The following is a 115343-nucleotide window of genomic DNA, read 5'->3' as shown; positions in this document are numbered from 1 at the left end:
AAGGAAGACGAGCTGCGCGATGTCATCGGTCAGCTTCTTCGGGAACTTCAGTGCGCGCAGGCGGCGACGCACCATCTTGGCGCCCACCACCTCGTGGTGGTGGAAGCTCACCCCGCCGCCGGGCTCGTTGCGTTTGGTGTCGGGCTTGCCGATGTCGTGGAGCAGCGCCGCCCATCGGAGCACCAGGTCCGGATCGCCGTCCTCGAGGTCGATCGCCTGCTGCAGAACCGTCAGGGAGTGCTGATAGACGTCCTTGTGCTGGTGATGCTCGTCGATCTCGAGCGTCATCGCCGGCACCTCCGGGAGGATGCGTGCCGCGATCCCCGTCTCGCACAGGGCGTCGATGCCGTCGACGGCGAACTCGCCGAGAATCAGCTTGTCCAGCTCGGCGGTGACGCGTTCGACCGTGATCCGGTCGATCTGCTCCGCCATGTTCTCGATCGCCGCGCGGACCCGCGGCAGCATCGTGAAGCCGAGCTGGGCGACGAACCGCGCAGCGCGCAGCATCCGGAGCGGATCGTCGTCGAAGGACGCCTCCGGGGTGGTCGGCGTGTCCAGGACTCCCTCGAGCAGCGCGTCCAGGCCACCCAGGGGATCGACGAACTCGCCGGCCCCGTCCGGCCCGATCCCCACCGCCATGGCGTTGAGTGTGAAATCGCGCCGGACCAGGTCGTCCTCGAGCGTCGAGCCGTACTGCACGATCGGATTCCGGGACACCCGGTCGTACTTGTCGCTCCGGAACGTCGTGATCTCGATCTGCCGACCGTGCTTGACCGCACTGACGGTGCCGAAGTCGATGCCGGTGTCCCACTGATGGTCGGCCCAGCCCGCCAGCAGCGCCTGCACGTGCTCGGGCAGAGCGTTCGTCGTGAAGTCGAGGTCACTGCTCAAGCGGCCCAGGAGAGCGTCCCGGACGCTCCCGCCGACGAGGTACAACTCGTGGCCCGCCGCAGCGAACAGCGACCCCAGTGGACCGAGGATGTCGTCGTGCGCGCGCAGGGCCACGGCACCCGACGCGAGGAGCCGTGCGCGGCGGTCCGGATCGGTGGCAGGCGGGGGAGGCACGACGTCACACCCTACCGAGGCGCGCACTTCGCGGTGCGTCCCACCGGGAGCAGGGCGGACGGAACTAGTATCGATCGGGTGTCCGGTGCCGAGCGAGCCAAGAGAACACGTCGCGGTGTGCGACGGCGTCCTCGTGCCGCCGCCGACCCCGGAACACGAGGGGCCGACAAACCCACACTGCGCACCGTTCGAGAGACCTCGGCCGGCGGCCTGGTCGTCGACGGACTCGACGGACCCCGCGACGGACTGTGCGCCGCCCTCATCGGTCGCACCGACCGACGCGGCCGCCTGCTGTGGTCGCTGCCCAAGGGTCACATCGAGCAGGGCGAGACGCCCGAGCAGACCGCCGAGCGGGAAGTGGAGGAGGAGACCGGCATCACCGGGTCCGTCCTCGCGCCCCTGGGAAGCATCGACTACTGGTTCGTGACCGAGGGACGACGCGTCCACAAGACCGTCCACCACTACCTGCTGCGATCCCTCGGCGGCGAACTGTCGGACGAGGACGTCGAGGTCACCGAGGTGGCCTGGGTGCCGCTCAGCGAACTGCACTCCCGGCTCGCGTACGCCGACGAGCGCAAGCTCGCCGAGCGAGCCGGCGAGATGATCGACTCGATGGCGCGCGAGAAGTCCGCCGACACGCAGAACCCCCTACCGGTCTCCGACCTTCCCGCACCATCCCGACCGGTCTCCGACCTTCCCGCCTCCCCCCGACCGGTCTCCGACCTTCCCGCCTCCCCCCGACCGGTCTCCGACCTTCCCGCCGCCGAATGACCCGGTCCGCACCGACGGCCCGGCGCCTCGCCGTGGTCATGGCGATCCTCGCCGTGCTCGCCTGGCTGACCGTCCCCGCGGGAGCGCAACCCTCCACCCCGCCCAGCGACCCCACCACGACGCGGAGCACACCGTCGCCCTCGGCCACGCTTGCGCCACCGGACACCTCGATCGACGGCACGTTCCTGTCGATCTCCGTCGACGAGGTCACGCCGACCACCGTCTCCACCAGCAGTGCGCCGGTCGTCACCGTCACGGGAACGGTGACCAACGTCGGGGACCGCGCGGTCAGCGACATCTCGGTCCGGCTGCAGCGAGCACCCGCGGTACGCACGGCCGACGAACTCCGGACCTCGCTCACCGAGGATCAGGACCGCTTCGACACGGTCGGGCCCTTCGAGTCGCTCACCGGCGACGGATCGGACACCGCGCTGCAACGCGGCGACACGCTGCCGTTCGAGCTGACCCTGCCGCTGCGCTCGACCACCGGACCGTCGCTGGGTCTGGATCGGCCGGGTGTCTATCCGATGATGGTGAACGTCAACGGCAACCCCGAGTACGGGCAGGAGGCACGGCTCGACGACGCCGCGTTCCTGCTTCCCGTCGCGGGTCTGCCGCGGGACACCACGGTGCTCGATCCGGCCGCTCCCGATGCCGTTCCGCTTCCACCGGACACGGGACGCCCCGTCGCCACGACGCTGCTCTGGCCGCTGGCCGACCGCCCACACCTGGCGGCGGGCCTGCCCGGCACCGTCGACGAGGAGGTGCGACTGAACGACGACGACCTCGCCGCCTCGCTCTCCGCCGGCGGTCGACTCGAAGGACTGGTGTCGGCACTGGAGTTCGCGACCGGACCGACCGTCGACACCGAGGGCGCACTCGCGTCCTCGACATGTCTCGCCGTCGATCCCGACCTGCTGGTCACCGTCTCGAGCATGGCGCGGGGCTACCTCGTGGTCGACGACCCGGCCGATCCCACCGGCCCTGCCTCCGAGGGCAGCGGCGCCGTCGCCGCCGCGTCGTGGCTCGATCGCGTCCGCACCCTCGCGTCCTCGATGTGTGTCACCGCGGTGCCGTTCGCCCAGACCGATCTCGCGGCCGTCGCCGCCGTGGCCGACCCGGTTCTGACCTCTGCCGCGATCACGACGCCGGCGGACGTCGCCGACTCGATCCTCGGAGTCACGTCCCGCCGCGACGTCCTGTGGCCGGACGCGGGTGCTCTCGACGATGCGGGGGCGGCCATGGTCGCGGCGTCGGGCCGGACGGTCGCACTGCTCGCACAGGACGCCGTGCAGACCGTCAGTACCCCCGACACGGTGACCCTCGCGACCGATGCGGGCACCCCTCCGCTGCGTGCCGCGCTCTACGACACCGAGGTCTCCACCGCGCTGTCCGCGGTGGGCGAGCACCCGACGACCCCGTCCGTGACACCGCGTGAGCAGGTGTACGACGTCGCCGAGGACTCGCGCACGGCCCGATTGCAGGACGCGCTCGGCGCGTTGCACTTCGACGCGCTGAACGCCGGCGCCCCGGACACGGTCGCTGCCACGGACGGCCCACGATCACTCACCGTCGCGCCGCCACAGACCTGGACTCCCGACCGCGACGAGGCCTCCGCGGTGCTCGGCACCATCGCGGGCCTGTTCCGTAGCGGACTCGCGACGCCTCGCTCCCTGTCCGACCTGCTGGCGGTCCCGCCTCCGCTGGAGGCGGCCGAGTCGGACTACCCGGACGCGGCCGTGGAGGACGGCGCACCGGCCGATGTCCGCGATGTCGTGGCTGCCCAGAACGCCCGCATCGGTGCGCTGGCGGCCGCGCTGATCGACGATTCGCGTGCCGCGATCTCGCCCGCGCTGTACGTCGCTCCGCTCCGGGAGGATCTCCTGCGGGCGATGACCACGTCGGACCGCCGGGGCGGGCAGCGCGGGGAGTCGGATCAGGCCGCGCGCCGCCGTGCCGCCGACGTCACCGCCGGCTTGGACCGGCTGTACGGATCCGTGACGATCCTCGCGCCCGGCGGTGTCTTCACCCTCGCCTCGGAGGCCAGCCCGCTGCTGTTGGTCGCGCGGAACGATCTGCCCATCGGCATCACCGTCGACCTGGCGGTCGACGCGCCCGACGCGATGCAGATCGAGAACATCGGCCCGCAGCAGCTGCCCCCACGGGGAAGTCGTTCTCTGCAGATCCCCGCTCGAGTGAGCGATTCGCGCAAGATGGTGGTGGAGTTCTCCCTGAGCACCACCGACGGGACGCGACTCGGGCAGGCTGCGACCGTCAATGTGCGGTCCAATGCGTACGGTCGTGCATTGGCGATCATCACAGCAGGCGCCGGTGCGCTCCTGCTGCTGCTCGCGGGCCGACGGTTGTGGCACCGGTTCCGGGGCCAACCGGATCCCGCCGACGAACAGTAAGGATTCTCGATGACGGGGAGCATTCCTCACGGGCGACGGGACGCCGTACCGCGGGCGCCTCGCGCGCCCTGGGAGCGCAGCTCCGATGGGGCGCAGCAGCGCAGCTCCGACGCGGCTCAGGATCCGATGATGGTGCCCACGAGCGTCGCGCCCCCGGTCCGTCCTGCCGCCCCGACCCGCATCCCCCCGGCCGCGGCGTCACCGCAGCCGGCGTCCGGCTCCAGCTCCTCCCGCCTGCTCTCCGCGACGGGTGCGATCGCGTTCGCGACGTTGATCAGCCGCATCACCGGATTCGCCAAGCAACTGCTGCTGGTGACGGTGCTGGGCACCACCGTCGCCACGTCGTACACCGTCGCGAGTGTCATCCCCAACATGATCGCCGAGCTCGTCCTCGGTGCCGTGCTGACGGCCATCGTCGTGCCGGTGCTGGTGCGGGCGGAGAGCGAGGACGCCGACAACGGCCGTGCTTTCGTGCGCAGGCTCTTCACGGCTGCGCTGACCATGCTGATCCTCGCGGCGGTGCTGGCGACGGCCGCGGCGCCACTGCTCACGCGCTACGTCTTCCTGTCGGAGGACGGCCAGGTGAACACGGGTCTCACCACCGCACTCCTTCTCCTGCTGTTGCCCGCGATCCTGTTCTACGGCCTCTCCGCTCTGTTCACGGCGATCCTGAACACTCGGCAGAACTTCAAGCCCGGTGCCTGGGCACCCGTGCTCAACAACCTGGTGGTGCTCGCCGTCCTGGTGATCTACCTCGTCGTACCGGGCGAGATCTCCCTCGATCCGGTGCGCATCAGCGACCCGAAGCTGCTGGTGCTGGGCGTCGGCATCACGCTCGGCGTCGTGGTCCAGGCCCTGAGCCTGGTGCCCGCGCTGCGGCGAAACAAGATCGATCTGCGCCCGCTGTGGGGGCTCGACGACAGGCTGCGTCAGTTCGGCGGCATGGCCGTCGCGATCGTGCTCTACGTCGTCATCAGTCAGGCCGGCATGGTGTTCGCGACGCGCATCTCCTCGCACGTCGACCCCGCCGGCCCGCTCATCTACAACCAGGCCTGGATCCTGCTGCAGCTGCCGTACGGCGTGCTCGGCGTGACGGTGCTGACGGCGATCATGCCCCGGCTCAGCCGCAACGCCGCCGCCAAGGACACCCCGGCCGTCGTCGACGACCTGTCGGTGGCCACCCGGATGACCATGCTCGCGCTCATCCCGGTCATCGGCTTCCTCACCGTGGCCGGCCCGCAGGTCGGCGAGGCTCTGTACGGCTACGGCAACTTCGGCGCAGCCGACGCCGAGCGACTCGGCGAAGCCGTCAGCTGGTCGGCCTTCACCCTCGTTCCCTACTCGCTCGTCCTGATCCACCTGCGGGTCTTCTACGCCCGCGAGCAGGCGTGGACGCCCACGTGGATCGTTCTCGGCATCACCGGCGTCAAGATCGCGCTGTCCGCCCTGACGCCGTTCCTGGCGACGTCGGATCGATCCGTGGTCCTGTTGCTCGGCGCGGCCAACGGTCTCGGCTACATCACCGGGGCGATCATCGGATGGATGCTGCTGCGTCGCAGCCTCGGCGAACTACGACTCGCGGGAGTCCGGCGCACGGTCGCGGCGACGCTGATCTCCACCGCGATCGGCATGCTCGCGGTGTTCGCGGCCGACACGGCCCTCGGGCTCGACCGTCTGACCGGACCGGGCGCGCTGCTCCGCGTCGCTTTCGACGGCGCAGTCATGCTGCTGATCACCGGTCTGTGCCTGTACCGGGCACGGATCCCGGAAATCGAATCCATCACCGTCGCGGTGGCGCGTCGCCTCGGCCGCGCCCCGGCCGTGACGTCCGGACCTGTGACGACAGCGCATGTCGGGACCGATCCGATGTATGCGGAGACCGAGTTGATCCCCGCGATCGGCGGCCCCGACATGCCCCCGGTGGGTCGGCCGACCGAGGGGTTCGGTCGGGCCACCGGCGCGGGTCGGCTCCCGTACCCTGACAGGCGAGTGGACCCGCGAGCACACGGCGGGTCCCGCGCGCCGATGTACACCGGAGACGAGTCGGAGACGACGATCATCCCCGCGTACACCGGCGCGTTCACGACCAGTAGTGACGAAGGAGTGTCAGTGACCGACGACGAGGGTGCACGGGGGCGTACGCCGTCCGAGGCCGAGGACGCCGCTCAGCCCGGTGGCGTGTCCACCGACGACCGTCGCGTCGCCGACTCCGATGCCGCCACCGGGTCGTCCGAGGACACCGACCGGCAGCACGACGCGTCCACCACGGATCCGATCGAGTCGAGCCCCGACGTGTCCGGCCAGGGCGACGTCACCGAGACCGAGCGCACGGCCGACGAGACCGAGTCCGGACTCGTCGACACCGGCGTCATGCCGGTCGGATCGCCCACGCTGCCCCCGGCCGTCCCCGTCGCCGAGTCGCCCCGCACACCGTTGCGCGGACCGAAGCTCATCCCCGGCGCGTCGGTCGCCGGCGGGCGCTACCGCCTTCTCGCACCGCACGGCGGCGCACGCGGCCTCAAGTTCTGGCAGGCCCACGACGTCAAGCTCGACCGCGAGGTGGCCCTGACGTTCGTCGACGCCGACCAACGATCGACCGGCGACGCCCCCGAGCGCGCCGACGGCCCGCAGGCCGTGCTGTCCCGGACTCTGCGCCTGGGCCGGATCAACTCGCCCGGCCTCGCCCGCGTCCTCGACGTCGTCCGCGGCAGCTCGGGCGGCATCGTCGTCGCGGAGTGGACTCGCGGACGATCCCTGCGCGAGATGGCCGACACGGAACCGTCGCCCCTGGGCGCCGCCAACGCCATCAAGTCGCTGGCCGCTGCGGCCGAGGCCGCCCATCGCGGCGGCGGCGCATTGTCCATCGACCACCCGGACCGTGTGCGCATCAGCATCAAGGGTGACGCCGTTCTCGCGTTCCCGGCCACCTTCGGTGATGCCGATCCCGGCTCCGACGTACGCGGACTGGGCGCGATGCTCTACGCCCTGATCACCGCGCGGTGGCCCCTGGGCGACCCGTCGGGCCCCGCGACCGTCGGCGGGATGCGCATCGCCGATCGCACGGCGTCCGGTGCGGCCGTCGAGCCCCGCGACATCCGCCCCGACGTACCGTTCGAGATCTCCGCCGTCGCCGTGCGTGCCCTCGAGCAGAACAGCGGCATCCGGACCGCCGCCACCGTGCAGCACATCCTCGGCCAGGCCGCGGTGGTCAACGAGAAGACCGAGATGATCCCCGCACTGCGGCTGGGTCAACGGCCGCCCGGATCGACCGGTCACGCACTCGCCGACCCCGACGACGAGCCGCCCGCGGACCGCTCCAACGTCATGGTCGCCGCGTTGGTGGGCCTCGGAGTCCTCACTGTCGTGGTGCTCGGCCTCGTCGGCTGGTGGCTCGCCAACCTGTTCGCCGGCGGCGGTTCCGACGAACCTCTCACCGAGCAGAACTTCGGGCTCACGACGTCCGCGTCGGCTCCGGCCGCGCCCGGAGAGGCGGCACCCGCGCCGACCACCGTGCCCGTCGCTCTGTCGTCCGTCGACGTCTTCTCGCCGCAGGGCACCCCGGACAACCCGGGCACCGTCGACAACGTGGCCGACAACGACGCGGGGACGGTGTGGGAGACGGACTCGTACTTCAACCCGTTCCCGTCCCTCAAGTCCGGCGTCGGCATCATGGCGACGCTCGACCAGGAGACCACTCCCGCCAGCGTCTACGTGAACTCGCCGTCGCCCGGCACGGTCGTCGAGATCCGGTCGGCCACCAGCGCGACACCCAGCCTGGACGAGACCCAGGTGATCGGGTCCGCGACGCTCGGCAACGGCCTCACCGACATCGCCGTCACACCCGACGGACCCGTCCGGTACGTGCTGTTCTGGATCACGGATCTCAGCACATCCGGTGGCGGCAACCAGAGCACCATCGCGGACATCGGGGTCTCCGCAGCATCCTGATCGCCGCGTGTCGTGCGCTGTCACAACAGATTTCGTGACCAGCTCGGACGGTTCGTTTCTGGGCTAGCCTCCGCGGGTGCGACAAATCGGGGGAGTCGCGGGTGGTGAGGCCACGGACGGCGAGCTGCTCGCGGCGCACATCGCGGGGGACGCGACGGCTTTCGCCGTGCTCGTACGGCGCCACCAGGACCATCTCTGGCTCACGGCACGGAGGGCCAGCTACTCCGCGGAGGACGCGGCGGACTCCCTCCAGGAGGCGCTGCTGTCCGCGCACCGCACCGCCGCCTCGTTCCGTGCGGACGCCGCCGTCCGCAGTTGGCTGCACCGGATCGTCGTCAACGCGTGCCTCGACCGCATCCGCCGCAATCGCGTCCGACCCACCGTGCCGCTCGGGGAGGAGACCCGCGAGCCACGTGATCCCTTCGACCGCTACGCCGACGTCGATCTCTCCCTCGTCGTCGAGAAGGCACTGTTCTCACTCCCTCCCGACCAGCGCGCCGCGATCGTCGCCGTCGACATGGAGGGGTACTCCGTCGCCGATGCCGCCGCGGCGCTCGGGGTTCCCGTCGGCACGATCAAGAGCCGTTGCGCCCGGGGCCGTCAGAAGCTCGCCGTCGTCCTCGCCTCCGTCCGTGTGCAGAACTCGGACGAGTGAGGGGAACCGGGGACCCGCCGCGGGCGTCCAATCTGTCATGGCGACAGACGAGGCGGTGACGTGTCCGTGACCGACCGCGCTCCCCTCACTCCCGACCTCCTCGCCGACCTGCACGCGGGCCTGCTCCCGGAGGACGAGGCCGCCCGCATCCGCGAGCGCGTCGAGACCGATCCCGAGGCAGCGGCCCGTCTGGCCGATCTGGACGCCGTCGTCGACATGGTGCGCGCACGGGGCGCCGATCTCACCGCCGGTGTCATGATGCCGCCCGACGTCGCCGCGCGACTGCACGGCGCACTCACCGGAGTACCGCGGGACGAGTTGGCGGCACGACGCTCGGGCCGACGCACCCGGATCCCAATCATCGCGGCGGCCGCTGCGATCGTCGCGCTGGTGGGGGCCGGTGCTGGCCTGGCACTCGCGTCCATCGAGACGGTCGGGGGCGGTGATCAGGTGATCGCCTCCGCCCGGCCACTCGACGACCGCACGGTGTTGTCCGTCGTCGGGTCGGTCGATCGAGGCCGCTTCGTCGATGCCGCCGTACTGGCCGGTTGCCTCGAGGCCAACGGCATTCCGGCGTCGGCCACGGTGGTCGGATCCGGACCGGTCACCCTGGACGGCATCGAGGCGACCCTTCTCGTCACGGCCGGGACCACGCCCGGTTCGCTCGTCGCAGTCGCTGTGGGCGACTCCTGCGGTCCGGACGATCCGGACACGGTCTCGCGCGCGGAGATCGGCTGACACGCCCGGTGCCGTCGCCTCGGGCCGCCTGCCTCGAGTGAGGGAACAACGTCTCCTGACCTAGTGTTGAGGGCATCAGAGGGCGAGCGCTGGAGCGCCGACCCTGGTTCCACACACGATCTCGGAAGGCGAAGATGACTACTTCGGACATCCACGACCTGATCATCGTCGGGTCCGGTCCCGCCGGCTACACCGCTGCGGTGTACGCCGCTCGCGCGGAGCTGAAGCCCCTGGTGTTCGAGGGCACCCAGTTCGGCGGCGCGCTGATGACCACGACCGAGGTGGAGAACTTCCCCGGCTTCCGTGACGGCATCATGGGCCCCGACCTCATGGAGCAGATGCGCGAGCAGGCCATGCGTTTCGGCGCCGACATCCGCACCGAGGACGTCGAGGAGCTGTCACTGACCGGTGATGTCAAGACCGTGACCGTCGACGGCACCGAGTACCGTGCCCGCGCGATCATCCTGGCCATGGGTGCCGCCGCACGCTACCTCGGTGTTCCCGGAGAGCAGACGCTGCTCGGCCGCGGCGTCTCCGCGTGTGCGACATGCGACGGCTTCTTCTTCCGCGACCAGGACATCGCCGTCATCGGTGGTGGCGACTCCGCCATGGAGGAGGCCACCTTCCTCACCCGTTTCGCGCGCTCGGTCACCATCGTGCACCGCCGCGAGGAGTTCCGTGCGTCGCGCATCATGCTCGAGCGCGCCAAGGAGAACGAGAAGATCACGTTCGTCACCAACGCCGACGTCGTCGAGGTGCAGGGTGAGTCCGGCGTGACGGGTCTGAAGATCCGTGACACGGGATCCGGTGAGGAGCGCGTCCTCGATGTCACCGGCGTGTTCGTCGCCATCGGCCACGACCCCCGCTCCGAGCTCGTCCGCGGACAGGTCGGGCTCGACGACGCGGGCTACGTGGTGGTTCAGGCGCCCACCACGTCCACCTCCATCGACGGTGTCTTCGCGGCCGGCGACCTGGTGGATCACGTCTACCAGCAGGCCATCACCGCGGCCGGTACCGGCTGCGCCGCGTCCATCGACGCCGAGCGCTGGCTCGCCGACCAGGGCGACATCACCGAGAACACGCTCGAGAACGCCGACCGCGACGTCGACGTCGTGAGTGTCTGAGCACCGTCCATCCCGCTACGTCCGGCACACGAGAGGCACGAGAACATGACCGACAAGAACACCGTCACCATCAGTGACGACACCTTCGCCACCGAGGTCCTGCAGAGCGAGAAGCCCGTCCTGGTCGACTTCTGGGCGACGTGGTGCGGACCGTGCAAGATGGTCGCACCGGTGCTCGAGGAGATCGCCGGAGAGCACGCGGACAAGATCACCGTCGCCAAGCTCGACATCGACGCGAATCCGCAGGCAGCGCGTGACTTCAAGGTGATGTCCATCCCCACCATGATCCTGTTCCAGAACGGTGAGCCCGTGAAGACCATCGTCGGAGCCAAGGGTAAGGCCGCGCTGCTGCGCGACCTGGACGGCGTCCTCGCCTGACCTGACATTCCCGCACCACCACACGCCCGGCCTGTGCATGACACGCCGGGCGTGTGTGCGTTCTGCGGCCGGGACGATTGTGGGAGGAGCATGATCTTCTGAGACAATCGTCCATCAGGAACACCCACCGGGGACGTGTACCGCCGGTCGCCGTTGCGACCGGTCACGAAGAAGGGTCGACGACAGTATGAAGCCACTCCGCCACGGCGATCGAGGTCCAGCCGTCGCGGAGGTCCGGGACATCCTCTCGGGTCTCGGCTTCCTGCCTCCCTCGGCCGCGGTGGACGGCGACACTGCCTGGGCGGAGCCGGACGTCCTGTTCGACGCCGCTCTCGACGAGGCCGTCCGCGCGTTCCAACAGCAGCGCGGTCTCCTGGTCACCGGCGAGGTCGACACCGCCACGTACCGCTCGGTGAAGGAGGCATCCTTCCGACTCGGCGCCCGCACCCTGATCTACCAGCTCTCCGCTCCGCTGTACGGCGACGACGTCGCCACCCTGCAGCGTCGCCTGCAGGACCTGGGGTTCTACAACGGACGGGTCGACGGCTACTTCGGTGGCGAGACGCACGAGGGTCTGTCGTCCTTCCAGAGCGAGATCGGACTGTCGCCCGACGGCATCTGTGGACCCGCCACCCTGCGTGCCCTCGACCTGCTCGGCACCAGGGTCACCGGCGGATCGCCGCACGCGATCTCCGAGGAGGAGCTCGTCCGTCGGTCGGGACCGCAGCTGACGGGCAAGCGCATCGTGATCGACCCGGGACTGGGTGGCGTGAACTCCGGCATGGTCGTCCAGACCCCCGACGGTCCGCTGACCGAGGAGGCGATCCTGTGGGATCTCGCCGGACGGCTCGAGGGGCGCATGGCGGCGACCGGTATGGAGACGTACCTGTCGCGTGCCCGGTCCGCGGATCCCAGCACGGCTGAGCGTGCCGAGACCGCCAACGGTATCGGCGCCGACCTCATGATCTCGCTGCGCTGCAGCAGCTACCCGTCGCCGGTGGCGCACGGTGTGGCCAGCTTCCACTTCGGCAATTCACACGGCTCCGCGTCGCTCATCGGTCAGGTGCTCACCAGCTACATCCAGCGTGAGATCGTGGCGCGGACCTCGTTGCAGGACTGCCGGAGTCACGGTCGCACGTGGGACCTGCTGCGTCTGACCAACATGCCGACCGTGCAGCTCGAGCTGGGTTACCTCACCAGCCACGAGGACGTCGAAGTACTCGCCGATCCGCGGATGCGCGACATCATCGCGGAGGCCGTCCTCGTCGCGGTGAAGCGCCTGTATCTCCTCGGCCAGGACGATCAGCCGACGGGAACGTTCACCTTCGCCGAGCTGCTCGCCTACGAGCTGTCTGTCGCCGAGGGCGCCTGACACTCCTCCGTCCGGCCGGCCGGACGTCGCTCAGCGAGCCCCGACGGGCACGCGAGCATCGGCTTCCACCACGGTGAGTGCTGCAGCCTCCAGCAACCGCTCGAGCGCAGCCTCCACGTCTTCCTTCCACCCGTGGTCCCGATCGAGCTCCAACCGGAGCCGCGGGAACCGGTGATGCGGAGCCACGACCTCGAAGCCGTACTTCTCGAGGAAGTCGGCGTCGATCATGCAGGTCGCCTCCCCGCACGGTGGGGTGTCGATGAGGGACCGGCGTTCGTCGACCTCGTTATCCTCGAGCCGGACTCCGAACGCCTCGAGAGCTCGCACACCACGGTTGACGAGATCGCGCACCACTGCGTGCAGGAGCGTGTCCCGAATTCCGTCACCGTCCTCCGCGGACAGCGGTGAGTAGAGCGACGTCAACAGGACTGCATCCGGACTGACCGGTGCGGTGGGGAAGTGCGCGACTCGGGGCACGGCGCCGGGAGGTGCGTACAGAGCGCACCCCACCGAGTCGGAGGACGCCGGTACATCGGCGCCCGCGACATCGGTGGCGACCTGTCCGCACGGACCCCACTCGAGCATGACCATCGACAGCCACGCTTCCTTCTCGAATTCGGTGTCGACGAGAGTTGCCGTGGAGGGGGCCGCGGGATCCATGGTCCAGAAGACGCACTGGCGGTCGTGTGCCGGCAGCGCATCGAATCCGCCGAGGGTGAGTGTGGAGACGACGATCGACACGCGTTGACTCAGCCTCCGTACCCCGACTCGCGGCGGCGACGAGCCTCCGCGACTGTGTGTGCCCCTTCAGGATAAGCGATAGGCCTCTCCCGAGGACACCACGTCGCCTGCCAGACGAAAGTCAAAGCAGTGCATTGACTTTCGGTTTCGATGGCGAAGTTACGTCACAGTGACGAAAAGAGCGTGGGTGGCCGTACCCGCGATCGACGCGGTCACGACGACTTCTGGCGTTCCATCATCTCCACGATGCGCTGAAGGTCGTCCACGGAGCCGAATTCGACCACGATCTTGCCTTTACGCTTGCCGAGGCTCACGGTGACACGGGTGTCGAACGATTCGGAGAGCCGCTCCGCGACGTCCTGCAGACCCGGCATCTGGATCGGCTTGCGTTTCGGAGCCGGGGCCGGCGCAGCCGGGTCCTCCCGATTCGCGAGAGTCACCGCCTCTTCGGTGGCTCGCACCGACATGCCCTCGGCCACGATGCGTGCCGCCAACTCCTCCTGTGCCGCGGCGCCCGCCTCGAGCGACAACAGTGCTCGAGCGTGACCGGCGGACAGAACGCCCGCCGCCACGCGCCTCTGTACGGGAATGGGGAGCCGTAGAAGCCTGATCATGTTCGTGATGACGGGGCGTGATCGACCCAGCCGCGCAGCGAGCTGATCGTGCGTCACGTCGAACTCCTCGAGGAGCTGCTGGTACGCAGCCGCCTCTTCGAGTGGGTTCAGCTGGACCCGATGAATGTTCTCGAGGAGCGCGTCGCGGAGGAGCGTGTCGTCGGCTGTCTCGCGCACGATCGCCGGAATCGCGTCGAGTCCGGCTTCCTGGCTCGCCCGCCATCGGCGCTCACCCATGACCAACTGGTAGCGATCGTCGCCGATCTGGCGGACCACGATCGGCTGCATGAGGCCGAACTCGCGGATCGAGTGCACCAGTTCGTCGAGCGCTTCCTGCTCGAACACCGAGCGCGGCTGCTTCGGATTCGGTTCGATCTTGCTGGGTGCGATCTCCCGATAGACCGCGCCGGCGGGCGAGAGGTCGTCCTCCACGATGGACGGCGGAGTGGGGGACGGAGCCGTCGCCGTGCGGGACTCGCCACCGATGACGACGTCGGCGGCCGCCGATCCCAGGCCGGAACTCTGACCGGGGGATGTCGGTATGAGAGCCGCCAGACCGCGGCCGAGACCGCCCTTCTTGGTCGAACTCATGCCGTTCCCTCCGTTGCTGCGTTCATGCTCGCGCTCCGCGCTGCCATCTCACGACCCGCGTCGAGATAGGACATGGCGCCACGTGAACCCGGGTCGTAGTCCAAGACGGTCATTCCGTATCCGGGAGCTTCGGAGACCTTCACGCTGCGAGGAATCACCGACTTGAGTACGGCATCACCGAAGTGCTTGCGCACCTCGTCGGCCACCTGGTCGGCGAGCTTGGTTCGGCCGTCGTACATCGTGAGGATCACGGTGGACACGTGCAGTCGCGGATTGAGGTGCGCCTGGACCAACTCGATGTTGCGCAGCAGCTGACCGACGCCTTCCAGTGCGTAGTACTCGCACTGGATGGGGATGAGCACCTCCGTTGCCGCGACCATCGCGTTGACGGTCAGGAGTCCGAGCGACGGCGGGCAGTCGATGAGGACGAAGTCGATCTGCAGATCGTCGAGCGCCGCGCTGGACAACGCGGTCTTGAGTCGACCTTCGCGAGCCACCATGGAGACCAGCTCGATCTCGGCGCCTGCCAGATCGATCGTCGCCGGGATGCACATCAGGCGATCGTTCTTCGGGCTGCGTTGAATGGCCTCCACGGCGGTGATCTCACCGAGGAGCAGCTCGTAGCTGGACGGGGTGCCCGACGTGTGGACGGCGCCGAGAGCCGTGGACGCATTGCCCTGGGGATCCAGATCGACGACCAGAACAGACAGTCCTTGCACAGCGAGTGCCGCGGCGATGTTCACCGCCGTCGTCGTCTTGCCGACGCCGCCCTTCTGGTTGGCGATCGTCAGCACTCTCCGAACCGGGGGTCGCGGCAGAGCGACGCCGCTCTTGTGCAGAACCTGGCTCGCGCGCTGCGCCGCCGCACCGATGGGGGTGTCGTCCGACGTGATGGGGGAGTAGCCGTAGGACTCCGATGCCGATCGTGTTTCACGTGAAACGTCGACGGCGGGTGTTTCACGTGAAACAGCGGCTTCGGATTCACCCGACATGACTTGCTCCTTCGACAACGATCGATCCACGCAGACGTCAGCGTGAGCCGGCGGAGAACTTGGGGACGCGGTTACCACGCACAGCGCGCTCCGCGCGTACAACGATAGTCGGTGTGGGAACGACGCCCTCACCACACTGCAACACCTGGAAGTTCTTCGCGCCTATCCGCGTGAGCGTCCCGGAGTCGCGATCGATCTCCTCCTGTGCCGTGCTGCCCTTCAAGGCGAGCATCACGCCGCCCTCGTGCACGAGGGGCAGGGACCAGCGCGCCAACTTCTCCAACGGGGCAACCGCACGCGACGTGACGATGTCACAACCGCCGGCTTCTTTGATGACGCCCGGCTGCTCGGCTCGTCCGCGCACCACCGTCACGTCGAGACCGAGTTGCTCCACGATCTCTGCGAGATACACCGTGCGCCGTAGGAGCGGCTCGACGAGGAACACGGACAGATCCGGTCGAGCGATCGCGAGAGGGATCCCTGGCAGCCCGGCACCACTGCCGACGTCGACCACGCTGGCGCCCTCGGGGATGAGCTCTCCGATCACGGCGCAATTCAGGAGATGACGCTCCCACAGCCGGGGAACCTCGCGCGGACCGATCAATCCTCTGACGACACCGTCACCCTTCAGGGAGTCGTAGTACGCCCGAGCCGTGTCGGCACGGTCACCGAACACTCGAACGATGGCATCGTCGACCCACGCTGGAGTCGCGGACTCTTCCTCATGTTCCACGTGAAACATCCTCTCGCGTCGTCCTGAGTGGTCGTGAACCACACTCGTGTAATTCTGCTGACGCCGGGCGCCACGCGCTGGAGGCAGTCTAGTGACGACCGCAGACATTCCTCACCCGCCGAGACGTCGTCCGACCCCGGGCACGAGAAAGGGGCGCGGTCCGTGGACCGCGCCCCTTGTCGACTCCGTCGTCAGATCACTCCTTGACGACGACCACGTGTCGATTCGGCTCGACGCCGTCACTCTCACTCGTCACACCGGCGATCGTCGCCACAGCGTCGTGCACGATCTTGCGCTCGAACGGGGTCATCGGCTCCAGAGGTTCGCTGTCACCGGACGCCGCGACGCGCTCAGCGGCCTCGGTTCCCAGTCGCGTCAACTCCTCGCGGCGGCCCGCACGCCATCCGGCCACATCGAGCATCAGCTTGCTGCGGTCGCCCGTCGACTGCTGCACAGCGAGACGCGTCAGTTCCTGCAGTGCGTCGAGAACCTCACCCTTGCGGCCGACCAGCTTGTTGAGATCCTTGCCGCCGTCGATGCTGACGACTGCACGGTCACCCTCCACGTCGAGGTCGATGTCGCCGTCGAAGTCGAGGACGTCGAGCAACTGCTCCAGGTAGTCGCCCGCGATCTCGCCCTCCTCGACGAGGTAGTCCTCGGCGTCACCCTCGGGCTCGTCCGCCTCTGTGTCTGATTCCGGGGTCACGGGAGCAGCGGCCACCACGGTGTCGTCTGCCGAGGCCTCGACCTCGGGTGTGCTCTGCTCGTCCGTCTTCGAATCGATGGTCACGTTGTCGTCCATTTCCGTTCGCACTCGTATCACTTCACGTGGTTCTGGTCCGCGGGCGGACCGGCAGGGTCACGACGGCCGGATCAGCGGCGCTTCTGCTGCTTGGGTCGCACCTTGCCGGGAGGAGTCTTTTTCTTCCGAGGAGTGGTGGCGCCGTTGGTGGCCGCGGTGCCCGGTGTCGGGTTCGACTCCGATGATGCCGTGTCACTGCCGGTGTCCGTGGTCGATTCTGCCGCGACGGCGCGGGTGGGCTTGGCTCCCGGTGCCGGCTTCTTCTTCAGAGCGTCAGGGCGCGCACCGGGCTTCGGAGCGTTCTCGTTCCGGCGCTCCAGAGCGGCTTCCTTCTTCGCCGCCTCTTCCTTGTCGATGCGACCGAAGACGAGGTGCTGCTGCGCGTAGGTCCACACGTTGTTGCTCACCCAGTACAGGAGGATGGCCACGGGGAGGAACGGGCCACCGACGAGCACGCCGAGCGGGAACACGTACAGGGCGAGCTTGTTCATGATCGCGGACTGCGGGTTGGCCGCAGCTGCCTCGCTCTGACGCGCCACCGACGCGCGCGAGTTCAGGTGGGTCGCGATGCTGGCGATGATCATCAGCGGGATCGAGACGGCGAGGATCGGACCGATCGACGGGATGCCGCCGAACGGCTCGAACGCGCGCAGCTGCGACTCGGGTGACGTGATGGCCGCCGAGATGGGCGCACCGAACAGACGTGCCGACAGGAAGGACTGGACGTCCTCGACGCTGAAGAAGTAGTTCGGAGTCTCGGCGTTGACCTCCGGGCTCAGACCCAGCTGCCCGATTCCGGTGCCGGTGCGGTTGAACGACCGGAGCACGTGGAACAGGCCGATGAACACCGGCGCCTGTGCGAGCACGGGGAGGCAACCCATGATCGGGTTGAAGCCGTGCTCCTTCTGGAGCTTCTGCATCTCCACGGCCAGCTTTTGACGGTCCTTGCCGTACTTCTTCTGCAGAGCCTTGATCTGCGGCTGAAGTTCCTGCATCTGGCGCGTCGTCCGCACCTGCTTGACGAAGGGCTTGTAGAGGATCAGACGCAGTGTGAAGACGAGGAACACCACGGACAGCGCCCAGGCGAAACCGCTGTCCGCGCCGAGCACGGCGCCGAACACTTTGTGCCAGACCCAGAGAATTCCGGATACCGGGTAGTAGATGAAGTCGAGCACGGCTCTATGTACTCCTCTGTTGATTCACCCTCACGGGGTCACGAGACTGCGGGCAAGCGTGGTCGGTGTCGGTGGGCACCGCGTCGGCACCACCCCGGAGACGACGCGGGGGTGGAACGGGATCCCACCCACCAGGGTGCCAGGGCGCGCACTTCAGGAGGCGGACGACCGCCAGAACGGCACCGACGACGAACCCACGGGTGCGGAGCGCCTCCACGGCGTACTCACTGCACGTCGGCGTGAATCGACACGTCGGAAGGCGAAGAGGGGAGATGTAGGACCGGTACCCCTCGATGATGAGGATGACCGATCGGGCCGGGAGAGACATCAGCCGACGCAGGAGGCTCCGGTCGGACGCAGGCTCGACCGGGACCGGATTCGCGGACTCCGTCATCACGTCTCGGACCGGCCGAGGGCGCGGGGGCGCTCGGCGGGAACCGGGTGAGAGGAGTTCATCGCGCGCATCGCTCCGAGTCGTCGCAGACCCGACGCCAGCTGGCGTTCGAGTTCGGAGGACGCCGCGGTCGCTGCTCCGGGCAGTGCCCGCACGACCACGTCGACATCCGACTCGACGAGAGGAAGCATCGAGCTGCAGATATGACGAAGCCGGCGTGCGACTCTGTGTCGAGTCACCGCCGGCCCCACTGCTTTACTGACCACGAGCCCGAAACGCGGGTGTCCGGAAGAGACGAGAGCGTTCTCGTCCCCCCGGAACCTCAGGTGCACGACGATGTCGTGGCGTCCTGTACGGCGGCCGCGGCGCACCGTCGCCTGGAAATCCGACGACTGGTGCAGCCGATGCTGCTCAGGTAACACCCGAGCGTTCCGGTTACCGGGAAATCAGGCGGTCAGCGACGCGCGGCCCTTGCCGCGACGAGCCGACACGATCGCGCGACCGGCACGCGTGCGCATGCGCAGACGGAAACCGTGCACGCGTGCACGACGACGGTTGTTCGGCTGGAACGTCCGCTTGCCCTTGGCCACGGTGGTACTCCTCGAGATATCGGCAGTCCCGAGGACTGCCGGTGGTGTGCTGATGGTCGCGAGTTCGGCGAACTCGAGTTCGGTGGCCACTCGCGCAGGAGAACGGCAGGACCGATCCACGCATGTCGCAGGTGACCGTTCGAGGGTACTGACGGCGTCGAACGAGGTCAAACCGCGCTACCCCGGGGACGGTGCTCCTGTCACGATGACACGCCTCGAGCACGACGACGACCTCGCGGCGGCAGGAGAGGACCGTTCGTCTTGTTGTGCACCGACGAGCCTGCTAACTTCGCTGTGCGGGTGACGACGTCTCGCCCCGTCGGTGGGGATCTCTCACCAAGGCTCTGCATCGCCGCAGGTCAGAACGCCGCTGCTCCGGGCCGTCTCCGTGCGAGATGCCGTCGAGCTACACCGGTGTCGTTTGTCCACAGCTGTGGATAATTATGTGGAAACACAGGTCGGGTGGCATATTCGTGTCGTCGGCGGGGCCCTCGAGGCACCGCAGCATCATCGACGGCCGCGGTCACGCCACGGCCCTGGGGAGGCACCGTGGAGGACGATCCGGACGTCTTGGCCGCTGTATGGCCGAGCGTCGTCGCCGAGCTCACGGCGGAGTCGAATTCGGGGTCCTCCCTGTCTCGCGCCCAGAAGGCGTGGCTCGCTCTCGTCCGCCCCATCACTCTGGCGCAAGGTTTCGCTCTGCTCTCGGTTCCGTCGCCGATCGCGCAGGAGGCAGTCGAGCGCGGTCTGCGTGAACCCATCCTCGCGGCCCTCGGTCGCCACCTCGACCGCCCGGTCGAGGGGCTCGGTGTCCGGCTGGCGCCCGGAGCCGACGCCGACCTCTCGGACGTTCCCACGCCCGTCGACACCGAACGTCGCCCCGACACCGCACACAGTGCACCCGTGTATCGCCGGCGCCTGCTCACCGAGTCCACCGCGGGCGAGCCGTCCGACTCCGAGAGCAGTGACTACGGCGATCACGAGGAGGTCGACGACGACCGGGACGCTCTGACCAGCGTCCAGAACTCGTGGCCCACCTCGTACACGGTGCCGCCGCGCTCGACGTCCACTCCGACGGGCAGCACCAGCCTCAACGCGAAGTACACGTTCGACACCTTCGTCATCGGCGCCTCCAACCGGTTCGCCCACGCGGCCGCCGTCGCCATCGCGGAGGCTCCGGCGCGGGCGTACAACCCGCTGTTCGTCTGGGGTGCGTCCGGACTGGGGAAGACGCACCTGCTGCACGCCGCCGGCCACTACGCCCAACGTCTGTTTCCCGGCATGCGTGTGAAGTACGTGTCCACCGAGGAGTTCACCAACGACTTCATCAACAGCCTTCGAGACGACCGCAAGGTCGCGTTCAAGCGCCGCTACCGCGAGACGGACGTCCTGCTGGTCGACGACATCCAGTTCATCGAGGGCAAGGAAGGTATCCAGGAGGAGTTCTTCCACACCTTCAACACGCTGCACAACGCGAACAAGCAGATCGTGGTCTCCTCCGATCGGCCGCCCAAGCAGCTCGCGACCCTCGAGGAACGACTGCGCACCCGCTTCGAGTGGGGCCTCATCACCGACGTGCAACCGCCCGAGCTCGAGACGCGTATCGCGATCCTGAGCAAGAAGGCGCAGATGGACCGCCTCGACGTGCCCCACGAGGTGCTCGAACTCATCGCGAGCCGGATCGAGCGGAACATCCGTGAGCTCGAGGGCGCGCTCATCCGAGTCACGGCCTTCGCGTCGCTCAACGGGCACAACCTGGACACCGCGCTCGCCGAGGCCGTTCTCCGAGATCTGATGCCGGACTCGACGGGACTGGAGATCACGGCGGCGACGATCATGGCCGTCACCGCGGAGTACTTCGACACCTCGATCGAGGAACTGTGCGGCCCCGGCAAGGCCCGCGCGCTGGCGCAGGCGCGACAGATCGCGATGTATCTGTGCCGCGAGCTGACCGATCTGTCGCTGCCCAAGATCGGTCAGACGTTCGGCCGTGACCACACCACCGTCATGTACGCCGACAAGAAGATCCGCAAGGAGATGGCCGAGCGGCACCGTACGTACAACCAGGTGCAGGAGCTCACCGCTCGCGTGAAGCAGCGCTCCAAGCGCTGACCCCTCCGAGTGTCCACGGCCGTTCGACTCGCCCCCGCGGCGATGCGGGCGGCCGTTCTCGTCGGTACGGAGCCCCGAACGGAGACGAGTTCGGCCGGGATCCGGGCCGGTTCTGCTCGATACACACCTGTGGACAACTGTGTGAATAACGTGGATACCCCGGGGATGAAATCTGTAGTTCGCACCGAGTCCACCGTCCGTCCACATGTGACCCGCACCGAGCCCGTCGTGATGCCCGGGTTCATCCTCGAGCCGCCACGCCGCGCCACCAGCACCGGACAGGGTCGGTCCACAGATTCCACAGGACCTATGACTACTGCTTGTATTTCTTCCTAGGAACATCTCTTTGAAAACAGGGTGGGGACGGATCCATTCACAACCGCCTCCGAGGCCTCGGATCGAGACGAACCCCGACTTTTCAGCACGCGCTCGAGGGCATACGGTGTGGTTTGCCCACCGACTCGTGTGGAGCAGGTCAGCGAGAGGATCAACCGGGCGATGGAGCTTGGCAGTGTGAAGTTTCGAGTTGCTCGAGAAGATTTCTCCGATTCGGTGGCCTGGGTGGCGCGTTCACTCCCGTCCCGTCCCGCGGTTCCCGTCCTCGGCGGTGTGCTGCTGTCGGTCGACGACTCCGGACTGACGGTCTCCGGCTTCGACTACGAGGTGTCGGCCCAGGTACGCGTTCCCGTGGAGGTCGCCGGCGGAGGCCAGGTGCTCGTGTCGGGCAAGCTGCTCGCCGACATCACGCGCTCGCTGCCGAACAAGCCGGTCGACGTCTCGGTCGACGGGACCAAGGTGCTCATCACGTGCGGCAGTGCCAAGTTCTCTCTTCCCACGATGCCGGTGGAGGACTACCCGCAACTCCCCGAACTGCCGTCGCAGACGGGCACCGTCCCGGTCGACGTGTTCGCCGAGGCCATCAGCCAGGTGGCCATCGCCGCGGGCCGTGACGACACGCTCCCGATGCTCACCGGTATCCGCATGGAGATCGACGGCGACTCCGTGGTGCTCGCCGCTACCGACCGGTTCCGTCTCGCCGTGCGCGAACTCGACTGGACTCCGGCCGCACCCGGCACGGCCGCCGCGGTCCTCATCCCCGCCAAGACCCTGTCCGAGTCCGCGAAAAGCATTGGTGGCGGCGCGGAATCGGGCGTCGAGCTCGCTCTGGGCTCCGCATCGCACATCGGCAACGACGGCCTCCTGGGCATCGTCAGCGACGGCCGCCGCACCACCACCCGTCTGCTCGACGCAGAGTTTCCGAAGTTCCGGCAGTTGCTGCCGTCCGAGCACACCGCGGTCGCCAGCGTGCCCATCGCTCCCCTCCTCGAGGCCATCAAGCGTGTCGCTCTGCTCGCCGAGCGTGGGGCGCAGGTCCGCCTCGAGTTCTCGGCCGACACGGTCACTCTGTCCGCCGGCGGCGACGATGCAGGTCGGGCCGAGGAGTCGATCGAGGCGAACTTCCAGGGCGAGCCCCTGGTGATCGCGTTCAATCCCGGGTATCTCATCGACGGTCTCAACTCGCTGCACTCCGAGCGGGTGTCCTTCGGGTTCACCACACCGAGCCGGCCCGCAGTGCTGCGCCCGGCGGGTGAGGACGAGCTCGAGCCGGACGAGACCGGAACGTTCAGCGCACCGAAGAGTGCGTACACGTACCTGCTCATGCCGGTACGCCTTCCGGGCTGAGTCGCTCGCGAGGCACCGGCGCAGGTCCATCGAAAGGAAGCCACGCATGAACATCGGGTTGGTCGGTCTCGGCAAGATGGGCTTCAACATGCGTGAGCGCCTGCGGCGCCACGACATCGAGGTCACCGGTTACGATCCGCGGCCGGAGGTCACCGACGTCGAGTCGCTCGAGGCCCTCGCCGCCGCGCTCCCCGCTCCCCGCATCGTCTGGGTGATGGTGCCGTCCGGCCCCGTCACACGCGACACCGTCACCACTCTGGCCGGCGTGCTGTCCGAGGGCGACCTCGTGATCGACGGCGGCAACTCGCGCTTCACCGATGACGCGGTGCACGCGGAACTGTTGTCCGCGAAGGGCATCGGCTATGTCGACGCCGGCGTCTCGGGCGGCGTCTGGGGCCTGGAGAACGGGTACGGCCTCATGGTCGGCGGTGCTGCTGCGGACGTCGAGCGCGCCATGCCCGTGTTCGATGCGTTGCGTCCCGAGGGCGAGCGGGCGGACGGCTTCGTCCACGCCGGCCCGGTGGGCGCGGGTCACTACGCGAAGATGGTGCACAACGGTATCGAGTACGGCCTCATGCACGCCTACGCCGAGGGGTACGAGCTCCTCGCCGCGGAGGATCTCATCGAGGACGTCACCGGTGTGGTGCGTGCGTGGACCAAGGGCACCGTCGTGCGGTCGTGGCTGCTCGATCTCCTGGTGAAGGCTCTGCAGGAAGATCCTGGATTCACCGACATCTCCGGCTACACACAGGATTCCGGTGAAGGACGCTGGACCGTCGAGGAGGCGATCCGACACTCGGTGCCGGCTCCCGTCATCTCCGCGGCACTGTTCGCGAGATTCGCGTCGCGACAGGTGGATTCGCCCGCCATGAAGGCGGTGTCCGCGCTGCGCAACCAGTTCGGTGGACACGCGGTGCAGCGTGCCCCCAACACGGAGAGCACCGGCGCGTAAGTGTTCGTCCGCTCGGCGACCCTGGTCGATTTTCGTTCCTGGCAACAACTCTCGGTGGATCTCGCGCCGGGGGTGACGGTGTTCGTCGGTCCCAACGGCCACGGGAAGACCAACATTCTCGAGGCACTGGGGTACGTCGCGACGCTGTCGTCGCACCGGGTGTCGGCCGATGCTCCGCTCATCCGGACGGGTGCGGAACGCGCTCTCGTGCGGGCGTCCGTCGTCAACCTCGGTCGCGAGCTCACCGTCGACGTGGAGATCAACGACGGGCGGGCGAATCGCGCTCGCATCAACACTTCTCCGGTGCGGCGGACACGGGAGGTGCTGGGCATCCTGAACACGGTGCTGTTCGCACCCGAGGATCTGGCGATGGTGCGCGGCGATCCGAGCGAGCGGCGCCGCTACCTCGATGAGCTGATCGTCGCGCGGTCTCCTCGAATGGCCGCTGTCCGTGCGGATTACGACCGCGTTCTCCGGCAGAGGTCCGCGCTACTCAAGAGCGCGAGCGGGGTTCTGCGACGCGGATCGTCGTCGAGCGACGGCGCGAACGCGTTGGCCACGCTCGACGTGTGGGACGGGCAGCTCGCCGGCTTCGGTGCCGAGATCGTGGAGCACCGGCTGCGCGCGGTACGCGACGTCGGTCCCTTCGTCGTCGACGCCTACCGCCGGATCGCACCGTCGTCGCGGCCTGCGGCCATCGCGTACCGGAGCAGTCTCGCCGACGCCATGCCCCCCGAGATGCTCGCGCTGGATCGAACGGAGGAACCGGACGACGTCGAGGTACTCGAAGCAGCCTTCCTGCAACAGCTCTCGGTGATGCGGACACGGGAGATCGAGCGCGGGGTCACCCTCGTCGGCCCGCATCGTGACGATCTGGACCTCGTACTCGGAACCGATCCTGCCAAGGGGTTCGCGAGTCACGGCGAGTCGTGGTCCTTCGCACTGTCCCTGCGGCTCGGCGCTTTCGAGTTGCTGCGTTCCGAGGGTTCGGATCCCGTGCTCCTCCTCGACGACGTCTTCGCCGAACTCGATCGTGCGCGGCGGACCGCTCTGGCGGGGGTTGCAGTGACGGCGGAGCAGGTGTTGGTGACCGCGGCAGTGCCCGAGGACGTTCCGCCCGAGTTGAGAGCGCGCCGCATGGACGTCCGTGCCCACGAGACCGAGGGTGCACGCAGATCGGAACTGACCGAGGTGTCCGGGTCGGATTCTGTCGGAGGCACGTCCGATACTGATGTCGACACGAGCCACGTGGAGGAGGAGTCATGACGGACGAGACGCCGTCCGGCAGCGATCCGGCCGAGCCCCCGCTGCGCGGAGCGGACATCGCGCGGCGTGCGCTCGAGAACGCGCGTGCGGCGGCCAAGGCCAACGGCAAGGCCGTGGGGCAGGGTCGCGCGTCGACGCAACGCCGGCCGCGACGGTCGCGCACCTGGTCCGGCTCGAGGCCCGACGACCGTGATCCGCAGGCACTCGGGTCGCTCGCGAAGACGCTCGCCGCGTCGCGTGGCTGGTCGGCGAAGGTGGACGAGGGCACGGTGCTCGGCCGGTGGCCCCAGGTGGTGGGTGAGGACATCGCGGCACACGCGGAGCCGGTGTCCGTCCGGGACGGCGTGCTGGCGGTGTCGGCGGAGTCCACGGCGTGGGCGACCCAGTTGCGGTTGATGCAGTCGCAGATCCTCGCGAAGATCGCCGCGTCCGTGGGCCACGGTGTGGTCACGTCGCTCCGTATCACCGGCCCGGCTGCGCCCAGTTGGAAGAAGGGCGACCGTCACGTGTCGGGTCGCGGACCTCGTGACACCTACGGGTGAACCCCCGGGCCCATTGATCGATGTCACGAGGGTGCGTAGCGTTTCACGGGGAAACGACCGGACGTGGTGATCGGGGACAGCGTCACGGTGGATCCGATCCGAACTCGCGCTCTGCGGCGAATGATCGAATGATCAGCCACGAAAGGACCCGATGATGAACGACGATCCAGGACCCGTCGTCCTGCAGGCGCGCAACGTCTCGTTCGACTGGGAGTCCATGCGCATGCACTACATGGACGGTGACCCCCTGGCCACGCACCTCATGAACGTGATGCACCTGTTCCTCCCCGAGGGCGAGGAGTGGTTCGTGCGCGTGTTCAAGGAGGCGCTGCCGTTGATCCACGACGAGAAGCTGCGCGCCGACGTGATCGGCTTCATCGGCCAGGAGGCCATGCACGCGCAGGCGCACTCCGGCATACACACGTTCCTGGCCGACCAGGGCCTGGACCCGGCGCCGTACGTGAAGCAGATGGAGTACGTCTTCCGGGTCGCTCTCGACAAGAGGTCGACGAACACCAAGAACAGCCTCGTCGAGCGCCTGGCTCTCATCGCCGCCATCGAGCACCTCACGTCGTTCCTCGGCATGTGGGTGCTGACGGAGAAGGGCCTGGACGAGGCGGACGTGGATCCCCGCATGTTGGACCTCGTGCGCTGGCACGGGGCCGAGGAGGTGGAGCACCGCGCCGTGGCCTACGACGTGTTGCAGTACTTCGACACGCGTCGGTTCCGCCGCACGCGTACCTACCTTCTCGTCGCACCGACCGTCGTGGTCATGTGGGGCCGCGGTCTCCGCTTCCTCATGAAGAACGATCCGACGCTGACGGACGATCAGCGCAGCTACACGCTGAAGCAGATCAGGGCCGTCACGCAGCGCGGGTTGTTCCCCACCGCCAAGGCCGTCGGCAAGGCGTCCGTGCGGTACCTGCGGAAGGACTACCACCCGTCCAAGGAGGGATCCACCTCGTTGGCAGTCGCGTACCTCGCCACCTCCCCGGCGGCGAGGGCCGCCACGGTCTGATGGGCGATCGCACGTTCGCACGAGCCATGGCGGCCGTGCGCGAGTACCGCGCGTCCCGGACGATTCCCGAGGATCTGCTCGGCAAGGGCGGCATGGACGAGTCGCTGGCGCAGATCACGGACGGGCTGGACAAGCTGTTCGCCATCCTGGATCACTCGAAGTACAAGGCGCGTGCGGCGCCGGTCCAGACGCGGACGCACACGATGGCGGTCTCCGAGCGTTTCACGCTGTGCCGGGACGAGAACGTGGTCGGGCTGACGCTTCGTCGAGTCGACGGCGGCGACGTCCCGCCGTGGCATCCGGGCAGCCACCTCGACCTCGTGCTCCCCTCGGGGCGTCGCCGGCAGTACTCGCTGTGCGGTGACCCGCTCGAGAAGGACGCGTACTCGATCGCGGTGCGACTGGTACCGGACGGCGGCGGCGGTTCGGCCGAGATGCACACCCTCGAGGTGGGAGACAGACTCTCGGTCACCGGTCCGCGCAACGCTTTTCCGTTCTACGCGTCCGGATCCGCGTTGTTCGTGGCCGGTGGTATCGGCATCACCGCGATCATCCCGATGGTGCGGCGGGCCCGTGCCCTCGGCATGGACTGGCATCTGGTCTACAGCGGACGCTCACGGCAGTCGATGCCGTTCCTCGACGAGGTGTCGACGTGGGACCAGGAGCGTGTGACCGTCCGGACAGACGACGTCGACGGGTTGCCCACCGCAGCGGATCTTCTCCGCCACGCGCCGGACGGCGGATCCGTCTACTGCTGCGGTCCGCCGCCGATGCTGGCTCTGGTGCGCGAGGGTGTCCCGGCGACGGGGGCGACGCGTCTGCACTACGAGCGGTTCTCGCCGCCGCCCGTCGTCGCCGGATCCCCGTTCAGTGTCGAACTCGCGTCGTCCGGGACGGTGCTCGACGTCGCGGCGGACCGGACGGCACTCGACGTGATCCGCGAGGTCGTCCCGGGTGTGCCGTACTCGTGCCGCCAGGGCTTCTGCGGAACGTGCAAGGTGAAGGTTCTGGCCGGCGCTCCCGAGCACCGGGACCGACGCCTCGCCGACGACGAGCGCGAGGATCACATGCTGATCTGTGTGTCGCGCTCCGCGGGCGAGCGGCTGACGCTCGATCTCTGACGCGCGGAGCCCTCGTACCCACGAAATGAGCCCCGGAACACGAGAAAAGTCCGTCTCCGACGCAATGAGGGGCCGTTTCGGGTGTCGACGTGAGCCGCGACCCACGCTTTACCGGTACGATGGACCGGTAAAGACCACCGAGCGCGAGGGGCATGCGTCCCCGAGCGCATTTTTTCGGGTCGAGGTCCTCTGCCGTCCTCACCGAGCGAGGTGAGTGTCGGGGGAGCGTAGTCGAGAAGGAGAACAGCTGACCGTGGCTGACCCCAAGGCAGGCAAGAGCGACAAGCCGAAGGAATACGACGCGTCGTCGATCACCGTCCTCGAAGGACTCGAGGCGGTACGCAAGCGACCCGGTATGTACATCGGTTCCACCGGAGAGCGCGGCCTGCACCACCTGATCTGGGAGGTCGTCGACAACTCCGTCGACGAGGCGATGGCAGGTCATGCCACCACGGTGGAGGTCACCCTTCTCGCCGACGGCGGCGTGCGGGTCGTCGACGACGGTCGCGGTATCCCCGTCGGCATGCACTCCTCGGGCATCCCGACCATCGAGGTCGTCATGACTCAGCTGCACGCCGGCGGCAAGTTCGACTCCGACTCCTACGCGGTGTCCGGCGGCCTGCACGGCGTGGGTATCTCCGTGGTCAACGCTCTGTCGACGACCCTGCTCGCGCAGGTCGACAACGACGGCTTCCACTGGGAGCAGACCTACACGCGATCCGTCCCCGGCGAGCTGATCAAGGGCGAGCCGACGAAGCGCACGGGTACGGCGATCTCGTTCTGGCCGGACGCGGACATCTTCGAGGAGACCGTCTTCAAGTTCGACACGGTCGCGCGTCGCCTGCAGGAGATGGCGTTCCTGAACAAGGGACTCACCATCGTCCTCACCGACGAGCGCGCCTCGGACATCGAGCGCATCGCCGACGAGGCCTCCGAGAGCGAGCTGGCGGAGACGCCCAAGGCGGACGCCGAGGAGCCGTCGGGAGCACCGGCCAAGATCAAGACCCGGACCTACCACTACCCCGGTGGTCTCGAGGACTACGTCCGCTACATCAACCGTGCGAAGACGCCGCAGCATCCGTCGGTCATCGGTTTCTCGGCCAAGGGCCCGGGCCACGAACTCGAGATCGCGATGCAGTGGAACTCGACGTACGCGGAGTCCGTGCACACGTTCGCCAACACGATCAACACGCACGAGGGCGGTACGCACGAAGAGGGGTTCCGCTCCGCGCTGACCAACGTCGTGAAGAAGTACGCCAACGAGAAGAAGCTCGTCAAGGAGAAGGACGGCATCCTCACCGGAGACGACATCCGCGAGGGTCTCGCCGCCATCATCTCCGTCAAGGTCGGTGAGCCGCAGTTCGAGGGCCAGACGAAGACCAAGCTCGGCAACACCGAGGTGAAGTCCTTCGTGCAGAAGGCCGCCGGCGAACACCTCACGCACTGGTTCGAGGCGAATCCCGCCGAGGCCAAGCTCATCATCTCCAAGGCCGTCGCCTCGATGCAGGCGCGCACGGCTGCTCGTCGTGCGCGAGATCTGGTGCGGCGCAAGAGCGCCACCGACATCGGTGGACTGCCGGGCAAGCTCGCGGACTGCCGTTCCAACGATCCGTCGAAGTGCGAGATCTACATCGTGGAGGGCGACTCGGCCGGCGGCTCCGCCAAGTCCGGTCGCGACTCGATGTATCAGGCCATTCTTCCGTTGCGCGGCAAGATCATCAACGTCGAGAAGGCCCGCATCGACCGTGTCCTCAAGAACACCGAGGTCCAGTCGATCATCACGGCGTTCGGCACCGGCATCCACGACGAGTTCGACATCGCGAAGCTGCGCTATCACAAGATCGTGCTGATGGCCGACGCCGACGTCGACGGCCAGCACATCTCGACTCTGTTGCTCACCTTGCTGTTCCGCTTCATGCGGCCTCTCGTGGAGCACGGCTACGTCTACCTGGCCATGCCGCCGCTGTACAAGCTCAAGTGGCAGCGAGGTGCGGATCCCGAGTTCGCCTACTCCGATCGGGAGCGCGACGGACTGATCGAGGCCGGCCTGGCGTCGGGCAAGAAGATCAACAAGGACGACGGCATCCAGCGCTACAAAGGCCTGGGCGAGATGAACGCGAAGGAACTGTGGGAGACCACGATGGATCCGAGCGTGCGCGTGCTGCGTCAGGTGACTCTGGACGACGCTGCCGCCGCCGACGAACTCTTCTCCATCCTCATGGGTGAGGACGTCGAGGCCCGCCGCAGCTTCATCACCCGTAATGCCAAGGACGTTCGTTTCCTCGACGTATAGGCGCTCCGCGCCCCGAGCGCCGCGCTAGGAGAATGCAATGACAGACACCACCCTGCCCCCCACCGGCGGCGACGGACCCACGTCCGACCGCATCGAGCTGGTCGACATCCAGCAGGAGATGCAGAACAGCTACATCGACTACGCGATGAGCGTCATCGTCGGTCGAGCACTCCCGGAGGTGCGCGACGGTCTCAAGCCCGTGCACCGCCGCGTGCTGTACGCCATGTTCGACAACGGATATCGACCCGATCGCGGATACGTGAAGTCGGCTCGACCGGTGGCCGAGACCATGGGCAACTACCACCCCCACGGCGACAGCTCGATCTACGACACCCTCGTGCGCATGGCGCAGCCGTGGTCCATGCGGTACCCGCTCGTCGACGGTCAGGGCAACTTCGGTTCCCGCGGCAACGACGGCCCGGCGGCCATGCGGTACACCGAGTGTCGGCTCACTCCTCTCGCGATGCAGATGCTCGCGGACATCGAGGAGGAGACCGTCGACTTCATCGCGAACTACGACGGCCGCACCCTCGAGCCGACCGTGCTGCCCGCCCGGTTCCCCAACCTGCTCGCCAACGGCAGTGGCGGCATCGCGGTCGGCATGGCGACCAACGTTCCGCCGCACAACCTTCGGGAACTCGCCGAGGGTGTGTACTGGATGTTGGACAACTACGAGGCCAGTGAAGAGGTCGCTCTCGAGGCGATGATCGAGCGGATCAAGGGACCGGACTTCCCCACTCACGGTCTCATCGTCGGATCGCAGGGCATCGAGGACGCGTACCGCACCGGTCGCGGATCGATCCGCATGCGCGGCGTGGTCGACATCGAGGAGGGGGAGCGCGGCGGCACGCAGATCGTCGTCACCGAGCTGCCGTTCCAGGTGAACCCGGACAACATGATCGCCTCGATCGCCGAGCAGCTCAAGGACGGCCGCATCGCCGGCATCTCCGACATCGAGGACCAGTCGTCCGACCGTGTCGGTATGCGCATCGTCATCAAGCTACGTCGCGACGCGGTCGCGAAGGTGGTGCTGAACAACCTCTACAAGCACAGCCAGTTGCAGACGAGCTTCGGCGCCAACATGCTCTCGATCGTCGACGGCGTTCCGCGCACCCTGCGGATCGACCAGATGATCAAGCTGTACGTGACCCACCAGCTCGACGTGATCGTCCGTCGTACGCGGTACCGGTTGCGGAAGGCCGAGGAGCGGGCCCACATCCTGCGCGGACTGGTGAAGGCGCTCGACGCCCTCGACGAGGTCATCGCGTTGATCCGCCGGTCCGCCGACGCCGATGTCGCACGCCAGGGCCTGATGGACCTGCTCGACGTCGATCAGATCCAGGCGGACGCCATCCTCGCGATGCAACTGCGTCGCCTCGCCGCCCTCGAACGGCAGCGCATCGTCGACGAGCTCGCCGCGATCGAGATCGAGATCGCAGACCTGCAGGACATCCTGGATCGTCCGGAGCGTCAGCGGGAGATCGTGCGCTCGGAGCTGAAGGAGATCGTCGACAAGTTCGGCGACGATCGTCGTACCCGGATCATCGCGGCCGACGGCGACGTCAGCGACGAGGACCTGATCGCGCGTGAAAACGTCGTGGTCACCATCACGGAGACGGGGTATGCCAAGCGCACGCGGACCGACCTCTACCGATCGCAGAAGCGCGGCGGCAAGGGTGTGCAGGGCGCGGGGCTCAAGCAGGACGACATCGTCAGCAAGTTCTTCGTCTGCTCGACGCACGACTGGATCCTGTTCTTCACCACGAAGGGCCGGGTCTACCGGGCCAAGGCGTACGAGCTCCCCGAGGCCAACCGCACGGCCCGCGGACAGCACGTCGCCAACCTGTTGGCGTTCCAGCCGGACGAGCGCATCGCGCAGATCATTCAGATCAAGACCTACGACGACGCGCCGTACCTGGTGCTCGCGACGAAGGCCGGTCTGGTGAAGAAGTCCAAGTTGGCCGACTTCGACTCCAACCGTTCCGGTGGCATCGTGGCCGTCAACCTGCGTGGCGACGACGAGTTGGTCGGAGCCGTGCTGTGCACCAATTCGGACGACCTGCTGCTCGTGTCCGCTCAGGGCCAGTCGATCCGCTTCTCGGCCACCGACGAGGTGCTGCGCCCGATGGGCCGCGCCACTTCGGGTGTCCAGGGAATGCGCTTCAACGGCGAGGACGCACTGCTCTCCCTGAACGTGGTGAAGGACGGCACGTACCTGCTGGTCGCCACGTCCGGTGGCTACGCGAAGCGCACCGCGATGGAGGACTACCCCCCGCAGGGCCGCGGTGGCAAGGGCGTGCTGACCATTCAGTACGACCCGCGTCGTGGCACCCTGGTGGGAGCGCTCATCGTCGAGGACGACGACGAGCTCTACGCCATCACCTCGAGCGGCGGTGTCATCCGCACCGCGGCTCGTCAGGTTCGCAAGGCAGGACGCCAGACCAAGGGCGTTCGGCTGATGAACCTCGGCGACGGCGACAACCTGCTGGCCATCGCACGCAACGCGGACGAGCCGGAGGACCTCGCGATCGCCGAGGCCGACGGATCCAAGGAGTCATGAGCGCAGTGAGTACTCCCGAACAGCCCGGGTCCACCGGAAACGGACGCCCCGCGCCGAGCACCACGTCCGACCGTCAGGCCCCACGGCCTGCCGGCGGACCCCCGGCACCTCGCCCGCCCGCGGCGTGGCCGCCTGCCCAGCAGGACGGCGCACGCCAGGACGGGGTGCAGCAGGACTCCGCTCGACAGGACCCTGCTCGGCAGGACCCCGGCCATCAGGGTCCCCGTCCGGCTCGGACACCGGACTCCCAGCAGGCTCCCGTGCGGGAGCAGCAGCCACCTCAGCGGCAGCCGCAGACGAACCTGCAGAGCCGTCCCTCTCCGACGGGCCGCGCTCCCGAGCAGGCTCGTCCGGACCAGGGTCAGGCCCGGACGACCGTGCAGCCCGCTGCACGTCCGACGGACGGTCAGGACCGTCCCCGCCAGGGGCGTCCCGCCGAGGCGACGGCCAAAGCTGCGGTGATCGACGGGCCGACGCGCAACATCGCGCGGAACGACCTGCCCACCGACATGCCGGACCTCTCGACGGTCCGTCACCCGCAGCAGGAGGAGCAGCGCACCGAGCGCGCCACCCCGATGATGACGGCGCGACCGTCGGAGTCCGGTGAGCCGCTGCGCGCGACCGTCCAGGTGCGCAAGATCGATCCGTGGTCGATGTTGAAGCTGTCGCTCGTGATCTCCGTGTCGCTGTTCTTCGTCTGGATGGTGGCCGTCGGGCTGCTGTACATGGTGCTCGACGGCATGGGCGTGTGGGATCGACTGAACAATGCGTTCTCCGACATCGTCGCCACGTCCGGCGAGTCCGGGTTGGTGTCGGCCGGCCAAATCTTCGGCTACGCCGCCGTCATCGGTCTCATCAACGTGGTGCTGTTCACAGCACTGACGACCATCGGCACGTTCATCTACAACCTGTGCTCCGACCTCGTCGGCGGCCTGGAAGTGACGCTGGCGGACCGGGACTGACCCACCGCACACCGGCGTTTTGGTCTCGCGCCGTGTGTGCGGTAATCTCGTTCCTCGGTCAGCACAGCACGTTCCACCGTGCTCTGCGAGCCGAGTGCGGGCCTATAGCTCAGGCGGTTAGAGCGCTTCCCTGATAAGGAAGAGGTCGGAGGTTCAAGTCCTCCTAGGCCCACGAACGAGAGCGAGAAAGGATGTCCGTGAGGATTCTTCTCCCCGCCCTCGTGACGTCGGTCGTCGTTGCCGTCACTGTTCGCGCGATCCGCGTGGAAAGTACGCGGTGGCATCGTCTGCCGGATGTCGATCCGGGGCCTTAGCTCAGTTGGTAGAGCGCTGCCTTTGCAAGGCAGATGTCAGGAGTTCGAATCTCCTAGGCTCCACAGTCACGACCACACCCTGTTCCGCATGTCGGAGCAGGGTGTTCTCGTCTCTGGACATGTCACCATGCCCACCGGCGATGCTTCGTCCACCACTGCGCGCCTCATCGTCGATACTTGACGCGTGAACCCCGGACGAGGAACAGAAGCGAGCACCGCGATGGTGGTCTATCTGTGTCCCACCGCGGTTCTCTTCATCGCCGGAGCCGTCGCGTTCTCGGGCACGACCACCGGAACCGTGGTCATGGTCCTCGCTGCAGGTCTCCAACTTCTCGGTGCGGCCGTCCTGCACTTCGGCCCGCGTCCGACCTCGCCTCGCACGCTGGGCATCGTGACGGGCGGCGCCGTCGCGTCGCTGTGCGCGATGTTCCTCACGTCGGACGGACCGGTGGCGTACCTGCTGCTGAGTCAGGCGGCGATGTTCCTGGGCATGCAGCTCGCGGGGTACTGGAGTGAGCGCGGCGGCTGGGTGTGGGTGAGCGTGCTGACGGTGGGATCGGTCGTGGCGGCCGCGCTGTCGCCGTCGACCATGCCGATGGTGGGTTACGTCCTCACCGCGCTGGGCATCGTGGCCGCCGCCGAGTTCTTCGGCTCGCACTCGCGGCGCATGCGGCACTCGGCGTCGCGGGACGCCCTGACCGGACTCCTCAACCGCCAGGGCCTCGAGGACCGCGTCGAGAAACTGCTCCCGGTCTTCGCCTCCCGTGGTCTGCCGGTGAGCATGGCGGTTCTCGATCTCGACAACTTCAAGACCGTGAACGACATCTACGGGCACATCGCCGGCGACGTACTGCTCGAGCGGGTCTCGGCAGCGTGGCGCGGTCAGCTGCGCAAGGGCGACGTCCTCGGCCGTCTCGGCGGCGACGAGTTCGTGCTGTTCATGCCGGGAACCGGTGAGGGCGAGGCGGCGACCCTTCTGGAGCGGCTGCGGGCAGCGCACTCGGCCGAGTGGAGCGTCGGACTGGTCTGCATGCCCACCGTGCGCAAGTGGTCGGAGATCTACCGGGCCGCCGACGCCGAGCTCTACAAGGCCAAGCGCAGCCGAGGTGCCCAACAGATGTCCACGCCGGTGCCCAGGGCCGTCATCGAGGACACCGGAGTGCCTGCCGAGCGGCGCTGACGGCTCGTTCCCCGGGCTGTGGACGACGCAGCCAGGCCCGCCGGCTCCATCTGGTCCACTGTCCGCTCGAGGCGGCCTCCACGTGCCGTCCGGGAACGACGGGGGTCGGCGTGAGCGAGTCGGTGGTCTGGACAGCACCGGACATGTGGAACATGCACACGAGGGTGGTGTCCGCGGGGACTCGCCTGCGCGTGCTGGTCGATCGCACGACCGCGATCGGGCGGCTGCCCGGGTGGGAGGGAGCGGCGGCCGACGCCGCTCGGTCGGCCGTCGTGGGTACGGCGGCGGAGCTGTCGACGCGAGCGGACGTGTTGGGTCGGATCGCGGACGTCCTCGCCCGCGCGGGTGACGACCGTGCAGCCCTGTCGCGATGGGATCCCGCGGATCGGACGGGCGCCCTCGCCGAACTGGATCGCACGGTCGCCGAGGACCTGACCAGGGCAGGCGGAGACGCGCCGCCGGACTCGGCGCCCACGAGGGCCGCGGCGGTGCTCGACACCGCCAACCGGGCGCGGATGGCCGAGGACCGTGAGCGCCTCGTCGTCGCCGAACGGGACCTGTCCGCGCGACTCGACGACGCCGCGTTCGGGGGCGCGTTCTCGAACGTGGACGCGGGACTCGCCGAGACGCGGCAGCGCCTGGCGGCCATCGACGCGCTGATCGAGGTGCTCGCGCGACCCGAGCGCCGTCTGGTGCACTACGAGGCGGGTGCGCGCCGCACCCTGGCGGCGGTGTCCGTCGGCGACCTCGACGGTGCGGATCGGGTGGCGGTGGTGGTTCCGGGCGCCGGGACCACGGTGGCGGGGTCGATCGCGCGACACGACGGCGAGACGGCGGCACTCGTCACCGAGGCGGGTGCGCTGTCACCCAGCTCCGTCACCGCAGGTGTGTCGTGGCTCGGATACGAGGCGCCGCAATGGAACACAGAGCTCATCGAGCCCGGGCGCAGCGTCGCCTCGACCGCACCGGCCGCGGCCGGCGCGCCGGCACTCGTCGGCGTTCTCGAGGCGCTCGGCGATCGTCGACACGGTGGTGACGCTCCGGAGGTGACGCTGGTGGCGCACTCCTACGGCACCGTCGTCGCGGCGCAGGCCATCGAGGCCGGTGCCCCCGTCGACGCCGTGGTGGTGATGGGCTCGCCCGGGTGGAGCGACCGCGCCGCCGCAGCCGCGCCGGGCCCGGTGCACGTCGCCGAGGCGGCGTGGGACCCCGTCGCCGACCTGGGACGGTTCGGGCCCGATCCCAGCGAGCGACCCGAGACCGAGGCGCTGGACACGGCGGGCACCGTGGGCCATGCCGACTACCTGGAACCGGGCAGCGTGTCGGCACGGGCCGTGGCCGAGGTGGTGGCCGGAGTGCCGAGCCCACCCGCCCCACGAACCATGGACCTGGCCGACGTGGCGCGGTTCGTGCTCGGGATGCTCTGACCGGCGGAGCAGTGTCAGGGCGCCTGGTGACCATTGGTCGTCGGCGTGCCCAGGCTCGGCGGCTCGGCGGCGGGAGGGGGCAGCTCGGTGCGGCGCGAGCGGGAGAACGCGACAGCGCCGGCGCCGAGGAGGACGAGCAGTCCGATCACGCCGGCGCGGCGGCCGGGCACGAACCGACCGCGTCGAGCGGGCGCCGCCGCACGCACGGGTGCGGGACGAGCGGCACGCTGCTGGGCGCGTCGTGACCGGAGGACCGACACCCCCTTGCGAGTGACGACGAAACCTGTTGCTGCGGGGCCCTTCGCGAGCGTGAGGGCGGTGTCACGGGCGATGCCGAGCGCCTTCTTGGCGGTGGCACTGTCGGGTGTTGACGTCATCCGTTCACCCTTGCACATTCCCCGGGTGGCACGATGGTGTTGTGACCTCACCTCTACAGACTCAGACCGCGACCCTGCACACGAATCACGGCGACATCGTGATCGCCCTCTTCGGCAACCACGCGCCGAAGACGGTCGAGAACTTCGTCGGTCTCGCGCAGGGCACCAAGGACTACAGCACGAAGAACGCGTCGGGCTCCTCCGAGGGACCTTTCTACGACGGCGCGATCTTCCACCGCGTCATCGCGGGCTTCATGCTCCAGGGTGGTGACCCCACCGGCACCGGCACGGGTGGTCCCGGATACAAGTTCGGTGACGAGTTCCACCCCGAGCTGTCGTTCGACCGTCCGTACCTGCTCGCCATGGCGAACGCGGGCCCCGGCACCAACGGTTCGCAGTTCTTCATCACCGTCGGCCCGACGCCGCATCTCAACCGTCGCCACACCATCTTCGGCGAGGTCATCGATCCCGCGTCGCAGAAGGTCGTCGACGAGATCGGCTCGACCGCGACCGGCCGCGGCGATCGCCCTGTGAACGACGTCGTCATCGAATCCGTCACCATTGCCTGATTCGACCGACACGGTCCCCCGTCGCGAGATCGGTGTGACATGACAGGACCAGGATGGGGCGGCACTCCGGTGCCGCCCCTCCCTGCCTGCGTGCGCCACCCCGATCGGCCCACCGGCCTGTCCTGCACCCGGTGCGACCGACCGGCCTGCCCGGAATGCCTGCGGCCCGCCGCGGTGGGTCAGCACTGTGTCGACTGCGTGGCACAGGCTGCGGGGTCGATCCCGCGTGCCCGCACGATGGCCGGCGGTGTCAGCAGGACCGTCTCCACCCCCGTCGTCACCTACGCGCTGATGGCACTGAACATCCTCGTGTTCGCCCTCACGGCCGCTCAGTCCGGCGGCCTGGCGAACCAGTCGAGCTCGCTGTTCCGCAGCTGGCAGCTCGTCCCGCTCCTGGTGGCCGACGGCGATGTCGTCCGCATCCTGGGCAGTGGTTTCCTGCACTCCGGCATCGTGCACCTCGCCGTGAACATGTTCGCCCTGTACGTCATCGGGCGCGATTGCGAACTGGTGCTCGGACGCTCGCGATACCTCGCCGTGTACGTCGTCGCGCTGCTGGGCGGCGCCGCGGCGGTGATGTGGCTGTCCAGCCCCCTGGTGGCGACGGTCGGAGCATCCGGCGCCGTGTTCGGCCTCCTCGGTGCACAGGCCGTGATCCTCGTCCGGCTGCGCCGCAGCCCCACCCCGGTGCTCGTCGTGATCGGGCTCAACGTGGTGCTGAGCATCGCGATCCCCGGTATCTCCCTGTGGGGACACCTCGGCGGGCTCGCCGCCGGTGCCGCCGCCACGGCCGCGGTGCTGTTCGTCACCGGTTCGGACGCTCGTCGGTCACGCCGACTGGGATGGTTCGGCATCGCCGGCGTCGGGCTGCTCGCACTGGCGCTGATCGGTCTGCGTGCCGCGACGCTCGCTCCGACTCTCGTGGCGGGCTAGTCCCGCTGCGACCAGCCCGCGTCGACCCACCCGTGTAGCTCGAGGGTGTCGAACACGGCGCGCGGATCTGCCCCGAGGTCCCAGCGACCGAAGATGACGAGTCGCTCGTCGTCGCCGTCGGTCACGTCCATCTCCAGCATCGGAACCCGTCGACCGAGCCGCGGGTACGGGACCAGACGCAGTGAGAGCACGTCGTCGCGCCCGTAGTCGCGGGTTCCGCGCAGAGTTCTGATGCGCAGGACGTCGCCGTCGACACTCAACTTCGGACGTTGGACCGCGGCCAGCACAGCCAGCGCCAGGGCTGCCAGTGCGGCGAGTCCGATGAGCGCGCGGCCGGCCGGATCACCCGTCGTGGCGACGGCAGCGGCGGCGAGTGCAGCGGCTCCCACCCCCAGCGCGGCCACGGCGGCGAGGGGTGTGGACCAGGACTGCGGTGCCTCGCGGCCACCTGTGGACAAGTTATCCACAGAAGTTATCCACAGTGTGGATGAACAACACGCGTGTAATTTCGGCGCGCATGGCGGAGGAAGCCCCGGTCAGCGCCATTTCATCGTCATGACGAGACCGACAATCCAGAAACCGAAGCCGATCAGCAGGTTGTAGGCCCCCAGATCCGACATCCAGCCGATGCTGTCCTGGGCGAGGTAGTACACGATGAGATACACCAGACCGAGCACCATGAAACCGAACATGACCGACAGATACAGCGTGCTCGACGGCGCGGCCTTGACCTTGACGGGCGTCCGCGACGCCGGATCGATCGTGTAGTCGGGCTTCTTGCGGACCTTCGACTTGGGCATGGATGACCTCGAACTCTCGTACCGGACTGCAGGCGGGCGGGTGTGAGCCACGGTGGGGACGCTCACTGCTCACGTCCACGATAACCTGCAGCCGAGCTCCCACCCGTGCGGCATTAGTCTTGTGACATGCGCATCCTCGTCGTCGACAACTACGACAGCTTCGTGTTCAACCTGGTCCAGTACCTCGGCCAGCTGGGGACACGGGCCCGAGTGCTGCGGAACGACGACCCCGGGGTGCTCGATGTCGAGGCCGCAGTGGCGGAGGTGGACGGAGTGCTGCTCAGTCCCGGACCCGGCACGCCGCAGCGTGCCGGCGTCACCATGGACATGGTGCAGGCCTGCGCCTCGTCGGGAACGCCCCTGCTGGGCGTGTGCCTCGGACACCAGGCCATCGGTGCCTCCTTCGGCGGCGTGGTCGAACGCGCGCCGGAACTTCTGCACGGCAAGACCAGCGTCGTCCACCACTTCGGAGACGGCGTGCTGGCAGGGTTGCCGGATCCGTTCACCGCGACGCGCTACCACTCGTTGACGGTGCGGGAGGACACGATCCCGGACGACCTCGAGGTGACCGCGCGCACCGAGAGCGGCATCGTCATGGCGATGCGCCACCGGGAGCTGCCGATCCACGGCGTGCAGTTCCACCCCGAGTCGGTCATGACGCAGGGTGGTCACCGCATGCTGGCGAACTGGCTCGCCGTGTGCGGCGAGGCTCCCGAACCGGGCCTGGTGGCCGAGCTCGAGAGCGCCGCCCGCGTCTGAGCACGGCGCCGCGTCGGGTCAGAGCCCGAACTTGCCGACGGTCACGTTGACGCGCGCCGTCTTGGCGATGGCCGTCCCCGGCGCGACCGCCTGCTGCTGAACGCGGTTGACCTGCGTGAGGTCCGACGTCTGGACGTCGACCTGGTCGATCTCGGCGATAGTGCCCTCCCAGCCGGCGGCGCGGAGGAGGTCGACGGCCTGGACCGGGGTCTGGCCTGCCAGGTCCGGGATCTCGAACTGCGATCCGTTGGACACCCGCACCACCACGGTGTCGCCGTCGGTGGCGTTGCTGCCGCCCGCGGGCGTCGTGGCGACCACCTGACCGGCCGGGAGCGTCGAGTCGACGTTCTGGCGGTCGACGAGGAAACCGGCACCCGCGATGTTGGGCTGAGCGACCTCGATGTTCTGACCGACCACGTCGGGTACCCGCACCTGACGCGGTCCCGATCCGAGCGTGATGCGTACCGACGAGCCCTGAGCCATCGACGATCCGCGAGCCGGCTCCTGACCGATGACCTTGTCGACGTCCGCGCGAGACGACGCGGCCCGGCCGATCGACGGGTCGAGAGCGAGACCGGCCTGCACCAGTGCCTGTTCCGCAGCGCTCTGCGTCAGTCCTGCCAACTGGGGGACCTGGATCTGCTCCGGACCGGTGGACACCTCGAGAACGAGGGTGCTGTTCTCGTCGACCGTCGTGCCGGACACGGGTCGCGTGCCGATGACGGACCCCTCGGGCACCGTCGCGTCGGAGCGTTGCTGGACGTCGACGCGGAAGCCCGCGTTCTCGAGGGTGGTGCGGGCGGCGTCGGCGGTCTGCGCGGACACGTCCGGGACGGTCACCGAACGGGCCTCCGCACCGGGGCCGAGATTCCACAGGAAGACGCCGACGATGCCGACGACCACGAGGGCGGCGAGCGCCATGACGGCGACGCGAACGCCCTTGCGGCGCGGTCGGTCCCCGTCGTCGTCCGCGTCGGGATGCGCGTGGCGGGCGATCCGGCGAGGCTCGCCGGAGTTGTCGGACGCCGGCCGAGCGCCGGGCCGCGGCGCGTCCATCGAGCCGAGGATGGTGGTGCGATCCTCGTCGTTCATGACCATCGGCGCACTGGGTCGCTGGCCACCGAGGACGCGGATGAGATCGGTGCGCATGTCCGCGGCGCTCTGGTACCGATTGGCCGGATTCTTGCTCATCGCCTTGAGAATGATCGAGTCCAGCTCCCGCGGGATGTCCGGATTCACCGACGACGGCAGTCGCGGATCCTCCCGGACGTGCTGGTACGCGACCGCGACCGGAGAGTCACCCGTGAACGGCGGCTCGCCCGTCAGGATCTCGAACAGCACGCAGCCCAGCGAGTAGACGTCGGATCGCGCATCGACCTGTTCGCCGCGAGCCTGCTCGGGCGACAGGTACTGGGCGGTACCGATGACGGCAGCGGTCTGCGTCATCGGAGACGAACTGTCGGCGATGGCCCGCGCGATGCCGAAGTCCATGACCTTGACCGCACCGGCGCGGTTGATCATCACGTTGGCCGGTTTGACGTCGCGGTGCACGATGCCGTTGCGGTGGCTGAAGTCGAGGGCGGCGCAGACGTCGGCGATGACCTCCATCGCACGCTTGGGAGCCATCGGCCCCTCGGCGCGGACGATGTCGCGCAGCGTGTCGCCGTCGACGTACTCCATGACGATGTAGGGCAGCGGACCCGTCTCGGTCTCCGCCTCACCCGTGTCGTACACCGCCACGATCGCCGGATGGTTCAGTGCCGCAGCGTTCTGCGCCTCGCGGCGGAACCGCAGGTAGAACGTGGGATCGCGTGCCAGATCCTGACGCAGCACCTTGATGGCCACGTCGCGATCGAGACGGCCGTCCTTCGCGAGGTGGACCTCCGACATGCCACCGAAACCGAGGATCTCCCCGAGGTCGTACCGGGACGAGAGCTTGCGCGGTGTGGTCATCGCGATCCTCCCGGTGCGTAGTTGAAGGGGTTGCCGTCCCCGTTGCCGTTGCCGTTCCCGCCGCCGAGACCGGGGATGGTGAACAGTCCCCCGTCGGTCGTGGTCGTGGTGGTGGTCGTCGGCTCGGTGGTCGTGGGCTCGGTGGTGGTCGTCGTCGGTTCCGTCGTCGTCGTGGTGGTCGTGGTGGTGGTGGTCGTCGTCGTGGGCTCGGTGGTGGTGGTCGTCGGCCGCGTCGTGGTGGTGGTCGGCTCCGTGGTGGTCGCCGCCGTGGTGGTCGAGGTGACGACGGGCGTCGAACCGTTGCTCTCGGTGAAGACGAAGAGCCCGAACGCGACGACGGCGGCGAGCAGGAGCAGTCCACCGGCAGCCCAGGCCAGGGCCTTCTGCCCGGGGGTCATACCCGATTCGCGGTCACGATCGGGTTCCGGTGATCGTGGTGTGGCCGCTGCCGCGGCGGCGTAGCCGGTGGCGGACGTGGTCATCATGCGGGTGCTGGACGGCCCACCGACGGCGCCGACGGGCGGGGCGCTCCGACCGGTACCGGACGCCGTGCCCGGGGCGGGCGGGCGCCGGCCGGCGCGCACGGCAGCGACCGCGTCGGCGAACTCCCCGCCGTTCTCGTACCGTGCGGCCGGGTCCTTGGTCATGGTGATCTCGATGAGTTCCCGCACCGGCTGCGGCAGATCGCCGGGAAGCGGCGGCGCGGCGTCCCGCACGTGCTTCATCGCGACCGTCAGCGCGCCGTCGCCGACGAACGGACGGGTCCCGCTGATGGCCTCGTAGCCCACGACGCCGAGCGAGTACACGTCGGACGCGGACGTCGCGTCCTGACCCAGCGCCTGTTCCGGGGCGATGTACTGCGCGGTGCCCATGACCATGCCGGTGCGCGTGACGGGCGAGGCGTCCACGGCCTTCGCGATGCCGAAGTCGGTGATCTTCACCGTCCCGTCGGGCGTGATCATGATGTTGCCCGGCTTCACGTCACGGTGCACGATGCCTGCGCGGTGTGCGGCCTGCAGGGCGCGGCCGGTCTGCTCGAGCATGTCCAGTGCGTGGACCAGCGGAAGCCGACCCATGCGCGTGAGCACCGTGTTGAGGGGCTCGCCGATGACGAGCTCCATGACGAGATACGCGAGCGACTGCCCGTTGGCGTCCCGCACCTCGCCGTAGTCGTAGATGTTGGCGATGCCGGGATGGTTCAACAGCGCGGTCGTGCGCGCCTCGACACGGAACCGTTCGACGAACTCGGGGTCGTCCGAGAACTCCGGCTTGAGGATCTTGACGGCGACGCGGCGATCGAGCCGGTTGTCCGTCGCTTCCCAGACCTGTCCCATTCCACCGGTCGCGATCAGTCGGAGCAGTCGATAGCGGTCGGCGACCACTGCTCCGTTACCCAGGCCTCCACTCATGCGGGGCTCACCTCCCCTGCAATCCGGCGCCGAGCACTGCTCTCGCCACTGGTGCCGCGACGGACCCACCGGTGGCGGCGAGTGCGCGGTCACCACCGTTCTCGACGATGACCGCGATGGCGATCTTCGGGTCCTGTGCCGGCGCGAACGCGATGTACCAGGCGTGCGGAGGGGTGTTGCGCGGATCGCTGCCGTGCTCGGCGGTGCCGGTCTTGGATGCGATCTGCACCCCCGCGATCTTGCCCTCGCCGCCGGAGTTGTTCTCCGAGCCGACCATCAGATCGGTGAGCGTGGACGCGACCTCGGGAGAGATCGACTGGCCCAGTGATGTGGGCTCGGTGGTGTCGAGGGTCGACAGATCCGGACCCTGCAGCTGGGCCACCATGTGCGGCGCCATGCGCACGCCACCGTTCGCGATGGTGGCTGCGATCTCGGCGTTCTGCAGCGGTGTCAGTGCGACGTCGCGCTGGCCGATGCTGCTCTGACCGAGGGCGGCGTCGTCCGGGATCTCCCCGACGGTGCTGTCGGCGACCGGGATCGGCACGGCCTGGTTCGCCTCGCCGATGCCGAACGCGGACGCGGCGTCCTTGACGTTCTGGGTGCCGGCGTCGATACCGAGTTCCACGAAGGCGGTGTTGCACGAGCGCGCGAACGCCTCGCGCAACGACGCGGTGGCGCCGCCGCCGCACGTGGAGCCGTTGTAGTTCTCGAGCGTCGTCGACGTGTCGGGCAGCGTGATGGTCGGCGCCGCCGTGAGCTGGGTGTCCGGGGTGGAGCCGGCCGCCAGCGCGGCCGCGGTGACGACCACCTTGAACGTCGAACCGGGCGGGTATGTCTGGGAGACCGCGCGGTTGACCAGGGGCTCGCCCGGATCGCTGCTCAGTCGCTCCCACGCCTGCGTCGACGTCTCGCCGTCGTGCGTCGCGAGCTCGTTGGGGTCGTAGCTCGGCGTGCTCACCATCGTCAGGATCTTGCCGGTGGACGGCTCGATGGCCACGACGGAGCCGGTGTAGCCCTTCGAGGTCAACTGGTCGTAGGCGACCTGCTGCATCACCGGATCGATCGTGGTGACGACGTTGCCGCCGCGGGGGTCGCGACCGGAGAGCAGGTCGAAGAACCGCTTGCCGAACAGTCGGTTGTCCGAGCCGTTCAACACTGCGTCCTCGGACCGTTCGAGAGCGGTGCTCGAGTACAGCATCGAGTAGAAGCCGGTGACCGGTGCGTTGGCGGCCGGGCTGGACGGAGCCGCGGGGTTGGCGGGGTACGTCCGCAGGTACTTGTAGCGATCGTCCGTCGCGACGGAGGCCGCGAGCACCTGGCCGCCGCTCGAGATCTGCCCACGCTGGCGTGCGTACTCGTCGAGCAGCACCCGCGAGTTCCGCGGATCCGTTCGGAGGTCGTCCGCCTTGATGACCTGGACGTACGTCGCGTTCGCGAGCAGGACGACGATCATCGCCATGACGCCGATGGCGACTCTGCGCAGAGGTGTGTTCACGGGCGCTTCACCACCTCGGTGGGAGCGTCACCGATCGGAGCCGCCGGTCCGCGTCTCTGCGGCACGACGGGCGCCCGCGCAGCGTCCGAGATCTTGATGAGCAGGGCGACCAGAGCGTAGTTCGCGAGCAGCGAGGATCCTCCGTAGGACATGAACGGTGTGGTGAGACCGGTGAGCGGAATGAGTTTGGTGACGCCGCCGACGACGACGAACAGCTGCACCGCGATGGTGACGGACAGTCCGGCGGCGAGCAGCTTGCCGAAGCTGTCGCGCACCGCGAGGGCGGTGCGCAGCCCACGCAACACGAAGACCAGATAGAGCATCAACACGGCGGCCAGGCCGATGAGGCCGAGCTCCTCGCCGATGGTCGCGATGATGAAGTCGGTGCTCGCGAACGGCACCTGCGACGGCCGGCCACTGCCGAGCCCGGTGCCGCCCATGCCGCCGGTCGCCAGACCGAAGAGCGACTGCGAGATCTGATAGCCGGTGTCGTTGTAGTCCGCGAACGGATCCAGCCACGTGTCGGTGCGGATCTTCACGTGCCCGAAGAACTGGTACGCGAGCAGGAAGCCGAGCAGGAGCAGCGCCACACCCACGACGATCCAGCCGACGCGCTCGGTGGCGACGTAGATCATCACCAGGACCGTGCAGTAGATCAGCAGCGACGTGCCGAGATCCTTCTCGAACACCAGGACGCCGATGGACACGATCCACGCGACGACGATGGGGCCGAGATCGCGGGCGCGCGGGAAGTCCATGCCGAGCACGTGCTTGCCCGCGGTGGTGAAGAGCTCGCGCTTCGCCACGAGCACCGAGGCGAAGAAGATGAGCAGCAGGATCTTCGAGAACTCACCGGGTTGGATGCTGAAGCCGGGCAACCGGATCCAGATCTTCGAGCCGTTGACCTCGGACAACGAGGAGGGCAGGACGGCCGGCAGGGCCAGGAACACCAGACCGCCGAGGCCCAGGGTGTAGCCGTACCGCGCGAGGGTGCGGTAGTCGCGGACCAGGACGAGGACAGCGATGAACCCGGCGATGCCCAGGGCCGTCCACAGCACCTGCTGCGTGGCGTCGGCCGACGGCTCTTCGATGCCGAGGTACACCGCCGACTGCTGGGCCGCGAGGTCGAGCCGGTGGATGAGCACCAGTCCGAGCCCGTTCAGCATGGCGACGACCGGGAGCAGCAGCGGATCCGCGTGGGTGGCGAATCGACGGACCGCGGCGTGGGCGACCGCGAACATCGCGAGGTAGGCGAGGCCGTACTTCGCCAGGTCCCAGGTGATGGCCTGCTCCTGGCTCGCCTCGACGAGCACCAGCGACACCGTGGTGATGACCGCGGCCGCGCCGAGCAGTGCCGCCTCGACACCGCGTCTCGTCGACTGCGGCGGGGCGGGGGCGAACCCACCGGGCGGGCTGGGGAACGAGGCGGACGACTGGCTGGGGGTGGGCCGGTTCGGGGTCGGCAGGTTCGGAGCGGACATCACGAACCCGTCCTGCAGGTCTGGCCCGCCACCAGCGTCGGCGTCGGTGCCGGGGTGGGCTCGATCGTGGTGGTCACGGGAGCCGCCGGATCGACGGGCACCGCCGGGTCCGGAGCGGGCGGTGCGGCCGTGGGAGCAGGCGTGGCCTCGGGAGTGGCGCTCGGCGTGGTGGTGGTGCTCGCCGGCGGCGTGCACGGGGGCAGCAGGTCACCGGACGCGAGTCGCGCCACCTGGGTGCGCGCGTCGTCGAGGGTGCCCGACGGCAGACCCGAGCGCACCTGTTCGCGTGCCGAGGGCTGGAGATCGTCGACACCCAGGATCGTGCAGTCGGCATCGCCGGGAGCGCGCAGCTCGACCGTCGCGTCCTCGGTGGCCGTGGCCCCGTCGCGGACGCAGCCGACCAGATCGACCTCCTGCAGCGAGAAGCCGAGCACCGAACCGGAGACTCCGCGCATCACGACCACGCGACCGTCGTCGGTTCCGACGTAGTAGTTACGTTGCAGCAGTTGCCATCCCACGACGAGACCGACGACGAGAAGGGCGACCACGCCGAGGCCGGCGAGTGACCACCGGAGCTTGTGCGACTTCTTCTCCGGCACGGGCGGCGGTGCCACGACACGTTTCGGGGTGGTGCGGGGCGGCCGCATGGCGGCGGCGCGGCCGGCTGCCGTGTTCGGCGGCGGCGCGTCCTCCTCGTCGGACATCGACGCGGCTCCGGCGAGAATGGGGTGCGACTGGCCGTAGTCCAGATCGATGACGTCGGCGACGACGACGGTGACGTTGTCGGGGCCACCGCTGCGCAGCGCCAGCTCGATGAGCCGATCGGCGCACTCGTCGTTCTCGCCCTCGCGGAGCGTGTCGGCGATGGTCTCGCTGCTGACGACGTCGGACAGGCCGTCCGAGCACAGGAGATACCGATCCCCGGCGCGGGCCTCCCGCACCGTGAGCGTCGGCTCGATCTCGTTACCGGTGAGCGCGCGCATGATGAGCGACCGCTGCGGGTGCGAGTGCGCCTGCTCGGCCGTGATCCGGCCCTCGTCGACCAGGGATTGGACGAACGTGTCGTCTCGCGTGATCTGCGTCAGCTCGTCGTCGCGCAGCAGGTAGGCACGCGAGTCGCCGATGTGGACGAGCCCGATCTTTCTGCCGCCGAACAGGATCGCCGTCAGGGTCGTGCCCATGCCGTCGAGCTCGGGATCCTCCTCGACCTGCTCGGCGATGGTGGCGTTGCCCTCGCGCGTCGCCCGTTCGAGCTTGCCCAGGAGATCGTCTCCCGGCTCGTCGTCGTCGAGGTGGGCGAGCGCCGCGATCATGAGCTGGGACGCGACCTCACCGGCGGCGTGCCCTCCCATGCCGTCGGCGAGAGCGAGCAGGCGCGCACCGGCGTAGACCGAGTCCTCGTTGTTGGATCGCACGAGACCGCGATCGCTGCGCGCGGCGTAGCGGAGAACCAGTGTCACGGGCGCAGCTCGATCACGGTCTTGCCGACGCGGACGGGCGTGCCCAGCGGGACGCGCACCGCCGTCGTGACCTTGGCCCGGTCGAGGTAGGTGCCGTTGGTCGAACCGAGATCCTCGACGTACCAGTCACCCCCGCGAGGAGACAGCCGTGCGTGGCGCGTGGACGCGTAGTCGTCGGTGAGGACCAACGTCGAGTCGTCCGCCCGACCCATGAGGACCGGCTGCGACCCGAGCGTGATGCGGGTACCGGCCAGCGAACCCTGCGTGACCACCAGCTGCTTGGCCACCTTCGCCTTGCGGCCCTGCAGCGACACCGGTGACGTGCGGGAGCGCGGTGCCACGCGCAGCCCGGAGGCCGCATAGATGTCCGACCGCAGGGTGCGCAGCACTGCCCAGACGAACAACCACAGGATCAGGAGGAAGCCAGCTCGAGTGAGCTGCAGAATCAATCCCTGCACAGCGTGTCACCTCCTCGTGTCACCAGAAGCCGGGTCACGGCTTTCTCGGTCGCCCGGGGACGTCCCGTCTCGGAGCATCATAAGGGCAGGCGCCGACGGCCGGTGTCGGCCGTCGCACCCGTCGCCGGTCCGGTCGTGTCAGACGATGCGGACGAGGATCTCCGAATGTCCGGCGCGGACGATGTCGCCGTCGGCCAGCTGCCAGTCCTGGACCGGTGCACCGTTCACGGTCGTGCCGTTGGTGGAACCCAGGTCGGACAGCATGGCCACCCGGCCGTCCCAGCGGATCTCGAAGTGCCGACGCGAGACGCCGGTGTCGGGGAGCCGGAACTGGGCCTCCTGGCCGCGACCGACGACGTTGCCGCCCTCGCGCAGCTGGTAGTGACGGCCGCTGCCGTCCTCGAGCTGCAGGGTGGCGGCGAGCCCGCGAGACGCGGCCGGGCGGTCGTAGTCGTCCCCGTCCGCGACCTGCTGGTAGCCCTGTGTGGCCGGCTGGTCGTACGCCGCCGCAGCGCCGTACGCCCGCGGCTGTGCGGCCTGGCCACCGTCGGCGTAACCGCGCTGGTCGTAGTCGCCGTACGCCTGCTGACGGTCCTGACCGTGCTGGTCCTGACCGTGCTGGTCGTAGCCCGATCGGTCGTAGCCGCCCTGGTCGTAGCCGCGCTGGTCGTGCCCGCCCTGGTCGTACCCGCGCTGGTCGTACCCGCGCTGGTCGTAACCACCCTGGTCGTAACCGCGCTGGTCATAGCCGCCCTGGTCGTACCCGCGCTGGTCGTACCCGCCCTGGTCGTAGCCCTGCTGGCCGTAGGCGCGGGGATCGGGTCCACCCTGGTCGTACTGAGGACGGCCGTGACCGCGCGGATCCGCCGCCGGCTGTCCGTAGGCCTGGCGGTCGTACGGCTGCTGAGCGGGAGGCTGCTGGCCGTAGGCACGCGAGTCGTAGGGGGCGCGGTTCTGCGGCTGGCGTCCGTAACCCTGGTCGTAGCCGCCCTGCTCGTGACCCTGCTGGTCGTACCCGGCCTGGCCGTACCCCTGCTGGTCGTACCCGGCCTGGCCGTAGCCCTGCTGATCGTGACCCTGTCCGTACGGTGCGCGTCCGTATCCGCTCTGCTCCTGACCGGCGGGCGGGCGGCCGTAGCCGCGGGCGTCCTGCTCGGAGTCGCCGTACGCGCGGGGCGGGCGCACCCGATTCTCCGCCGCCGGGTCGACGCGGCCCGACGCCTCGGGGTCGTACGCCTCGGACGGGTACGCGCTGCCGTTGCGAGGGGCACGGGCGGCGACGCCCGATGCGGGCCGATCGTTGTCGCGGTCGGGCTCGTCGCCCTGGTTCTGAGTCCCTGAGTTCTGGGTCATGGGGCCGGCTCCTGATGTCGACGACGGTCGGTCTTGTGCAGTGGACTGGTGAGGTGGAGCGCTCTGCTGGGGTGACGCGTCGGGATCGACTGTTCCCGACGTGCGGAACTGTCCCGTGTGCAGTGTGGTGGACGGTTCGAAGCGGACCACCACGCGCCCGTACGTCTGCCATCCCTGGTCGGTGATGAAGTCCTGGAGATGGCGTGAGAAGGCGCGAGTGGTGAGGTCGTGGTCGGACGCGAGCCTGTCGTGATCCGACGGGCTGATGGTGATGACGTAGGCGTTGGGTGCCAGCAGATGTCCGCCGTCCAGCGTGCGGACCGACATGGTGGCCTCCTGCTGGAGGGCCGCCTCGACCTCCTGCGGCACCACACCGCCACCGAAGACGCGAGCGAAGGCGTCACCGACAGCACTCTGCAGCTTTCTCTCGAATCGCTGAACCACTCCCACGACACCCTCCTTCTCCGTCTTCGTCGGTACTGCGTCTCACATCGGTACTGCGTCCGTGCGTCGGAGACTCATGATGCTGGAACCGTCCCCGAGGCGTCCACGCCGCCGACGTCCGCGCAGGCCGTGCGGCCTCGCGTGTCCTTCCGTCGTGCGACTACCGATCCATGCTATACGCCCGGAACCGGTTCCCGGCCCCGCCTCGGGACCGGAAACCCGGACCGACGGTATGGATTTCTGCCCGAGTGACGGGTCGTGTTAATCTCGTCCCGTCGCTCGGGCGAGTGGCGGAATGGCAGACGCGCTGGCTTCAGGTGCCAGTGTCCTTCGGGACGTGGGGGTTCAAGTCCCCCTTCGCCCACCACACTGGCCGTAGCCGAGAAATCGCTACGGCCAGTAGTCTTTCATCGGACGTACGTCTCGGTGTGAGATCTCCGACGTCGAGCTCGTGCGCTCCCGGAGTATTCTCGTGAACGAACGCCGAGGTACCGCGCAACGTCGCGCACACACCCATACCGCCGGGGGAACGACCAGGTCAGGCCTGAATGAGGATGCCCTGATTTGTGAATTCGACCGGTTCCTGACTTATCGTTCAGCTGCGGGGTCGACCCACAAGGATCGCCCCTGCCCGAAAACACTCGGTCACCACCTCGGAACGGATCGTTGTCCGAGAGTGGCCGGAGCCCCATCGGAGTGCGTGTTCAACGGCGAACCCGCTCTCGCATCGCCCCGCGGTGGCTCGCGTCGAATCTCGGACGTGGCCGCGCTCTCGCGGATCTTGGCTCGACTCGTCAGTTAGGCAAGACACATGCAGCTTCCCGGACACCGGTACCCATCAGCGCGCGGCCTCTACGATCCCGCCAACGAACACGACTCCTGCGGTGTCGCGTTCGTGGTCGACATGCACGGCCGACGGAGCCGCGACATCGTCGACAAGGCGATCACGGCGCTGATCAATCTCGAACACCGCGGCGCTGCGGGTGCCGAGCCCAACACGGGTGACGGTGCCGGCATCCTGATCCAGGTCCCCGACGCGTTCTACCGCGCCGTGGTCGACTTCGATCTGCCGCCCGAGGGTTCCTATGCCACCGGTATCGCGTTCCTCCCGCAGGCGCGCGCCGCGTCCGCCGAGGCTGTCGCCGGTGTCGAGCGTGTCGTGACCGAGGAGGGCCTCGAGGTTCTCGGCTGGCGCGACATCGAGACGGACGACGCCTCCCTGGGCGCGCTGGCGCGCGACGCCATGCCGACGTTCCGCCAGCTGTTCGTCGCCGCTCCCGACCGTGCGCTGTCCGGCATCGATCTCGAGCGCCGTGCGTTCGTCGTGCGCAAGCGCGTCGAGCACGAACTCGGCCTCGAAGGCCCCGGCAAGGACGGTCCCGGACGCGAGTCCGTGTACTTCCCGTCGCTGTCGCCGTCGACCATCGTCTACAAGGGCATGCTCACGACGCCGCAGCTGCGAGGCTTCTACCTCGATCTGCAGGACGAGCGCGTCGTCAGTGCCCTCGGTCTGGTGCACTCGCGCTTCTCCACCAACACGTTCCCCTCCTGGCCGCTGGCACACCCGTTCCGCCGTGTCGCGCACAACGGTGAGATCAACACCGTCACCGGCAACGAGAACTGGATGCGTGCCCGCGAGGCCCTCATCGAGTCGGACGTCTTCGGGGGCCCGGAGAAGCTCGAGAAGATCTTCCCGGTGAACACGCACGGAGCGTCGGACACCGCGCGCTTCGACGAGGTGTTGGAGTTCCTGCACCTCGGCGGTCGCAGCCTGCCGCACGCCGTGCTGATGATGATCCCCGAGGCGTGGGAGCACCACGACAAGATGGATCCGGCTCGCCGGGCGTTCTACCAGTACCACTCGACTCTGATGGAGCCGTGGGACGGACCGGCGTCGGTGTGCTTCACCGACGGCACCGTCATCGGCGCGGTCCTCGACCGCAACGGCCTGCGTCCGAGCCGTCTCTGGGTCACCGAGGACGGCCTGGTCATCATGGCGTCCGAGGTCGGCGTCCTCGACATCGAGCCGTCGAAGATCGTGCGCAAGGTCCGCCTGCAGCCCGGTCGCATGTTCCTGGTGGACACCGCGCAGGGCCGCATCGTCAGCGACGACGAGATCAAGGACGAGCTCGCCGCCGAGCACCCCTACCAGGAGTGGCTCGACGAGGGTCTCGTCGAGATCGACGACCTGCCCGAGCGCCCGCACGTCCACATGACGCACGACCGTGTGCTGATCCGTCAGCAGATCTTCGGCTACACCACCGAGGAACTGACCATGCTGGTCGCTCCCATGGCCAAGGCCGGCGCCGAGGCCATCGGGTCCATGGGCACCGACACGCCCGTCGCCGTGCTCTCGAACCGCCCGCGCATGCTGTTCGACTACTTCTCCCAGCTGTTCGCCCAGGTGACGAATCCGCCCCTGGACGCCATCCGGGAAGAGGTGGTCACCAGCCTCGGCGGCACCATCGGTCCCGAGCGGGATCTCCTGCAGCCCAGTGCCGAAGCATGCCGGCAGATCGTGCTGAAGTCGCCGATCCTGCACAACGACGAGCTGGCCAAGCTGGTCCACATCAACGACGACGGCACCCAGGACGGACTGCGCTCCGTGGTGGTCCGCGGCCTCTACCCGGTCGCCGAAGGCGGTGAGGGACTACGTCGTTCGCTCGAGATCATTCGTTCGCAGGTCTCCGCGGCGATCGACGGCGGCGCGCGCATCGTCATCCTGTCCGACCGCGAGTCGAGCGAGCGGCTGGCACCGATCCCGTCGCTGCTGCTGACCTCGGCCGTGCATCACCACCTCGTCCGGGAGAAGACCCGCACCAAGGTGGGGCTGATCGTCGAGGCCGGTGACGCCCGCGAGGTCCACCACATGGCCACCCTCGTCGGCTTCGGTGCCGCAGCGGTCAACCCCTACATGGCGTTCGAGTCGATCGAGGACATGATCGACCGCGACACCCTGCAGGGCATCGACTACGACAGTGCCGTCAAGAACTACATCAAGGCCGCCGGCAAGGGCGTGCTGAAGGTGATGTCGAAGATGGGCATCTCGACGCTCGCCTCGTACACCGGCGCCCAGCTGTTCCAGGTCATCGGCCTGTCGCAGGCCCTGGTCGACGAGTACTTCTACGGCGTGCAGTCGCCGCTCGGCGGCATCGACCTCGACCAGATCGCGGCCGACGTCGCGGTGCGTCACGGAGTCGCGTACCTGGACAACAAGTTCGAGCGCGCGCACCGCGAGCTCGAGACGGGCGGCGAGTACCAGTGGCGCCGCGAGGGCGAGTACCACCTGTTCAACCCGGACACGGTGTTCAAGCTCCAGCACGCCACCCGCACCGGTCAGTACTCCGTGTTCAAGGAGTACACCCGCATGGTGGACGACCAGTCCGAGCGGCTCGCGTCGCTGCGCGGACTGTTCCGCTTCAAGACCGAGGGTCGCACCCCGATCCCGATCGACGAGGTCGAGTCGGCACGCGACATCGTCAAGCGTTTCTCCACGGGTGCGATGAGCTACGGCTCCATCTCGGCAGAGGCGCACGAGACGCTGGCCATCGCGATGAACCGCCTCGGTGGTCGCTCGAACTCGGGTGAGGGCGGCGAGGACACCGCACGCTTCCTCCCCGACGAGAACGGTGACTGGCGTCGGTCGGCCATCAAACAGGTCGCGTCGGGTCGTTTCGGTGTCACGTCGAACTACCTGACCAACTGCACCGACATCCAGATCAAGATGGCGCAGGGCGCCAAGCCCGGTGAGGGTGGCCAGCTTCCGGCGCACAAGGTGTACCCGTGGGTGGCCGAGGTGCGTCACTCGACGCCGGGTGTCGGCCTCATCTCGCCGCCCCCGCACCATGACATCTACTCGATCGAGGATCTGGCTCAGCTGATCCACGACCTGAAGAACGCCAACCCGTCGGCGCGCATCCACGTGAAGCTCGTCTCCGAGGTCGGTGTCGGTACGGTCGCCGCCGGTGTCTCCAAGGCGCACGCGGACGTGGTGCTCATCTCGGGCCACGACGGCGGCACGGGCGCCACCCCGTTGACGTCGGTCAAGCACGCCGGCGCACCGTGGGAGCTCGGCCTGGCCGAGACCCAGCAGACGTTGCTGCTCAACGGTCTTCGCGATCGCATCGTCGTGCAGGTCGACGGTCAGCTCAAGACCGGTCGCGACGTCATGGTCGCCGCGCTGCTCGGTGGTGAGGAGTTCGGCTTCGCCACCGCGCCGCTGGTGGTCTCGGGCTGCATCATGATGCGCGTCTGCCACCTCGACACCTGCCCGGTGGGCGTGGCGACGCAGAACCCACTGCTGCGCAAGCGGTTCGCCGGTCAGCCGGAGTTCGTCGAGAACTTCTTCCTGTACATCGCCGAGGAGGTCCGCGAGTACCTCGCGGAGTTCGGTTTCCGCACGCTCGACGAGGCCATCGGCCAGGTCGCGCTGCTGGACACCACCGCGGCGAAGGATCACTGGAAGGCGTCGAAGCTCGATCTGTCGCCGATCCTGGACGTCGCGGAGTCGGCGTTCATGAACCAGGATCTCTACTGCACCGGCACGCAGGACCACGCACTGGACAAGGCTCTCGACCAGCAACTCATCGCGCAGAGCCGCGAGGCACTGGACAAGGGCGAGAAGGTCGAGTTCTCGACGCGGATCACCAACGTGAACCGCACCGTGGGCACGATGCTCGGTCACGAGGTCACCAAGGCGTACGGCGAGGACGGTCTGCCGGAAGGCACGATCGACATCACCTTCACCGGATCGGCCGGTAACAGCTTCGGAGCGTTCGTGCCCAAGGGCATGACGCTGCGACTGCAGGGCGACGCCAACGACTTCGTCGGCAAGGGTCTGTCCGGTGGGCGGATCGTCGTACGCCCGTCGCTCCAGGCCAACTCGAGCTTCGTCGCCGAGAACAACATCATCGCCGGCAACGTGATCCTCTTCGGTGCCACCGAGGGTGAGGCGCTCATCCGCGGTGTCGTCGGTGAGCGGTTCGCCGTCCGTAACTCGGGCGCCGTCGCGGTGGTCGAGGGTGTCGGTGACCACGGGTGCGAGTACATGACCGGTGGCAAGGTCGTCATTCTCGGCGAGACCGGCCGCAACTTCGGTGCCGGCATGTCCGGCGGTGTGGCGTTCGTCTTCGACCCGAACTCGACCTTCGAGGACAACCTGAACACCGAGCTCGTCGACATCGAGGAGCTCCAGGGTGACGAGTTCGCGTGGCTCAAGGATGCGATCACGCGGCATCGTGACGAGACCGGGTCCGAGGTCGCCGAGCGCATCCTCGCGGACTGGTCGCAGCAGGTCAATCACTTCGTGAAGGTGATGCCCCGCGACTACAAGAAGGTACTGCTCGCGATCTCCGAGGCCGAGAAGAACGGCGCGGACGTGGACGAGGCGATCATGGAGGCAGCTCGTGGGTGATCCACAAGGATTTCTGAAGAACACGTCGCGGGAGCTCCCGTCGCGGCGTCCCGTCGACCTGCGCCTGATGGACTGGAAGGAGGTGTACGAGGACTTCTCCACGGACACCCTCCGCACCCAGGCCAGCCGGTGCATGGACTGTGGCATTCCGTTCTGCCACAACGGGTGCCCGCTCGGGAATCTGATCCCCGAGTGGAACGACCTGGTGTACAAGGACCGGTGGCGCGAGAGCATCGACCGGTTGCACGCCACCAACAACTTCCCGGAGTTCACGGGCCGGCTGTGCCCGGCCCCGTGTGAGGCGTCGTGCGTCCTGGGCATCAACCAGGACCCGGTGACCATCAAGCAGGTCGAGGTCGAGATCATCGATCGCGCCTTCGACGAGGGATGGGTCCAGCCCGTCTACCCGACGTACCTCACCGGCAAGAAGGTGGCCGTCGTCGGTTCCGGCCCCGCGGGTCTCGCTGCAGCGCAGCAGCTCACGCGTGCCGGCCACACCGTCACCGTGTTCGAGCGAGCGGATCGCATCGGCGGACTCCTGCGCTACGGCATCCCCGAGTTCAAGATGGAGAAGCGCCACATCGATCGCCGGTTGGCGCAGATGGAGGCCGAGGGCACCATCTTCCGAACCGGTGTCGACGTCGGTGTCGACATCACCGCGGACGAGCTCCGAGAGGAGTTCGACTCGGTCGTCCTGTCGGGCGGTGCCACCAAGGCCCGCGACCTCGAGGTCCCCGGCCGCGAGTACGGCGGCATCCATCAGGCGATGGAGTTCCTGCCCTGGGCCAACCGTGTTCAGCTCGGCGACGACGTCGTCGACCAGTACGGCCAGCCGCCCATCACGGCGAAGGGCAAGAAGGTCGTCATCATCGGCGGCGGCGACACCGGCGCGGACTGCCTCGGCACGTCGCACCGTCAGGGCGCGGCCAGCGTCCACCAGTTCGAGATCATGCCCCGCCCGCCGGAGGAGCGCGCCGGATCCACCCCGTGGCCGACGTACCCGCTGGTCTACCGCGTGTCCTCGGCTCACGAGGAGGGTGGCGAGCGCGTCTTCTCCGTCAACACGGAGCGCTTCACGGGCGAGAACGGCATGGTCACCGGACTCGACGCGCACGAGGTCGAGTTCAAGGACGGTCGCTTCGCCAAGGTCGAGGGGTCGGACTTCCACCTCGAGGCCGACATCGTGTTCCTCGCGATGGGCTTCACCGGACCCGAGAAGCCGGGCCTGCTCACCGATCTCGGGGTGAACCTCAACGAGCGCGGCAACGTGTCGCGGACCGACAAGTGGAACACCAACGTCGATGGTGTCTTCGTGGCCGGCGACATGGGCCGCGGTCAGTCGCTCATCGTGTGGGCCATCGCCGAGGGCCGCTCCTGCGCGTCCGCGGTCGATTCGTTCCTCATGGGAAAGACGGCGCTGCCCGCGCCGATCGTGCCCACCCAGGCACCCCAGCGGTAGCGAGCCCACACCCCCGGTAGGAACCGAGCACCCCCTGCAGCCTGCTGCAGGGGGTGCTCTGTGTCGGGAGTCGGTGCGTCAGCGCGCTCGACGGAACAGGACGGCGGCCGCGCTGCCGGCGATCAGCAGCGTGACGAGCGTGGCCCCGGACGCGGCGACGATGCCGTCCACGTACGCCTCGCGGGCGCGGGACGCGAGGTCGGGCCCGACGTCGGGTGACATCCGGCCGGCTTCGGCCAGGGTGCCGGCGAGCGTGCCGTCTCCGGACGTGTCGGCGGGCCCCAGCACCAGGCGGTATGTGGCCACGCTGATGGAGCCGAGCACGGCGATGCCCAGTGCCCCACCGAGTTCCGCGCCCGTCTCCGACACGGCACCGGCCGCGCCCGCCTTCTCCGGTGCCGCGGTGGCGAGCACCCGATCCGAGCCGAACGTCGTGCCGGTACCCACACCGAACGCAGCGATCACCATGCCGCACAGCAGGATCGCGAGCGTGGCGCCCGACCCGACGTCCGAGGGGAGGGCCACCGCACCGATCACGACGGCACCGACGAACATGACGGAGATGGCGCCGACGAGGATGACGGCCGGCGGGCGGCGTTTCATGATCAGGGGGGCCGTCAGTGAGGCGGTGGCCGTCGCGATCGCCGGGATCAGCGACCACAGTCCCGCCTCGAGGGTTCCGAGCCCCATGACGAGCTGAAGATACTGCGACAGCATCAGATTGAAGCCCGTGATGATGAAGACCGACACGAGGATGACGATCACCGCGACGGAGAAGGCCGGGGTGCGGAACAGGTCGAACTCGATGACCGGGTGCGTGCTCGCGCGTTGACGTCGCACGAACCACCAGCCGACCAGGAGCCCCACCGCGAGCGCGGCGGCCACCTGCCAGTCGAGGCCGTTCTGCGCGGCGTGCTTGAGCGCGTAGACGATACCGAGCATCGCGACGATCGAGGCGCCGACGGCGGGCAGGTCGAAGCGGCCGGGGTTCGGGTTCTTCGCCTCGGGCAGCATCACCGGCGCGGCGATCAGCAGGACCACCATGATCGGGATGTTGATGAGGAACACCGAGCCCCACCAGAAGTACTCGAGCAGCGCGCCCGCGATGACCGGGCCGAACGAGCCACCGCCGGCGAATCCGGCCGTCCAGATCCCGATGGCGACACCGCGCTGCACGGGGTCGACGAAGAGCTTGCGGAGCAACGACAGTGTCGACGGCGCGAGGGTGGCGCCGCCGATCCCGAGAAGCACCCGCGAGGCGATGAGGGCCTCCGGGGTGTGCGAGAAGGCGGCGGCGACGGACGCGATGCCGAAGACGAGCGACCCGATCATGAGCAGCCGACGGGTGCCGATGCGGTCGCCGAGCGAGCCCATCGTGACCAGTAGGCCGGCGAGCATGAAGCTGTAGATGTCGAGGATCCACAGCTGCTGCGAGCTGCTCGGCTGGAGGTCCTCGGTCAGCGAGGGCAGGGCGAGGTATAGGACCGACATGTCCATCGAGACGAGGACGATGGGGACGACGAGGACGGCGAGACCCCACCACTCGCGACGCCCCGCCCGTTCGGTGGCGGGCGTGTCGGTGCTGGTCATGCGTGATCCGTTCGCGAGTGCGTGTGGTGGTGCTCCGTGAGGGGAACACCCTGCATTGCAACACACGGAGCGGGTCGGTAAAGAATCCGCTCCAGCCGGTGAGAGGGAACGAACATGCGGGTGGCAGTACTGGGAACCGGAACGATGGGCGCGGGCATGGCGGGGTCTCTGCTCCGCGACGACCACGAGGTGACGGTGTGGAACCGCAACGCCGATCGCGCGGCGCCGCTGAAGGACCAGGGGGCGACCGTCACGGACGATCCGGCGGCCTGCGTCGCCGACGCCGACGTGATCGTCACGATGCTCTACGACGAGTCGGCCACCGCGGACACGGCCACCACCTTCCTGTCAGCGGTGAAGGACGGCGCCGTGTGGGTCCAGTCCGCGACCGTCGGTCCGGCCGGCGCCCGACGGCTGGCCGATCTGGCGCAGCACCACGGGGTCGCCTTTCTCGACTGCCCGATGCTGGGGACCAAGGAGCCGGCGGAGTCGGGCAAGCTGACGGCGCTGGCCTCCGGACCCGCCGAGGCGCTCGAGTCGGTGCGCCCGGTGCTCGAGTCGTTGACGGTGAAGATCGTGAACGCGGGGACGGCGCCCGGCCGGGCGAGTGCGCTCAAACTGGCGTGCAACGCGATGGTGTCCACGCTCACGGCGGCCACGGCGCAGTCACTCGCGATGGCGTCGGAACTGGGCCTGGAGCCCTCGCTCGTCCTCGAGGCGCTCGACGGTGGTCCGATCAACGCGCCGTACACACAGATGAAGGGCCGCTCGATGATCGAGCGCGACTTCACCCCGTCGTTCGGGATCGACGGCGTGGTCAAGGACGTCGACCTGATGATCGATGCGGTGGATCCGCGCACCTCCCGCCTGCTGCAGGCCGTGCGCAGTGCGTACGTGGACGCGAGCGTCGCGGGGCACGGCGCCGACGATCTGGCGGCCGTCGTCACGGCCTTCGAGAACGACGAGGGGTTCCAGGGCTGAGTCGTCAGGGGGCAGTCGGGCGATAACCGACGCCCGCCGCCGCTCCTCGCCGTACGTTCGGGTGGACCGATGACGAACGAGCGAGACGAGAACGACGATGAGTGATCTGCACGTGGTGGCCACCATTCCGGTGACGGACGGCTTCGACGAGGTGCTGGAGGCGATGCGGCAGTTCGCCGTTCTCACGCGCGAGGAGGACGGCTGCCTGGAGTACGACGTCTACACCTCGAACGCGGCGCCCGACACCATCGTCACCGTCGAGGTGTGGCGGGACCAGGCGGCCCTCGACGGGCACATGGCGTCACCGCACATGGCCGACGTCATGGGTCGCCACGGCGCCAAGCTGGGCGCCCTGGCGATCCACCCGTTGACGCCCGCCTGAGTCAGGCGAGGCGCGGTTCGTCCCGGTAGGCCGCGCGGTCGTCCTCCGGGTCGGACCGGGCGACGAGCGAGTAGACGAGACCGGACACCGCGAGCAGGGCGACCATCACGAGGACGGCGAGCCAGCCGGTCGAGTCCATGGCGTCCGCCGCGATGCGCTCGAGCCCGGCGGCGAGCCACCCGACGGGCGTGAAGGACGCGGCCTTGCCGAAGACGGAGCTGTCGGGCGACCCCACCAGGGCTCCGCCTGCCAGGACCAGCTGGACGAGCAGCAGCACCAGGTTGATCGACTGGCCGACGGCACGGCCGAACGCCATCTGCACGGCGCCCGCCGCGGCGAGGAACGCCGCAGAACCCAGGAACAGGAAGACGATGCCGCCGAGGAGCGAGCCGAAGCTGAGACCGTCGCCGACGAACCAGTAGGCGATACCCGCAGCTGCGGTGACCGCGAGGGCCCCGAGGACGGGTGCGATGCGCGCCACGCGGTCCCGACGCGTCAGCAGGCGCATCAGGCTCACAGCGGCAGCCGCGGCCACGGCCACCAGTGCCGCGATCAGGTAGTAGTTCGACGGGGTGCTTCCCTGCACGACGAGGGTGGTCTGCGTCTGACCGTTCTCGTCGGTTGTCGTGGTCGCCGCTACTGCGTTGGCCGCGGGCAGCGAGGTCTGCGCGGTCTTCACGTTGGTCTGCAGGCTGCTGACGACGCCGCCGATCGGCTCGATGCCGGTCGTGATCTGGTCGGTGCCCGCCTTCAGCTGCTTGCCACCGTCGTCGAGCTGGATGATGCCGTCGTTCAGCTGGCCGGCGCCCGTGGAGAGCAGCGCGCTGCCGTCGACGGCGGTGTTCACGCCGGTGACGAACTCACTGGACGGATCGTCGAGCTGGAACGCGAGCAGGGCGGCGCCGTCGCGCAGCTGGTTGATCTGGGAGACGGTGTCGGGGCCGATGCCTTGCGCGTTCAGCGTGTCGATGAGCTCACGCAGCTGCCGTGCCGCGTCGGTGGTGATCGGGTTGTTCAGCACCTCGATGCGGTTCGCGACGTCCGCGATGGACGAGGTGACCTGGGCCTGCTTCTCGCCGAGCGCCAGCAGGGGCGTCGTCAGCTGGTTCACGCCGCCGCTGATCTGCACGGCGCCGTCACCGAGCTGGCCCACTCCGCCCTGCAGCTGCACGAGTCCGCCGGCCAGCTGAGAGTTGCCGTCCGCGAGCTGCTGGGACCCGGTGCGCGCCTGCCCGAGGCCGTCGGAGAGCTGGGTGACTCCGTCGGTGAGCTGCGGCGCCGCGTCGGTCAGCTGAGTGAGTCCACCGCTGAGCAGGCTCAGGGGCAGCTGCGTCTGGGTGAGAGCCGAGCGCGTCTTCGCCAGCGGGTCTCCCGCGGCGGGGGTGCCGCCGTCCGTGCCCTCGGAACCGTCTGCCGAGGTGGTGGTCTCGGAACTGCTCTGCGAAGCCAGGGGAACGACGTCGTTCCCGCTGAACGACGCGTAGAGGCCGGCCAGGAGCAGGGGGAGGGCGATCACGAGAACGACGATCACGGGCCGCGACAACGTGGCGACGAGACCCGAACGCGGGGCACCGTGTGCTGAGGGAGAAGTCATGATACTGCTCAGGCTAACCGGTGCCGACGCGCTCGACGGACCGTGCCGAGCGCCGATCGCGCCCGTAATGCCCGGTGACCTGCGCGATTAAGAAGTCGGTGAGGATCGCGCCCGGTTGCGGGGGAGCAGATCCCACACGTGCTGCGTCTCGTTCACCGACGCTACCGTACGTCTGCCGCTGCGCGAGAACAGTATTCGCGTGACCGAGACGTAGTCGATCGGGAAGGTCAGAGGCATGGCGGTGCCGAGCAGATCCTGCAGGTGGACGTTGATCACCCCGCCGTGGGCGAAGATCGCGACCGTGTCCTCCGGCTCCGCGTCCCGCACCACCGAGGCGATGTCGTCGAACACCCGTCGGCGGAAGGCGTCGGCGTCCACCGCGCTCGGAAGATGCCCGGCCTTGATGCGCTCGAACTCGGCGGGGAACTTCTCGCGCGCCTCCTCGATGGGGAGGTAACCCGGGAAGTCGCGGTCGTACTCCGCCAGACCGTCGAGCACGTCCACCGGGAGTCCGGTGTCCGCGGCGAGCGGTTCCGCGGTCTGCCGGGCGCGCAGTTGTGGACTGCTGACGATGCGCGCGAGCCGATGGGCGCGCAGCCCGTCGGGCACGCGCGCGGCCTGCTCGAGTCCCAGCGGTGCGAGGGCGGGATCGGCATCCGCGTCGGAACGCAGCGGGAGAGCGTGGCGGATCAGCAGCAGTTGCACAGCGGCCACTGTCTCACGGTCACGAGAGCGTTCCGAGTGCTGCCACCAGCCGTGCCGGCGCCGTCCGCCGGAACGACATGTCGAGCAGTTCGTCGACCTCGGTCCAGTCGGGGGTCCCGATCGTCAGGTCGAGTCCCACCCAGCCGCTCGCCGCGGTGTATGCGGGCTCGAAGAATCGCTCGTCGTCCAGCAGCGCCGCTCGCTCGTCGGTGTCGGGCAGGACCTGCAGCGACCGATCCCAGCGGGTGGAGGGGTGATCCCCCTTCACCGTGGCGCCGTAGATCGCGAAGACCTTCGTGGTGCGGAAGTTGGGGCGGCCGTGGGAGACCTTCTCGGTGGCGCCCGGCAGGCGCAGGGCTCGTTCCCGCACCGTGGCCAACAACGGATCGTCGTCGCGGAATCGCACGGGATGCTCCATGACCGAGGAGACTAGGCCCTCGTCATCGAGCCGGGCGGTCGATCGCCATCACCACGTGGTCGGTGGGGTCGATCGGATTGTCCGGGGTGAGGTGGGCCTCGGCGACACGTCGGTACCCGGCCTTTTCGAGCGCCCGCCACGACGCCACGTTGCCCGTGGCCACCGGCACGACGACGCACGTCGCGCTCGGGTACCGCCGCCACGTGTCGGCCGTGAACTCGATCAGCACGCGGGTGCCGAGGCCGTGCCCGACGAGGTGCGCCTCGCCGATGAGGTAGTCGATGGTGACGGCCTCCGCGGGCACCGCCCAGAACGGCGCCAGCTCGTCGACGTACTCCGGGTAGTCGTGCCACCGGGCGCGCTGGAGCAGGCCGACGGGGGTTCCGTCGTCGAGAGCCAGCACGTCCTCGGACGGCTCCTCGCCGCGGGCGGACGCTCCGAAGTCGCGGGCGACGGCCTCGGCGGTGACCTCGTGGTTCCACCACCGCGCCACGTGCGGGTGCGACAACCATCGCGCGAGCAGCGGGAAGTCGTCCTCGGTGACCCGCCGGAAGGTGATCACGATCAGCGCATGGACACGAGTTCGTGCACGTCGTCGTAGGGGAGCATCCCGTCCACCGTGGCCATGACCTGCATGCGGTCCAGAACGATGTACCCGTCGTGGTTGTCGAGGAACGCGGTGTCGGACGCGTCCCGCCCGGTGGCGATGCGCACGAGGCTCTGCCGTGGGGCCAGCCGGGTCGCGTCGACGACGCGCCAGACGCCGTCGACGTAGGCCTCCGCGACCGCGTGGAAGTCCATCGGGTCGCAGCCGGGCGCGTAGACCGCGACGAGGCGGGCCGGCACCGTCATCGCCCGCAGCAACGCGACGACGAGATGCGTGTAGTCGCGGCAGACTCCGCTACCCGCGAGGAGGGTGTCGGTGGCGCCGTCGATGGGGTCACTGCTGCCGGGGACGTAGCGCAGACGGCGGCCGACCCAGGCTGAGACGCGCTCGAGCACGTCGGCGTCGGAGGTGTAGCGCCCGAACTCGGTCTCGGCGAAGCCCAGAAACTTGTCCGACTCGCTGTAGCGGCTCGGCCGCAGGTAGACCGACAGGTCCCGCTCGACCACCGGGGCGGGATCCGCCTCGCCCTCCACGCGGGCGCGGTAGTCGACGACGAGTTGACCACGCCCACAATCGAATCGGTGGATGCGCCCGCCGGTCTCCGCGCGGATCACCGTGGGCGTGATCTCCTCGCCGTCGAGCCGGAACGACAGCGACTCGGTGACCGTCGTCCCCGGCAGTTCGGCGACCGCGATCTGGAACTCGAGGTTGCTGGGGTCGACGACGGTCACGTCGAGGTGGGCAGATACGTCACGCGTCACTCCCGCATGATGCCACCGGTCACGGCCGGAAGATCGCCCGGACGCAGTTGTCCGCCTTCTCCTTGAAGATCGCGTACCCCGCGGGTGATTCCTCGAGCGACATGTCGTGCGTTATCAGGAATGTCGGGTCCAGCTCGCCGGACTGCAGGTGGTCCAGAAGACGCGGGACGTACCGCTGTCCGTGCTGCTGTGCGGAGCGCAGCGTGAGGCCCTTGTTCATGACCAGACCCATGGGAAACTTGTCGGTGACACCGTAGACGCCGAGCACCGAGACGACGCCGCCCTTGCGGACCGTCCGGATCGCCTCCCGCAGCGCCGTCGCGCGGTCGCTCTCGAGGCGCAGCGCCTGCTTCGCCTTGTCGTAGATCTGGCCGACACCGGTGCCGTGGCCCTCCATGCCGACGGCCTCGATCACCGCGTCGGGCCCGCGGCCGCCGGTCATCTCGCGGATCTCGTCGGTGACGCTGTCCGAGGCGGTGTAGTCGACGGTCTCGGCACCGATCTCGTCGCGCGCCATGGCCAGTCGCTCCGGGATCCGGTCGACGACGATCACGCGGCCGGCCCCCATCAGCTGTGCACTGCGCGCCGCCATCAGGCCGACGCCTCCCGCTCCCCACACGGCAATCGTCTCCCCGCCGGTGATCGAGCAGAAGTCCGCACCCATGTACCCGGTGGGAATCGCGTCCGAGGCGAACAGCGCCTGCTCGTCGGTCACGCCGTCGGGAACGGCGAAGCAGTTCTGATCGGCGAACGGCACGCGAATGTACTGCGCGTGCGACCCCTGGTAGCCGCCGAACGGATGCGTGTAGCCGTAGATGCCGCCGGTGGGATAGCCCATGATCGGTCGCTGCAGATCCGCGTTCGGGTTGGTGGTGTCGCACAGTGAGTACTGCTCGTGGTCGCAGTACCAGCAGTTGTTGCACGCGATGAACGACGGCACCACCACGCGGGATCCCACACTCGTGGCCGTCACCTCCGCGCCGACCTCGACCACCCGGCCCATGAACTCGTGGCCGATGACGTCGCCCTCCCGCATGCCGGGGAGGTAGCCGCTCAGGAAGTGCAGGTCGGACCCGCACGTCGTCGTCACCGACACCTCCAGAACGGCGTCGTGGGGATTGACGATCACAGGATCGTCCACGGTCTCGACGGACAGGGTGTTCACGCCGGTCCAGCAGAGTGCACGCATGTCGGTCTCCTACTTCTCGCTCGGTCGGGCGGACGGAGTGGGCACGAGTGTCGGGATCTCGCCCGTCTGCAGCAGTGCCCGAGCGCGGTAGAGGATCTTGTAGGCCGCGATGCGCGCCGCGACGTCGGGGAGGGGGAGACCGAGCTCCAGCGTCACCTCGGTCCCGAGGTCGAGCGGAGCCTCGGCGAAGCGCACGACAGCGAGGTCGCCGCTGTCGTCGCGGCGGGTGAACCGCACTCCGTGGTCGTCGGCCGACCGCGTGGTCTCCACCGCGACGGCGACGTCGTTCCCGTCGGAGACGGTCCACGTGACCACGTCCCCGCCGTCGTCCGACACCGAGGCGATGTCGCCCAGCACGCGGGACAACTGTGGGGTGTCCGTCCAGAAGGCGCGCGCGGTGGGAACGTCCACGGCGATGGTCAGGGTCACGGGCCCGGCGGACTCGGCCTCACCGCGGCCGGTCACCTTCTGCACTGCGGGGTTCTGCAGCGCGGTCTCGGCTGCCGCCTTCACCGCGTTGCGCGCTGTCTCGACGATGCTCACGTCCACCACTCCTCAGGTCTGCGTGGCGGGCGCATACCCGAGGAGGAGTGAGGAAAACGTCGCGGAATCCTTCTCTGTCCGCCGGCTGCTGGCCTGGCGGCACTGGAAGTGAAAGTGAGGCCGTCGGCCCCGCTCACACGCCGCTCCCCGAGCTGCCACTTCTCCCGCTACCAGGAGAAATGTCATGACCCTGAGACACGAGCGCGTTCGTGACGCCGGTGAAGTCCTGTCACGCCACGACCAGCAGTCGATGAGGGCCGCGGCACCAGCGCTGGCCGGTCTGTCGCGGTCAGGTCGGATGGACCGCTGAGATGCACACGGTTCGGACGCTGCGTCACGCCGTGGTGCGAGTCAGCTCGTCCTGCGCCGTCGGGCCCGCGCCCAGTGCCCACCGGATGGCGGTGGTGACGGCGATGCCGCTCGCGCGCACGGCGGTGGCCTCGGTGATCGGAAGGTAGGGCAACCGGAGGGGGAAGCGGGTCCAGCGCGGCATCATCGACACCGCCACCGACGACAGCAACCCGTAGGCGGGGCGTACTGCCAACGGAATCGGTGGGTTGAGCAGGATGAAGCGGGCCGTGCGACGTGCTGCGGGAGTGCCGCGCAGTTCGGGCCGGTACATCGCCAGCATCTCGTTCAGCTCGTCGACCGTCTCGGGCACGTCCTCGGCGCCGAGCCCGCGAGCGACCCAGGCCGACTCCCGGACGTAGGCGTCGCGGCCGCCGGCATCGAGAGGTCGGGCACCGTAACGATCGTGCGCGCGCAGGAAGCTGTCGATCTCCGCGACGTGGACCCACCGCAGCAGGTGCGGATCCGACGCGGCGTACGGCCGCCCGTCCGGCGCGACTCCCGTGATGCGCTTGTGCACGGCGCGCACGATTCGCACGGCGCGCTGCGCGTCCTCGATGGTGCCGAACGTGGTCTCGGCGAGGAACGTGCTGGTGCGTTGCAGACGGCCCCACGGGTCGCCGCGGTAGCCGGAGTGCTCGTCCACGGCAGCCATCGCCAGCGGGTGCAACGACTGCAGGAGCAGGGCGCGCATTCCGCCGACGAACATCGACGCATCGGCGTGGACGCGCTGGATCGCCGAATCGGGGCCGTACCGACGCGGCCCCTCGGCCAGGTGGATCCGGTCGCGTCGAGCGGGGCCCTCGTCGCCCGCGACCCGCGCGAAGATGGTCTCGCCCACTCGGGTCTGGACCGTGCGCAGAGGATTCATCTCTCCAGTGTGCGCTCGCGCGGCGTTCAGCCGGTGGAGACAGTTCTCACCAGCGCCGCGACTCGCCGGGGCTGATCGATCATGGCGTGGTGGTGCGACGGGGACACCACGGCGAAGCGGCCGCCGAGGTAGCGGGCCAGACGCTGCTGGCGCCGCAACCACTGCGCTCCCCACGGGGTCCGTCGTCCCGTGTGCGCGGCGGCCACGATGACGGGGACGGACGGAACGGGCGTCGTGCGGCGCAGGCGGTTCAACTCGAGGGCCATGTCGGCGTACACCGCGTACTCGATCGCGGCGGCCTCCAGATAGGAGGGATCGCGGTAGATGCGGCGGAGATCGTCGACCCGGTCGGGCGCGTACCCGTCCGGGGGAATGGCCTGCGTCAGGACGTGGCGCACCGGATCGGCGAGCAACCGTTGCAGACCGGCGGCCGAGACGATGCGGGCGATCACGCGAGTCACCGGAATGCGGATGCGCGGCGGCACCAGGGCCGACGGCGACTTCTCGACGCTCGAGTCGAGCAGCACGAGCCCCGCCGTGCGCGCGGGGTACGACCGCGCGAAGCCCTCGACGTAGAAGCCGGCCATCGAGTGCCCCACCAGGACCACGGGGTCCGTCATCGCGAGGGCGTCCAGGACGGCGAGGATGCGATCGGCCTCCTCGTGCACCGTCGGCACCCGGTCCGGAGGCAGAGGTTCGCTGTCGCCGAAGCCTGGTCGATCGATGGCCACCGTCGTGTGGCCGGCCGCCACCAGCAGCGCGGACACGTCGATCCAGTCGTGCCACGTCGAGGCGAGCCCCCCGCACAGCACGACGACCGGGGCGGGCGCCGCCGCCGCGTCAGGACGGGAGACCACCACGTGCACGGCGGTCCCCAGTACGTCGACGACCACCTCGCCGTTCGGTTTCATGTGAAACATTCAGCTCCGCGGCTTGGCCAACGGGAACGCGAGGGTCTCGCGGATCGACCCGCCCGTGATGAGCATGACCACCCGGTCGACACCCATTCCGAGGCCACCGGTCGGCGGCATGCCGTGCTCGAGCGCCTGGAGGAAGTCCTCGTCCAGTTCCATCGCCTCGGGATCGCCGCCCGCGGCGAGCATCGACTGCGCGGTGAGACGAGCGCGTTGGTCCACGGGGTCGGTCAACTCGCTGTACGCGGTGCCCAACTCGACCCCCCACGCCACCAGATCCCACTTCTCGGCGACGCCCGCGATGCTGCGGTGGGGCCGGGTCAACGGGGACATCGACGTGGGAAAATTGGTGTAGAACGTCGGGAACTCGGTGAAGTCCTCGACGAGGTGCTCGTACATCTCCTGCGCCACGGCCCCCTCGTCCCAGGTCGACTGATACGGGACGTCGTGCAGATCGCACAGACGCTGCAGCTCCGCGAGCGGTGTGTCGGGCCGGACGTCGGCACCGATCTTCTCCGCGACGGCGCCGTGCATGGTCTTCACCGGCCACTCGCCGGAGATGTCGATCTCCGTCATGGTGCCGTCCTCGGCCGGCCGGTAGATCACCTCGCGGCCGTGCGCGGCCACGGCGGCGCGCTGGATCAGCTCCCGGCACAACACCATCGCGCGCTCGTAGTCGCTGTGCGCCTCGTAGGCCTCGAGGATCGTGAACTCCGGATTGTGCTTGAAGTCGGCGCCCTCGTTGCGGAACACGCGACCGATCTCGAAGACCCGCTCCATGCCGCCGACGCACAGCCGCTTGAGGTACAGCTCCGGCGCGATACGGAGGTAGAGATCGAGGTTGTAGGCATTGATGTGCGTGAGGAAGGGTGCCGCGTTCGCGCCGCCGTGAATCTGTTGCAGGATCGGTGTTTCCACCTCCATGTATCCGCGGTCGCCCAACGTGTCGCGCAGCGACTTCACCACCGCGCTGCGGGCACGCATGAGGGCGCGCGCCTGCGGATTGATCTCCATGTCGACGTAGCGCTGACGCACCCGCGCCTCGGGATCGGTGAGCCCGCGGAACTTGTCGGGCAGCGGGTGCAGCGATTTCGCGTTCATGCGCCAGTCGCTCACCAGCAGCGCGAGCGCTCCGGTGCGACTGCGACCGACCACTCCCGTGCAGGAGATCAGGTCGCCCAGGTCGAAATCGGACGTGAAGCGTCGCAACCGATCTCGATCGATGCGCTCGCTGTCGAGGAGGATCTGCAGGTCCCCGCTCCAGTCGCGCACGAGGCCGAAGACGACGCCGCCGTAGTCGCGGATGCGCAGCAGGCGACCGGACACGCGCACGGTGGTGCCCTCCGGGGCGTTCGCCGCGGAGTCCACGGTGTGGGTGGGCGGATGCGCGACGGGGTAGGCGTCGACGCCGTCCGCGGAGAGCCTGTCCAGCTTGGACATCCGCACCCGGACCTGTTCCGGCCGTCGCCGGCCGGGCAGCGTGTCGACGGGTGTGTCGTCGGGCTCGCTCCCGTCGGCGTGCAGCGTGCCGTCGGCCAGCAGCGCGGCGGGAACAGCCTGTCGGGTGCCGGTGTGAGTGCGTGCACCGAGGCCCGGCAGCGTGAGGAAGCCCTCCGCGATGGCCGATGCGGTACCCACCTTCGGCAGATCGCGGTTGTCCTCGAAGCACAGGTACCGCGGTACCCACTCGGGCTGGTACTTGAGGTTCGATCGGTACAGCGCCTCGAGCTGCCACCATCGCGAGAAGAACACGAGCGTCGAACGCCACAGGCGCAGAACAGGTCCCGCACCGATGCGGCCGCCCTCCTCGAACACGGAGCGGAAGACGGCGAAGTTCAGGGACACCTTGGTGATGCCCACGGTGTCCGAGCGGGACGCGAGCTCGGAGACCATGAGCTCGACGGTGCCGTTGGGTGAGGCGGGATCACGGCGCATGAGGTCGAGCGATGCTCCGCTCGCGCCCCAGGGCACGAGGGAGAGGGTGCCGACGACGCGGTCGTCCGCATCGAGCACGGCCTCGACGAGCAGGCAGTCGCCGTCGAGAGGGTCGCCGAGGCGCCCGAGTGCCATGGAGAACCCGCGTTCGGTCTCGGTGTCACGCCAGCGGTCGGCACGCTCGACGATGCCCGGCCACTCGTCCTCGGGGATGTCGCGATGCCGTCGGATGCGCACCGTCACGCCCTTGCCGCGCGCCCGATTGACCGCCTGGCGCACCGGGCGCATGTCGGGTCCGTTCAGGCTGAACGAGCGGGTCTGCAAGATCGCCTCGTCGCCGAGTTCGAGCACGGCGAGTCCCGCCCGCCGGAACGCGGCGGCACCGGTCTCGCTCGCTCCCATCACCGCCGGGGCCCACCCGTACCGAGACGACATCTCGAGCCACGCCTCGATCGCGTGAGGCCAGGACTCCTCGAGGCCGATGGGATCGCCGCTGGCGAGGCACACTCCGACCTCGACGCGATAGGTGATGGCGGCCTTGCCGTTCGGTGCGAAGACCACCGCCTTGTCGCGGCGGGTGGCGAAGTAGGCCAACGAGTCGTCGTGGCCGGAGCGGGCGATGAGTCCGCGTAGCGCCGACTCGTCCGTGCCGGTGAGGGCGTTGCTCGCACGCTGCGAGCGGAACAGTGTCACCACCGCCGCGGCGAGGGCGACGAAGGCGAGCAGTCCCAGAAGAAAGTTGAGGAATCCGTGTGGTCGGCCGCTGAACTGCTCGTTGTCCACCAGTGCCAGGCCGGCCACTCGGTTGAGTGACCACAGGAAGGTCTCGTTCCGCGGCAGCGAACCCGGGAAGGCCTCGAGCAGCGCCCAGCCGGCGAGGATGCCGACGATCAGACCGGTGACGAGAACACCGAGTGCCTTCCATCCGGCGCCGCGTCGGACCTTGGTGTCGAACTCGGTGCGGGAGGCGAGCAGCAGTGCGAGCACCGCGACCTGCAGGACGAGTCCGATCCAGGACCCGACGCTGCCGGGATCGTCCACCAGGGTCGATACGTTCACCACCGCGGATCCGGCCGTGTAGAGAAGAGCGATCCACCACGCGACGCGTTTGCGCGTCGACAGCGCCGCGGCGACCAGCGCGACCACGAAGCCGTAGGACAGGCTCGTGTCGGGAGCGTCGATGACGTACGAGTCGAGCCACTCGCGGGGTACGTGGACGAGGGCTCGGAGCGCGGGTGACAGGCTCCACAGGAGGACCAGCGTCGCGTAGACACCGAGCACGAGGCCGACGTGGTGCGGCACCTGCCGCAGGCGCCCCTTGTGGCGCGACCGGCGATCGGCGCGGGCGACGCGGGACGCGTCGGACAGGCCTGACGGGGACGGTGATGCAGTGCCCGCGGCGGATGCCGCCGGGGTCGCCTGTGTGGCCATGATCGAGCGCCTCCTGCCGGGACCGTGGATGACGGGACGAGCCCGTGCTCCGCAGGACACAGGCTGTGACAGACAACTATGCAGCGTTCGATGCCGCCGCGCGCCCTGTGCTGCGCGGCGGGTCGTCACGAAGGGCCGGGAACCGGAACGACGTCGGGTTCGTTGGCCGGGCAGCACCGATCCGAATACGGATGAATCGGGCGAAACGAGAAGGGATCTCTCACATGGGCGTCAGCCTGACCAAGGGTGGCAACGTGTCTCTCACGAAGGCCGCACCGAATCTGACCGCGGTGTCCGTCGGACTCGGATGGGATCTGCGCACGACGACCGGAACGGATTTCGATCTCGACGCCAGCGCCATCGCGCTCGGCCCGGACAAGAAGGCGCCCGGCAACGAGTACTTCGTCTTCTTCAACAATCTGAAGACTCCGGACGGCTCGATCCAGCACACGGGTGACAACAAGACCGGTGAGGGCGACGGCGACGACGAGGTCATCGACGTCGATCTCGCAGCGGTCCCGTCCACCGTCGACATCGTCACGTTCCCCGTCTCGATCTACGAGGCCGACGCGCGCTCGCAGTCGTTCGGCCAGGTCCGCGGCGCCTACATCCGCGTGATCGACAAGTCGAACGGCACCGAGCTCGCCCGTTACGACCTCACCGAGGACGCCTCGACGGAGACCGCCATGGTCTTCGGCGAGCTGTACCGCAACGGTGCGGAGTGGAAGTTCCGCGCCGTCGGCCAGGGCTACGCCTCCGGACTCGCCGGCATCGCCCGCGACTTCGGCATCAGCGTCTGATCAGTCTCGACGCCTGATCTCGGGGCGGTCGGCTCGTCGCCTCGCGCGAACGACGCCGACCGCCCCGATGATCATGCCCACGATGGACAGCACGTCCGACTCGGTGAATCCGTGCTGGAGTGAGAACACCACCAGCACACGGCCCTCGAGCGGCGCGTTGAAGAGCAGCCAGCCGATCGACGCGAACACCACCGCGGAGATCGACCAGGCGTTCGGCCGCGCCAGGCACCACGCCGACGCGGCGAACAGCGAGTTCATGACCACGAGTGCGTGGAAGATGTCGATCACGGGGTGGGTTTCCTCGTCTGGGTCCGGTGCAGGGCGGGTGTCACAGGAAGGTCGAGAGCAGCCGATGCCCGCCGGCGGCCTTGGCTCGGTACATCATCGAGTCCGCACCCCGCGTCGCGCGGTCGATCGCCCCGGGTCCGGAACTCCACAGCGACGAGTCGGGAGTCAACACGGCGACGCCGACGCTGGCGGTCACGGGAATGGTGTCCTGTCGATCGTGGACCGTCTCGGTGACACGGGCGACCACCGACTCGACGTCACCGTCCACATCGGTGAGGACCGCCACGAACTCCTCGCCGCCGGTTCGCGCGAGCACCCCGTGGCCGTCGAAGAGCTCGGCGAGCCGGGTCGCGACCAGGACGATCACGGTGTCGCCCTGATCGTGTCCGAAGCGGTCGTTGACGCTCTTGAAACGATCGATGTCGATCATCACGACCACCACGGGCGATGTGGTCGCGAGTGCCGTCTCCCACAGATCCTCGACCGAGTTCTGCAGACCGCGGCGGTTCCTGACGCCGGTCAGCGAATCGAGGTCCGAGGCTTTCGCGTCCGTCGAGACGAGTGACCACGCGATGGACGCGAAGACCGGCACCCCACTGCTCGCGCCGCTGGCCACCAGCACCGCGGCGATCGCGTCCCACGGCCCCCACAGGTTCTGGACGTACGCCAGGGTGCCGATGAGGACGATGACGGCATTGGTGAACGCGAGATGGGCGAGCAGCACTCGTGGGCTGAGGAAGAACGTGCAGAGAGCGCCGTTGATCGCGAACAGGAAGGTGCCGATCAGTGCCGACGTCGGGGTGTCCAGCAGGATCACGGACGTGATGCCGACGTCGCCGAAGATCAGGAACCCGAGGAACTGCGCCTTCGTGTCCGGCGTCGGTCCCGTGAGCACCCAGATCATCGCGGCGATCTGCAGGGCCAGCACGAGGAAGACGTAGACGATCGCCGGCGTGCCGGAGGGGCCGTTGGGCGAGGCGAGCATCAACATGGACACGGTCGCGTTGAGCAGCACCGCGCCGGCGAAGACCAGCCGGATGATGCCGTGGATGGACCGGGTGGAGTGGTGGACGAAGATCCAGTCGAAATCGTGCGGCGTGGTCAGCCACCGACGCACGACGTCGAGTGCGCTGTCCCGAGGCCGGTGGGTGAGGGGTCTGCGTTGCGCGTTGCGGATGCGCCGGGATCCGCTGTGTCGACCCGGGCGAGCGCGATCGCGGGACGCGCGGACGCGCTGCGTGACCGGCGGACGGGTCGGGTGCGGCATGCGTGGAGAATCCCTTCGAACTCGATGCGACCCCCGACGCGGCGTGTGTCCCTGCTGGTGACCAGTGAAGTGTACGTGTAGTCGGTTTGGTCGGCCCGAAACCGGTGAAACATCGGGTATTCGTGGTAGGTCGGCGAGATCACCCCTCGACGTACGATCGGCCGCATGACCGCTGTGTTCCCTGCCAGGCTTCCTGTCGTGTGCGCGCCGATGGCCGGAGGCCCGTCCACCCCCGCCCTGACCGCCGCCGTGAGCGATGCCGGTGGCCTGGGGTTCCTGGCCGGAGCCCTGCTGAGTCCGGAGGCGCTCGACGGCCGGCTCTCCGAGATCGAGTCCCTCACGTCGGCGCCGTACGGTGTCAATCTCTTCCTCCCGTCAGCGCACATCGCGGTCGCCGACGAGATGGAGTCGTACCGCGCCGCGCTGGCCTCGATCGCCGCCGAGTTCGGGGTCGAACCCGGCCCGGCGACACCCGGCCCCGACGACATCGACGCGGTCATCGACGTGGTGCTCGCCCACCGCCCGGCGGCCGTATCGGTCACGTTCGGTCGACCCGGCGCCGAGCTCACCGCCCGCGTGCACGAGATCGGCGCCCTGATGATCGGGACGGTCACCTCCGTCGACGAGGCCCGCGAGGCCGTCGAGGACGGGGCCGACATGCTCGTCGTCCAGGGCAGTGAGGCCGGCGGACACCGGGGCGTCTTCACCGACGACGGGTCGTCTCCTCGAGGCGGTGACGCGATGTCGCTGCCGTCCCTGCTGCTCGCCGTCGGACTGTCGGTCGACGTGCCCCTGATCGCGGCCGGCGGGATCATGGACGGGTCCAGCGTGGTGGCCGCTCTCGGACTCGGCGCCGTCGCTGCGCAGATGGGCACCGCGTTCCTGTGCTCCGACGAGGCCGGTACCTCGGCGGTGCACCGCGCCGCACTGCTGGACCGCCGCTACCGGCGCACCGTGGTGACGCGTGCGTTCTCGGGACGACCGGCTCGGGGACTCGAGAACGAGTTCGCCGCGCAGTTCACGGCCTCCGCACCGGCCGGCTATCCCGATGTCAACGCGATCACGGGCCCGATCCGCACCGCGGCGACGGCTGCCGGCCGAGCGGACGTGCCCAACCTGTGGGCCGGTACCGGGTGGCGTTCGGTGACCGCCGCGCCGGCCGCGGACATCGTCGCGCGGATCGTCGCCGAGATGGAGACCGCCTAGAACCTCAGGACGGATCTGCTGTCGGGGACCGGTCCTGACTTCCCGCGAGGAGGATCGACGCGATCAGCTCGGGATTGTCCGTCATCGGCACGTGGCCGACCCCGGGGACCGAGATGACGCGGGCGTGCGGGAAGCGGCGACGGACGCCCCGCACCTGGTAGTGCGGCAGGATCAGGTCTCGCGTGCCCCACGCCACCGTCACCGGCACCAGCGGTTCGGTGAGTGGCGGGAACTCGAACGGCGCGTCGATGCCCGCGTCGATCATCGCGTTGGTGGTGAGTGACGAGGCGTCGACGACGGCGGCCTCGTACGACACCCTGCTCGGATGCGCGAAGAACGGCAGCAGCGTGGGGTACCGCACCGCCCGCATCTTGAGCGCAGTCGGTGTGGCCTTGCCGAACGTGCGCGCGACGGTCCGCATCGCGCGGAACGTCACCATGGTCCGAGCCTGGTCGGTGTGGTTGAGGAAGAAGCCGGCGGGGGACAGCGCGGTGGCCGACGCCACCTCGCCCTGCGCGGCGAGACACAGCGCGACGTAGCCGCCGAGCGAGTTGCCGGCGATGTGCACCTGGTGGTCCGGCTCCTCGATCTCGCGGACGAACTCGGTGACCTCGTTCTGGAGCGTGAGCAGCACGTTCTCACCGGACTCGTGCAGCGGCTCCGACTCCCCGTGCCCGGGCAGGTCCACGGTCACGACCCGCCGATAGGGCGTGAGCAGGTCCAGCACCGCGTCCCACGCCTGGCGGCGGTGAACGACTCCGTGCACCAGTACGAGGGTGGGACCGTGACCGTCGACGTCGTAGCGCAGTGTCATGGGCGGATGGTAGCGGAGCCCGGCGCAGTGCCTGTCACTCGGCGTACACAGACAATCCGGTCACGAGCTGAGAACCCGGTCGATCGCCGCGACGGCGTCGGCCAGCGCCTCCTCGGTCACGGTCAGCGCGGGACGGAACCGGACGCTGCGCGAGCCGCACCCCAGCATGATCACGCGCTCGTCGACGAGGAGCCGCGTGATCAGTCGATCGCGAGTCGCGGTGTCCGGCAGTGAGAACGCCCGGAACAGGCCGCGTCCCCGCACGTCGGAGATCGACGGGTGACGCACCGCGAGTGCGTCGAGAGCGGCGCCGAGGATCGCGCCCCTCTCCGCGGCGCGGGCGATGAGGCCGTCGCGTTCGATCACCTCGAGGATCCGCCGTGCTCGCACCATGTCGGCCAGGCCGCCGCCCCACGTCGAGTTGATCCGTGATCCGACCTCGAAGACGTTGTCGCGCACCATGTCCACGCGGCGGCCCGCCATGATGCCGCACACCTGGGTCTTCTTGCCGAAGGCGAGGACATCGGGTTCGACGCCCAGCTGCTGGTGCGCCCACGCGGTGCCGGTGATGCCCGCCCCGGACTGGACCTCGTCGACGACGAACAACGCGTCGAACTCGTGGCACAGAGCCTGCAGCCCGAGGAGGAACGACGGTCGGAAGTGATGGTCGCCGCCCTCGCCCTGGATCGGCTCGACGATGGCGGCGGCGATGTCGTCGGGGAACGACTCGAACGCGGCCCGCGCAGCGGCCAGTGAGCGCGCCTCGAGAGCGTCCATGTCCGCGCCCTCGCGCAGGTACGGCGACGGGATGCGGGGCCAGTCGAACTTCGGGAAACGCGCGACCTTGATCGGATCCGTGTTGGTGAGCGACATGGTGTAGCCCGACCGGCCGTGGAAGGCGTGCTCGAGGTGCAGGATCCGTCCGCCCAGTGCCGGGTCGAGACCGCGGGACTCGTTCAGCCGGCTCTTCCAGTCGAAGGCCACTTTGAGGGCGTTCTCGACGGCGAGCGCACCGCCCTCGACGAAGAAGAGGTGGGGTAGTTCGGGGACGCCGAGCACGCGCGCGAAGGTCGCGACGAAGCGGGCCATCGGCTCGGAGTAGAGGTCAGAGTTGCTCGGCTTGTGCAGCGCGGCCGTCAGCAGATCCGCCCGGAACTCGTCGTCGCGGGCGAGAGACGGATGGTTCATCCCGAGCGCGTTCGAGGCGAAGAACGTGAACATGTCGAGATAGGACGCACCGGTCCGCGCATCGACGAGTGTGGAGCCGTGCGACCGCTCGAGGTCGAGAACCATGTCGAAGCCGTCGGCCAGGATGTGGCGCGACAGCACGTCGTGGACCGACTCCGGCGCACCGGCGGGAACGGGGGTGGTGGGCCGCGATGGCAGTACCTGCGTCATGAAGGCGAAAGTACGCGATAAAATACTGTCAAACAACAGCTGGGCCGGAATAAATCCTGTCACGACCATCGGAGACAATGAATCCATGACATCTACCGTCGACCTGTCCGCCCGTACGTCCGAGCTGCTCGCCGCAGTCGGGGCCGCGCCGCTCGACCACGACTCCGGCCTGGCCGCGACCAGCCCGATCACCGGTGCGGTGCTGGGCCACGTGCCGCTCACGAGCGACGTGGACTCGGTGATCGCCGCAGCCGCGGACGCCTACCGGTCGTGGTCTCTCGTTCCCGCGCCGGTACGCGGCGGTCTGGTGCGTGAGCTGGGTGAACTGCTCCGCGAACACAAGGACGCACTCGGTGAGCTGGTGTCCATCGAGGCCGGCAAGATCGTCAGCGAGGGCCTCGGCGAGGTCCAGGAGATGATCGACATCTGCGACTTCGGCGTCGGACTGTCCCGCCAGCTCTACGGCAACACCATCGCCACCGAGCGGCCCGGCCACCGGATGATGGAGCAGTGGCACCCACTCGGAGTCGTCGCCGTGATCACGGCCTTTAACTTCCCGGTCGCGGTGTGGTCGTGGAACACCGTGCTCGCCCTCGTCGCCGGCGACACGGTGGTGTGGAAGCCGTCGGAGAAGACGCCCGTCACCGCGGTGGCCGTGCAGGCGCTGTTCGAGGAAGCCGCACGCCGTGCCGGGGTGTCGCCGGCGGTGGCGCAACTCGTCGTCGGTGACCGTGCCGTCGGTGAGACCCTCGTCGACGATCCGCGCATCGCCTTGGTCTCCGCCACCGGATCGACCCGCATGGGCCGCGAGGTGGGTCCCCGCGTCGCGGCACGGTTCGGCCGCGTGCTCCTCGAACTCGGCGGCAACAACGCCGCGATCGTCTGTCCGAGCGCCGATCTCGACCTCACCGTCCGCGGCCTGGTGTTCTCCGCGGCCGGCACGGCCGGTCAACGATGCACGTCCCTGCGCCGCGTCATCGTGCACGAGTCCGTCGCCGACACCCTCGTCGACCGACTGGGTACCGCGTACTCGTCGTTGCCCGTCGGGTCGCCGCTCGACTCGTCGACGCTGGTCGGACCGCTGATCGACGAGGCCGCGCACGACGGGTACGCCGACGCGTTGGAGCTCGCGCGGAAGGACGGCGGCACCGTCGTCGCGGGTGGTGAGCGGGTGCGAGTGGCGGGCGCCGAGGACGGTGTCTACGTCCAGCCGGCCATCGTGCGGATGCCCGCGCAGACCGACGTGGTGCGCCGTGAGACGTTCGCGCCCATTCTGTACGTCATGACCTACAGCGATCTGGACGAGGCCATCGCCCTCCACAACGACGTACCGCAGGGGCTGTCGTCGTCGATCTTCACGACCGACCTGCGCGAGGCGGAACGCTTCCTGTCGGCGGCAGGGTCGGACTGCGGCATCGCGAACGTGAACATCGGCCCGTCGGGCGCGGAGATCGGCGGCGCGTTCGGCGGCGAGAAGGAGACCGGTGGCGGGCGCGAATCGGGCAGTGACGCCTGGAAGTCCTACATGCGACGCACCACCAACACGGTCAACTACAGCTCGGAGCTGCCGCTCGCCCAGGGGGTGACGTTCCTGTGACTGCGGGAAGGCCGGAGGACGGCCGGGATCACGCGGGAAGGCCGGAGGCCGGCCGGGATCACGCGGGAAGGCCGGAGGACGGCCGGGATCACAGCAGCGATCGAACGGTCGAGATCCGCGACGAGGTGATCAGGCTGGGGCAGTTCCTCAAGCTGGCCGACCTCATCGAGTCGGGGTCCGAGGCGAAGGCCGTCATCGCGGACGGTCTCGTCGAAGTCAACGGTGAGACCGAACTGCGCCGAGGACGTCAGCTCCGTGCGGGCGACACCGTCACCGTCGGCGGGGTGTCCGCCCGCGTCGCTCAGGCCTGAGCTGCCGGTCAGCCCTGAGGCGGGAGGGGTTGCGCCGCGACGACGACACCGTCGTCGTCGCTGTAGACGAACTCGCCGGGGATGAAGGTGACTCCGCCGAACTCGACTGTGACGTTCTTCTCACCCGACCCTGTCTGCGTGCTCTTGCGCGGGTTGGTTCCCAGCGCCTTCACCCCGATGGCGAGAGTCGTCAGGATGGCCGAGTCGCGCACGGCACCGTTGACGATGACGCCCGCCCACCCGTTGTCCACACCGCGCCCGGCGATGATGTCGCCGACGAGGGCGGTGTGGACACTCGCGTCGCCGTCGACCACCAGGACTCCGCCGTTGCCGGGCTCCGACAACGTCTGCTTGACCAGCAAGTTGTCCTGAAAGCAGCGAATGGTGGTGATGGGTCCGCAGAACTCCCGCACGGCCCCGAGCTGACGGAACTGCGTGTCGCAGCTCCGGATGTCCGGCCCGAGGGTGTCGGCGAGATCGGCGGTCGCGATGAAGGTGCTCATGGCGTCACAGGCTAGCGGCAGTCCTGCGGCACGTCGGGTCACGCTGTCGGGGACACTCGCCGGGGCGGCGGTTGGTGCGTCGGCGGTTCGGTCCCTCGATGTCGATTGGACGGTGCAGGTCGGGGGAACCCGCACGTCATGAGTACAAGTCACGACGGCAACGACGGTCACACCGGTGACGAGACTGCGCGCGACGCCACCCGAGAGGACCACCCCATGTCCGGCCAGAACCCCGATCCCGCAGAGACTGCAGGACTCGAACCCGGTGGCAGCATCGTGCCGGGTGACACGCCGCCGGACTCCACGTCGGCCGCGGGTCCCAATCATGAACCGCCCCAGCGCACTCGGACACCCGCGATCGTGTTCCTGGTCGCGGTCGGCGTCGTCGTGGTGCTGATCGTCCTCGGTGTCGTGGGCAGGATCGCGGGCCTCGTCTAGAGCCCCCGACAGAACTGACGACGGAGCACGTGGCCTCTCGGCCTCGTGCTCCGTCCGTGTGTCAGGCCCCGTTCTCGCGGGCGTTCGCTCCGACGACGGCGACGATCCACTCCGCCAGCCCGGCGGCCCGCCCGTCGTAGTGCGCGCGGAACCGCTCGTCGGCGGTGTACATCCCGGCCACGCAGACATGCATCGCGTGATCGCAGTCGTAGAAGCGGTCGATCGACGCTCGGTGACGTTCGGCCAGAACGTTCGCCTCGTCCGAACCGGGCTCCACGCCGCGGAGCATCGCTGCAGCGAGATCAGCCTCGAGTTGTTCGGTGTCGGCCTTGATCGCACGCCAGTCGTCGGCCGACATCGCGGCGGTGCGCTCCGTGCTCTGGGCCCACGCATCGGTGGTTCCCCAGCGCTCGCGGGCCTCGTCCTCGTACTTCTCGCCGGCCCAGTCGTCGCCCCAGATCTCACGCTGCTCGGCCGAGGTCAGGTTCGTACCCATCGTCTTCCTCTCGATCACGGTGTCCACGGCGTTCGCCATGGCGGTCAGGTGAGCGATGCGCTGATCGAGCAGGGTGCGCTGCCGTCGGAGATGCTCGAGTGCGTCCGCGGCGGGATCGTCGAGTATCTCCTTGATCTCGGTCAGCGGGAACCCGAGTTCGCGATAGGTCAGCACGGAGTACAGGCGCTCCACGTCCTGCGAGGAGTAGGTGCGGTATCCCGCAGGAGATCTGCCGCCGGGCACCACCAGCCCCACCGCGTCGTAGTGGTGCAGGGTGCGCACGCTGACGTCCGCCAGCGCGGCGACCTGTCCCACGGTCAGTGCATCGTTCACACCGGTCACTGTCCTGCCTCCCGTTGCGTGAGGGTCAAGCACAATCTTGGCCCGATCCGCCGAGGCGTCCGGTCGGGGGCTGTGTCCGAACGCACTCCTGGCGTACCGTGTCGATACCGACGGTGTATCCGTCAACCGTCGTCACACTCATCCGCCACTGGGAGATACGCATGTCAGCGCCGACCGCAGACACGTTCACACGACTCGTCGCCCTCGCCTCGGTCGCACCGGGCCGGGAGACCAAGCCCGTCATCGAGGTGTTCACCGGCCGCGAGATGGCGACCATCCCCGTCGGCACCCGCGACGACGTGCTGGCGGCGAACGACAAGGTCCGCGCAGCCCAGAAGCGGTGGGCGACGACGTCCATCGCAGATCGAGCGAAGATCCTCCACAAGTATCGCGACCTCGTGTTGAAGCACCGGGCGTCGCTCATCGACCTGGCGCAGGCAGAGACCGGGAAGTCCCGGTCCGCCGCCCAGGAGGAGGTCCTCGACATCGCGATGACGGCGCGGCACTACGCGCGGGTCTCCGGCGAACTGCTGAAGAGCAAGCGCGTCAAGGGCATGCTTCCCGTGCTGACCAAGACGCAGGTCAACTACCAGCCCAAAGGCATCGTCGGCATCATCTCGCCGTGGAACTACCCGATGACCCTCGCGGTGTCCGATGCCATCCCGGCTCTGATGGCCGGCAACGGCATCGTGCTGAAGCCGGACAGCCAGACGCCGTACTGCGCGCTCGCATGTGTCGAACTGCTCTACCAGGCCGGTCTGCCCCGTGACCTCTTCGCCGTGGTTCCCGGCCCCGGATCGGTGGTGGGCACCGCCATCGTCGACACCTCCGACTACCTGATGTTCACGGGTTCCACCGCCACCGGCCAGCTTCTCGCCGAGCAGACCGGTCGGCGACTCATCGGGTTCTCCGCCGAGCTCGGCGGCAAGAACGCCATGATCGTCGCCGCCGGCGCCAAGATCCCCGAGGTGGTCGACGCGGCCGTCCGTGCCTGCTTCTCCAACTCCGGTCAGCTCTGCATCTCCATCGAGCGCATCTACGTCGAGAAGTCGATCGCCGACAAGTTCACCGCCGCGTTCGGTGAGCGGGTGCGCCGCATGACGCTGGCCGCCACGTACGAGTTCGGGGTCGAGATGGGCAGCCTCATCTCGGAGGACCAGGTCAAGGCCATCTCGAACCACGTGGACGATGCGAAGGTGAAGGGTGCGACCGTGGTCGCCGGCGGCAAGGCACGCCCCGACATCGGCCCGCTGTTCTACGAGCCCACCGTGCTCACCGGCGTGACCGACGACATGGAGTGCTGGGGAGCCGAGACGTTCGGTCCCCTCGTCTCCATCTACCCCGTCGCCAGTGTCGACGAGGCTGTCGAGCGGGCCAACGCCACCGAGTACGGACTGAACGCCAGCGTGTGGGCGAAGACGAAGGCGCAGGGCGAGGCCATCGCCGCGCGACTGCACGCCGGCACCGTGAACGTGGACGAGGGGTACGCGCCGACCTGGGGAAGCACCGGTGCGCCGATGGGCGGCATGGGTGTCTCGGGCGTCGGTCGTCGACACGGACCGGACGGCGTCCTGAAGTACACCGAGTCGCAGACCGTCTCCACGACGCGCCTGATCAACCTCGGCGGACGACGGCTGCCTCCGAAGCTCTGGGCGAAGACGTTGCCGATCTTCATCCGGGCGCTGAAGTACGTGCCGGGACGGTAGCGGCGCGCATCCCGTAGAATCGGGCGAAACACCCGCAGCGACTAGAGGACGAATGGACAGCGACAAACCCGGGCCGGTCATGGCCCCCCTCGTATCGACCGATGCGACCAGGGCGGTGACCGGCACATGAGCGAGTTGTTGACGCTTCTCCTCGGTATCGTCGTCGTCGTCGGAATCACCGCTGGCACAGGCTATTTCGTGGCCCAGGAATTCGCCTACATGACCGTGGACCGGTCGAGGCTCGAAGCCCGCTCGAAGGCGGGTGACACCGTCGCCGCGCGCACCCTGGCCGTCACGAAGCGCACGTCCTTCATGCTCTCGGGCGCTCAGTTGGGCATCACCGTCACCGGCCTGCTCGTCGGTAACTTCGCCGAGCCGCTCATCGGACAGTCCCTCGGGACTCTGCTCGGCGGCGTCGGCATTCCGAGCGGTGTCGGACTCGCCGTCGGTGCGGTGACGGCGCTGGTGGTGTCGACGTTCGTGCAGATGCTCTTCGGCGAGCTGTTCCCCAAGAACTTCGCCATCGCCCGCCCCGAACCCGTCGCGCGATGGCTCTCGCTGTCGACGACGATCTACCTCAAGCTGTTCGGCTGGCTCATCCGTATTTTCGACGCCTCGTCCAACGCGCTGCTGAAGGCGCTGAAGATCGAGCCGGTCCACGACGTCGAGCACTCGGCGACCCCGCGCGACCTCGAACACATCGTGGCCGAGAGCCGGGGCACCGGTGACCTGCCCGAGGAGCTGTCCACACTGCTCGACCGCATCCTCGACTTCCCCACCCAGACCACGGGTCACGCGATGATCCCCCGCGCGAAGGTGGCGACGGTGCGCTCCGACTCCACCATCGCCGAGGTGCGCGCCCTCATGAGCGTCGAGCACTCGCGGTATCCGGTGCTCCATGCCGACGACTCGATCGAGGGCGTCGTGCACCTGCGCGACGTGCTCGCCACCGACCTGTCCGGCGACACACCGGTCGCCGTGCTGTCCCGCGACGCACTGGTGCTCCCCGAGACCCAGATGCTCCCCGACGCCATGGGGGAGCTGCGCGCGTCGAAGAACCAACTCGCCTGCGTCATCGACGAATACGGCTCCTTCACCGGTGTCGTCACCATCGAGGACCTGGCCGAGGAGCTCGTCGGCGAGATCACCGACGAGCACGACGACGCCGACGGCGCGGAACCCGTGCCCGGCGACGACGGTGTGTGGACGGTGGCCGGCGACGTCCACCTCGACGAGGTGGAACGTGCTCTGGACCGCGAACTTCCGGAGGGTGACATCGAGACCATCGCCGGACTGGCCATAAGCGTCCACGGATCGCTTCCCGAGGTCGGCGACGTCATCGAACTGGAGCTGCCCATCGACCCCGGTGACCTCGCGACCGACGCCGAACCGCCCCGACGGTTCCTCGTCATGAGGATTCAGGAGATCGACAACCACGTGCCGTCGTCGGTCACGCTCGAGGTCGTCGAGCGTGGCGGGAAGGCCGGAGGCCGGCCTGAATCAGACACCGCCTCGAATGATTCGACCGCGGTCGAGACGGAGAGTGCGCTGTGAGCAACCCCCTGGTGTTCCTCGTCGTCACCGTCGGCCTGATCGCGCTCAGCGCCTTCTTCGTCGCCGTCGAGTTCGCGCTCCTCGCCGCCAAGCGGCACCGGCTCGAGGACGCGGCGGCCGATTCGCGGTCGGCGCGCGCCGCGCTCCGCAGTTCCACCGAGCTCACGGTGCTGCTCGCCGGCTCGCAGCTGGGTATCACGTTGTGCACGTTGGCACTCGGTGCGTTCACCAAGCCCGCCGTGCACTACTGGCTCCGGCCGCTGTTCGAGTCACTCGGTCTGCCCTACTGGGCATCCGACGTGCTCGGCTTCGTCCTGGCCCTGATCATCGTGACCTTCCTGCACCTGGTCGTCGGCGAGATGGCGCCGAAGTCGTGGGCCATCGCGCATCCCGAGAAGTCGGCGACGATGCTCGCGATCCCGATGCGTGTCTTCATGTTCTTCACCCGCCCGATCCTGGTGTCGCTCAACGGGATGGCGAATGCACTGCTGCGCCGGGCCGGTGTGGAGCCGGCCGATCAGGTGATGTCGGGCCAGAACCCGGACGATCTCGAGCAGCTGGTCGCGCACTCGGTGAGTGTCGGATCGCTGGACAAGGGCTACTCGGATCAGCTCTCGAGTGCGCTGGAACTGCAGAAGCTCACGGTGGCGGACCTCGTGCGCATCGATTCCGAGCCCACCGCGGTGGCGACGACGGCGACGGTCGCCGACGTGCGGGCGGCGTCGCTGCGCACGGGCCATCTGCGCATCCTCGTGCGGGACGGCGCCGACGTGATCGGTCTGGTCCACGTGCGGGACACGTTGCAGGCGGAGGACTCCCGCTCGGTGGACGACTTCGTGCGACCGGCCTTCGAGCTCGACGCCGCCGCGCCCGTGTACGTCGCGCTCGCGGAGATGCGGGAGACCCGCAACCATCTCGCGGTGGTGCGCGACGGCGGTGCGGTGGTCGGTGTCATCACCATGTCGGACGTGCTCGTCCGGTTGCTGCCCAGCGCGGACCCGCTGCCCGCGTGATCAGGCCGTGGTCGCCAGTGCGGCGGCCACGCCGAACGCCACGGCCATCGCCGCGGTCTCGACGACGGCACGCCGCGTCGAGACCGTGGCGTGCGTGGTGTGGGCACCGATGACGCTCACCCACGTGCGCCGTCGCCACCACCCGCCGATCACCAGGGCGACCAGCAGGACCGACTTGAGCAGGATCAGCCGCCCGTAGTCGGTGTCGACCAGGGCGGTCACCGAGCTGAGCCGCACGGCGGCGTTGACGACACCGGTGACGGCGACGGCGATCACACACCACAGCGCGGCCGCCGAGTAGCGCGGGAGCAGATCCGCCCAGGCGGTCCGTGACCGCAGGGTCACCGCCATCGCGACCAGCAGCCCGAGCCACACCGATGCCGCCACGACGTGCACGGCGACGAGCAGCGCGCCGACGGCTTGCTGCGCCATGTGGCCGGTCATCGGGCGAGCGATGAGGGCGACGGCGGTGGGTACGACGACGACGATGCCGGAGACTTCCAGATCGGTGCGGAGGGCAGTGGCCGCCAGCACGGCCATCGCGAGCGCGACGACCACGACCGCGGAGCCGATCCGGCCGTTCGCGATGTTCTGGACGTAGTCTGTGAACGTGCCGAGCGACACCGCGGTGGCGCTGACGGCATCGGACCGCGCCGCCCCCAGCACCAGCAGCGTGACCTCGGAGACTGCCCAGCACGCGGCCGCGACGAGGGCGCCGCGCCACGCGAGGTGGTCGTCGACGTGCCGGGAATCGCGGGCCCACAGGATCAGCAGACCGAACCCGAGCACCACGGCACCGGCGACGTCGGCGCCGGTCCGCACGAGGGAGTCGAGCGGAAGGTCGGAGGGCGCCAGTACGAGGGCGGCGATCACTCCGAGCAGTGCAGCCGGAACGACGGCGAGCGGTGACCACCGCGCCGTCGTCGTTCCGGCCACGACTCAGTTCTTCTTCCGCAGAGCGAACGCGAGACCGCCGAGGAACACCACCGCGGCGGCGACCAGGAACGGCCAGAGCGGCACACCGCCCCCCGACTCGGTCGAGGACGCGCCGGCGTCGGCCGCGGGACCGGGGGTCCCGGCGCCGGCCGTCGTCAGCTCGAATGTCCGCGTACCGCTCACGGGGTGGCCGTCGGCTGACGTGACGCGGAACGCGATGGTGTATGTGCCCGTCGGCCCGAGCTCTCGGAGGTCCACCGCGACGGTGGAACCCGACACGCGCGGGTCACCGTCGGACCAGAGGTTGCCGTCGGGACCGACGACGGTCAGCGAGGCGAACTGCGACTGCACTGCCTCGTTGAACGTCACCGTCGCCTCCGCCGGACCCTGATCGACGGAACTCTCGTTCTCGGGGGAGCTGGACACCACCACCGAGTGCGCGGACGCCGTCGAGGTGCCGAGCAGCAGCGCCGCGGCGAGGGCGAGCAGCAGAGCGAGGAACCGTCTCACGAGCGTCGACTCCGTACCGTGGCGCCGATCCCGAGTGCGGCACCGAGTGCTCCGAGAACCAGCCCGATCCCGCCGAGCCACCGGGCCGTGGTGTCGGACGACGACGCAGCGGCCTCAGTGGTCGAGGACGCTGACGACACCGTGGGGCTGCTGTGATGATCGCCGCTGCTCGCGGCGAGTTCCAGTGTGGGAGCCGGCAGTTCGGGCTCGGTACCGTCCTCCGGTGTCGGCTGGTCCCAGTTCACGACCTCGCCGTCACTGTAGGTCTGGCGGGCCGGGAAGGACACGCTCTCCTCCTCCGGCAGGGGGCCGGCCGAGAGCTGGAACTGCTCGAACTGTCCGGGCCCGACACCGGGGTTGCCGGGATCCGCCGTCCAGGTGACCGAGGTGGCCAGTTCGTCCGCCGAGCGTTCGACGACGGCCGTCCATCCGGGCATGGGCTGCGTGCGGGCCGAGGTGAGGCCGGGCAGCTGGACGGTGACGGAGGTGGTGGACGCCGCCTCCGACTCGGTCGGCACCCGGAAGGTGAGAACGCCGTATCCGCCCTGTGCCGCGTCCGGAGCGGACACGACGACGTGGGCGGACGCCAGTCCTGCGGAGGCGAGGAGGGCGGCGGCGGTGAGGACACTCGTGCCCAGGGCACGCGTGGAGAAGCTGGTCATGACAGATGTCTTCCGTTCAGGTGAGGGAGTACCGCGGTGTGAGTGGCTGCACGAGCACCTGCGGTGGTCCTCTCCTGGAGACGGCGGACAGAACGGGTACGGGAACCGGCCGATCGAGCGGCGCGGTGGCGGTGACGGGTCGGGGGCGACGCGGCGGCGAGAACGTGAGCCGCGGTGCGCGCAGCACCGACGTGATCGCGGCGAACAGCCGCTCCGACGAGGCGACCAGGACTGCGCCGACACCGACGGCGACGGCGTGCGCCGCGAGCATCGACGCGTCGAGCGGGTGGGCGTGTTCCGCGACGGCGGCCAGTGCCTCGTGCGCGACGACCTGTCCGCCCACGAGCCACAGGAGGATCGGGAGGGGGCCGGTCCGGGCGGTCCCGACCCCGGCGGCGAGCACGCCCGCACCGATCGCGACGGCGAGCAGCAGGGAGAGAGCGGACGAGGTGGGCACGCCACCACCGCCGACACCGTGCGCGGCGACGGCGAGCGTGGCCGTGAGTGCTCCCACGGCACCACCACGCCACACGCGCGTGCGCTCGGTCCCCATCGTCGACTCAGGCAGGGATCAGCGCACGCCGAGGCGCGCGAGGATGTCGGCCTCGATGCCGTCGAGCTCGTCGGAGATGGCGCCGTGAGCCAGCTTGCGGCGCGACGGCGGCATCTGCTCGGCGGCGCGCACCGCGGTGGTGAGCTCGGTCAGGCGCGACCGGATCGCGTCGGCGAAGGCGCCCGTCTCGGCGTCCTGGTGCGACGCGGCGACCTCGGCGACGGAGCGCTCGGCACCGACGATGCGAGCGCTGAGCTTCGCACCGTGTCCGGTGTACTGGCCGAGCTCCTTCACGTCGACGCCGATGCGGCCGGCCCGGTACTGGTCGAGCTGACCCCGCAGGAGGGTCGCCGCGCGGTACGCGATCGGCACGAGGACGGGGGCCAGGACGCGACCGATGCCGACGTACTTGCGCACCTTCGCCGCGTTGATCTTGCCTTCGCGCGCGGCCTTCTCCCGTGCGGCCAGGGTCCTGATGTGCGCCTGATCCACCTTCTGTTGGCTGGTCAGCGCCTTGGCGTCGTTCTTCGCCAGCTTCTTCAGATGCTTGCGCTCGTTCCGGGCGGTGTACTTCGCCTCGAGGCCCGCCTTGTGGCGCAGGGCCTTGGCCTCGGCCTTCCGGGTCGCACGGCGAGAACGCTTCTTGCGCAGAGCCATGGTGTACGTGCCCCTATCGTGTCCGACTACGTCGCCAGAACGCTCCGACCGGATGACCGACGAGCGCCTGAATGCCTGCCGCCAGCCTATCGGTCCGCTCCGGGTGCGCTGCATCCGCGTGAGGTGTCGGCCCGTGGATCTACGCTGCGAGAATGTCCCACGTCGTGCCGCCCCCCGCTCCGGCGTCCGGCCCCTCCGTGCTGATCGACGCGTCGTCGCTCACCCGGTGCCGCCACCGCGTGTATCTCGACACCGCCTACCGCTCTCTGCTCGTCGACACCGCGGAGGACGCGGGGGTGCAGATGCGCCGGGAGGCGGCCGCCGCGTACCGAGCCGAGATCCGGGACACCCTGGTCGCCGCGGATCCGCAGTCGTGGGTGGTGGTCTCCCCGTCGATGTCCCGCTCGATGCAGGTCCGCGCCACCCGCGCGGCGTGCGAGTCCGGTGTCGAGCGCATCTGGAACGCGACCTTCGCCGACGACGAGGACGCCGGTCGGCGTGGCCGGTGCGACATGTTGGTGCGCGATCCGGACGGCGGGTACATCCCGGTACTGGTGGTCAACCACAAGGTCACCGATCCGGGAAGCGGCGCGGTGACCACGCCGTTCACGTCGTGGGCCCCGGCTCTCGATCCCACGCGCAAGGTGCGACCGCAGTTACGGGACCAGTTGGCGGCCGTGCACGTGCATCGGCTCCTGGGCCGCATCGGTCAGGCCGGTGTGTCGGCGCGAGCCGGTGTCATCGGCTTCGGTGCCGAGGTGATGCTCGTGCACGATCTGACGGCGGTCGAGGCGGAGTACGACACGCGCTTCGGTGACCGACTGGCCATCGCGTCAGGCTCGGTCGTCACGTCACCGTCGAAGGTGTCGGAATGTCGGTCCTGTCCGTGGTGGTCCGAGTGCGGCGAGACCCTGCGGCGCACGCGGGACGTCTCGCTGGTGGCGGCGGGGTCGCGAGCGGACGCCCTGCGGTCCGCGGGCATCGTCACCATCGACGACCTGGCGGACTGGACGGGCGGCGTGCCCGACGAGTGGCCGCACGGCGACTTCGACGAGACGGTCGTCATCGCCCGTGCATGGATCGCCGACCTGCCGCTCGTCCGGCGCCGCGACACCGTGACGGTCCAGCGGGCGGACGTCGAGGTGGACGTCGACATGGAGAGCTATCAGGAGCACGGCGCCTACATGTGGGGAACGCTCCTCGACCGGCGGGACGGTGCCGAGCCGCAGTACCGCGCCTTCGTGACGTGGGAACCGGTTCCCACGATGGACGAGGCGCGCTCGTTCGGCGAGTTCTGGTCCTGGATGCAGGGCGTGCGTGCGGACGCGCACGCGGAGGGCCTGACGTTCGCGGCCTACTGCTACTCGCGCGCCGCCGAGGACAAATGGCTGCTGGGATCCGCGCGGCGGTTCGCCGGCATGCCCGGTGTCCCCACCGAGGCCGAGGTGCGGGAGTTCATCGACGGGCCGGACTGGGTCGACATCTACATCGCGGTGTCCCAGAACTTCGTGTGTCCGTCGGGCAAGGGCCTCAAGAAGGTCGCACCGGTCGCGGGCTTCCACTGGCGGGACGACGAGGCGGGCGGCGAGGCGTCGATGGCCTGGTACCGCCGCGCGGTGGGATACGACGGAGACGTCGACGCGTCGCAACGCACGCGGTTGCTCGAGTACAACGAGGACGACGTGCAGGCCACCCGCGCGCTGCGGATTTGGATGGACGGGGCGGCCGCGCGGGAGATTCCGACTGCGGACGAGCTCAGCGGGAGTTCCTCTGTGACGAAGTGACACGCTCGCCCCGTCGTGTAACGAAGTGAAACGCTCGCCATCGCTACCAGTCGGGGGTTGGCAGCGACGACGAGCGTCTCGAGATGTGATTCGTCCCAGTACCCGGTGTGGATGGGTGGTGACGAAAAACTTTTTTTCGAGCAGTTACCGCGGTGCCATCCGGAGTGCGCCGTCCATGCGGATGGTCTCGCCGTTGAGGTAGTCGTGCTCGACGATCATCTGTGCGAGCTGCGCGTACTCGGTGGGCTGAGCGAGTCGGGACGGGAACGGGACGCCCGCCTCGAGGCCGGCGCGGTACTCCGGGGTGACGCCGGCGAGCATCGGGGTGTCGACGATGCCGGGGGCGATGGTGTTGACGCGGATGCCCACCTGGGCAAGGTCGCGCGCCGCGGGGACGGTCATGCCGTGCACGCCGCCCTTGGACGCGGAGTAGGCGATCTGACCGATCTGGCCCTCGAACGCGGCCACCGACGCGGTGTTGATGATGACGCCGCGCTGTCCGGCCTCGTCGACGGTCGGCAGCGTCTGCATGTGATCGGCCGCCAGACGCATGACGTTGAAGGTGCCGAGCAGGTTGATGGTGATGACCGTGCGGAAGAGCTCGAGATCGTGCACGCCCTTCTTGGACAGGATGCGTCCCGCCCAGCCCACGCCGGCGCAGTTCACGACGATGCGCAGCGGGACGCCGGCCTCGCCGATCTGTGCGAGGGCGGCCCGTACCTCCTCGTCGCTGGTGACGTCGGCGGCGATGAGCGTCACGCCGTCCGGTACGGAGTCACCGGCCTTGTCGATGGACTGCTGCAGGTCGAGGCCGAAGACGGTGACGCCGTTGTCGGCGAACCGCTTCGCCGTGGCCGCGCCGAGCCCCGATGCGCCGCCGGTGACCAATGCCGCTGTTCCCGCGATCTCCACTGCCGTGTCCTCTCGTCGGACGGCCGACTCGGTTACCGGCCGCTCACTGAAACGAACCCTAGTCGGTGGGTGCAGACTCGGGACATGACGTTCCCCGGTTCGGCAGACGAGGTCCATGTCCGGCGTTGTGTCGCGCTCGCGCGCGAGGCACTCGACGCCGGTGACGAGCCGTTCGGGTCCGTGTTGGTCGACGCGGACGGTCAGGTGCTCTTCGAGGACCGCAATCGCGTGGGCGGCGGGGACTCGACGCGCCATCCCGAGTTCACGATCGTGGAGTGGGCCGTGCGGAACCTGACGGCCGACGAGCGCGCCCGGACCACGGTGTACACATCGGGGGAGCACTGCCCGATGTGTTCGGCGGCGCACGCATGGGTGGGGCTCGGCGACATCGTCGTCGCGGTGACGAGTGCTCAGCTCACCGCGTGGCGGTCGGAGTGGGGTCTGGAGCCGGGCCCTGTCGCCGCGCTGCCCATCGGCGACGTGGCGCCGCGGATCCGGGTGCGGGGGCCCGTACCGGAGGTCAGCGCGGAGATGCGGTCACTTCATCGTCGGAATGCCGGTCTGCCGTCGGACGAGTGAGAGTCCAGCTCGTCGCCGCGATACCGAGGGCGAGGACCACGGCTGCGGCGATCAGTCCGACGGGTGTGCCGGGAAGCAGCCCCTCGAGGATCAGCCACACGCCGAAGACGAAGAACAGGGTCGCGGCACCGAGGGTGATGAGCCGCTCGGGCAGGTGCTTGCCCAGGGTCGCGCCGATGACGATGGCCAGAGCGTCGGCGGCGACCATGCCCAGCGTCGAGCCGATCCACACGCCGACCCAGTCGTTGTCGGAGGCGAGCGTGACGGTGGCCAACATCGTCTTGTCGCCGAGCTCGGCGAGGAAGAAGGCGGACGCGACGGCGATGAAGGCGGACTTCGTCACCCGGTCGGCCTTCGTCTTCTCCTCGTCGTCGAGCGAATCGCCGCGTAGCGTCCACAGGCCGAAGACCAGGAACGCGACGCCGCCGACGATGCCGATCAGGTGCGTGGGCAACGCGACACCGAGGTAGTGGCCCACGGCGACGGAGACGAGGTGGACGAGCGTCGTGGCGACCGTGATGCCGCCGATGACGACCCACCAGCGGTACTTCAGGGCGAACGTCATGGCCATCAGCTGGGATTTGTCACCGAGTTCGGCGACGAAGATGACTCCGAAGCTGAGCAGCAGGGCGGCGAGCACGTCGAACCTCCAGGACAGGGCGCGTCGGCCGACACGAGGGGAGAACCTGGCCGACGCTCGGTGCAGCGCACCGTGCGGTCATCGGGACCGGTGCGGGAAGGCCGGAGGCCGGCCGGTCGACGAAAGGTCTCGCCCACCTGCTGCCACGTGGGTGGCAGCTCGGTTCACCGAGCCGGGAGCGCCCCGGCGAACCGGTGCGCGCCAGTATGTCGACTGGATGATCGGGGGCTACTCCCCTTCGCTGATCTCCACGCTAAAGCCCTGGTCAGGCTTCTGCAACTTCGACAAACCTGTTCGGCTACCCGAAATTTGTCGTGTCATGCAGCGAGCAACATCGCGAGGACGGCCGTATCGGGATGGCTGATGGGATCGAGGCCCACACGGCTGATCATCGACGTCACGGTGCCGTCCGCCTCGGCCTCGACCCAGGCGGCGCGATGGTCCAGCCCGAGGTGCGGCAGACCCGGCAACAGCACGCACCCCGACGCGGCCCCGGCGCACTCCGGCAGCGTCGGCATCGTCTCCGACGGCGGATGCAGCATCATCAGCGCGGCCGGCTGATGCAGCGCGAAACGCTCCGGGGTCACCGCGTGGTCCCCGATGACGGGGCCCTCGGACACCACGATGCCCACGGTCCCCTCGTGCGGGTCGTCGGGCAGTTCCTCGCGGACACAGAAGACGGTGCTGGTGTCCAGCAGGCCGGGGGTCGACGCGACCCGCACCGTGAAGGCGAGAAGCTGCGCCCATTCCTTCGTCGTGTCGGGCCACCGGCCGGAGATGACGAAGCCGCGCAGGGTTCCCGAGGCGTGGAACGGGGCCACACCGATGATGCGACGATCGGGACTGGTCATGACGTTCTCCTCGCACTGGCCGGCATCGAGCGGGACGGCCTGCGCGGAACGTGCGCGGACCATCGGCACACAACGTCGGGTAGAGGAAGAGAACACCACCATCGCGCTGGCACACAAGTGGACACGAGTGCCAGATGTGGCGGGTGAGACGACGAATGCCGCGCCCTCGTGGGGACGCGGCATTCGCGGTACGACTGTGCGGCGGGACTACGGGAAGATGAGACCCGAGGTCTGCGACGTGGCTGCGGCGAAGCGCTGCTGCACGTCGGCCCAGTTTACGACGTTCCAGAACGCCTTCACGTAGTCGGCCTTGACGTTCTTGTACTGCAGGTAGAAGGCGTGCTCCCACATGTCGACCTGCAGCAGGGGAATGATGCCGAGCGGCACGTTCGCCTGCTGGTCGTACAGCTGGAATGTGAGGAGCTTCTTGCCCAGCGTGTCGTAGCCGAGCACTGCCCAGCCGGAGCCCTGCAGACCGTTGGCCGCGGCGGTGAACTGCGCGCGGAACTTGTCGAACGAGCCGAAGTGGTCGTCCAGTGCGGCCGCGAGCTCGCCCTCGGGCTTGTCTCCACCGTTGGGGGAGAGGTTCTTCCACCAGATGGAGTGGTTCACGTGGCCACCGAGGTGGAACGCGAGGTTCTTCTCCTGCAGGAAGATCGAGCCGTGATCGTCCTTGTCACGGGCGTCGGCCAGCTTCTCCAGTGCGGTGTTCACGCCGGCGACGTAGGTGGCGTGGTGCTTGGAGTGATGCAGCTCGTTGATCTCCCCGGAGATGTGGGGCTCGAGAGCTGCATAGTCGTAGTCGAGGTCGGGCAGTGTGTACTCGGACACGTGTTTCCCTTCTCTTGCATCTGTTGTAGCTGACTGCTGGCGTTACCCAGCCAACGTCATTCGTACACCTCGCGCAAGAGTTCGACGCAGTCGGAGTGCAGCGCAGACGCACCGATGCGGACCGTGGTCCCCTTGCCCGCGCGCAGCGATGACGTGGGCGAACTCGACCGACAGGTGAACGGAACCTTAAGATCGAGGGTGATGACCTCCTCGACGCCCGACTCGGACGGTGGGGTGGTCTCCGTCCGTACGGCGGCCGATCCGCCGCGGATCCGGTTCGGCGGAGTCGACATCCTGCGTGCGCTGGCGGTCCTGACCGTCGTGTACTCGCACATCTCGTACTTCCTGGTCGATGATCTCGGAACACCGTGGTGGCTCATCGACGTCGTCACCCTCGTGTTCGTCGAGCACGGCGGTCTGAACCACCATCTCTCGTTCGTGGGCGTCGCGTTCTTCATGATCCTCACCGGACTGGTCGCGACCGCGTCCGTCGTCCGTAACTCGCCGCGTGCCTTCCTCGTGGGGCGGGCGGCGCGGTTGCTCCCGGTGTTCTGGCTGTCGGTCCTCGCCGCGATCGTGCTGGTCCGCCTCGGGGTGAACGGGATGTTCTCGCAGACCGTGGGCATCAGCAACGCCGAGGCCGCCATGAGCTTCGTGCTCGGCGGCTTCTTCGTGCGCCCGGAGGTCGTGGTCCTCGGGGTCACCTGGACGCTCGTGGTCCAGGGGGTCTTCTACGTGTACGCGGTGAGCATGCGCCGGGTGCTCGCGTCCCGCCCCGTGCTGGTTCCGATCGTCGGTGCGGCCGTGTGCTGGCTGATCCTGCTCTACACCGATCTGGTGCCGTACGAGTACACGATCCCCATGGTCGACAAGGTCGCGGCGACGTTGCCCACCGTCTTCCTGGGCCAGATCGTGTATCTCGCGTTCGCCCGGCTGGCGTCGTGGCGGGCCCTTCTTCTCGCGGGTCTCGCCCAGTTCGCCGTCATCCGGTACGCGACGACGGTGGACGCCTTCCACGTCGGTCAGCAGGGTCACCTGTGGACGGTACTGGTGCTCGTCGTCGCGGTGGTGCTGGTGGCTCCCACCGACACCGCGTTCGGCCGCTCGCGCGTGATCCACTGGCTCGCGACGCGCAGCTACACGATCTACCTGGTCCACACTCTGGTGCTCTACCGCATCTACTCGCTCGTCGAGCCGCATCTCGGTGCGACCGTCGCGGTGCTCGTCTTCGCGCTGATCACCGGTGTGCTCTCGGATCTGGTGTATCGCTACGTCGAGACGCCGGCGGCACGGTGGATCGCCCGCCACTGGTCGGGGCATCCGCGGACGCCTGCCCCGACCGCGAACGAGCCGACCTCGAGTGACCCGACCCCCGGCCCTCAGGCCAGCTGACGAATCACCTCGGCGGCGACCAGTTCGATGTGGTCGAGATCGGACAGGTCCAGCATCTGCAGGTAGAACCGGGTCGATCCGAGCCCGGCGTACGTTCCGAGCTTGTCGACGATCTCGGCAGGCGTCCCTGCCGCGCCGTTCGCCCGGAGCTCGTCCACGTCCCGTCCGATCGCGGCGGCGCGGCGGGCGATCTCGTCCTCGGTCGTGCCGCAGCACAGCACCAGCGCGTTGGAGAACGTCATCGACGACGGATCACGGCCGATGTCGGAGCACGCTGCGCGCACCCGGTCGAACTGTGTCGCCGTCGCGTCGGTGTCCGCGAACGGGAGATTGAACTCCGTCGCGTGACGCGCGGCGAGTTCCGGCGTCCGCTTCTTCCCCATGCCGCCGATGATGATGGGCGGCGGACTCTGCACCGGCTTCGGCAGAGCGGGTGAGTCGGTCACGGTGAAGTGGTCGCCCTGGTACGAGAACGTCTCACCCGCGGGAGTGCCCCACAGACCGGTGACGATCGCGAGGGTCTCCTCGAAGCGATCGAAGCGCGTGCCCACCGACGGGAACGGGATCGCGTACGCCGCGTGCTCCTCTGCGTACCAGCCTGCTCCGAGCCCCAGTTCGACGCGGCCGGCGCTCATCGCGTCGACCTGCGCGACCGAGATCGCCAGGGGACCCGGGTACCGGAAGGTGGCCGAGGTGACGAGGGTGCCGAGGCGGATCGTGGAGGTCTCGCGAGCGATGCCGGCCAGCGTGATCCAGGCGTCCGTTGGTCCGGGGAGGCCGTCCGTGCTCATCGCCAGGTAGTGGTCGGAGCGAAAGAAGGCGTCGTACCCGAAGTCCTCGGCGGCGCGCGCCACGCGGACCAGGTCGTCGTAGGTCGCGCCCTGCTGCGGTTCGGTGAAAATTCTGAGGTCCATGGTTCGACAGTAGAAGGGCGTGCCGGAGTCGGGGAGCGACCGTGGGTGCGACACACGCGGAGGAAACGGGATCGAGTCCCGTTTCTGTGGATGTTTCTGTGGATGGTGGGGATGGTCATTGTCGATCAGCAACTCCCGTAGGGAGTTGAAGATGCCGATCGACAATACTGCTCCCCATGGACTTCACCGCCGAGGCCGAATTGTCCGCCGCGCTCGACGACCTGCACGCCGCGGAGATTGACGCGCTGGCCTCGGCGGTCGCGCCGTTTCGCGGACGCCTCACCCGGAGCCATCTCGGCCGCGCGCGCCTGGTGGTCACACTCTCGGCCGACGGCCTGCCGCAGGCCGTCACCCTCGCCTCGGCTCTGCTGCGAGATCTCGTCGGCGGTCGCGACCTCGTGTCGCTGTCCGTCCGCTCGGCACGAGACCACGAGTCGGTCTCCGGACTGCCGCCCACCGACGGGTGGTCGTCGGTGTCCGAGGTGGCGGCGGAGCGGGCGATCTCCCGACAGGCCGTGCTCGCGCAGATCGCGGCGGGCACCCTACCCGCGGCGAAGGTGGGGACCACGTGGGTGGTGGCCCGCGGCGCACGACGGTTCGAGAGCGGGCGGTTCGAGAACGACTGGTGATCGACGGTGGCACCGGGGCGAGGGGCGTGACAGGATCGAGTGCGTGAGCTTCGGATCCGTACCGTCCGTGTCCGTCTCCGACGTCCCGGAGCCCGGTCCCAGCGCCGCCCTGCTCGACGTCCGTGAGGACGACGAGTGGACCGCCGGGCACGCTCCCGGCGCGCTGCACGTCCCGATGGGCGACGTCCCGTCGCGGATGGCCGACATCAGCGTGGACGGCACCCTCTACGTGGTGTGCCGCCAGGGTGGGCGTTCGGCCCGCGTCGTCGAGTACCTGCAGCACGCGGGAGTCGACGCGGTGAACGTGGACGGCGGCATGGTGGCGTGGCAGCAGGCCGGCCTCCCGGTCGTCGACGACGCCGGTCGCCCGGCCACCGTGTACTGACGCCGTGACCGCTCCTCGGCCGGTGGCCTGGTTCCAGATCTGTGCGCGCTGCACACGGCGCATCGACGTGGGGCCGTCGCCGCGGCAGTGGTGTCCCGTCTGCCACGGGGTCCTGCTCTCCCCGGTGCCGGTCGGGCAGTCGACTGCCCCGGTCGGGCAGTTGCCGATGGCCGTCCGTCGTAACTTCCGCTGGGTGGCCTCCGCGCCCGGATCCGCGCCGCGGCGCCGTGTCCGCCGGGTGCCGACCCCCACCCCCCGTTACGACGTCATGCCCACCTGGGGTCTGCCGATCGCGCCGCGCCCGCACCCGAGTGCGCCGGAGAGCGCCACGGACCGGCTGGCCCGGCGCTCGACCTCCCTGCTCACGGCGACCGTCGCCCTGTTCGTCGCGGCGGCCGTCGCCGAGCTGGCCCGGTACGTCGTGCTGCTCGTCAGTCGCGACCGACTGATGCCCGCCGCGGTCCTCGCACTGTCGGACGCCGCCGTGTGGTGCCTGTCGTTCCTGTCCCTCGGAGTCGGTCTGGTCGCCGCGGTGGCGACGGTCGCCCGCGTGGTCCGGTTGCGCCGCAGCGCCTACGCCCGTCACGGACTCACCGATCCGCGGCGCACGCGAACCCTGTACCTCGGATCGCTGCTGCCGATCGTCACCCTGCTGTTGCCCGGGGTCTTCCTCACGGAGCTGGCCCGCACGAGCGAGCACCGGCTCCGGCTCGAGCGCCTGGTTCCGTGGTGGTGGGCGGCCTGGGTCGGCAACTGGCTGCTGATCGCCGCAACTGTCGCGTGGCGCACCGTCGACGGCATCCAGGCGCAGGCGAACGGTGTGGTCCTCACCGCGATCACCGACCTGGTCGCCGCGGGGGTGGCCGCCCTCACGCTCACCGTGATCCGCCGAGCCGACGGCCGCACCGTGCGCGGCGACACCCGCACCCTCACGCGATGGACGGTCCTGCCGACCACCCCCGTGTCCGACACGACCCCGGCCCCGGAGGACACCGCCCCCGACCAGCTCGCCGACGTCCGATGATCTACTCCGCACACGAGGCCACACCCCTCGTCGTCGCGCATCGTGGCTCGTCGGGAACGCGGCCGGAACACACACTGGTGGCGTACGAACAGGCACTGCGCGAGGGGGCCGACGGCGTCGAGTGCGACGTGCGGCTCACGCGCGACGGCCGGGTGGTGTGCGTCCACGACCGACGGATCGACCGGACGTCGTCGGGAACCGGGATCGTCAGTGCCCTCACCTACGAGGCACTGTCCGGCCACGACTACGGGACAGCCGACGATCCGGCGAACGTGCTGCTGCTGAGCGACCTCATCGACATGGTCATGGCGTGGAAGGCGAAGCCCGCCAAGATCTTCATCGAGACCAAGCACCCGGTGCGCTACGGAGGCCTGATCGAGAACGCCGTGCTGGCGGAACTGCACCGCTTCGGCATCGGACGACCCGGGTCGGCGTCCCTGTCCCGCGCCGTCGTGATGTCGTTCGCGCCGTCGGCGGTGTGGCGGGTGCGGCGATCGGCTCCGATGCTGCCGACCGTGCTGCTCGGCACCGCGTCGCGCTACATCGGCGGCGGCGCCGCGACCACGGTGGGCGCCACGGCGGTCGGGCCCTCGATCAAGACGTTGCGTGATCATCCGAACCTGGTCGATCACGCCGCGGCGGCCGGTCGAGCGACGTACTGCTGGACCGTGAACACCGAGGAGGACGTGCATCTGTGCCACGACCTCGGGGTGCGCTGGCTCGCCACCGATCATCCGGGTCGGGCGCTCGCGTGGTTGGACGACAGCATCACCCGGTAGGTTCGACGCTCGTGGGTAAGAAGAGCAAGAGAAACAGCGGACCGAAGCCCGACAGTCGACGCGCGGAGCTGCTGGAGCAGCGCAGAGCCGAGCGTGAGGCGCTGTCGTCCGCGCCGGTGCGGCCGTTCGAGGGCCTCGCCTTCGAGTGCGACATCGTGGCGATGCGCGAGTTCGTCGCCTCCGCGTCGGCATCCCTCCCGGTGACGGGAAGCGACCGTCCCTTCACCCTCGCGACCGTGCTCCCCGGTGCCGTCGCCGCACTCGTGCGTGACGACGAGCAGAAGAACGCGTTCGTCGCGATGCAGGTCCAGACCTTCTCGGAGGATCTGTCGGCCGACCTCGCCGCCTCCGTCGTGTGGGCCTCCTCGGCGACGCCCGGAACCTCGACGGCGGCGTCGAACCCGTCCGCCGAGACGCCCGCACTCACGGAACTCGTGGACGCGACGTCGCCCCTGGACATCACCGTCCACAAGGACTTCTCGTGGTGGATCCCGGAGGGCGCGGGAGCGGACCCGGAGGTCGACGCCACCATCGAGCGCGCCAACGGTGCGATCCTCCCGTCCGCCCGCATCACGGCCGACGGTGTGTCCGCGGCCTGGTGGGTCGACGCCGGCGACAAGGCGCACATCCGCTGGGTCCGCCCCGAGGACGAGGATCAGTTGATGATCGCGCTGGCTCGCTTGCAGTCGGTGGGTGAACTGCATGTGGGGGAAGGATCGCGCTTCGCCGGCTCGTTCCGTACCCACGGCCTGCTCGTACCCGTCTTCGACCTCGATCCCGAGGTTCATCCCGACGAATGGGCAACGGGCACAGCGGCTCTCGGCCGCAGGCTCGACGAGACGCTGGCCGACACCAGCGAGCTCACCTCCGAGCAGCGGCGCGCCCGTGACGGCCTGCGCAGCCGCCAGGTCACCCTGCGCTGACGATCAGGCGAGTCCCCCGGCGGCCCTCGGCGCGTTGCCGCCGCCGCGGGACTCGCTCGTCATCTCGCGGGCGATGAAGTCCTCGATGTGGAAGAGGTTCTCGCCGGCACGGTCGACGATGGTGAGCAGCGTCGTCATCGACGCCACCTCCTCGATCTGCTCGGCGAGGAACCACTGCATGAACTGCTCGCCCAGGTAGTCGCCGGTGTCGCGGGCGGTGCGTGCCAGCGTCGTGATCTGCTCGGTGACCTTCTTCTCCTGCCGCAGCGCCAGCTCGACCGGCTCGCGCACCGACCCGAACGCGTTCACGACGTCGTCGACCCCGGGCACCCGGACCTCGAGGTCGTTGTCCAGCAGGTACTGGATCATCATCATGGCGTGGCCGCGTTCCTCGTCGGCCTGGGCGTAGAACCGTGCGGCGAGCTGCGGCAGATCCGCCCCGTCGAAGTGGACCGCGATCGCGATGTACTGCTGCGAGGCGGTGAACTCGTGTCGCACCTGTTCACGGAGGAGAAGGTGGAACGCGCTGGACTCCCTGTCGTGGAACACCCCGGAATCCCGGGCGTCGGAGGCAGCGGACACGTCGTCGAGGCTCATGACGACACACGGTACTGGGTCGAGCGTGTCCGTCGGGACGCGTCATCCGCCGCCGACGAGGTCGGGGGGCAGCTGCTGATCGGTGGCCAGGAGCTCGAAGAACCGGGACGCCCGCTCGCGGTCGGACAGCAGGACGTTGCCCGAGCCGTCGACGTCCTCGAACCCGGAGACGGGAATGGTGGTGGTGACCATCTCCCCGCGCAGCGCCCAGCCGAGGGAGGCCAGATTCCAGATGTGGTCGCCGTCGTCGACCTGCAGCGACTTCACGACCCCCCGTACCAGCGGCACCGCCCGGAACGGGTTCAGGAAGGTGGTCGGGCTGGTCGCCTTCGAGAGCAACGACGACAGGAAGAGTCGTTGGTTGTTCATCCGATCGATGTCGGCGAGTGCCGTCGCGCGGCTGCGGACGAAGCCGAGCGCCTGCGGACCCGAGAGCTCCTGGCAGCCCGCACGCAGGTCGATTCCTGCCAGTGGGTCGACGATGTCGTAGGGCACGCAGATGTCCACCCCGCCGATCGCGTCGACCATGTCGGCGAACCCGCCGAAGCCCACCTCGGCGTAATGATCGATGCGCAGGCCCGTCACACCCTCCACGGTCTGCACCAGCAGCGGCGCGCCGCCGAGGGAGAACGAGGCGTTGAGCTTGTCGGTGCCGTTGCCGGGAATCGGCACGTACCAGTCGCGCGGGAGGCTGACCATCGTGGTCGGGCCGCTCGCCGGCACGTGGATCAGCAGGATCGTGTCGGTCCGGCCCGCACCGATGTCCCCACCGGTCGCGAGTTCGGCCTCCTGCTCGGGAGTGAGTCCGGTACGACTGTCCGATCCGACGAGCAGCCAGTTGGTCCCCGGGGTGTCTGCCGGGCGACCCTCGTAGTTCCCGAGCGCGTCGACTCGGGACAGCGACGTGTCCGCCCAGACGGCGCCCCCGACGACGAGCAGGAGCAACACCACCAGGGCGATGCCTATGCGGCGACCCCATCGTGGCCGCCTGCGTCGACGCGTCGGCTCGGGCGGCACCTGGCGCGGCGGAACCGGGGCGGGAGCAGGGGCGCGGCCTCGATCGGCCGGCCCACGCCCGTCGTCGTACGGTCGCCGGTCGTCCCGGTACCGATCGTCACGCCGTGGCGCGTCCCGCGCCGGGGGAACCGCCGACCACGCCCGCGGATCCTGCCGGGGTGGTGGCTGCTGAGGACCCCGCTGCACACGGGTCTGGTCGGCCCACCCCGGAGGGCTGCCCGCCCGTCGCCGCACCACCGGCGGTTCCTCCGGACCCGGACGGCGAGGGGGTGGCGGTCGCCGCCGCGGGTCGTACGGAGGTTGCTGGCTCATCCGGCGACTCTAACCGGCCGACCTGTCAGCCCGGCAGCCACGAAACGTGATCCCGCAGGGCGGCGAACCCCACGAACGCCACGATGTCGATGAGGGCGTGGGCGATCACGAGGGGCCACAGTCGACCGGTGCGCTGGAAGTACCGGCCGAAGATCAGACCCATGACGAGGTTGCCGACGCCGGCCCCGAAGCCCTGGTAGAGGTGGTAGCTCCCGCGCAACACGGCCGACGCGAGCAGCGATCGGTTGTCGGTCCACCCGAGGGCGCGCAGCCGCGAGATCAGCCACGCCACCACCAGGACCTCCTCGGCGACCGAGTTGGCCACCGCGGAGAGCGTCAGCGTGATCGGGCGCCACCACACGTCGTTCAAGGTGCTCGGCAGCACCGTGACGTTGAGATCCAGTGCGACGGCGACGAGGTAGAACAGCAGGCCCGGGATGCCGATGATCGCGGCGAGCCCCACGCCGTGCAGCACGTGCGGGCGCAGGCGGGGACGTGCGAAGCCGATGGCGCGTGGCCCGATTCCGCTGCGCCACAACAGGTACAGACCGAGTGCCCCCCATGCGCAGAGCCGGACGACGCCGATCAGTTGACGGAGGAAGTCGATCGGTCCGAGAGTCGACTGCGGCACGTTGATCGCCACGGTCTGGTCCGACAGGGCGCCCTGCTCGAGCGCGCTCTCGACGAGCGACAGAATGCTCGACAGTCCGCTGAGCCCGAACGTGAACAGCAGGACGACGACGATCTCGATCCGGATCGACCGTGGCGACTCGGTGGTGGGTGTCTTCTCCGGATGCACCCGGTCGATTGTGCCCGTGACCCGTCTCGAGGGTCGTGGTCAGTGGTGGTCGCGCGCCCGCAGGCCGTTCATGAACGGGCATCCGGCGAGCACGCGCAGCGCGCGACCGAGCTCGGTCACGTCGGACACGGGGTTCGCGAACGGCACCCGCACATCGTGGTCCTGGCCCTGCCCCTCCACCCGGATGCCGACGCCGTAGCGGTCGATGCTCAGCGGCCGGGCGCGACCGATGCGCAACGACGGCGGGAGTCGCCGCGCGATCTGCTCGACCATGTCCGAGTGGTCGCTGTCGAGGTGCTGCAGCCAGCCTCCCTCGACCTCCCAGAACGGATCGGGATCGGCGTTCATGAGGTCGCGCACCGGCACCGGCTCCGCCCCCGTCGCATCGGCCACGACGACGGACTCGAGCAGCAGACGCAGCAGGATGCCGCTGTGTCCGATGTCGAGCAGTCCCGCGTGCGGGTACTGGGAGGCGACCGCCGCGGCGACCGCGCGCTCGGCGGTGTCCGGGACGCGGCGCAGCTCACCGCTGAGCCAGACCAGCGAGCGCACGGGTTCGCGCAGGTCCAGGGGAGTGTGGTCGGTCAGTTCGAGCACGGCGGGGATCCCCGCGGAGCCGGCCTGGAAGGACACGGCCCCCACGGTGCTGTCCGCGGGCACCACCATGACGATCTCGCCTGGCGAGCGCAGGAAGTGCATGGTCGTGGCGACGGGTGCGCTGCCCTCCACCGCCAGGACGGTGTGCTCGGCACGTAGACACACGCTGCGCACCCGCTCGGCGGTGGACGGCGCGGTGGTGGTGACGACACCGTTCATGACGGCCCCCTCGGGTGGAAGTAATTAGGTAAGGGTTAGCTAACCAGCCCTCGCGCCGGTGCGCAAGACGTCGAACTAGACTCGGAGCGTGCCCACGATGCTGACCCTGGGCGTGCGCCCCCGGCGAGATCCCGAGGCCCTGTTCGCCGACCTGCTCGTCGCGACCGTCGACGACGTGGCGACGGCGGAGGCCCTCGAACCGCACCCACTCGTCGGAACGGCCTGTGTCCCGCTGAGTGCGGTGGACGACTCGGCCGCCCTCGAACGGTTCCTCGTACGACTGGACGTGGCTCCGCCCGACGAGCCGCCCTCGGTGCGCGCCTACGTGGTCGAGGCGACCGCCGAGCAGCTGGGCGACGCGGTGGCGATCACGCCGTGCTCGTCCGTCGTCGTGCTCTGTCCGGACGGCGACGTCGTGGAGACGACGGCGCTCGTCGATCGGGCCGGTCGGCATCCCGGCCTGGACGCGGGGTGGTCCGAGGATCGGGTCGCCGACTTCCTCGCGGTCGTCGCGCACGCGGAACACGGGTTCTTCGCCGTCGCGACCGACACGTCCTCGGTGCTCGCCGTGCTCGCCGGAACGGTGGCCGCACTGCGCGGCGACGACGTCCGCAGGGCGCTCCGCTCCCCGGATCTGGCCACGCTGGTGGCCCTCCATCCCGACGCCGCGGCCGCGACCCGAGAGGTCCTTCTCGGTGTCCTGGTGCCGAACGCCGGGAACATCGCACACGAACTTCGCCGTCTGATCGACGAGATCACCGGCCACGCGGCGGGGGACGCGTAGCGTGACCGGGGTGCGCATCGCCTACTTCGGACCCTCGGGAACGTTCACCGAGATGGCCCTGGGGAAGCTCGAGGCGGACGGGGCGTTCGGCGCTCCCGTCGAGCGCGTGAGTGCGTCGAGCCCGCCCGCCACCCTCGAACTGGTGCGCTCCGGTGCGGCCGACGGCGCGGTGGTGCCCATCGAGAACTCGGTGCAGGGCTCGGTCCCGCCCACCCTCGACGCGCTCGCGATCGGGGACCGGCTGCAGATCCTCGCGGAGACCGAACTCGACGTGGCCTTCACCATCGTCGCTCGTCCGGGCACCGCCATGGCGGACGTCCGCACGATCCGGGCCTACCCCCACGCCGCCGCCCAGGTCCAGCAGTGGATCGCCGCCACCATGCCCGATGCTCAGGTGGAGTTCGCGTCGTCCAATGCCGGTGCGGCCGAGGACGTCGCGGCCGGACTCGCCGACGCCGCGGTGTCCACCGGTCTGGCGGGCCGACGGCACGGACTCGACGTACTGGCCGACGGCGTGGCCGACGTGGAGAACGCACGGACCCGCTTCGTGTACGTCACGCGCCCGTGCCCGCCGCCCGCGCCCACGGGGGCGGATCGCACTGCCGTGGTGCTCACTCCCGCCAACAGGCCCGGCACGTTGGTGTCCGCGCTGGCCGAGTTCAGCACGCGCGACATCGATCTGACGTTCATCGAGTCTCGCCCTCTCCGTACCCATCTGGGCACCTACCGCTTCTACATCGACTGCGTCGGCCACATCGACGACGTCGCGGTGGCGGACGCCCTGCGGGTCCTGCACTCGCGCACCGACGTGCGGTTCCTCGGCTCCTGGCCCAGCGCGCACGTCGCCGCCGGCGGTCCTCACCCCACCGACGACCGCGGCCGGGACTGGTTGGACGCGTTGCGACGGGGAGATCGGTGAGCGGCCGACTCGTCCTGGTGCGGCACGGTCAGACCCACTCGAACGTCGCTCGTCGTCTCGACACCCTGCCGCCCGGCGCGGAGCTGACCGAGCTCGGACACCGACAGGCGCAGGAGTACGCCCGGACGGTCACGCAGACGCCGGCCGCCGTGGTGTCGTCCATCGCCGTCCGCGCACGTCAGACCGCGCAGTACCTGGCCGACGCGACCGGCACGCCGCTGACGGTGCGCGACGGTCTGCAGGAGACGTTCGTCGGCGACCTCGAGGACCGCAGCGCCGAGGAGGACCACGCCCGCTTCACCTCGGTGTATCGCGCCTGGCTGGACGGTGACCTCGATGCCCGCCTGGCCGGGGGCGAGTCCGGCGCCGAGGTGCTCGCCCGCTACGTGCCGGTACTGGACGAGCTCCGCGCCACCCACCTCGGCGACGATTCCGCCACCGTCCACGTGGTGAGTCACGGTGCTGCGATTCGGCTCGTCGCCGCGGTGCTGTCCGGGATCGATCGCGACTTCGCCGCCGACAACCATCTCGACAACACGGGGACCGTCGAACTGGTTCCCGCCGAGGGTGTCTCGGCCTGGGACTGCGTGCGCTGGGGCGACTACACGCCCCCGTTCGAGACGAAGGGCAGCCGCACTCCCGACGATCCGATGGGCTGAGCGGACACGCGGACCAGGTGGTCGTCGAATATCGATCGCCGTTCCAGCGAGGTGATCAGCGAGCGGAGTGCTCCGACGGTGCGTACCGGTGTCGCGGATCGTACGGACGTGCTCGATCGTCCGGTCGGATCCTGGACCGTGGTCGCGACGACACGGCCGGAGTAGCTGTCGTACACCGCGATCGACGGGTCGACCGTGGTGGTGACACCGTGATCGTGGCGGAGTCCGACGATCTCGGTGTGGCGGGTGCAGTGCGGGACGACGTCCTCGATACCGGCCGTGAGGACGTCGGTGTACTCGGTCAGCGGATCGATCGGCGCTCCTGCGGCGTCGCCGAGCCAGGCCGCGATCAGGGCGGCCACGTCGGTGTCGACCCGCGTGATCGTCACCGATCCCTCGCTCGCGGTCATCCACACCGGATCGTCGATGTCGTTGCCGCACAGACATCCTCGCCGGTTCTCGATGCCGATGGAGTGGCCGACGATGCGGACGTCGACACTCCAGCGAGGCGCCGCCGCCGCACGGAGCATCGCGGCCAGATCACGGTGCAGGCCGCCGTCGGCTGACACCAGGAGACGATCGGCGAGGCGTCGGGCGGCACTCGCGAGCACGGTCGCGCGATCGGCGACGGTCGCGCCGGCCGGGTGCCATCCGAGAACGGCAGGGAGAGAACGTCCTCCGATCGCCCCCACGAGATACGTCAGTTCGTTCGTGTCGAGCGTGAGCGAACCCTCGAGCGGGACGTCCCCGCCCAGCACCGGCGCCGCGCTCATCGCCGCGCCCCGATGACGGCGGGCACGACCGGAACTCCCGCCTCCTCCTCGACGACGGCGGGTGTCCTGCGGGCGTGCACGACATCGTCGGAGCCGAGCCTGCTGTGACCCATGGGAAGTCCCGCGCCGAACGGCGACCGGGCGTGCGCGGCGCCGGACACGGACGCGTCCTGTCCCGCTGACACCGCCGTGTCCGATCCGACGCCCGCACCGAGGAACGGTGACGGCGTCCGTGCGAACGAGCCACCGGCGGCGTGCACGGAGCCACCCTGTCCGCTGCCACCTCGCCCGCCGCCGCCACCCCACCCGGTGGCGACCATCGGAACCTGCTGCGGCACAGCGTGGGTGATCGTCGGTGCCGCACCGGGCTGCGGTGCCGACGACAGAACGGAGGACAGCGTCGACCCGGCCTGCGCCGGCATCTGCTGGATCAGCGACGCCGCCCTCGTGACGGCCGGATCGTGTCCGATGCTGTCCGTGGTGAGGGGCGACCGGTGACCCTGGTGCGCCGCCCCGTCCGAGAATCCATGCTTCTGCCGGTCGGATCCGCTGTCGTCCGACGGCGGTGTCCCGGCCTCGCCCGGCACCGGCCCGTGACCGGGGACAGCAGAGATGACCGTGGAGGTGGCCGCGGTGACCGCCGTGGTGATCTGCGGGGGCATCTGCAGACCGTCGACGAGCGCGAGCGGCGCCGTCGCCGCTTCGTACGCCTCCATGACCAGGGCGGCGCGGAGATCGAGCGCGGCGTCGGCGGCATCGGCAGCCTGCGCCGCGCCGGTGAGGGCGCCGCCGGTGGCGTACGCGGTGGTGCGTCCGGCCTTCACCGCGGCGATCTCCGGCAGTGTCGGCATGACGGCGAGCGCGGTCACCACCGTCGCGGACTGGGCGGCGGCCCGAGCGGACACGGCCGCGGCGTGCTGCGCCGCTCCCGTGCCCCACGTCGCGAACGCCGTCATCCCCGCTCCGGCGGCGTCGGCGGCATCCCCGTCCCACGTGGCTGCCAGTGCGGACGCGACACCGCTGACCGTCGCGGTGGCCGCGGCGAGTGCCGTGGCCACCGCGGCCCACGCCGTGCCGGCGGCGGCCAGCGGAGCGGGGCCGGCACCCGCGAGCAGTGCGGCCGAGTTCACCGCCGCGGTACGCGGGAGCCAGAACACCCCGGTGGGCCCGGCCGTCACGCGGTGCCCGCGGTCAGGGCCGTGGAGAACGACGCGTCGACCTCGCGGTAGGCCGCCGCCTGGACTCGCAGGGCAGCCGCCGTCTCGCGGAGCTCGGTCACCGCCGCGGACGTCGAGGTGTCGAGAGACTGCGCGGTCGACCAGAAGTAGCGTGCAGCCAGCGCGGACACCTCGTCGCTGCCCGCGGGAGGAGGACGGAGCGCGACGGACGCGGAGGCGAGAGACGATGCCAGGCGCATCGCCGCGGCATCGAGTTCCGACGCGGCCGCGAGCAGCGCCTCGGGATCGACGAGTACGTGGCCGGGCATGGGGTCTCCGTTCGAGCGTCCGGTCGGATCTCGAGACTTGGACGCGCGACGGCGGGAATCGGTTCCGCGGGTGGAAAGCGGAGCTCAGCCGAAGCCGAGTTCGTGCAGGCGATCGTCGTCGATGCCGAAGTGGTGCCCGATCTCGTGGGCGACGGTCACCGCGATCTCGCGGCGCGCGTCGTCCTCGTCACGGGCGATGTCGAGGATCGGCAGTCGGTAGATCGTGATGACGTCCGGCAGGTGCCCGCTGTACTCGAACCGTTCGGTCAGAGCGACGCCCTCGTACAGACCCAGGAGATCCTCGGTCGGGTGCTCGTCCTCGACCAGCACGACGACGTTGTTCATGTATGCGACCAGCTCGTCCGGGAGAGTGTCCAGCGCATCGCCGACCGCGTTCTCGAACTCCGCTTCGGACATGCTGACCGACACGTCACGCACCGGGCAGGGGAGACGCTCCGGGGAGCGGGATCGGCAGGCTGCGGCCGTCCGGAACGGGAGGCGGCGGAACCGGCGCGGCGCCGTCGATGGTGATGTCGCCCTTCGCCGAGCCGACGATGGACGCGAACCCGCCCGACTCGACCTCCTTGCCGATGGAGCAGCTCACCTTCTTGCTGCCCGCCAACCAGCTCGAGGCGTCGACGTTGTCCCAGAACAGCGTCAACGTCTTCTCCCGGAGAACGTCCGGACCGCCCAGGTAGGCGTCCGACGCCTGGGTGCACGTGGGTTCGAGATAGCGGTCCTGGTCCTCGACGGACGGTAGTCCGCCGGGGAACTGCGCGGCGAGATCCACCACCGACACCACCTCGAAGGCGTGCGGAGCGGTGCAGTCGATCGGGTCTGTCGGCACGCCCGACTCGACGCCGACGCAACTACCGGTCTCCCAGACCATCGACTGGTCCTGGTCGGCGACGCTGCCGGTCATCACCTGCAGCGCGCTGGTCGCGCCGGTCTGTTGGATGCCGCACCGGATCGCGCGCTCGCCCGCGGCCCACCCGGCCTGGCTGGGGAACATGAGGCCCACCGAGTACTTGCCCGTGGGGTCGAAGCGGCCCCCGGTGTAGTCCTGCACCGCGGTCTCACAGTGTTCGTCGCGCAGGGAGGCGAAGCGGGCCGCGTCGGGATACGGCGATCCCGTCGCGAACTCGGCGACCGGGTACACCCCGAGGTCCACCGTCTCGGCGACCTCGAAGCGGTGCGGCTCCGCGCAACTCACCTCGGCGAGGTCCTGGCGGTCGGTGTCGGGGTCGTCGGTCGGAGTCCACTGCAGGCAGTCGCCTGCGTCGGACGAGCCGAAGGACGTCGTCGACGCGGTTCCGACGGTTCCTGCCGTGGACGGTGTGGCGAGCTTCTCGCTCCGGTCGAACCCACCGGACACACCGATCGTGACGGCGGCGGCTCCGATGGCGCCGATCGCGACCAGGGCGAGCAGCCGACGGGCGTTCGAGGCCTGGACGGTGCGGGGGCCACTCTTCTCGTCCGTCGCGGTGTCGGTCTCGTCGGCCGTCGATGCCTCGGGTACCACCGCGTCGGGCGCGGACGTGTCGGATGTGGACGCGTCGGGTGTCGCGATCTCGGACGTCGGGGCGTCGTCGACCACCGGGCCGTCCTCGCCGGACGGGCTCGGGGTGGGATCTTCGGGCTTCGGAGACATCGGCTCCATCATGCCTGCCGGTAGGTTCGGACGGTATGAGTGGTGCTGATACCGAGGACACCGGGCTCGAGGCCGGGATCGAGGACCTCGCGACGCGCGTGTTCGACATGGCACGCAGCGGCGACACCGCCGCACTCACCGCGTACGTCGACGCGGGCGTGCCCGTGGATCTGACGAACGGATCCGGGGACACCCTGGTGATGCTGGCGGCCTATCACGGTCACGCCGAGAGCGTCGTGGCCCTCGCGCACCGCGGAGCCGACGTGAACCGCGCGAACGACAAGGGTCAGACCCCGCTCGCCGGTGCCGTGTTCAAGGGGGAGGACGAGGTCGTCCGGGCACTGGTCGACGCCGGAGCCGACGCCGATGCGGGGCATCCGACCGCGGTCGACGCCGCGCGCATGTTCGGCCGAGAGGACTACCTGGACGTCCTCGGACGAGGGTGACCACATCGCCCCAGTAGGCTGACGTCCCGTGATCGACCTCAGAGTTGTCCGCGAGGACCCCGACGCCGTCCGTCAGTCGCAGCGCACCCGTGGCGAGGATCCGTCCCTGGTGGACGCGTTGCTCGAGGCGGACACCGCGCGCCGGGCCGCCGTGTCGGCTGCCGACAACCTCCGTGCCGAGCACAAGGCGTTCGGTAAGAAGATCGGTAAGGCCACTCCCGACGAGCGCCCGGAACTTCTCGCGACGGCGTCCGCGCTCGCCGCGCGGGTGAAGGAGGCGGAGGCCGAGCAGAATGCCGCCGACGCGGCTCTCGACACCGCACACCGTGCGATCTCCAACATCGTGCAGGAGGGCGCGCCGGCCGGCGGCGAGGACGACTTCGTCACCCTCGAGACGATCGGTGAGATCCCGACCATCGAGAATCCGAAGGACCACCTCGAGCTCGGCGAGGCTCTCGGGATCATCGACATGGAGCGCGGCGCCAAGGTGTCGGGCGCTCGGTTCTACTTCCTGACCGGTTACGGCGCACTGCTGCAGCTCGGTCTACTGCAGCTCGCTGCCCAGAAGGCAGTGTCGAACGGGTTCACGATGGTCATCCCACCGGTGCTCGTGCGGCCGGAGATCATGGCCGGGACCGGCTTCCTGGGCGCGCACTCGTCGGAGATCTACCACTTGGACGACGACGACCTCTACCTCGTCGGCACGTCGGAGGTGCCCCTCGCCGGCTACCACTCGGGCGAGATCCTCGATCTGAACGGCGGCCCGAAGCGCTATGCGGGATGGTCGTCGTGCTTCCGCCGCGAGGCCGGCAGCTACGGCAAGGACACCCGCGGCATCATCCGTGTCCACCAGTTCGACAAGGTGGAGATGTTCGTCTACACCCGTCCCGAGGACGCGGACGCGGAACACCAGCGGCTCCTCGGCTGGGAGAAGGAGATGCTCGCCGCGGTCGAGTTGCCGTACCGCGTCATCGACACCGCCGGCGGCGACCTGGGATCGTCGGCTGCGCGCAAGTTCGACTGCGAGGCATGGCTTCCCACGCAGAACACCTACCGTGAACTCACGTCCACCTCGAACTGCACCACGTTCCAGGCGCGTCGACTCGGTGTTCGTTACCGCGACGAGAACGGGAAGCCGCAGACGGCGGCGACGCTCAACGGCACCTTGGCGACGACTCGGTGGATCTCCGCGATCCTCGAGAACCACCAGCAGCCCGATGGCAGCGTTCGCATTCCCGAGGCACTCGTCCCGTTCATCGGGACCGATGTGCTGCGCCCGCCGACCTCATAGCCGTACTGCACGTGAACGCACCCGATCGTGACTGGATCTGCCGTGTCGCAGGTTTCCGATCGATCGGGTGCGCTCACGTGCATCTGTGAGGCCGAGAATCAGCAGTGCGGGTTCGCTACTCGTCCCGTGTCGGCGGTTCGGTGACCAGGACGTCGTCCGCCGGCAGCGGGACGGCGAGTTCCACCATCCGCTCCGGATACGACGGGTAGGCGGGGCGGATCCAGACCTTGGTGTCGTCCAACTGCGTCATGACCATCCGACGCCACTGCCATTCCGGTGTCGCACGCCGGAGATCCAGCTCGCTGACCAGCGGTAACGGCGCACGCGCCCAATAGGGAACGGACAGCGAACTCAGCCCGCGTGCTTCGAGAACGTCGATTGCCGCCTCGAGCTGCACGTCTTCGGCGATCACGTGGCCGACAGGGTTGACGGCGTCCACGAGTTCGCCGTCGTCGCGAGCCATGTCGGAGACGGTCCACCCCACGAGCTCACCGTCCGATGCTCTGGTCACGGGGAGTCGGCTACGCCACCGGTCGATATCCACTTCCTCGACGGTACCGATGTCCGCGTCGGCTCATGATTCCCAGGACCGCGCCAACTTCCGTGCCGAGGCGATGATTGCGCGTGCCTCGTCCCGGTCGACGCGTGCCTGCAGAAGTGCGCCCGAGCTCATCGTCACCAGAATGCGAGCCCGATTCTCGGGATCGTCGTCACCCCGGTTCACCAGGGAGTCGGTGACCGCATCGGTGAGTCGCCGACGGTAGGCGTCGACGACGGCGGCGAGGGTGTCGTCGTGCGCGGCGGATCCCGCAGCAGTGTTGACCAGAAGACAGCCGCGACGTGGTGCTTCGGCATCGAGGTTCTCGAGTTCGACGTCCATCGACGCGAAGTACGCGTCCAGACCGTCGTCGGTACGCAACAGGGCGAGCCGCGGTGCCACCACCGTGTCGAGATAGTCCTGCACCGCTGCGTCGAACAGGCCGCGCTTGCTGGTGAACGCGTGATAGATGCTGGACCGGGACAGCCCGGTCGCCGCCTCGAGTTCGGGCAGAGATGCGCCATCGAAGCCTCTGTGCCAGAACACATCCCGCGCATCAGTGACGACCTGCGCCGCATCGAACGTCGCTCTCCTACCCATCTGTCACCTTTCGTCGGTGAGGCGTACGGTATTTACTGTACCGAACGATCCACAAAAGGAGTATTTCGTGAAGAGCACCCAGATCCAGCTCGTGTCCCGCCCCACCGGGTGGCCTACTGCCGACAACTTCCGGTCGGTCACAGTCGACCTTCCCGACCTCGAGCCGGGCCAGGTGCGCGTCGCGAACGACTTCCTGTCCGTCGACCCGTACATGCGCGGGCGCATGAACGACGTCAAGTCGTACGTACCGCCCTTCGCTCTCCACGAGACGATGACCGGTGGAGCCGTCGGCCGAGTTCTCGAGAGCCGGTCGGACGACGTCGCTGTGGGGAGTGTCGTGGTGCATCAGCTGGGATGGCGTGACATCGCGCAGGGAGAGGCCTCGGCTTTCCGTACGGTCCGTGAGATCGACGGCGTTCCGACCTCGGCCTACCTGGGAATTCTCGGTATGACGGCCCTGACCGCCTACGTCGGACTGCAGGACGTGGCGCGCCTGCAGGAGGGCGACACGGTGTTCGTGTCCGGTGCAGCGGGCGCCGTCGGCAGCGCGGTCGGGCAGATCGCACGGATCCTCGGCGCGGGACGCGTCGTCGGTTCTGCGGGATCACCGGAGAAGGTGGACTTGCTCACCAGCAAGTACGGGTTCGACGCGGCCTTCGACTACAAGCAGGCTCCTGTGCGCGACCAACTGCGTGAGGCAGCCCCGGACGGCATCGACGTGTACTTCGACAACGTCGGCGGCGACCACCTCGAAGCGGCGCTCGACGCGTTCAACGACGGTGGCAGGACCGCACTGTGCGGAGCGATATCCGCCTACAACACTGTGGGAACGACGCCGGGGCCGGACAACATGTCGAACATCGTGACCCGCGGTCTCACCCTGCAGGGATTCACGGTCGGCAACTACCTGCACCGGTTCCCCCAGTTCGCGGAGGACATGGGGACGTGGCTCTCCGAGGGTCGCGTGACCTTCGACGAGACGGTCGTGCACGGCATCGAGAACACGGTGGAGGCGTTCCTGGGGATGCTGCGCGGGGAGAACACCGGGAAGATGGTCGTGGCGGTGGGCAACTCCCGCTGACGGAGTGCCCTACCGGACGAGCCCCTCTCGGGGGCGGCGACGAGCCGCTACGCTGCACCGTGTGGACCCCGTCTATCGCACTGTCATCGGAATCGCTCGCACCGTCTTCGCGGCGCAGGGGCTGAAGTTCGACGTCGAGGGCGCGGAAAACATCCCCGCTCGGGGTGGCGCCGTGATCGCCATCAACCACACGGGCTACCTGGACTTCACCTACGCCGGCCTGCCTGCGCGGAAGCACAAGCGGTACATCCGGTTCATGGCGAAGAAGGAAGTGTTCGACAACCCCAAGTCGGGGCCGATCATGCGCTCTCTCAAGCACATCGCGGTCGACCGCGCCGCCGGCGCGGAGTCCTACCGGGCTGCGGTCGACGCGTTGTCGCGAGGCGAACTGGTGGGGGTCTATCCCGAAGCCACGATCAGTCGCAGCTTCGAGATCAAGGAGTTCAAGTCGGGCGCGGCCCGGATGGCGATCGAGGCCGGGGTCCCCGTGATTCCGGTGGTCATCTGGGGCGCGCAGCGTGTGTGGACCAAGGGGTTCCCGAAAAAGCTCGGACGCACGAAGACCCCGATCTCCATCGCGGTGGGAGAGCCGATCGCGCCGACCATGTCGGCCGGTGACCTCACCGCCCACCTGCGATCGACGATGCAGACCATGCTCGCCGACGTGCAGAAGAACTATCACCATCCCGCCGGCGAGTACTGGGTACCGGCCCGTCTCGGGGGGACGGCCCCGACCCTCGAGGAAGCCGACAAGTTGGATGCCGTCGACCTCGAGGCTCGGATGGCAGCGCGAGACGAGCGCAAGCGCGCCTCGGACTGACTAGCTGTTGGGACCGGCGATCTCCAGGGCGATGTTGTCGGGATCCCGGAACTCGAGGATCGCCATGCCGGCGTCACCGAGATCCTTCACCGGCTCGTGCTCGATGCCCAGGGTGTCCAGCAGTGCGGCGGCGTCGTGCAGATCCTGCAATGACGCGACACTGAAGCTGAGATGGTCCAGGCCGGCGCGGTCCTCGGCGAACGTGTCGTCACCCGGAGCCACGGGGCGCAGACCGAGCAGCCCGCCGCCGAACTTGTAGATGACTCCGCCGAAGAGGAACCCCAGCGCTTCCTTCGTCGCCTCGTCCGGGTTCGGCGGGAGCTCGAAGGCCACCTCGAAACCGAAGACGTCGTCGTAGAACTTCCGCGAGGTCGCGATGTCACTGACAGTGAGTCGCACATGGTTGTAGTCGACTGCTGCGATAGGCACGAGCTACTCCGTTCCGGTACGCCTGCCGACACGACCATCGGGCCGGCTCGGGCGCACTCTGGAGGTATTCGTGGCCGTGCATGAGAGCGATGTGCCGGCCTCTCGCACTGTTCGACACGCCGTGACCAGGCGATTTGCATCTCGCGAATCACTCACGTAACTTTCTTCGAGTCAGAGCGACACGGACACCGACCGAAGGCCTTACGGGGCTGGGCGAACGAGGTGGGACGGAGTCGCATGGCCGATCGGACAGAAAAGGTTCGTCTGCACCTCGTGTAGGCTGAGCGTACAGTCCATCTTCCTGATCCGCGTGGTGCCTGGTGTTTGACTCGGGTGTTGCGGTGTGGTTAGGCTGGAACGGTTGCCCCGGATCCTCCTGCTTCGTGTGGGTGGTGGTGGTGTGTGCGTGTTCTTTGAGAACTCAACAGTGTGTCGATGAATGTCAGTGCCAATATTTTGTTTTGGTTTGCTGGTT

Annotated in this window: 109 protein-coding genes and 3 tRNA genes (1 of these 112 running past the window's edge); 53 read left to right on the top strand and 59 right to left on the bottom strand. The window is 68.9% G+C overall.

What is annotated here, in order from left to right; all coding sequences use genetic code 11:
* Positions 1-1065, bottom strand: partial view of a CCA tRNA nucleotidyltransferase gene (locus J4E04_RS00560; protein WP_490149678.1) — the 5' portion only. The gene continues 387 nt to the left of window position 1, outside the view; 1065 of the gene's 1452 nt are visible here — the first part of the coding sequence; the start codon lies at positions 1063-1065; its stop codon lies beyond the left edge, outside the window.
* A 78-nt stretch (positions 1066-1143) separates the two neighbouring features.
* Here J4E04_RS00560 and J4E04_RS00555 point away from each other — a divergent pair, with 78 nt between their 5' ends.
* The 8 genes from J4E04_RS00555 (at position 1144) to J4E04_RS00520 (ending at position 12462) form a co-directional block, all read left to right on the top strand.
* On the top strand, positions 1144-1836 hold the full coding sequence (locus J4E04_RS00555) for an NUDIX hydrolase (protein ID WP_490149677.1): 693 nt from the start codon (positions 1144-1146) through the stop codon (positions 1834-1836).
* Complete coding sequence (locus J4E04_RS00550; protein WP_490149676.1) at positions 1833-4247, top strand: DUF6049 family protein; 2415 nt, start codon at positions 1833-1835, stop codon at positions 4245-4247. The genes J4E04_RS00555 and J4E04_RS00550 overlap by 4 nt, the downstream gene beginning before the upstream one ends.
* A gap of 126 nt (positions 4248-4373) precedes the next feature.
* Positions 4374-8195, top strand: coding sequence for a murein biosynthesis integral membrane protein MurJ (gene murJ, locus J4E04_RS00545; protein ID WP_490150595.1), 3822 nt, complete (start codon positions 4374-4376; stop codon positions 8193-8195).
* Positions 8196-8271: 76 nt separating this feature from the next.
* Complete coding sequence (gene sigM, locus J4E04_RS00540) at positions 8272-8850, top strand: RNA polymerase sigma factor SigM (protein ID WP_056440861.1); 579 nt, start codon at positions 8272-8274, stop codon at positions 8848-8850.
* Positions 8851-8910: 60 nt separating this feature from the next.
* Positions 8911-9588, top strand: a complete 678-nt coding sequence (locus J4E04_RS00535; protein WP_490149675.1) for a hypothetical protein — start codon at positions 8911-8913, stop codon at positions 9586-9588.
* Between the two features lie 134 nt (positions 9589-9722).
* Positions 9723-10712 carry a thioredoxin-disulfide reductase gene (gene trxB, locus J4E04_RS00530; protein ID WP_490149674.1) on the top strand — a complete coding sequence of 330 codons (990 nt, stop codon included), beginning with the start codon at positions 9723-9725 and terminating at the stop codon, positions 10710-10712.
* Between the two features lie 45 nt (positions 10713-10757).
* Positions 10758-11090 (top strand): thioredoxin, encoded by a 333-nt coding sequence (gene trxA / locus J4E04_RS00525; protein WP_027505953.1) that lies wholly within the window; start codon positions 10758-10760, stop codon positions 11088-11090.
* 187 nt (positions 11091-11277) lie between these two features.
* A complete protein-coding gene (locus tag J4E04_RS00520; protein WP_027505952.1) occupies positions 11278-12462 on the top strand; it encodes an N-acetylmuramoyl-L-alanine amidase in 1185 nt (394 codons plus the stop codon).
* 30 nt (positions 12463-12492) lie between these two features.
* Here the strand turns inward: J4E04_RS00520 and J4E04_RS00515 are convergent, their stop codons facing one another.
* The 9 genes from J4E04_RS00515 to rpmH form a co-directional block, all read right to left on the bottom strand.
* Positions 12493-13203, bottom strand: a complete 711-nt coding sequence (locus J4E04_RS00515; RefSeq protein ID WP_222646453.1) for a GNAT family N-acetyltransferase — start codon at positions 13201-13203, stop codon at positions 12493-12495.
* Between the two features lie 212 nt (positions 13204-13415).
* Positions 13416-14408: a ParB/RepB/Spo0J family partition protein gene (locus tag J4E04_RS00510; RefSeq protein ID WP_222632466.1), complete on the bottom strand. Its 993-nt coding sequence runs from the start codon at positions 14406-14408 to the stop codon at positions 13416-13418.
* Complete coding sequence (locus tag J4E04_RS00505; RefSeq protein WP_027505949.1) at positions 14405-15400, bottom strand: ParA family protein; 996 nt, start codon at positions 15398-15400, stop codon at positions 14405-14407. Before J4E04_RS00505 ends, J4E04_RS00510 begins: the two co-directional genes overlap by 4 nt.
* A gap of 37 nt (positions 15401-15437) precedes the next feature.
* Positions 15438-16142 carry a 16S rRNA (guanine(527)-N(7))-methyltransferase RsmG gene (rsmG, locus tag J4E04_RS00500; protein ID WP_027505948.1) on the bottom strand — a complete coding sequence of 235 codons (705 nt, stop codon included), beginning with the start codon at positions 16140-16142 and terminating at the stop codon, positions 15438-15440.
* A 187-nt stretch (positions 16143-16329) separates the two neighbouring features.
* Positions 16330-16935, bottom strand: a complete 606-nt coding sequence (locus tag J4E04_RS00495) for a Jag family protein (protein WP_081821301.1) — start codon at positions 16933-16935, stop codon at positions 16330-16332.
* Between the two features lie 71 nt (positions 16936-17006).
* Positions 17007-18110 carry a membrane protein insertase YidC gene (gene yidC, locus J4E04_RS00490; protein ID WP_027505946.1) on the bottom strand — a complete coding sequence of 368 codons (1104 nt, stop codon included), beginning with the start codon at positions 18108-18110 and terminating at the stop codon, positions 17007-17009.
* A 4-nt stretch (positions 18111-18114) separates the two neighbouring features.
* Entirely contained in the window at positions 18115-18438 is a 324-nt protein-coding gene (gene yidD / locus J4E04_RS00485) for a membrane protein insertion efficiency factor YidD (protein WP_037186004.1), read from the bottom strand.
* A gap of 65 nt (positions 18439-18503) precedes the next feature.
* Positions 18504-18926 (bottom strand): ribonuclease P protein component, encoded by a 423-nt coding sequence (rnpA, locus tag J4E04_RS00480; RefSeq protein WP_051613399.1) that lies wholly within the window; start codon positions 18924-18926, stop codon positions 18504-18506.
* A gap of 24 nt (positions 18927-18950) precedes the next feature.
* Positions 18951-19094 (bottom strand): 50S ribosomal protein L34, encoded by a 144-nt coding sequence (gene rpmH, locus J4E04_RS00475; protein ID WP_027505944.1) that lies wholly within the window; start codon positions 19092-19094, stop codon positions 18951-18953.
* A gap of 549 nt (positions 19095-19643) precedes the next feature.
* Between rpmH and dnaA the strand changes: the two genes are divergently transcribed.
* The 14 genes from dnaA (at position 19644) to J4E04_RS00405 (ending at position 36524) form a co-directional block, all read left to right on the top strand.
* Positions 19644-21206 (top strand): chromosomal replication initiator protein DnaA, encoded by a 1563-nt coding sequence (gene dnaA / locus J4E04_RS00470; RefSeq protein ID WP_027505943.1) that lies wholly within the window; start codon positions 19644-19646, stop codon positions 21204-21206.
* Between the two features lie 498 nt (positions 21207-21704).
* Positions 21705-22889: a DNA polymerase III subunit beta gene (dnaN, locus tag J4E04_RS00465; protein ID WP_027505942.1), complete on the top strand. Its 1185-nt coding sequence runs from the start codon at positions 21705-21707 to the stop codon at positions 22887-22889.
* A 46-nt stretch (positions 22890-22935) separates the two neighbouring features.
* Positions 22936-23841, top strand: a complete 906-nt coding sequence (gnd, locus tag J4E04_RS00460) for a phosphogluconate dehydrogenase (NAD(+)-dependent, decarboxylating) (protein ID WP_027505941.1) — start codon at positions 22936-22938, stop codon at positions 23839-23841.
* Positions 23842-25107, top strand: coding sequence for a DNA replication/repair protein RecF (gene recF / locus J4E04_RS00455; RefSeq protein WP_222632468.1), 1266 nt, complete (start codon positions 23842-23844; stop codon positions 25105-25107).
* On the top strand, positions 25104-25649 hold the full coding sequence (locus tag J4E04_RS00450) for a DUF721 family protein (RefSeq protein ID WP_027505939.1): 546 nt from the start codon (positions 25104-25106) through the stop codon (positions 25647-25649). The genes recF and J4E04_RS00450 overlap by 4 nt, the downstream gene beginning before the upstream one ends.
* A gap of 151 nt (positions 25650-25800) precedes the next feature.
* Complete coding sequence (locus J4E04_RS00445) at positions 25801-26667, top strand: metal-dependent hydrolase (RefSeq protein WP_027505938.1); 867 nt, start codon at positions 25801-25803, stop codon at positions 26665-26667.
* A 26-nt stretch (positions 26668-26693) separates the two neighbouring features.
* Positions 26694-27788 carry a PDR/VanB family oxidoreductase gene (locus J4E04_RS00440; RefSeq protein WP_222632697.1) on the top strand — a complete coding sequence of 365 codons (1095 nt, stop codon included), beginning with the start codon at positions 26694-26696 and terminating at the stop codon, positions 27786-27788.
* A gap of 253 nt (positions 27789-28041) precedes the next feature.
* Complete coding sequence (gyrB, locus tag J4E04_RS00435) at positions 28042-30081, top strand: DNA topoisomerase (ATP-hydrolyzing) subunit B (protein ID WP_027505936.1); 2040 nt, start codon at positions 28042-28044, stop codon at positions 30079-30081.
* A gap of 37 nt (positions 30082-30118) precedes the next feature.
* Positions 30119-32641, top strand: a complete 2523-nt coding sequence (gyrA, locus tag J4E04_RS00430) for a DNA gyrase subunit A (RefSeq protein WP_027505935.1) — start codon at positions 30119-30121, stop codon at positions 32639-32641.
* The gene (locus J4E04_RS00425; RefSeq protein ID WP_222632471.1) at positions 32638-33603 is read left to right on the top strand and encodes a DUF3566 domain-containing protein; all 966 of its coding nucleotides are present in this window, start codon (positions 32638-32640) and stop codon (positions 33601-33603) included. The genes gyrA and J4E04_RS00425 overlap by 4 nt, the downstream gene beginning before the upstream one ends.
* Positions 33604-33701: 98 nt before the next feature.
* Positions 33702-33775, top strand: a tRNA-Ile gene (locus tag J4E04_RS00420).
* Positions 33776-33907: 132 nt separating this feature from the next.
* Positions 33908-33980 (top strand) — tRNA-Ala (locus J4E04_RS00415).
* 121 nt (positions 33981-34101) lie between these two features.
* Complete coding sequence (locus J4E04_RS00410) at positions 34102-35097, top strand: GGDEF domain-containing protein (RefSeq protein WP_231476347.1); 996 nt, start codon at positions 34102-34104, stop codon at positions 35095-35097.
* Positions 35098-35207: 110 nt separating this feature from the next.
* Positions 35208-36524, top strand: coding sequence for an alpha/beta hydrolase (locus J4E04_RS00405; protein ID WP_490149673.1), 1317 nt, complete (start codon positions 35208-35210; stop codon positions 36522-36524).
* A 14-nt stretch (positions 36525-36538) separates the two neighbouring features.
* Here the strand turns inward: J4E04_RS00405 and J4E04_RS00400 are convergent, their stop codons facing one another.
* Complete coding sequence (locus J4E04_RS00400) at positions 36539-36901, bottom strand: hypothetical protein (RefSeq protein WP_490149672.1); 363 nt, start codon at positions 36899-36901, stop codon at positions 36539-36541.
* Between the two features lie 41 nt (positions 36902-36942).
* On the opposite strand from J4E04_RS00400, the gene J4E04_RS00395 reads away from it, so the two are divergent.
* Both J4E04_RS00395 and J4E04_RS00390 read left to right on the top strand, forming a co-directional pair.
* On the top strand, positions 36943-37470 hold the full coding sequence (locus J4E04_RS00395) for a peptidylprolyl isomerase (RefSeq protein WP_027505933.1): 528 nt from the start codon (positions 36943-36945) through the stop codon (positions 37468-37470).
* A gap of 39 nt (positions 37471-37509) precedes the next feature.
* Positions 37510-38403 (top strand): rhomboid family intramembrane serine protease, encoded by an 894-nt coding sequence (locus tag J4E04_RS00390; RefSeq protein WP_490149671.1) that lies wholly within the window; start codon positions 37510-37512, stop codon positions 38401-38403.
* Here the strand turns inward: J4E04_RS00390 and J4E04_RS00385 are convergent.
* Both J4E04_RS00385 and crgA read right to left on the bottom strand, forming a co-directional pair.
* On the bottom strand, positions 38400-38861 hold the full coding sequence (locus tag J4E04_RS00385; protein WP_027505931.1) for a PH domain-containing protein: 462 nt from the start codon (positions 38859-38861) through the stop codon (positions 38400-38402). The genes J4E04_RS00390 and J4E04_RS00385 overlap by 4 nt on opposite strands.
* A 78-nt stretch (positions 38862-38939) precedes the next feature.
* On the bottom strand, positions 38940-39203 hold the full coding sequence (gene crgA / locus J4E04_RS00380) for a cell division protein CrgA (RefSeq protein WP_027505930.1): 264 nt from the start codon (positions 39201-39203) through the stop codon (positions 38940-38942).
* A 126-nt stretch (positions 39204-39329) separates the two neighbouring features.
* Between crgA and J4E04_RS00375 the strand changes: the two genes are divergently transcribed.
* Positions 39330-39962, top strand: coding sequence for an aminodeoxychorismate/anthranilate synthase component II (locus J4E04_RS00375; protein WP_490149670.1), 633 nt, complete (start codon positions 39330-39332; stop codon positions 39960-39962).
* A gap of 18 nt (positions 39963-39980) precedes the next feature.
* Here the strand turns inward: J4E04_RS00375 and pknB are convergent, their stop codons facing one another.
* From pknB to J4E04_RS00340, 7 genes are all read right to left on the bottom strand, one after another.
* On the bottom strand, positions 39981-41915 hold the full coding sequence (gene pknB / locus J4E04_RS00370; RefSeq protein ID WP_222632481.1) for a Stk1 family PASTA domain-containing Ser/Thr kinase: 1935 nt from the start codon (positions 41913-41915) through the stop codon (positions 39981-39983).
* Positions 41912-43324 (bottom strand): serine/threonine-protein kinase, encoded by a 1413-nt coding sequence (locus J4E04_RS00365; protein ID WP_490149669.1) that lies wholly within the window; start codon positions 43322-43324, stop codon positions 41912-41914. Before J4E04_RS00365 ends, pknB begins: the two co-directional genes overlap by 4 nt.
* 7 nt (positions 43325-43331) lie before the next feature.
* Positions 43332-44819 (bottom strand): penicillin-binding transpeptidase domain-containing protein, encoded by a 1488-nt coding sequence (locus tag J4E04_RS00360; protein ID WP_027505927.1) that lies wholly within the window; start codon positions 44817-44819, stop codon positions 43332-43334.
* The gene (locus J4E04_RS00355; protein ID WP_222650098.1) at positions 44816-46300 is read right to left on the bottom strand and encodes an FtsW/RodA/SpoVE family cell cycle protein; all 1485 of its coding nucleotides are present in this window, start codon (positions 46298-46300) and stop codon (positions 44816-44818) included. The genes J4E04_RS00360 and J4E04_RS00355 overlap by 4 nt, the downstream gene beginning before the upstream one ends.
* Positions 46300-47760, bottom strand: coding sequence for a PP2C family protein-serine/threonine phosphatase (locus J4E04_RS00350; RefSeq protein ID WP_328810968.1), 1461 nt, complete (start codon positions 47758-47760; stop codon positions 46300-46302). Before J4E04_RS00350 ends, J4E04_RS00355 begins: the two co-directional genes overlap by 1 nt.
* Positions 47757-48218: an FHA domain-containing protein FhaB/FipA gene (locus tag J4E04_RS00345; protein ID WP_027505924.1), complete on the bottom strand. Its 462-nt coding sequence runs from the start codon at positions 48216-48218 to the stop codon at positions 47757-47759. Before J4E04_RS00345 ends, J4E04_RS00350 begins: the two co-directional genes overlap by 4 nt.
* 138 nt (positions 48219-48356) lie before the next feature.
* Entirely contained in the window at positions 48357-50021 is a 1665-nt protein-coding gene (locus tag J4E04_RS00340) for an FHA domain-containing protein (RefSeq protein ID WP_490149668.1), read from the bottom strand.
* 275 nt (positions 50022-50296) lie between these two features.
* Here J4E04_RS00340 and J4E04_RS00335 point away from each other — a divergent pair.
* From J4E04_RS00335 to J4E04_RS00325, 3 genes are all read left to right on the top strand, one after another.
* Positions 50297-50382: transfer RNA gene (locus J4E04_RS00335), tRNA-Leu, on the top strand.
* Positions 50383-50826: 444 nt separating this feature from the next.
* Positions 50827-55428, top strand: coding sequence for a glutamate synthase large subunit (gene gltB, locus J4E04_RS00330; RefSeq protein ID WP_222632497.1), 4602 nt, complete (start codon positions 50827-50829; stop codon positions 55426-55428).
* Complete coding sequence (locus J4E04_RS00325; RefSeq protein WP_222647772.1) at positions 55421-56887, top strand: glutamate synthase subunit beta; 1467 nt, start codon at positions 55421-55423, stop codon at positions 56885-56887. The genes gltB and J4E04_RS00325 overlap by 8 nt, the downstream gene beginning before the upstream one ends.
* A 78-nt stretch (positions 56888-56965) precedes the next feature.
* On the opposite strand, the gene J4E04_RS00320 is transcribed toward J4E04_RS00325, so the two are convergent.
* On the bottom strand, positions 56966-58477 hold the full coding sequence (locus J4E04_RS00320) for an MFS transporter (RefSeq protein WP_027505920.1): 1512 nt from the start codon (positions 58475-58477) through the stop codon (positions 56966-56968).
* Between the two features lie 114 nt (positions 58478-58591).
* Between J4E04_RS00320 and J4E04_RS00315 the strand changes: the two genes are divergently transcribed.
* A complete protein-coding gene (locus J4E04_RS00315) occupies positions 58592-59458 on the top strand; it encodes an NAD(P)-dependent oxidoreductase (RefSeq protein WP_490149667.1) in 867 nt (288 codons plus the stop codon).
* 97 nt (positions 59459-59555) lie between these two features.
* Positions 59556-59840 carry a putative quinol monooxygenase gene (locus J4E04_RS00310; protein ID WP_027505918.1) on the top strand — a complete coding sequence of 95 codons (285 nt, stop codon included), beginning with the start codon at positions 59556-59558 and terminating at the stop codon, positions 59838-59840.
* 1 nt (position 59841) lies between these two features.
* Here J4E04_RS00310 and J4E04_RS00305 read toward each other — a convergent pair whose 3' ends face one another.
* The 10 genes from J4E04_RS00305 to lysX form a co-directional block, all read right to left on the bottom strand.
* The gene (locus J4E04_RS00305; RefSeq protein ID WP_490149666.1) at positions 59842-61434 is read right to left on the bottom strand and encodes a phage infection protein; all 1593 of its coding nucleotides are present in this window, start codon (positions 61432-61434) and stop codon (positions 59842-59844) included.
* Between the two features lie 87 nt (positions 61435-61521).
* Complete coding sequence (locus J4E04_RS00300) at positions 61522-62139, bottom strand: histidine phosphatase family protein (protein WP_027505916.1); 618 nt, start codon at positions 62137-62139, stop codon at positions 61522-61524.
* 19 nt (positions 62140-62158) lie between these two features.
* Complete coding sequence (locus J4E04_RS00295; RefSeq protein ID WP_307096880.1) at positions 62159-62557, bottom strand: MmcQ/YjbR family DNA-binding protein; 399 nt, start codon at positions 62555-62557, stop codon at positions 62159-62161.
* 22 nt (positions 62558-62579) lie between these two features.
* A complete protein-coding gene (locus tag J4E04_RS00290; protein ID WP_222641386.1) occupies positions 62580-63119 on the bottom strand; it encodes a GNAT family N-acetyltransferase in 540 nt (179 codons plus the stop codon).
* A 2-nt stretch (positions 63120-63121) separates the two neighbouring features.
* The gene (locus tag J4E04_RS00285; RefSeq protein ID WP_027505913.1) at positions 63122-63925 is read right to left on the bottom strand and encodes a transglutaminase-like domain-containing protein; all 804 of its coding nucleotides are present in this window, start codon (positions 63923-63925) and stop codon (positions 63122-63124) included.
* 19 nt (positions 63926-63944) lie between these two features.
* Entirely contained in the window at positions 63945-65114 is a 1170-nt protein-coding gene (locus J4E04_RS00280; protein ID WP_222641384.1) for a zinc-dependent alcohol dehydrogenase, read from the bottom strand.
* A gap of 9 nt (positions 65115-65123) precedes the next feature.
* The gene (locus tag J4E04_RS00275; RefSeq protein ID WP_490149665.1) at positions 65124-65657 is read right to left on the bottom strand and encodes a hypothetical protein; all 534 of its coding nucleotides are present in this window, start codon (positions 65655-65657) and stop codon (positions 65124-65126) included.
* Between the two features lie 334 nt (positions 65658-65991).
* Complete coding sequence (locus tag J4E04_RS00270) at positions 65992-66876, bottom strand: oxygenase MpaB family protein (protein ID WP_490149664.1); 885 nt, start codon at positions 66874-66876, stop codon at positions 65992-65994.
* A gap of 26 nt (positions 66877-66902) precedes the next feature.
* Complete coding sequence (locus tag J4E04_RS00265) at positions 66903-67787, bottom strand: alpha/beta fold hydrolase (RefSeq protein ID WP_328813915.1); 885 nt, start codon at positions 67785-67787, stop codon at positions 66903-66905.
* A gap of 9 nt (positions 67788-67796) precedes the next feature.
* Positions 67797-71156, bottom strand: coding sequence for a bifunctional lysylphosphatidylglycerol synthetase/lysine--tRNA ligase LysX (gene lysX / locus J4E04_RS00260; protein WP_490149663.1), 3360 nt, complete (start codon positions 71154-71156; stop codon positions 67797-67799).
* A 224-nt stretch (positions 71157-71380) separates the two neighbouring features.
* On the opposite strand from lysX, the gene J4E04_RS00255 reads away from it, so the two are divergent.
* Positions 71381-71956 carry a TerD family protein gene (locus J4E04_RS00255; protein WP_027505908.1) on the top strand — a complete coding sequence of 192 codons (576 nt, stop codon included), beginning with the start codon at positions 71381-71383 and terminating at the stop codon, positions 71954-71956.
* Here the strand turns inward: J4E04_RS00255 and J4E04_RS00250 are convergent, their stop codons facing one another.
* Entirely contained in the window at positions 71957-72244 is a 288-nt protein-coding gene (locus J4E04_RS00250) for a hypothetical protein (protein ID WP_490149662.1), read from the bottom strand. It lies immediately after the preceding gene.
* Between the two features lie 40 nt (positions 72245-72284).
* Positions 72285-73511: a GGDEF domain-containing protein gene (locus tag J4E04_RS00245; RefSeq protein ID WP_056440794.1), complete on the bottom strand. Its 1227-nt coding sequence runs from the start codon at positions 73509-73511 to the stop codon at positions 72285-72287.
* 165 nt (positions 73512-73676) lie between these two features.
* Between J4E04_RS00245 and J4E04_RS00240 the strand changes: the two genes are divergently transcribed.
* The gene (locus tag J4E04_RS00240; RefSeq protein WP_490149661.1) at positions 73677-74717 is read left to right on the top strand and encodes an NAD(P)H-dependent flavin oxidoreductase; all 1041 of its coding nucleotides are present in this window, start codon (positions 73677-73679) and stop codon (positions 74715-74717) included.
* Positions 74718-74721: 4 nt separating this feature from the next.
* Here the strand turns inward: J4E04_RS00240 and J4E04_RS00235 are convergent, their stop codons facing one another.
* Both J4E04_RS00235 and lat read right to left on the bottom strand, forming a co-directional pair.
* Positions 74722-75531 carry an alpha/beta fold hydrolase gene (locus J4E04_RS00235; protein WP_027505905.1) on the bottom strand — a complete coding sequence of 270 codons (810 nt, stop codon included), beginning with the start codon at positions 75529-75531 and terminating at the stop codon, positions 74722-74724.
* A gap of 60 nt (positions 75532-75591) precedes the next feature.
* Complete coding sequence (gene lat / locus J4E04_RS00230; RefSeq protein WP_490149660.1) at positions 75592-76929, bottom strand: L-lysine 6-transaminase; 1338 nt, start codon at positions 76927-76929, stop codon at positions 75592-75594.
* Positions 76930-77014: 85 nt separating this feature from the next.
* On the opposite strand from lat, the gene amaB reads away from it, so the two are divergent.
* Both amaB and J4E04_RS00220 read left to right on the top strand, forming a co-directional pair.
* The gene (amaB, locus tag J4E04_RS00225; RefSeq protein WP_027505903.1) at positions 77015-78526 is read left to right on the top strand and encodes an L-piperidine-6-carboxylate dehydrogenase; all 1512 of its coding nucleotides are present in this window, start codon (positions 77015-77017) and stop codon (positions 78524-78526) included.
* Between the two features lie 113 nt (positions 78527-78639).
* Positions 78640-78837: an RNA-binding S4 domain-containing protein gene (locus J4E04_RS00220; protein ID WP_027505902.1), complete on the top strand. Its 198-nt coding sequence runs from the start codon at positions 78640-78642 to the stop codon at positions 78835-78837.
* Positions 78838-78845: 8 nt separating this feature from the next.
* On the opposite strand, the gene rraA is transcribed toward J4E04_RS00220, so the two are convergent.
* Entirely contained in the window at positions 78846-79340 is a 495-nt protein-coding gene (gene rraA, locus J4E04_RS00215; RefSeq protein ID WP_490149659.1) for a ribonuclease E activity regulator RraA, read from the bottom strand.
* A 138-nt stretch (positions 79341-79478) separates the two neighbouring features.
* Between rraA and J4E04_RS00210 the strand changes: the two genes are divergently transcribed.
* A complete protein-coding gene (locus J4E04_RS00210; RefSeq protein WP_231476342.1) occupies positions 79479-79778 on the top strand; it encodes a DUF6480 family protein in 300 nt (99 codons plus the stop codon).
* A 61-nt stretch (positions 79779-79839) separates the two neighbouring features.
* On the opposite strand, the gene J4E04_RS00205 is transcribed toward J4E04_RS00210, so the two are convergent.
* Positions 79840-80607, bottom strand: a complete 768-nt coding sequence (locus tag J4E04_RS00205; RefSeq protein WP_490149658.1) for a MerR family transcriptional regulator — start codon at positions 80605-80607, stop codon at positions 79840-79842.
* A gap of 170 nt (positions 80608-80777) precedes the next feature.
* Between J4E04_RS00205 and J4E04_RS00200 the strand changes: the two genes are divergently transcribed.
* The 3 genes from J4E04_RS00200 (at position 80778) to J4E04_RS00190 (ending at position 84889) form a co-directional block, all read left to right on the top strand.
* Positions 80778-82322, top strand: coding sequence for a succinic semialdehyde dehydrogenase (locus J4E04_RS00200; protein ID WP_027505898.1), 1545 nt, complete (start codon positions 80778-80780; stop codon positions 82320-82322).
* Positions 82323-82448: 126 nt separating this feature from the next.
* Positions 82449-83876: a hemolysin family protein gene (locus J4E04_RS00195; protein ID WP_490149657.1), complete on the top strand. Its 1428-nt coding sequence runs from the start codon at positions 82449-82451 to the stop codon at positions 83874-83876.
* Positions 83873-84889 carry a CNNM domain-containing protein gene (locus J4E04_RS00190; RefSeq protein ID WP_027505896.1) on the top strand — a complete coding sequence of 339 codons (1017 nt, stop codon included), beginning with the start codon at positions 83873-83875 and terminating at the stop codon, positions 84887-84889. The genes J4E04_RS00195 and J4E04_RS00190 overlap by 4 nt, the downstream gene beginning before the upstream one ends.
* On the opposite strand, the gene J4E04_RS00185 is transcribed toward J4E04_RS00190, so the two are convergent.
* The 5 genes from J4E04_RS00185 to J4E04_RS00165 are packed head-to-tail and all read right to left on the bottom strand — an operon-like array spanning position 84890 to position 88207.
* A complete protein-coding gene (locus J4E04_RS00185) occupies positions 84890-85825 on the bottom strand; it encodes a copper resistance D family protein (RefSeq protein ID WP_490149656.1) in 936 nt (311 codons plus the stop codon).
* A 3-nt stretch (positions 85826-85828) separates the two neighbouring features.
* The gene (locus J4E04_RS00180; RefSeq protein WP_490149655.1) at positions 85829-86335 is read right to left on the bottom strand and encodes a copper resistance CopC family protein; all 507 of its coding nucleotides are present in this window, start codon (positions 86333-86335) and stop codon (positions 85829-85831) included.
* Complete coding sequence (locus J4E04_RS00175) at positions 86332-86997, bottom strand: YcnI family copper-binding membrane protein (RefSeq protein ID WP_027505893.1); 666 nt, start codon at positions 86995-86997, stop codon at positions 86332-86334. The genes J4E04_RS00180 and J4E04_RS00175 overlap by 4 nt, the downstream gene beginning before the upstream one ends.
* Positions 86998-87013: 16 nt before the next feature.
* Complete coding sequence (locus J4E04_RS00170) at positions 87014-87511, bottom strand: hypothetical protein (protein WP_222641339.1); 498 nt, start codon at positions 87509-87511, stop codon at positions 87014-87016.
* A 57-nt stretch (positions 87512-87568) separates the two neighbouring features.
* Positions 87569-88207 (bottom strand): DUF6474 family protein, encoded by a 639-nt coding sequence (locus J4E04_RS00165; RefSeq protein WP_490149654.1) that lies wholly within the window; start codon positions 88205-88207, stop codon positions 87569-87571.
* 152 nt (positions 88208-88359) lie between these two features.
* Here J4E04_RS00165 and J4E04_RS00160 point away from each other — a divergent pair, with 152 nt between their 5' ends.
* Positions 88360-89991, top strand: a complete 1632-nt coding sequence (locus tag J4E04_RS00160; protein ID WP_490149653.1) for a TM0106 family RecB-like putative nuclease — start codon at positions 88360-88362, stop codon at positions 89989-89991.
* Positions 89992-90135: 144 nt separating this feature from the next.
* Here the strand turns inward: J4E04_RS00160 and J4E04_RS00155 are convergent, their stop codons facing one another.
* A complete protein-coding gene (locus tag J4E04_RS00155) occupies positions 90136-90903 on the bottom strand; it encodes an SDR family NAD(P)-dependent oxidoreductase (RefSeq protein WP_222629296.1) in 768 nt (255 codons plus the stop codon).
* 84 nt (positions 90904-90987) lie between these two features.
* Between J4E04_RS00155 and J4E04_RS00150 the strand changes: the two genes are divergently transcribed.
* The gene (locus J4E04_RS00150) at positions 90988-91482 is read left to right on the top strand and encodes a nucleoside deaminase (protein WP_222632539.1); all 495 of its coding nucleotides are present in this window, start codon (positions 90988-90990) and stop codon (positions 91480-91482) included.
* Here the strand turns inward: J4E04_RS00150 and J4E04_RS00145 are convergent.
* The 3 genes from J4E04_RS00145 to J4E04_RS00135 all read right to left on the bottom strand — a co-directional run bounded on the left by J4E04_RS00145 (position 91424) and on the right by J4E04_RS00135 (position 93804).
* Complete coding sequence (locus J4E04_RS00145) at positions 91424-92122, bottom strand: TMEM165/GDT1 family protein (protein ID WP_222632541.1); 699 nt, start codon at positions 92120-92122, stop codon at positions 91424-91426. The two genes, J4E04_RS00150 and J4E04_RS00145, sit on opposite strands and share 59 nt — an antisense overlap.
* A gap of 317 nt (positions 92123-92439) precedes the next feature.
* A complete protein-coding gene (locus tag J4E04_RS00140) occupies positions 92440-92973 on the bottom strand; it encodes a hypothetical protein (RefSeq protein WP_027507330.1) in 534 nt (177 codons plus the stop codon).
* Between the two features lie 207 nt (positions 92974-93180).
* On the bottom strand, positions 93181-93804 hold the full coding sequence (locus J4E04_RS00135; RefSeq protein WP_027507329.1) for a superoxide dismutase: 624 nt from the start codon (positions 93802-93804) through the stop codon (positions 93181-93183).
* 201 nt (positions 93805-94005) lie between these two features.
* Here J4E04_RS00135 and J4E04_RS00130 point away from each other — a divergent pair, with 201 nt between their 5' ends.
* On the top strand, positions 94006-95196 hold the full coding sequence (locus J4E04_RS00130) for an acyltransferase family protein (protein ID WP_490149652.1): 1191 nt from the start codon (positions 94006-94008) through the stop codon (positions 95194-95196).
* Here the strand turns inward: J4E04_RS00130 and J4E04_RS00125 are convergent.
* A complete protein-coding gene (locus J4E04_RS00125; RefSeq protein ID WP_490149651.1) occupies positions 95184-96110 on the bottom strand; it encodes an LLM class F420-dependent oxidoreductase in 927 nt (308 codons plus the stop codon). The two genes, J4E04_RS00130 and J4E04_RS00125, sit on opposite strands and share 13 nt — an antisense overlap.
* Positions 96111-96286: 176 nt before the next feature.
* Here J4E04_RS00125 and J4E04_RS00120 point away from each other — a divergent pair, with 176 nt between their 5' ends.
* The 5 genes from J4E04_RS00120 to J4E04_RS00100 are packed head-to-tail and all read left to right on the top strand — an operon-like array spanning position 96287 to position 99850.
* Positions 96287-96739: a hypothetical protein gene (locus J4E04_RS00120; RefSeq protein ID WP_490149650.1), complete on the top strand. Its 453-nt coding sequence runs from the start codon at positions 96287-96289 to the stop codon at positions 96737-96739.
* A 43-nt stretch (positions 96740-96782) separates the two neighbouring features.
* The gene (locus J4E04_RS00115) at positions 96783-97124 is read left to right on the top strand and encodes a rhodanese-like domain-containing protein (RefSeq protein WP_204869490.1); all 342 of its coding nucleotides are present in this window, start codon (positions 96783-96785) and stop codon (positions 97122-97124) included.
* A 4-nt stretch (positions 97125-97128) separates the two neighbouring features.
* Positions 97129-98148 carry a DUF4328 domain-containing protein gene (locus tag J4E04_RS00110; RefSeq protein WP_051613718.1) on the top strand — a complete coding sequence of 340 codons (1020 nt, stop codon included), beginning with the start codon at positions 97129-97131 and terminating at the stop codon, positions 98146-98148.
* Complete coding sequence (locus J4E04_RS00105; protein WP_027507324.1) at positions 98145-98927, top strand: glycerophosphodiester phosphodiesterase family protein; 783 nt, start codon at positions 98145-98147, stop codon at positions 98925-98927. The genes J4E04_RS00110 and J4E04_RS00105 overlap by 4 nt, the downstream gene beginning before the upstream one ends.
* Positions 98928-98938: 11 nt before the next feature.
* Positions 98939-99850, top strand: a complete 912-nt coding sequence (locus J4E04_RS00100; protein WP_027507323.1) for a DUF5926 family protein — start codon at positions 98939-98941, stop codon at positions 99848-99850.
* A gap of 3 nt (positions 99851-99853) precedes the next feature.
* Here the strand turns inward: J4E04_RS00100 and J4E04_RS00095 are convergent, their stop codons facing one another.
* From J4E04_RS00095 to J4E04_RS00080, 4 genes are all read right to left on the bottom strand, one after another.
* Positions 99854-100447: a ferritin gene (locus J4E04_RS00095; RefSeq protein WP_081821499.1), complete on the bottom strand. Its 594-nt coding sequence runs from the start codon at positions 100445-100447 to the stop codon at positions 99854-99856.
* A 42-nt stretch (positions 100448-100489) separates the two neighbouring features.
* Positions 100490-101398, bottom strand: coding sequence for an LCP family protein (locus J4E04_RS00090; RefSeq protein ID WP_490149649.1), 909 nt, complete (start codon positions 101396-101398; stop codon positions 100490-100492).
* Between the two features lie 403 nt (positions 101399-101801).
* Entirely contained in the window at positions 101802-102584 is a 783-nt protein-coding gene (locus J4E04_RS00085; RefSeq protein ID WP_051613717.1) for a CPBP family intramembrane glutamic endopeptidase, read from the bottom strand.
* A 30-nt stretch (positions 102585-102614) separates the two neighbouring features.
* Positions 102615-103391 (bottom strand): DUF2470 domain-containing protein, encoded by a 777-nt coding sequence (locus tag J4E04_RS00080; protein WP_027507320.1) that lies wholly within the window; start codon positions 103389-103391, stop codon positions 102615-102617.
* Between the two features lie 88 nt (positions 103392-103479).
* Here J4E04_RS00080 and J4E04_RS00075 point away from each other — a divergent pair, with 88 nt between their 5' ends.
* The 3 genes from J4E04_RS00075 to J4E04_RS00065 are packed head-to-tail and all read left to right on the top strand — an operon-like array spanning position 103480 to position 105753.
* A complete protein-coding gene (locus J4E04_RS00075; protein WP_490149648.1) occupies positions 103480-104175 on the top strand; it encodes a hypothetical protein in 696 nt (231 codons plus the stop codon).
* 1 nt (position 104176) lies between these two features.
* Positions 104177-105094 carry a prephenate dehydratase gene (gene pheA / locus J4E04_RS00070; protein ID WP_490149647.1) on the top strand — a complete coding sequence of 306 codons (918 nt, stop codon included), beginning with the start codon at positions 104177-104179 and terminating at the stop codon, positions 105092-105094.
* Positions 105091-105753: a histidine phosphatase family protein gene (locus J4E04_RS00065; protein WP_490149646.1), complete on the top strand. Its 663-nt coding sequence runs from the start codon at positions 105091-105093 to the stop codon at positions 105751-105753. Before pheA ends, J4E04_RS00065 begins: the two co-directional genes overlap by 4 nt.
* Here J4E04_RS00065 and J4E04_RS00060 read toward each other — a convergent pair.
* From J4E04_RS00060 to J4E04_RS00040, 5 genes are all read right to left on the bottom strand, one after another.
* Complete coding sequence (locus tag J4E04_RS00060) at positions 105696-106526, bottom strand: ESX secretion-associated protein EspG (RefSeq protein ID WP_490149645.1); 831 nt, start codon at positions 106524-106526, stop codon at positions 105696-105698. The genes J4E04_RS00065 and J4E04_RS00060 overlap by 58 nt on opposite strands.
* On the bottom strand, positions 106523-107704 hold the full coding sequence (locus J4E04_RS00055; RefSeq protein ID WP_490149644.1) for a PPE domain-containing protein: 1182 nt from the start codon (positions 107702-107704) through the stop codon (positions 106523-106525). Before J4E04_RS00055 ends, J4E04_RS00060 begins: the two co-directional genes overlap by 4 nt.
* Positions 107701-108012 (bottom strand): PE domain-containing protein, encoded by a 312-nt coding sequence (locus J4E04_RS00050; RefSeq protein ID WP_027507316.1) that lies wholly within the window; start codon positions 108010-108012, stop codon positions 107701-107703. The genes J4E04_RS00055 and J4E04_RS00050 overlap by 4 nt, the downstream gene beginning before the upstream one ends.
* Positions 108013-108096: 84 nt before the next feature.
* Positions 108097-108429 (bottom strand): metallopeptidase family protein, encoded by a 333-nt coding sequence (locus J4E04_RS00045; RefSeq protein WP_490149643.1) that lies wholly within the window; start codon positions 108427-108429, stop codon positions 108097-108099.
* 13 nt (positions 108430-108442) lie between these two features.
* The gene (locus J4E04_RS00040) at positions 108443-109663 is read right to left on the bottom strand and encodes a septum formation family protein (protein WP_081821501.1); all 1221 of its coding nucleotides are present in this window, start codon (positions 109661-109663) and stop codon (positions 108443-108445) included.
* 35 nt (positions 109664-109698) lie between these two features.
* Between J4E04_RS00040 and J4E04_RS00035 the strand changes: the two genes are divergently transcribed.
* Positions 109699-110109 (top strand): ankyrin repeat domain-containing protein, encoded by a 411-nt coding sequence (locus J4E04_RS00035; protein WP_027507313.1) that lies wholly within the window; start codon positions 109699-109701, stop codon positions 110107-110109.
* 28 nt (positions 110110-110137) lie between these two features.
* Positions 110138-111400, top strand: coding sequence for a serine--tRNA ligase (serS, locus tag J4E04_RS00030; RefSeq protein ID WP_490149642.1), 1263 nt, complete (start codon positions 110138-110140; stop codon positions 111398-111400).
* A gap of 115 nt (positions 111401-111515) precedes the next feature.
* Here the strand turns inward: serS and J4E04_RS00025 are convergent, their stop codons facing one another.
* Positions 111516-111911, bottom strand: a complete 396-nt coding sequence (locus tag J4E04_RS00025; RefSeq protein ID WP_235579598.1) for a hypothetical protein — start codon at positions 111909-111911, stop codon at positions 111516-111518.
* Between the two features lie 63 nt (positions 111912-111974).
* Complete coding sequence (locus J4E04_RS00020) at positions 111975-112538, bottom strand: TetR/AcrR family transcriptional regulator (RefSeq protein ID WP_328810938.1); 564 nt, start codon at positions 112536-112538, stop codon at positions 111975-111977.
* Between the two features lie 67 nt (positions 112539-112605).
* Here J4E04_RS00020 and J4E04_RS00015 point away from each other — a divergent pair, with 67 nt between their 5' ends.
* Together J4E04_RS00015 and J4E04_RS00010 are read left to right on the top strand one after the other, a co-directional pair.
* A complete protein-coding gene (locus J4E04_RS00015; protein WP_490149641.1) occupies positions 112606-113619 on the top strand; it encodes an NADP-dependent oxidoreductase in 1014 nt (337 codons plus the stop codon).
* 61 nt (positions 113620-113680) lie between these two features.
* Positions 113681-114439, top strand: coding sequence for a lysophospholipid acyltransferase family protein (locus J4E04_RS00010; protein ID WP_027507308.1), 759 nt, complete (start codon positions 113681-113683; stop codon positions 114437-114439).
* Here J4E04_RS00010 and J4E04_RS00005 read toward each other — a convergent pair whose 3' ends face one another.
* The gene (locus J4E04_RS00005) at positions 114440-114868 is read right to left on the bottom strand and encodes a VOC family protein (protein ID WP_027507307.1); all 429 of its coding nucleotides are present in this window, start codon (positions 114866-114868) and stop codon (positions 114440-114442) included.
* Positions 114869-115343: the final 475 nt, after the last annotated feature.

The organism is Rhodococcus sp. NFXS4, from assembly GCF_058139645.1.
The sequence above is the reverse complement of the archived record's forward strand: the minus strand, read 5'-3'. Positions and strand labels throughout refer to the sequence as shown.

What these genes read in the sequence shown, in the direction of transcription:
- J4E04_RS00550 (WP_490149676.1), top strand. Translation starts at nt 1,833, where the DNA reads ATGACCCGGTCCGCACCGACGGCCCGGCGCCTCGCCGTGGTCATGGCG.
- murJ (WP_490150595.1), top strand. Translation starts at nt 4,374, where the DNA reads ATGATGGTGCCCACGAGCGTCGCGCCCCCGGTCCGTCCTGCCGCCCCG.
- trxB (WP_490149674.1), top strand. Translation starts at nt 9,723, where the DNA reads ATGACTACTTCGGACATCCACGACCTGATCATCGTCGGGTCCGGTCCC.
- trxA (WP_027505953.1), top strand. Translation starts at nt 10,758, where the DNA reads ATGACCGACAAGAACACCGTCACCATCAGTGACGACACCTTCGCCACC.
- J4E04_RS00520 (WP_027505952.1), top strand. Translation starts at nt 11,278, where the DNA reads ATGAAGCCACTCCGCCACGGCGATCGAGGTCCAGCCGTCGCGGAGGTC.
- J4E04_RS00510 (WP_222632466.1), bottom strand. Translation starts at nt 14,408, where the DNA reads ATGAGTTCGACCAAGAAGGGCGGTCTCGGCCGCGGTCTGGCGGCTCTC.
- J4E04_RS00505 (WP_027505949.1), bottom strand. Translation starts at nt 15,400, where the DNA reads ATGTCGGGTGAATCCGAAGCCGCTGTTTCACGTGAAACACCCGCCGTC.
- rsmG (WP_027505948.1), bottom strand. Translation starts at nt 16,142, where the DNA reads ATGTTTCACGTGGAACATGAGGAAGAGTCCGCGACTCCAGCGTGGGTC.
- J4E04_RS00495 (WP_081821301.1), bottom strand. Translation starts at nt 16,935, where the DNA reads ATGGACGACAACGTGACCATCGATTCGAAGACGGACGAGCAGAGCACA.
- yidD (WP_037186004.1), bottom strand. Translation starts at nt 18,438, where the DNA reads ATGTCTCTCCCGGCCCGATCGGTCATCCTCATCATCGAGGGGTACCGG.
- dnaN (WP_027505942.1), top strand. Translation starts at nt 21,705, where the DNA reads ATGGAGCTTGGCAGTGTGAAGTTTCGAGTTGCTCGAGAAGATTTCTCC.
- gnd (WP_027505941.1), top strand. Translation starts at nt 22,936, where the DNA reads ATGAACATCGGGTTGGTCGGTCTCGGCAAGATGGGCTTCAACATGCGT.
- J4E04_RS00450 (WP_027505939.1), top strand. Translation starts at nt 25,104, where the DNA reads ATGACGGACGAGACGCCGTCCGGCAGCGATCCGGCCGAGCCCCCGCTG.
- J4E04_RS00445 (WP_027505938.1), top strand. Translation starts at nt 25,801, where the DNA reads ATGATGAACGACGATCCAGGACCCGTCGTCCTGCAGGCGCGCAACGTC.
- J4E04_RS00440 (WP_222632697.1), top strand. Translation starts at nt 26,694, where the DNA reads ATGGCGGCCGTGCGCGAGTACCGCGCGTCCCGGACGATTCCCGAGGAT.
- gyrA (WP_027505935.1), top strand. Translation starts at nt 30,119, where the DNA reads ATGACAGACACCACCCTGCCCCCCACCGGCGGCGACGGACCCACGTCC.
- J4E04_RS00425 (WP_222632471.1), top strand. Translation starts at nt 32,638, where the DNA reads ATGAGCGCAGTGAGTACTCCCGAACAGCCCGGGTCCACCGGAAACGGA.
- J4E04_RS00400 (WP_490149672.1), bottom strand. Translation starts at nt 36,901, where the DNA reads ATGACGTCAACACCCGACAGTGCCACCGCCAAGAAGGCGCTCGGCATC.
- J4E04_RS00390 (WP_490149671.1), top strand. Translation starts at nt 37,510, where the DNA reads ATGACAGGACCAGGATGGGGCGGCACTCCGGTGCCGCCCCTCCCTGCC.
- crgA (WP_027505930.1), bottom strand. Translation starts at nt 39,203, where the DNA reads ATGCCCAAGTCGAAGGTCCGCAAGAAGCCCGACTACACGATCGATCCG.
- J4E04_RS00375 (WP_490149670.1), top strand. Translation starts at nt 39,330, where the DNA reads ATGCGCATCCTCGTCGTCGACAACTACGACAGCTTCGTGTTCAACCTG.
- pknB (WP_222632481.1), bottom strand. Translation starts at nt 41,915, where the DNA reads ATGACCACACCGCGCAAGCTCTCGTCCCGGTACGACCTCGGGGAGATC.
- J4E04_RS00365 (WP_490149669.1), bottom strand. Translation starts at nt 43,324, where the DNA reads ATGAGTGGAGGCCTGGGTAACGGAGCAGTGGTCGCCGACCGCTATCGA.
- J4E04_RS00355 (WP_222650098.1), bottom strand. Translation starts at nt 46,300, where the DNA reads ATGTCCGCTCCGAACCTGCCGACCCCGAACCGGCCCACCCCCAGCCAG.
- gltB (WP_222632497.1), top strand. Translation starts at nt 50,827, where the DNA reads ATGCAGCTTCCCGGACACCGGTACCCATCAGCGCGCGGCCTCTACGAT.
- J4E04_RS00320 (WP_027505920.1), bottom strand. Translation starts at nt 58,477, where the DNA reads ATGACCAGCACCGACACGCCCGCCACCGAACGGGCGGGGCGTCGCGAG.
- J4E04_RS00315 (WP_490149667.1), top strand. Translation starts at nt 58,592, where the DNA reads ATGCGGGTGGCAGTACTGGGAACCGGAACGATGGGCGCGGGCATGGCG.
- J4E04_RS00310 (WP_027505918.1), top strand. Translation starts at nt 59,556, where the DNA reads ATGAGTGATCTGCACGTGGTGGCCACCATTCCGGTGACGGACGGCTTC.
- J4E04_RS00305 (WP_490149666.1), bottom strand. Translation starts at nt 61,434, where the DNA reads ATGACTTCTCCCTCAGCACACGGTGCCCCGCGTTCGGGTCTCGTCGCC.
- J4E04_RS00295 (WP_307096880.1), bottom strand. Translation starts at nt 62,557, where the DNA reads ATGGAGCATCCCGTGCGATTCCGCGACGACGATCCGTTGTTGGCCACG.
- J4E04_RS00280 (WP_222641384.1), bottom strand. Translation starts at nt 65,114, where the DNA reads ATGCGTGCACTCTGCTGGACCGGCGTGAACACCCTGTCCGTCGAGACC.
- J4E04_RS00270 (WP_490149664.1), bottom strand. Translation starts at nt 66,876, where the DNA reads ATGAATCCTCTGCGCACGGTCCAGACCCGAGTGGGCGAGACCATCTTC.
- J4E04_RS00265 (WP_328813915.1), bottom strand. Translation starts at nt 67,787, where the DNA reads ATGAAACCGAACGGCGAGGTGGTCGTCGACGTACTGGGGACCGCCGTG.
- lysX (WP_490149663.1), bottom strand. Translation starts at nt 71,156, where the DNA reads ATGGCCACACAGGCGACCCCGGCGGCATCCGCCGCGGGCACTGCATCA.
- J4E04_RS00255 (WP_027505908.1), top strand. Translation starts at nt 71,381, where the DNA reads ATGGGCGTCAGCCTGACCAAGGGTGGCAACGTGTCTCTCACGAAGGCC.
- J4E04_RS00245 (WP_056440794.1), bottom strand. Translation starts at nt 73,511, where the DNA reads ATGCCGCACCCGACCCGTCCGCCGGTCACGCAGCGCGTCCGCGCGTCC.
- J4E04_RS00240 (WP_490149661.1), top strand. Translation starts at nt 73,677, where the DNA reads ATGACCGCTGTGTTCCCTGCCAGGCTTCCTGTCGTGTGCGCGCCGATG.
- J4E04_RS00235 (WP_027505905.1), bottom strand. Translation starts at nt 75,531, where the DNA reads ATGACACTGCGCTACGACGTCGACGGTCACGGTCCCACCCTCGTACTG.
- lat (WP_490149660.1), bottom strand. Translation starts at nt 76,929, where the DNA reads ATGACGCAGGTACTGCCATCGCGGCCCACCACCCCCGTTCCCGCCGGT.
- amaB (WP_027505903.1), top strand. Translation starts at nt 77,015, where the DNA reads ATGACATCTACCGTCGACCTGTCCGCCCGTACGTCCGAGCTGCTCGCC.
- rraA (WP_490149659.1), bottom strand. Translation starts at nt 79,340, where the DNA reads ATGAGCACCTTCATCGCGACCGCCGATCTCGCCGACACCCTCGGGCCG.
- J4E04_RS00210 (WP_231476342.1), top strand. Translation starts at nt 79,479, where the DNA reads ATGAGTACAAGTCACGACGGCAACGACGGTCACACCGGTGACGAGACT.
- J4E04_RS00200 (WP_027505898.1), top strand. Translation starts at nt 80,778, where the DNA reads ATGTCAGCGCCGACCGCAGACACGTTCACACGACTCGTCGCCCTCGCC.
- J4E04_RS00195 (WP_490149657.1), top strand. Translation starts at nt 82,449, where the DNA reads ATGAGCGAGTTGTTGACGCTTCTCCTCGGTATCGTCGTCGTCGTCGGA.
- J4E04_RS00175 (WP_027505893.1), bottom strand. Translation starts at nt 86,997, where the DNA reads ATGACCAGCTTCTCCACGCGTGCCCTGGGCACGAGTGTCCTCACCGCC.
- J4E04_RS00165 (WP_490149654.1), bottom strand. Translation starts at nt 88,207, where the DNA reads ATGGCTCTGCGCAAGAAGCGTTCTCGCCGTGCGACCCGGAAGGCCGAG.
- J4E04_RS00160 (WP_490149653.1), top strand. Translation starts at nt 88,360, where the DNA reads ATGTCCCACGTCGTGCCGCCCCCCGCTCCGGCGTCCGGCCCCTCCGTG.
- J4E04_RS00150 (WP_222632539.1), top strand. Translation starts at nt 90,988, where the DNA reads ATGACGTTCCCCGGTTCGGCAGACGAGGTCCATGTCCGGCGTTGTGTC.
- J4E04_RS00140 (WP_027507330.1), bottom strand. Translation starts at nt 92,973, where the DNA reads ATGACCAGTCCCGATCGTCGCATCATCGGTGTGGCCCCGTTCCACGCC.
- J4E04_RS00130 (WP_490149652.1), top strand. Translation starts at nt 94,006, where the DNA reads ATGACCTCCTCGACGCCCGACTCGGACGGTGGGGTGGTCTCCGTCCGT.
- J4E04_RS00125 (WP_490149651.1), bottom strand. Translation starts at nt 96,110, where the DNA reads ATGGACCTCAGAATTTTCACCGAACCGCAGCAGGGCGCGACCTACGAC.
- J4E04_RS00120 (WP_490149650.1), top strand. Translation starts at nt 96,287, where the DNA reads ATGGACTTCACCGCCGAGGCCGAATTGTCCGCCGCGCTCGACGACCTG.
- J4E04_RS00105 (WP_027507324.1), top strand. Translation starts at nt 98,145, where the DNA reads ATGATCTACTCCGCACACGAGGCCACACCCCTCGTCGTCGCGCATCGT.
- J4E04_RS00095 (WP_081821499.1), bottom strand. Translation starts at nt 100,447, where the DNA reads ATGAGCCTCGACGACGTGTCCGCTGCCTCCGACGCCCGGGATTCCGGG.
- J4E04_RS00080 (WP_027507320.1), bottom strand. Translation starts at nt 103,391, where the DNA reads ATGAACGGTGTCGTCACCACCACCGCGCCGTCCACCGCCGAGCGGGTG.
- J4E04_RS00060 (WP_490149645.1), bottom strand. Translation starts at nt 106,526, where the DNA reads ATGAGCGCGGCGCCGGTGCTGGGCGGGGACGTCCCGCTCGAGGGTTCG.
- J4E04_RS00050 (WP_027507316.1), bottom strand. Translation starts at nt 108,012, where the DNA reads ATGCCCGGCCACGTACTCGTCGATCCCGAGGCGCTGCTCGCGGCCGCG.
- J4E04_RS00045 (WP_490149643.1), bottom strand. Translation starts at nt 108,429, where the DNA reads ATGTCCGAAGCGGAGTTCGAGAACGCGGTCGGCGATGCGCTGGACACT.
- J4E04_RS00040 (WP_081821501.1), bottom strand. Translation starts at nt 109,663, where the DNA reads ATGTCTCCGAAGCCCGAAGATCCCACCCCGAGCCCGTCCGGCGAGGAC.
- J4E04_RS00035 (WP_027507313.1), top strand. Translation starts at nt 109,699, where the DNA reads ATGAGTGGTGCTGATACCGAGGACACCGGGCTCGAGGCCGGGATCGAG.
- J4E04_RS00020 (WP_328810938.1), bottom strand. Translation starts at nt 112,538, where the DNA reads ATGGGTAGGAGAGCGACGTTCGATGCGGCGCAGGTCGTCACTGATGCG.